This window comes from Achromobacter sp. Root565 (assembly GCF_001427425.1).
Classification (GTDB): domain Bacteria; phylum Pseudomonadota; class Gammaproteobacteria; order Burkholderiales; family Burkholderiaceae_B; genus Achromobacter; species Achromobacter spanius_D.
In genome coordinates this window covers 791,017-904,445 of sequence record NZ_LMGO01000005.1, presented here as the reverse complement: position 1 = coordinate 904,445, position 113,429 = coordinate 791,017, and the positions used below count along the sequence as shown (strand labels likewise).

Genomic DNA, 113,429 nt, shown 5'->3' with positions numbered 1-113,429 from the left:
TGGCCTTCGCCGACCGCGACTTCTACGTGGCCGACCCGGACTTCGTGCGCGTGCCGGTGCGCGCCTTGCTGGACCCCGCCTACCTGCGCGCGCGCGGCGCGCTGATCCAGCCGGATCGCAGCATGAAGGTCGCGCTGCCGGGCGACCCGGAAGGCAAGCTGCTGTCGCTGGGCAAGGACAACGCGCTGGAATTGCCGTCCACCAGCCACCTCGTGGCCGTCGACGCGCAAGGCAACGCGCTCACCATGACGACCACCATCGAAAGCGAATTCGGCAGCAAGATCTTCGTGCGGGGTTTTCTGCTGAACAACGAGATGACGGACTTTTCGTCGTCGTTCAAGGATCCCGAAGGCCGGCTCGTCGCCAACCGCATCGAACCGGGCAAGCGGCCGCGCAGTTCGATGGCGCCGATGATGGTGCTACGCGATGGCAAGCCCTACCTGCTGGTGGGCTCACCGGGCGGCAGCGCGATCATCAACTACGTCGCCAAGACGCTCGTGGGCGTGCTGGACTGGAATCTTGATATCCAGTCGGCGATCGACCTGCCCAACTTCGGCAGCCGCAACAAGGAAACCGAATTGGAGAAGGGCACGGCGCTGGAAGCGCTGGCGCCGGAACTGGAGCGCATGGGACACCCGGTGCGCATCACCGAGTTTCCCAGCGGCATCCACGGCATCGTCATTGATTCGAAGGGCCTGCAAGGCGGCGCGGACCCGCGCCGCGAAGGGCTGGCGGTGGGCGGCTGACGGCGCCGCGGCCAAGACGTCAAGCTGAGCCCGGCTGAGACGCCTCGGCTAAGGCGCCTCGGCCGTGGCGCCACGCATCATTCCAGCGCCGACGGGTCCAGTTCCATCTTGGCCTCGCGGCGCCGCGCCAGCCAGGTCACGAACCACATCACCACGCCCAGCAGCAGCAGCCAGCCTGCGACCTGGTACTGGATGACGTCACGGCCCGTCAGCGGCGTGACAAGAAACAGGCACGCCGCGGCGCCCAGCCACGGGACGATGCGGTTGATGGAGAAGTGGCGGTGTTCGACCTTGTCGCGCCGCAGCACCAGCACGGCAACGTTCACGAACGCGAACACGCCTAGCAGCAGCAACGCGGTGGTGCCGCCCAGCGCGCGGATCGCCTGCGAATCGGCCAGGGCGACCAGGATGATCAGGCCGAAGGCCAACGCCGTGGTGAACAGGATGGCGGTCCACGGCGTCTGGTTCTTGCGGTGCACGTGGGCCAGAAAGGACGGCAGCACGCCCTGGCGCGACATGCCGTACAGCAGGCGGCTGGCCATCATCATGTTGATCAGCGCGGAGTTCGCGACCGCAAACATCGAGATGATCGGCATGATGTACTCCACCGGCAGGCCGGGCGCGGCGCGCTTGACCACCAGCACCAGCGGCGTGCTGCTCTTGGCGAGCTCGCCCACCGGCACCAGCGCGACGGCGCAGATCGACACCAGCACGTAGATGACGGCCGTGATGCCCAGGCCGGTCAGCATGACCTTCGGAAAGATGCGGCTGGGATCGTGCGTCTCTTCGGCCATGTTGACCGAGTCCTCGAAGCCCACCATGGCGAAGAACGCGAGCGCCGTGGCCGAGGTCACCGCCAGGAAGACGCTCTTGTCCTCGGGCGTGTCGAACGCGACGACGCGCGAGAAGTCCGCCTGGCCGCCGGAGATGGCGTAAAAGCCCAGCACGATGACCATCAAGAGGCCGGACAGCTCGATCAGCGTGAGGACAACGTTGGCCCGGACGCTTTCGGCCGCGCCGCGCAGGTTCACCAGCATGACCAGCAGCATGAAGCCCAGCGCGCCGATCGTGATCCAGCGCTTGTCGGCTTCGATGCCCATGGCGGCGAAGAGGTTCGCGGCAAAGGCCTGCGAAGCTGTGGCCGCGGACGTCAGGCCGGAACACATGACGGTGAAGCAGACGATGAACGTCAGGAAATGCACGCCGAACGCCTTGTGGACGTAGAGTGCGGCCCCCGCGGCGCGCGGGTATTTCGTGACAAGTTCCAGGTAGGACAGGGCGGTCAGCAGCGCCACGCCGAAGGCGACCAGGAACGGCAGCCAGGCCGCCCCGCCGACTTCCGCGGCCACTTGCCCTGTCAGCGCGTAGACGCCGGTGCCCAGGATGTCGCCAACGATGAATAGCAGCAGCAGCTTCGGGCCCATCACCCGTTTGAGCTGACCGTGGTCTTGTGAGTCGTTCGTGGCCATAGTCTTTTATTTCCTCTTATGTGGCTCGCCTTTTATGTGGCTCGGGACAGCGTGCAGATGCAACGCGAGGTGCAAAAAAGTCTAAGGCGGCAATCGGGCGGCTTGCTGAAACCAAATGTCTAAGTTGTTGCTCGCGGGGCGGCGGCGTTCTTGGGACGGTGTCAGACACCCGGGGAGAGGGCCGTCAGCCTGTGACAGCGGTTTTGTGGGTGTCAGACACCTGGGCGTGTCTGGGCGAGCCTGACCTGAAGGTGTCTGACACCCGTTCGAAAAGGCCGCTAGGCCGATACGGCGTCACGAGGGTGTCTGACACCTGGGCGTGTCTGGGCGAGCCTGACCTGAAGGTGTCTGACACCCGTTCGAAAAGGCCGCTAAGCTGATACGGCGTCACGAGGGTGTCTGACACCTGGCCAAGTGGAAACGCTGTCTCAAAAAAAGCCCGGCGGGCGCCGGGCAGGTCATTGATGCGGGGTCAGTCCTGGCCGGCAGGCGGCGCCAAGTCTGGCGGCAGCTTGCGCAGCGTGGCGGGCGTGCGCGACAGCTTGATGGGCGAGCCAACGCCCTTGTAGTCGCCCTGTTCCAGCACCATGCCACGGTGCCGCGTGTGCGGGTGCGCGAGCGCCTGGTCAACCGTCTGCACGGCCGCGGCAGGCACGCCGGCGCGCAGCAGCTGGTCGGCAAGCGCGGCGGCCTCGTGGCGGGCCAGCAAAGCGGTGAGATCGTCGCGCAGGGCCTGGCGATGGCGCAGGCGGTCCGCGTTCGTGGCGTAGCGTGCATCCGCCGACAGCGCCGGGGCGTCCAGCGTCTGCGCCAGCATCGCAAACTGGCCGTTGTTGCCCACGGCCAGGAAGATCGGGCCGCTGGCGGTGGGCAACGTTTCGTACGGCGCAATGTTCGGGTGCGCGTTGCCGCTGCGCTGCGGCACCTTGCCGCCGTAGAAATAATTCGGCGCATGCGGGTGCAGCAGCGACAGCGCGCAGTCGTACAGCGTGATGTCCAGGAATTGCCCCAGGCCGCTGCGCGTGCGTTCGTTGAGCGCCAGCAGGATCGCCACCGCTGCGTTCAGCCCCGTCACCATGTCCACGACCGGCAGGCCCACGCGGGTCGCTTCGCCGTCCGCATCGCCGTTCACGCTCATCAGCCCGCACATCGCCTGCGCGCAGGCGTCGTAGCCGGGCAACCCGCCCAGCGGGCCGTCCGAGCCGAACCCGCTGACGCGGCAATGGATCAGCGCGGGGAAGGCCGCCTTCAGATCTTCGTAGCCCAGGCCCCACTTTTCCAGCGTGCCGGGCTTGAAGTTTTCGACCATCACGTCGGCGTCGGCCAGCAGATGGCGCAGCAGGTCCTGCCCGGCGGGCTGCGACAAGTCCAGCGTCATGCCGTCCTTGTTGCGGTTCACGCCGACAAAATACGAGGCCGTCTCGCCCAGAAAGGGCGGGCCCCAGCCGCGCGTCTCGTCGCCGCCGGGGGGCTCGATCTTCAGCACGTCGGCGCCGTGGTCGGCCAGGATCTGCGTGCAGTACGGACCGCCCAGCACGCGCGACAGATCGATCACCTTGCAGCCTGCGAGGGCGCCAGCATTGGGTAGGGTGTGAGCCATGGGCATTCTTCGCGTCAGTCGATGGAAACGTTGGCGCTCTGGATCAGCTCGCGCCACTTGGGGACTTCGGTGGTGATGAAGGTGGACAGGCCCTGCGGCGTCTTGTCCTGCGCTTCGACGATGCCCTGCATGCGCAGCGTCTGTTCGATCGCGGGATCGGACAGCGCCGTCTTGAAGGCCTGGTTCAGCGTGTTCACCACGTCGGCCGGCGTGTCTTTGGGCGCGACGATGCCGAAGAAGACGCTGACGTCATAGCCCTTCAGGCCTTGCTCGGACAGTGTCGGCAGCTCGGGCAGCGCATCGGAACGCTGTGCGCTGGCCAGACCGATGGCGCGCAGCTTGCCCGCCTTGATGTAGGGCAGCGCGGTCAGGATGTCAGTGAACGACATCGACACCTGGCCGCCCAGCAGGTCGTTCAGCGCGGGGCCCGTGCCCTTGTACGGGATGTGCATGATCTTGGTGCCGGCCATGCGGTTGAACAGGATGCCCGCCAGGTGCGACGACGCGCCGTTGCCGGACGAGGCGTAGCTCAGCTTGTCCGGATTCTTCTGCGCGTAGGCGATCAGCTCCTGCATGTTGTTGGCAGGCACCGACGGATTCACCACCAGGATGTTGGGCAGGTGGCCGATGCGGATGATGGGCGCGAAGCTGGTCTCGGGGTTGTAGTTCTGCTTCTTGTACAGGCTGACGTTGATGGCCAGCGGGCCGGACGTGCCGAACAGGATGGTGTAGCCGTCGGGCTTGGCGGAGGCCACGTATTCAGAGCCGATGTTGCCGCCCGCGCCGCTGCGGTTTTCGACGATGACGTTCTGCTTGAGCGGCTCGCGCAGCTTCTCGGCCAGGCGGCGTGCCAGCGCGTCGGTGGGGCCGCCGGGCGGGAAGGGAACGACCAGTGTGACCGGCCGCGCGGTGGGGTAGGCGTCTGCGGCAACGGCGGGGGTGGCCGCTATGGCGGCGGCGGCCGCCAGGAACAGGGGGGTGAAATAGCGTTTCATGCATGTCTCCAGTGGATGGCGCGCCGGCTGTGCCGCCGGCGTCGGGTAACTGCGGGATGTCTGACGGGGCTACAGCGCGTACTGCAGGATGGCCTGGCTGGCCGCGCTTTCGTCAGGCGGGATGGCATAGGGATCGCGCGGGGCCAGGCGGTGCAGCAGCACCTGGTCGGCCAGCCGCGCGCGGCTTTCCAGACCCGTGCCGGTGGCTTCCCAGCGAAGCGCAGCCATCGACACCGCGTGATACAGCAGCGATGCGGCTTGGCGGGCCAGCTGCGCATGGTCGCCTTGCGCGGCATGCTCCGCCAGCGCGTAGGTCTTTTCCAGGGCGCTGGCCTGCAGATCGGCCAGTTCGGGCGGGCAAGGCGCGCCATCAGCCAGCAGGCGGTCGATGTGGCTGCGCAGCGCCGGCAGGGAATTCTCTTTCTTGATGGCGCGCAGCACGTCCAGCGCGACAATGTTGCTGGTGCCTTCCCAGATGGAGCCCAGATGCGCGTCGCGCACCAGGCGGGGGTCGGTGAACTCCTCGATGTAGCCGCAACCGCCGCGCACTTCCATCGCGTCGCCGGTGACCTTGCGCGCATCGCGGCAGGCGCGGAACTTGATCAGCGGCGTCAGGATGCGCGCCAGCGCGGGGTCGGCCGCACCCTGATCGGCATCGGCCAGCGCGCGCGCCGTCTGGAACATGACGCTGCGCGCCTGTTCGGCCCACACGATCATCTTGACGAGCTGGCGCTGCATCAGCGGCATGTCGATCAGCCGCTTGCCAAAGGCGCGTCGGTGCTGCGACACGTAGACCGCTTCGGTGACGGCACGGCGCATCAGGCCCGCTGCACGCATGCCGTTGGACAGGCGCGAGTTGTTGATCATGTCGGCCATGTGCTTGAAGCCGCGGCCGCGTTCGCCCACCAGCCACGCCACCGCGCCTTCCAGGCGGATTTCGCCGCTGGCCATGGAGCGCGTGCCCAGCTTGTCCTTCAGGCGCAGGATGCGGTAGTGGTTATGCGTGCCGTCCGCCAGGTCGCGCGGCAGCAGAAAGAGCGACACGCCCTTCAGGCCGGGGACCGTTTCGCTGCGGGCCAGCACCATCGCAAAGCCGGCGTCGGGATTCGAGCAGAACCACTTGTCGCCGTGAATGCGCCACGTGCCGTCGTCCTGAGCCTCGGCCGTGACCTCCGTGGCGCTGACATCCGAGCCCGCGCCCTGTTCGGTCATGAACATGGCGCCCTGGCGCAGCGTGTCGAAATCCTGCGATGTCACCTGCGGCAGCACGCGCTCGACCAGTGCGGGGTCGCCGAACTTGCGCAGCGTGCGCGCCAGCGAGTCCGTCATGCTGACCGGGCAGCATAGGCCGAACTCCGCCTGCACGAAAAGATGGCTGAGCGCGTACTTGGCTGCTGCGGGCATGGGCTCGGGCCAGCCGAGCACGCCGCCCCGGTGGGACAGCGCGGCCAGGCCGAATTCGCTATAGGCCAGGCGTTCCAGTTCGACATACGCGGGATGCTTGTCGATGCGGGACTCGTCCGTGCCGGCGCGGCTGCGCACGGACAGTGTGGGCGGATGCTTGTCGGCCACGGAAGCCAGTTCGTCCATCACCCCGCCCGCCAGTTCGCCCAGCCGGCTCAGGTGCGGCAGCAGGTGTGTGTGCAGGGCGGGCGGCAGGTAGCGGCGGCTCAGCGCCTCGGCGTACGGGTCGGCGCTGAACAGGTTCAGCCCGCGGGAATCCGGGACGGGCGTGGCGGTGGCGGCAACGGGCAAGACGGGGGTATCCATGGCGGCATCCGGGTCGAGACGGGAAGGTGTCCTATGGTGCGGGGCTTGATTCATCTACTCAAATACTGTTTTGATGTAGATCAATCCAAAACAAATATAGATGGGCCGTAAGGAGGGACATATGGACTTGGAACCCCGGCTGCTGCGCTACTTCATCGCCGTGGCCGAAGAGCGCCATTTCAGCCGTGCGGCGGCGCGCCTGCACATCTCGCAACCGCCGCTCAGCTATGCGATCCGCCAACTGGAGGAGAACATCGGCGCGCGCCTCTTGGCCCGCACCAGCCGGCACGTCGAGCTGACCGATGCCGGCCAGGCGCTTTACCACGAGGCCCTGATCCTTCTGCGCCAGGCCGAGGAGGTCCGCACGCTGGTGCGCCAGGTGGATGCGGGCCTGCGCGGCCGGCTGCGCATCGGCTTCGTGGGGTCGATGCTGTACCGGGGCCTGCCCGCGCTGCTGGCCGTGATGCGGACCGAACTGCCGGACGTGGAACACGTGCTGACCGAATTGAACTCGCATGACCAGATCGAGGCGGTACGGCGCGGCGAGCAGGACCTGGGCTTCATCCATGCCAATCCGGTGCCGGACGGTGTGCAGGCGCGCGACCTGATGGCCGAGCCCTTTGTCGTATGCCTGCCTGACGGGCATCCGCTGGCGCAGCGCACCTCGCTGCGGCTGTCGGAGCTGGCAGAGGATGACTTCGTCTTTTTCGCGCGGGCGGCCTCGCCCAGCTATTACGAGACGGTGCTGGCCATGTGCGTGTCGGCCGGCTTCATGCCGGCGATCCGGCATGAGGTGCGCCACTGGCTGAGCGTGGCGTCGCTGGTGTCGCAGGGACTGGGGGTGTCGATCGTGCCAGCGTGCCTGTCGCGCAGCGGGCTGGCGGGCACGCGGTTCATTGCGTTTGAACACGAAGCGCGCTCGATCAGCCAGGTGATCTGGCCCGATGCGGCGCGTTCGCCCTTGCAGGAGCGCGCGGTGGCCTTGGTGGCGCAGGCGTTTCCGCCGTTGCAACCGCCCGCCGCGGTCCTGTCATAGGCGTGAGGATCAGCGGAACACGACGGTCTTGTTGCGGTTCAGCAGGATGCGGTGCTCGACGTGGCTGCGCACGGCGCGCGACAGCACCAGGGATTCGATGTCGCTGCCCACCTGCGTCAGGTCCTGAGCGGTCATCGTGTGGTCGACGCGCTCGATGTCCTGGTCGATGATCGGGCCTTCGTCCAGATCCGAGGTCACGTAGTGGGCCGTGGCGCCGATGATCTTCACGCCGCGCGCATGCGCCTGGTGGTAGGGGCGCGCGCCCTTGAAGCTGGGCAGGAAGCTGTGGTGGATGTTGATCGCGCGGCCCGTCAGGGCGCGGCACATGTCCGCCGACAGGATCTGCATGTAGCGGGCCAGCACGACCAGGTCGATGTTCGCCTCGTCGACGATCTTGAGCACCTGCTTTTCCTGCTCCAGCTTGGTGTCGGGCGTGACCGGCAGGTAGTGGAACGGGATGTTGTAGGTGGCGGCAAGGCCGGCGTAATCGTTGTGATTGGAGACGATGGCGGCCACTTCGGCATGCAGATGGCCGCTATGCACGCGGAACAGCAGGTCGTTCAGGCAGTGGCCCTGCTTGCTGACCATGATGAGCAGGCGTTCCTTGCGGCGCGCATCGTGCAGCTTGAGCTCCATGCCGTAGTCGGCGGACATCGCGTCCAGTCGGGCGCGCAGGTCGTCGGCGGCCACGCTGACCGGCAGGTCGAAGTGCACGCGCAGGAAGAAGCGGCCGGTCTCTTCGTCGCCGAACTGCTGCGAATCCAGGATGTTGCAACCCAGTTCGAACAACAGGCCGCTGACGCGGTAGACGATGCCGGTGCGGTCAGGGCAGGACAGGGTCAGGATGTAGTCGTTGTGCTGCATGGCGGAAATGGCTGAATGAGAGAAAGGGGGAGCGGGCGGTGATCAGGCGGACAGGCGCGCCAGGGTTTCTTCCGCCAGGGCCAGGCTGGAGGTCAGCCCGGGGGATTCAATGCCGAACAGGTTCACGAGGCCCGGCACGCCGTGCACGGCGGGACCCGCGATGACAAAGTCGGCGGCCGGCTCGTGCGGACCCGATATCTTGGGCCGGATGCCCGTGTAACCCGGCGCCAACGCGTCGTCCGGCAAGGCCGGCCAATAGGTGCGGACGGCTTCGTAGAACACCTCGGCGCGGGATGGGTCAAGCGTGTAGTCCTCAGTCCCGACCCATTCGGTGTCGGGGCCGAATTTGGCCTGGCCGCCCATGTCCAGCGTCAGGTGCACGCCCAGGCCGGCATGCTGGGGCACGGGGTAGATCAGCCGCGAGAACGGCGCGCGCCCGGACAGCGTGAAATAGCTGCCCTTGCACAGGTAATCGGTGGGGATGCTGTCGGCGGGCACGCCCTCGATGCGCCGCGCCAGGGCCGGCGCCTGCAGGCCGGCCGAGTTGATCAGCACGTTGCACGTCAGTTGCATGGCGTCATCGCCGCCGAATTGCAGTTCGAAGCCGCCTTCAGGACGCGCACGCCCCGACACGAGCGGCGTATGGAAGACGCATTGGGCGCCCGCGTTTTCGGCGTCGCCCTGAAAGGACAGCATCAGCGCGTGGCTGTCGACGATGCCGGTGGACGGCGACACCAGCGCGGCGGTGCATTGCAGCGCGGGCTCCAGGCGCATGGCTTCTTCGCCCGAGATGTATTGCAGGTCGTCTACGCCGTTGGCGCGGGCGCGCTGGGCGATGCCTTCCAGTTGCGCAGCCTGGTCGGGGCTGGTGGCGACGATGAGCTTGCCCAGGCGCTTGTGCGGCACGCCGCGCTCGGCGCAATACGCATACAGCAGATGCTTGCCGCGTACGCAGAGCCGCGCCTTCAGGCTGCCGGCGGGGTAATAGATGCCGGCGTGGATGACTTCGGAGTTGCGCGAGCTGGTGCCGGTCCCGATGGCCTCGGTGGCCTCGGCCACCAGCACCTCGCGGCCGGATTGGGCCAGCGCGCGGGCAATTGCCAGCCCGACCACGCCGGCGCCGATGACGACGCAATCGACATCGACGCTCATGATTTGGCCTTTTCGGCGCGGGTGCCGGCCGGCGTCAGGTCGAAGCCGCCGGCGTGAAATACGAGCGGCGGCTCGCCACTATGTCCGCAACGTTCGACTTCTCCGACCATGATGACGTGATCTCCCTCGACGTAGCGGCTGCGGCTGCGGCATTCGAACCAGGCGGCGCAGTGGCCGTCCAGCATGGGCGTGCCGCCCGGTGCGTAGTGCACCTGCAGCCCGGCATAGCGGTCCGGCGTCTTGCCGGTTGCAAAACGCCGGGCCAATGCGATCTGGTCCGCACTCAGCACGTTCACGACGTAGCGCTCGCACTGTTCGAAAGCCTCTAGCGACGACGAGCCCAGCGACAGGCTCCACAGCACCAGCGGCGGGTTCAACGAGACCGAATTGAACGAGCTGACCGTCAGGCCGATGGGGGCGCCGTCCAGGCCGGCGGTCGTCACGACCGTCACGCCGGTGGCGTAACGGCCTAAAGCGGTGCGAAAGAAGACGGAATCGAAATCAGGGGAGGAGGCGGACATGCAGTAGACAGTTCGGTCGGGCGCGGGAGGCGCCCGGCGTGGGGACGCCCCGCGTCGGGGCGCCTGTATCAGGGAGACAGGCGTTCGATCTTCCAGCCCGCGCCGTCCGCGACGTAGCGCAGGCGGTCGTGCAGGCGGGACGGCCGGCCCTGCCAGAATTCAAAGGCGGTGGGCTTCAGGCGATAGCCGCCCCAGTGTGGCGGACGCGGCGGCTGTTCGCCGAAACGCTCGCGGAATTCCTTTTCGCGGGCTTCCAGCTCTTCACGGGTGATGGGCTGGCTTTGGCGCGAGGCCCAGGCGCCGATGCGCGATCCGGCCGGGCGGCTATGGTAGTAGGCGTCCGATTCTTCGGCCGCCACCTTTTCCACCACGCCTTCGATGCGGACCTGGCGCTCGAGCGGCTGCCAGAAGAACAGCAGGCCGGCGCGCGGCTCGGCTTGCAGGTCCAGGCCCTTGCGCGATTCGTAATTGGTGAAGAACGTGAAGCCTTGGTCGTCAAAGCCCTTGATGAGGACAATGCGGGCACTGGGCTGGCCGCTGGCATCCACCGTCGCCAGGGTCATGGCGTTGGGTTCTGGCACCTTGGCCGCCAGGGCCTCGTCGAACCAACGGGTGAATTGCTCGAACGGAGAGGGGGCGGCCTGGCTTTCCAGGAGCACATTCTTTTCGTAGCTTTGACGCAGATCAGAGACGGACATGGTCTTAGGGGTTCAGCGTTGATAACAGGGAGTTTATACCGCCTGGGAGACCGGCCCCTCATTGACCCCGCGCAGGCCCCGGGCAAGTTCGCCGCGCCTGCCTGCCCGCCTTGTGTCAGGGGCCCTCGGGCAACGGGTGGCCGTCCAGTTCCAGCCGGCGGGCGATCGCGTCGAGCCGGGCGTCGTGAATGCCGGCGGACCGCAGGGCCTGGGCGGTCTGCACCACGTAGTCCGTGCAGGGGCCGTAGCGGCCTGCCGCGCGGCGCACGATCTCCAGCAGTTCGGGCTCGGGCAGGGCGCGGATATAAGCCGGATTGCTGCGGTTCATGATGAAGACCAGCGCGCGGACGACCCCTTCGTCCGTGGCGCAGTTGATCCAGCGGGGCAGATAGGCGCCCGTGGACATCTCGCGTTCCCAGAGGGCGGGAAAGTAATTGGGGACCTGGTTGCCGGCCAGGCGATAGACCACGCCCCGGCAGGAACCGCCGCGGTCCAGGCCGAACACCAGGCCCGGGCATTCGGGCGTACCCCGGTTCACCCGCGACCACAGGCAAAGCGCCCGATGGTGGCCGCGCAGGGTGGCCAGGCGCCGTTCCTGGAAGTCGAAATCCGGCCGCCAGATCAGGGATCCGTACCCGAATACCCACACGTCTTCCCCGGCCTGCCAGTGTTTGAGCGCGTCGTCGAGCGAGGCTTGGCGTTCTTCTGCCGTCCAGAGCCGGAAGGGCAGGGACGCGCCGGAGATGTCAGAGGGGGAGGACTGCTTGTTCACAACTACGTTTTCCGTTCAGGCTCGTGCGGAGGATTTCGATTGGCCCATCCCCCGGCCATCAGCGCCACGGAGTAGGCCCAGAAAAGCGGGGCAACGCCAATTACCGCACCCAGCGCGCCGAAGGTCAACGGCAGGGACACCTGCGAGCCGTTGATCAGCGCCATGCGCAGGCCCACGGCCTCGGCGGCGCGGCCCGGCGGCGAGTATTGGTGCAGCAGGGACAGCATGCTGGGTTGGCAACAGCCCAACGCCAGTCCCAGGATGAAAGACAGCACGATCAGCACGGTAACGTCGGTGAACAGCGGGTAAAGCATGAAGTCGATGGCCGCCGTTGCCATGGCCACACGCACCAGCGTCCACGACCGCACCCGGCGCTGAATAAGCGGCAAAGCTAGCCGGATGACGAAAGTTGCCGCCGCGAACGAGGCAAGAATGACGCCGATCGTGGTGGCGGACAACCCGATCGCGACGCCGAAGATCGGCACGACGAAAAGATGGGTATCCCACGCGCCGGACAAAATGGTGTTCACCATCAGGATGCGGCGCAAGGCGGGCACGGCCAGCAATTCGGTCACACGGCGGCGCTGGGCCTCGCGCACGCCGGTGATGGCCGCGTCGACGGCCTTCAACTGATGCCGCAGCGCGTACAGACCGACTCCGGAGAGCAAGGGACCGACGGCGAGGAGGCCAAATGCCGTGCGCGTGCCCAGGTGGTCGATGGCCAGGCCGGCGATCAGCGGACCGGAAAAGCCCGAGCCCGCCAGGGCCAGAGACATGAACGAGAAATTGCGTAGCCGCTGCTCAGGTTCGGCGTGGCCTAGCAGGTCCTGCGTGGCGACCTGATGCAGCATGAAGCCGATGCCAATGCAGCAGGACGCGACCAGCAGTGCGGACTGCGTCTGGGAGATGGAGGGCAATAGCGTGCCGAAGGCGACCAAAGTGGTGCCGATGACGAGCGGGCGCACGATGCCGACCCGGTCCACCCACCGTCCCGCACGCACCGAAAACAGCATCGGCAACACGGCAAACACCGCGACCAGCGTCCCGACCGTGAATGTGGACAGCCCCATCTGCAGCGCTGTCAGGGAAACGGTGATCCGTCCCCCGGTCAGTGCAACGTGATTCATCATTGCCAGCAGGCACAAAAGCACCGCCCCGGAAAACTCCGGGGAACTGGATGGCGAGGAGGGGGATCTGTTGGAGGTAGACACGGCTTAACTGCAGTCATTCTGTTCGTAACATCCGGCTATGTCGAGGCGAGGCGTTTTTGCGCTGCAGCGGACAGTGTCTAGTCACTTTGCGAAGTTAACGGTCTCTACCGGACAAGTCTTGCGCTTATTCGGCAAGATGACGGCACGTTCGCGGCAGGTGCGGTAAAACGGTTCCGCAACAGCCTTGGGATCGTTGTATCGTTCACGCAACGGAACCCTCCGCGCGGTGCAATCCGCCTACGCTTTGCACCGCTTGTTTGCAGCATTACCAGCGCCGCCCGTGGCGCCTAGCCGTCCCCATCGTCCAGGTTCAATGAAAAAGTCCCGCAGCAAGTTCAAGCGCTACGTCCTCATAGCCGTCATCCTCCTGCTTCTCGTGTTTGGCGCGCGCGCCGCCTTCTTTTCGGCGCCGCCGCCGCCGACCTTCGCCGTGGCCGAGGTGTCCCGCGCGGACCTGGAAGACAGCGTTCTTGCCAGCGGCACCATCGACGCCATCGAACGCGTCAGCGTGGGCGCGCAGGCCACGGGCCAGCTCAAGTCCCTGAAGGTGGAACTGGGCGATCGCGTCAAGAAGGGACAGTTGGTCGCCGAGATCGACGACCTGACCCAGCAGAATGAGCTGCGCAACGCCGAGGCGGCGTTGCAGACGCGGCGGGCCGAACGGGCGGCCAAGGTCGCCACGCTGAAGCAGGCCGAACTGGCGTTCAAGCGCCAGCGCATGATGCTGGCGGCCGACGCCAGCTCGCGCGAGGCCTATGAAACCGCCGAGGCCACGCTGGCCGTGACGCGCGCCGAAATCGCGTCGCTGGACGCGCAGATCGCGCAGGCGGAGATCCAGGTGGACACGGCCCGGGTCAACCTGGGCTACACGCGCATCGTCTCGCCGATCGACGGCATGGTGGTGGCGGTGGTCACCAAGGAAGGCCAGACGGTCAATTCCATCCAAAGCGCGCCCACCATCATCAAGGTGGCGCAGGTGGACACCATGACGATCAAGGCGCAGATCTCCGAGGCCGACGTGACGCGGGTCAAGCCCGGGCTGCCGGTCTACTTCACCATCTTGGGCGAACCGGACGAGCGCTACCGCGCCACACTGCGCGCGGTGGAACCGGCCCCGGACTCCATTCAGAAGGATGACGCGGCGTCGTCGCTGACGTCCTCGACCAGCACGTCCACCAGCGCCGCGGTCTATTACAACGGTCTCTTCGATGTACCGAACCCCGACGAGAAGCTGCGCATCTCGATGACGGCGCAAGTCTTCATCGTGCTGGGCGAGGCCAAGGGAGCGGTGGTGGTGCCGGCGTCGGCGCTGGGCAAGCGCGGCGCGGACGGGCGCTACGAAGTGCGCGTGGTGGGGGAAGGCAACAAGACCGAGACGCGTCAGGTCCGCATCGGCATGAACAACAATGTGCAGGCGCAGGTGCTGGAAGGCCTGGAGGTGGGCGAACGCGTCGTGTCGGCGGATTCGTCGCCGGCCGCCGCCAAGCCGGGAGCCTGACATGAGCGGTCCGCTCATTTCCTTGTCGGGCGTGCGCCGCGAGTTTCCGGCGGGCGACCAGACGATTGCGGTCCTGAAGGACGTCAATCTCACGATCGAAGCGGGCGAGATGGTCGCCATCGTGGGGGCGTCCGGCTCGGGCAAGTCGACGTTGATGAACATCCTGGGCTGCCTGGACCGGCCCACGCGCGGCGACTACAGGGTCGATGGCCGCAGCACGGGGGAGCTGGATCCCGACGAGCTGGCGGAGCTGCGCCGGGAGCACTTCGGGTTCATCTTCCAGCGCTATCACCTGCTGGCGGACCTGAGCGCGCAGGGCAACGTGGAGGTGCCGGCGGTCTACGCGGGCAAGCGCCGCGAGGCGCGGCTGGAGCGGGCCTCGGCCTTGCTGGCGCGGCTGGGCCTGGCCGATCGGTCCGAACATCGGCCCGGTCAGCTTTCTGGGGGTCAGCAGCAGCGCGTGAGTATCGCGCGCGCGCTGATGAACGGCGGGGACATCATCCTGGCCGACGAACCCACCGGCGCGCTGGACACGCATACGGGCCAGGAAGTGCTGCGCATCCTGGAAGAGCTGAATGCGGCCGGGCACACGATCATCATCGTCACGCACGATATGAATGTGGCGCGCCACGCGCAGCGCATTATCGAGATCAGCGACGGCGAGATCGTCGCGGACAAGCGCAATCCGGAGGCGCCCCGCCATCAGACGGCGCTGGACGAGGCGCCGGCGATGGCCCAGCGGCCGGCCTGGCAGGCCTATCTTGACCGCTGCGGCGAGGCGCTGCGCATGGCGTTGCTGGCGATGAACGCGCACCGCCTGCGTACGTCGCTGACGATGCTGGGCATCATCATCGGCATTGCGGCGGTGGTGTCGGTGGTGGCGCTGGGCGAGGGCTCGCGGCGCAAGATCCTGGAAGACATCAGCGCGATCGGCACGAACACGGTGGAGGTCTTCCCGGGCAAGGATTTCGGCGACGAGAAGGCGGTGAACATCCGCACGCTGGTGGCGGCCGACGCGGAGGCGCTGGCGCGCGAGTCCTATGTGGACAGCGTGACACCGGAAGTGGGCACGAGCAATACGCTGCGCTATCGCAATGTGTCGGTGAATGGGTCGATCCAGGGCGTGGGCGATCAATACTTCCGGGTGCGTGCGATCAAGCTGGCCGAGGGCAAGTTCTTTGACGAGACGAGCGTGGCGCGCCGCGCGCAGGAAGTGGTGATCGACGAGGGCACGCGGCGTGCGCTGTTCGGGTCGCACACGGAGCCCATCGGGCAGGTGATTTTCCTGGGATCGATGCCGGCGCGCGTGATCGGGGTGACGCAGAAGAAGGACACGGTGTTTGGCAGCAATGATTCGCTGAACGTGTGGATTCCTTACACGACGGCGCTGTCGCGGGTGCTGGGGCAGCAGCACCTGAAGAGCATCACGGTGCGCGTGAACGACGCGACGCCGCCGGCCGCGGCGGAGCAGGCCATCGTGCGGGTGCTGACGCGCCGGCATGTGGTGAAGGACTTTTTCGTGTTCAACACGGATGCGGTGCGCAAGACGATCGAGCGCACGACGGCAACGATGACGCTGCTGGTGTCGCTGATCGCGCTGATTTCGCTGATGGTGGGCGGCATCGGGGTGATGAACATCATGCTGGTGTCGGTGACCGAGCGCACGCGCGAGATCGGGGTGCGGATGGCGGTGGGCGCGCGGCGCAGCGACATCATGCAGCAGTTCCTGATCGAGGCGGTGCTGGTGTGCCTGATCGGCGGGGCGGTGGGCATCCTGTTGTCGCTGGGCTTGGGCGTGCTGGTCAGCAGGGCGACGGGCGGCTCGTTCCAGATGATCTATTCCACGACATCGATGGTGGCGGCATTTACGTGCTCGACGCTGATCGGTGTGATTTTTGGCTATCTGCCGGCGCGCAACGCGGCGCGCCTGGATCCCGTCGAGGCGTTGGCCCGGGAATGAGGAAGATGAAAGCAGTTTCTCTTTTGTGCAAACCGCTGGGCGTGGTGCTGGTATTGGCGCTGGGCGGGTGCGGTCTGCTGCGTACGGATTACGAGCGGCCGGCGGTGAGTGTGCCGGGGTCCTGGACTTATGCGGGGGCGGGCGCCGATGCGGGCGCGCAGGCTTCGCTGGCTGACGGTGGCGACTGGTGGCGCAATTTCGATGATCCGGTGCTGAACGGGCTGGTGGAGACGGCGCTTGCGCGCAATAACGATCTGGCCGCGGCGGCGATCCGCGTGCGGCGAGCGCAGTATCAGGCGGGTCTGGCGGACGATCAACTGATGCCGCAATTCGGCGGGGACGCGAACGTGTCGCGGGTGCGCAATCTGTATGGGGATCGTTCGATCACGCGGGCCAATTCGGCCGAGCTGACGGTGAGCTATCAGGTGGACCTGTGGGGCAAGCTGGCGCGCCAGCGGGATGCGGCGCAGTGGGAGGCGCTGGCGACGGAGCAGGACCGCCAGAGCGCGGCGCTGTCGCTGGTGGGGACGACGGCGACGTTGTACTGGCAGACGGCGTTCATCAACCAACGCATCGCTAGCAGCGAGGAGAGCATCGCCTACGCGCGGCGCACGCAGGATCTGGTGCGGGCGCAGTATGCGGCGGGCGGAGCGTCGGCGCTGGAGCTGGCGGAGGCAGAGCAGACGGTGGCGAGCCAGCAGGCGGCGCATGCGTTGCTGGTGCAGCAGCGCGTGGAATACATCAATGCGTTGACGATTCTGTTCGATGGGCCGCCGGATCGCATTACGGCGGATCCGATGCGGTTGCCGTCGAGTGCGTTGCCGGAGGCGCGGGCGGGTGTGCCAGCGGAGTTGCTGGGGCGGCGTCCGGATCTGCGTGCGGCTGAGATCCGGTTGCGGGAGTCGCTGGCTACCGTGGATGCGACGCGGGCGAGCTTTTATCCGCCGGTGACGTTGACGGGGGCGTTGGGCACTTCGAGCCCGACGTTGTCGGATGTGCTGAAGAATCCGATAGGGACGTTGGGGGCGGGGTTGACGCTGCCGTTCCTGCAGTGGAATCAGATGCAGCTCAATATCCGGATTTCGAAGACGGATTTCGAGGAGCGGGTGGTGACGTTCCGGCAGGCGCTGTATCAGGCGATGGCGGATGTGGAGAATGCGTTGTCGAACCGGACGCAGTTGGGGGTTCGGGCGGAGCAGCTGGATCTGTCTTTGCGGGCGGCTCGGGAGGCTGAGCGGCTGTACGAAGTACGGTATCGCGCGGGGGCGGTGCCGTTGCGGGATTGGCTGGATGCGCAGGAAAAGCGCCGGGTGGCTGAGGTGGCCAGCGATGAAAACATGTTGAACCGGTTGGTGAATCAGGTGACGGTTTATCAGGCGTTGGGGGGGGATGATGTGGTGGCTGTTGATGGGGATGGGCTGCGGATGTGAGGTTTGCAGCAGTCCGGCGCGTCGTTTTGCGTCGGCAGCCGGGTGCAGGCATCGATCTTGGTTCTTTTGACGCCCGGCGCGTCGTCGGCCTGGGGCGCGCGGGGCTACGATTGCGGTCCGGAGCCTTCGCTCCGGACGTCCCCTTCGTCATCTTCGTCAGCGCCTTCGGCGCTTCCTTCAGATTCCCTCGGGCGCATCTACACGCCCCGCGCACCCCAGGCCGCCGCCACGCCGGGCTCGGGTGGTTTCAGCTTGGCGGGCGCTGGGGCGGGGTGAGTTCTTAAGGTTCTTGCCTGGGCTTGCGCGGCTTTGAAGCATTTTGCGGGGCCCGCGCCCGGTTGGCCGCCGCTGCTTCCGGTGTCTGACACCCTTGGGGCACATCCTTGGTATGACGGCAGTCTTTGCAGGGTGTCAGACACCTTGTCACCTTGACTGCAGGAATGGGGAGGGTGGGTTGGCGGCCGCTGCCATAAAATGCGGTCCATGAACTCGCCCGAACTCATTCCTGAACCCGCCGATCTCGACCGTCGTTTTGGCGCGCTGTCGCGCCTCTATGGTCCCGAAGCGCCCTCGCGCATCCGTAATGCCCATGTTGCCGTTGCCGGCCTGGGCGGCGTCGGCTCGTGGACCGTGGAGGCGCTTGCTCGTTGCGGGGTGGGGGCGTTGACGCTGATCGATCTGGATCACATTGCCGAATCCAACGTCAATCGGCAGATCCATGCGTTGAGTTCGACGCTTGGGCAATCCAAGGTCGACGCGATGGCCGAGCGGGTGTTGGCGATCAATCCGGAATGCCGCATCACCCGGGTGGACGACTTTGTGTCGCCGGAAAACGTGGGCGAGGTGCTGCCGGGGCCTTATACGGTCATCATCGATTGCACGGATCAGGCGGCCGCGAAGATTGCGATGATTTTGCATGCGCGGGCGCTTGGGGTGCCGATGCTGCTGTGCGGCGGTGCGGGCGGGAAAACGGATCCGTTGGCGTTGCGGGCGGGTGATTTGTCGGGGGCGGTCAATGATGCGCTGCTGTCCAAGCTGCGCAACAAGTTGCGGCGCGAGCATGGGTTTCCGCGGGCGTCCGACAAGAACGGCAAGGCGCTCAAGCGGGTGCCGAAGATGGGCGTGCATGCGTTGTGGTTCGACCAGCCGGCGATTTTGCCGGATGCGTGGACCAAGCCTCGTGAAGGTGAAGATGATATGGGCGCGTCGGGTCTGAACCTCGCGCCGCAGGGCCTGTCGTGCGCGGGTTATGGGTCGGTGGTTACCGTGACCGCCGCCATGGGCATGGCGGCGGCGAACGAGGCTTTGCGGCTGGCGGTGTGACCCCTTAAATCGCCACAAACACCACGCCGTCCTCAATCCGCACGGGATACGTCGCGATGTTTTCCCGCAGCGGCGAGCACAGCGCGCGGCCGTCGCGCACGTCGAAGCGGCCCTGGTGCAGCGGGCATTCGATTTCGTGGCCGGTCAGGAAGCCGTCGCACAGTCTGGCATTGCCGTGCGTACAGAGGTTGTCGGTCGCGTAGACCTCGCCGTCGACGCCGTATAGCGCGATTTCCTTTCCGCCCGCCTCGACGGCGATGACGTCCTCTTCGGGGACTTCATCGCGTCCGATGGCCTTGATCCATTGCACACTCATGATTCGTCTCCTGGTCAGATGGGATAGATCAGCGAGTTCGGTATCAGCTCGCTGTCGAAAATGCATAGCCGCGATTCGAATTTCAGGCCGTCGGGCGTCTGTCGGATGACGTCCAGATAGCGGCCCACGTTGAACACGGTGGTGAGCTGGCTGGGCTTGGTGCGGAAGATGGCGTAGTTGGCCTCGGATTCGATGCGGCCGTCCTGCACCAGCAGCACGCGTGGGGCGCCGACGACGTGGCGCTGGTAGTAGGGGTCGTGGAAGATGGTTTCGGTGGCGCCGTAGATGCGGTCCTTCAGCATGCCGCGGCTCTCGAACGCCATGGTCGCCAGCGGAAAGCCGCGTTCGTAGTTTTCGCGCGGCAGCACCTTGTAGACGCAGTCCTCGATGAAGAAGTCTGGCCACTTTTCCCATTCGCCGGCGTCCAGCGCGGCGGCGTAGTCGGAGTACAGGCGGGTGAGCTGGTAGTAGAGCGGAAAGTCCAGCATGTCACGCCTCCATCACGCGGCGCCAGTACGCGTACATGCCGCGTATCAGCGTTTCGGTGACCATGTGATCGGTGTTTTCGGCGGTCTTGCCGCCCAGTTCGGCGACGCTGCGGTGCCAGGGCTTTTGTTCGAAGCCGGACTGCGAGAATTCGATCACTTCGCCGTCGTCGGCCGACACGAAGCCGGCGGGGCCGAAGAGGTTGGCCTGGCGCAGGCGGCGCTGGGTCATTTCGGGGGTGTCGTCGGCGAAGCCGAAATGGGTCCAGACGAAGTCGAAGGCATCGTGGCCGACCGGCTGGATGTGGCGGGTGGACAGCGAGTTCACCTGCTGCTGGATGATGACGCTGGGGAACAGGGTCATGAGTACGGCGGTGGGGCCGTTCCACCAGGGTTCCTGCACGATGTCCAGGAAGCGGTCGTCGTTCAGCGACATCTGCTCCTTGAAGCTGGACACGCCGCTGGTGACGGTGCTTTTGCCGCCCTGGCCGCGCGTGGAGATCATGGCGGCGTGGCGGAAGTGGCGGTCCATCTTCAGTTCGGACCGGTTGTCCGCGCGCCATAACCCGAAGGTGACGAACCAGGTGTGCAGGAGGCCCGGGTGATAGGGGTCCTTGATGTTCTCCTGCATCAGCTTCCAGTTGCCCGGAATGCGCTGGCGGCTGTAGCCGTGGATCACCAGTTCGCGGCCGTCGAAGACGCGGTCGAAGTAATGCGCGATGTCGGGCCCCAGGTAGTCTGCCAGCGGCTCGACGTCATGGTCAAAGGACGCGAAGACCACGCCGTTGCGGCAGGCGACCGCCAGCTTCGTCAGGCCATGTTCCTCGGGCTTGAAGTCGGGCGGCATGCCGCCGTTGATCTTGCCGTCCTGCTTGACGCCGCGGCGGAAGGGCACGCCGATCAGGTTGCCCTGCAGGTCGTAGTTCCACTGGTGGTACGGACAGACGAACTCGGTGCGGTTGCCGGCGCGTTCGCGGCAGAATTGCACGCCGCGATGGGCGCAGACGTTTTCCACGACGCGCACTTCACCATCGTTGTCGCGCAGCAGGATGACGGACCGCTCGCCCACGACCGTGCGCTTGAAGTCGCCGGGATTCGGGATTTCGGCCGTGAGGCCCACGTAACTCCAATGACCGCGGTAGAAGAAGCGCTCCAGTTCCCGCTGGTGCAGCGCGGCGTCGGTGTAGACGCCGAACGGAATGCGATGGGAACCGTCGCCTTGCCAGGGCGGGACGAATTGGATGGGGTGTTCGGGGGCGTTCATGGACGGCCCCTGCTACAGGACGAGGCGATGCAATGCGTGCGGACGCGCATGATTTGTCTCCATTTTCAGCTGGCCGCGTGGCGGCCGGGCAGCGCCTAGCGCGGCATTGGCGCAGGCGGTTTTTTTCGCATCTTCGGGCAGGGCACGAAATTAATAAATAGAATCTGGCTTATTACATAAATCACCAGAATCAATATTGGTGGAGACAGCCGCATGAACCTGAAAGACGTGGATCTGAATCTGCTCGTCGTCTTCAATGATTTGCACAAGCATGGCCGGGTGTCGGCGGCGGCGGAAAGCCTGGGGATTTCGCAGCCGGGCGTCAGCAATGCGCTGAGCCGGCTGCGCAAGCTGCTGGGCGACGAATTGTTCCTGCGGACCTCGCGCGGCATGGTGCCGACGCCGTATGCCGAGAGCCTGGCCCAGCCGATTGCCGATGCGCTTGCCGCGCTGCAAGGCACGCTGAACGCGCGCGTGGCGTTCGATCCGGCGCGCAGCGAGCGCGCGTTTGTGATCGGCGTGAACGACGTGGGCGAGACCTACTTCCTGCCGCGCCTGATGCGGGCGCTGGATCAGGTCGCGCCGGGCGTGACCATCCGCACGGTGCGCACGACGTCGATCGACGTGCGTGACGAGATGGAACGGGGCCGAATGGATCTGGCCATGGGCTTTCTGCCGGGATTGAAAGGCGGGTTCTTTCAGCGCCGGCTGTTTCGCCAGCCCTATGTGTGCATCTTCCGGCAGGACCATCCGCTGGCGCGTTCGGGCGTGTCGGCCAGGCAGTTTCGCGCGGCCGAACATGTGGCGATCGTGTCCGAAGGCACGGGCCACGGCGTGGTGGACGAGGTGATCGCGCGCGCGGGCATCCGCCGCCGGCTGCGGCTGACGGTGCCGCACTTCATGGCGGTGGGGCCGGTGCTGCAGGCCACCGACATGATCGCGGTGGTGCCGCAGCGCTTTGCCGACTGCGCGTGCGGCCCCTTTGGCCTGGCCGCCGCGCCCTGTCCGGTGAAGATTCCAGAGTCCGTCATCAACGTGTTCTGGCACGCCCGCAACCACCGCGAAGCCGCCAACCAGTGGCTCCGGCAGGTGGTGGTGGACGTGTTCGCGGATTGAGTCCGCGCCTTCAGAACTGCATCTGCGCAGACAGCGCGACGCTGCGCGGACTGCCGAGGTAATAGCTGTTGAGCCAATAGTCGCGGCCGGTGACGTTGTTCACGTTCAGGCGCAGCGTCAGCGGCCGGCCCGAGACCTGGGCCGCATAGCGCAGGCCGACGTCGAACGTGGTGTAGGACGGCAGGCGGCTGACGTTGGTGGCAGAGGACCACTGCTTGCCGACGTGGTAGACGCCGCCCGTGACGCTGAGGCCGGGCGCGAAGGGCAGGGCGTATTCGGAGTAGAGCTTGGCCATGAACTTCGGCACGTTCAAGGGATCCTTGCCATCGTTGGCGCCGCCTTCGACGCGGGCATGCAGCCACGTGGCGCCGCCCACGACCGTCCATGCCGGCGTCACCTTCCCGATGGCCGACACCTCCGCGCCGCGGTGGCGCTGCACGCCGTCCTGGCCGTAGACATTGGAATCGTTGGTGTATTCGTAGGCCTTTTCGATGTCGAACAGCGCGCCGCTCACCAGCACGCCGCCGACCTCGGCCTTCAGGCCCAATTCCTTCTGCTTGCTGCGCATGGGCGCCATGACCTGCAGCGCATTCGCGGCGTCTTCGGGCGCCACGCCGCCTTGTTCCAGACCTTCGATGTAGGTCGCATAGGCCGTCATCCACGGCACGGGCGTGAAGATCAGCGACGCGTTGGGCGAGTTCCTGCCGCGGTCATAGTCGGGCTGGCTGAGACTGCCGTCGGCGTTGCGGTCGGTGGTCTGGATGGTGCTGCGGTTGATGCCGACCAGCGCGGACCATTGATCGTTGAAGCGCACCAGGTCGCCGATCATGAAGTTGTCGTTGCGGATGCGGCTGGAGAAGTACATCGACTTGGCCGGCGTCGTGGCCCAGTCCGGTTCCGGCACGTGCGTGGGCGAATCCAGGCTGTACGGGCCCTGGTAGCCGGTGCTGGGGAACCACGTGTTCTGCCATTGCCGGTCGGTGTAGCCGTAGTACCCCATGGTGATCTTGTGATCAACCGGGCCCGTGGCGAACGAGATGTCGGCCAGCGCCTGCCATGCCTCGGATTCCGTGCGCGTGGGCCCGACCTTCTGGCGTAGCTGGAAGTATTCGCCCGCGGACCGAACCGAATTCATCGTGTGGTACTGCACCGGCCGGTCCTGGTATTCGCGCAGGTGGGCCACGCGCAGCGTCAGGTGGTCGCTGGCTTCATACGTGGCCCGGGCCATCCACTTGCGCGTTTCGGTTTCATCGCGGATCCAGGGCTGGCTCCAGTTCTTCTTCGTGTCCAGTGTGGGGCGGGATACGCCGTCGCGGAAGAACCAGTAGGAGTTGGGCGCGTCCATCTTGTAGTCGCCGTAGGAGGCGCCCAGCTCCAGCTTGAAGCGGTCGGTGATGTTGAAGTCGAGCGCGGCGCTGGCCAGGCTGCGGTCGATCTTCTGGTCGTCGACGGCGGTGTCGCCGTCCTGGCGCACCAGGTTGACGCGGTAGCCGACCTTGCCATTGCTGTCGACCGGACCGCCGAAGTCGCCGTGCACGTAATACTGGCCGCCGCCGTAGTTGCCGACCGTGACGCTGTTCAGACGCTCCTGCGTGGGGCGCTTGTAGACGTAGTTAACCATCCCGCCGGGCGAGGCCGCGCCGAACAGGAAGCCCGACAGCCCGCTCAGGATCTCGACCCGTTCCTTGTCTTCGATGGATGCCGCAAAGCCGAAGGAGCGGCGCAGGCCCTCTTCGGCGCGGTCGTAGCTGTTGAACCCGCGAATCTTCACCATGGGCGCCCAGCCGCTGATCTGGGGCGTCTGCGTCATGGCGGACGGGCTGATCTTGTAGACGTCGTCGGGCGACTGGGCCTGCACGTTCTGCAGCAGTTCACGGGGCACGACGTTGATGGCGAAGGGCGCGCGCTGCAGATCCATGCCGCCCAGGGCGCCGACCGACTGCACGAGCGAGGCGCGGTAGCCGTCGCTGGCCAAGCCGTCCTGCTGCAGGGCGGCGTTGGTGGAGCCGGTCACCGTGACGCCGGGCAGCGTCACCACCCCCGGCGCTGCGGGGCTGGGGCGCAGGGTGTACTCGCCGCCGCCCCGGTGGACCGCCTCAAGGCCGGTGCCGGCCAACAGGGCGCCGAAGCCGCTCGCCACGGAATGACGGCCGCGCAGGCCGGGGCTGTCGCGGCCGGCGGTCATGGCGGCGTCGACGGACACCTGGATGCCGGCCTGCGCCGCGAACTGGGTGACGACGCGGCTCAACGCGCCGGGCGCGATGTCGAAGTCGCGGCTGGCTGAGGCGGCCGGCGCGGGCTGCGCGTGCACGGGCGAGGTCGTGGAGACAGCAATGCCCAGGAGGGCCGCGGAAATCGCCAGCGACAGCGCGGTGCGGCGGGTAAGGGACGAGGAGTGCATGGAAAGCCTTTCGTGGGGGAAAGAAGAGGGTCTTCACCCCGTATGCCAAACGTGGCATCCGAAAAGGGAACCTCGGTCCTGAATTTTTTTGCGCCGTGTGGTCTCAGCGCGGCACCACCGTCACCCACCACGGCATGGGTGCCTGGATGCGCACGGGCAGCGTGGCGGCCAGCGCGCTCAGCACCCGGTCCGTGTCCGGCAGCGCATAGGCGCCCACGATGCGCAGGTCGGCCACCTCCGGCGCACAGGCCAGATAGCCGCGCCGGTGGCGGGACAGTTCGGCGATGAAGTCCGCCAGACGCATGTTCTCGGCGATCAGCAGGCCGCGCGACCAGGATTCGCGCGCGGGTTCGGCGGGCTCGGGCGGCGCGGCGGCCGCCCGGGTGACGCGGGATTGCTGGCCGGCGTGCACGATCAGGGTGGGCGCGCCGGCGGCTTTGGGGCGCACTTCCACGGCACCCTCGAAGACGGCGACCCGGCTGGCGTCGTCGTCCTGGTAGACCGCGTAGCGCGTGCCGATCGCGCGCAGCCGCGCCTCGGCGGTGTCCACGACGAAGGGCCGCGCGGGGGACTGCGTGTCCGGCGCGGTGCTGACCAGGATCTCTCCGGCCACCAGCACCACGCGGCGCAACTGCGGGCCGTAGTCCACGTCGACCGCGCTGCCGGTGTTGAGCCAGAGGGTGCCGCCGTCGGCCAACTGGATCTGGCGGCGCTCGCCCACGCTGGTGTGATGGGCCGCCGTCCACGCGCGCCACGGGGTGCTTTGGGTGGCGGCCCACGCGCCCAGCCCGGTGCCGCAGAGCAGCGTCAGCATCTTCAGGGCGCTGCGGCGCTGCGTGCGTTTGGCCGCCGCGGCGTCCAGCATGCGGTGCGCGGTGGGCTTGTCCACGCCCGGCAGGTCGTCGAACTTGCCGCTGATCGCCTCCACGCGCCGCCAGGCAATCTGGTGCGAAGGATCGGCGTCGTGCCATTGGCGCCAGCGCTGGCGCTCGCCGGACGGCACTGCGGGGGCGCGCAGCACGGCAAACCACTCGGCGGCCTCTTGCAGCACCTTGAAGCTGGGCGCGCTGGCGGCGGGCGTCATGGCGCGGCGGCCGCCATGCTGGACGTCAGGCAGTGCAGCATCGCCTGCGCCATGTACTTCTTGACCATGCGTTCGGACACTGCCAGGCGCGCGGCGATCTCGACGTAGCCCAGGCCTTCCAGGTGCGCCAGCAGAAAGGCCGTGCGGGCCTTGGGGTTGAGCTGGTTCAGCAATGCGTCCAGTTCGGACAGCGCATCCATCAGCAGGGCGCGGTCCTCAGGCGACGGATGCAGGGTGTCGGCGACGGTGGCCAGCGTGTCGCGGTAGGCGCGTTCCAGATCCTGCCGCCGCCAATGGTTGATGACCAGGCCGCGGGCAATGGTGGTCAGGAACGCGCGCGGTTCGCGGATGGGTTCCTGGTTGCGGAACAGGCGCACGAACGTGTCGTGCGCGATGTCGGCGGCGTCGAAGGTGTTGCCCAGGCGGCGCCGCAACCATTCCTGCAGCCAGCCGTGGTGGTCGCAATACAGGGATTCGATGCAGGCGGGCGCCCCGGGGCGGGTGGAAGACACGATGAAGCCGCTGACATGATGCCAATAAGAATCAGTCGCAATTATTCTTCAGCGGCGCGGCTTTTGCAATGCGCGTTCGCCCCGAGCGGCTGTCAGGTGTCGCGGAACGTCACGGTGAACCACCCGCGCAGCGCGTTCGACAATCGGATCTCGTCGGCGGCATGCAGGTCGGCCAGCGTCAGGACGCGTTCCTTCGTCTTGCCGTCGATGAGCAGTTGCGCGCGCTGCACGCCGGGCAGGCAGCCGCTGTCCACGGGCGGGGTGTACCAGACGTCGCCCATGCGCAGATAGACGTTGCTGCGGCTGCCTTCACAGAGTTCGCCGCGCTCGTTCAGATACAGCAGATCGAAGATGTGCGGGTGCGAGGGCAGCCATTCGATCGTCTTGGTGTACCAGGGGCGGTGCGTAGTCTTGTAGCGCAGCAGCGGTTCGGAAGAGCGCAGCGCCTCGGGCGCCAGCATGACTTCCTGGTGCGCGGGCAGGGACGGCAGGACGGCGGTCTGGATGTGGCGGCTGCCGTCGCGGGCAACCAGGAGGCGCAGGCGATGCGGGCCGGCAGAGCTCAGGGACATGACGGCGACGAGGATGTCGCCCTCGACGTCGCGGCCGCCCCAGACGTATCCCAGCGCCTTGCACGACGCTTCGAGGCGGTGAAGGTGGCGCGCCAGCAGGGGCACGTTGCCGGAGGCTTCAACCAGGATGGTCTCGATCAATTCGGGTTGCATGGGACTCTCCTGGAATAAGGCGGGGGCCGCCTAGGTGCGCGGCCTAGGCGGGGCCGCCCAGGGCGCGCCGCGCTCTATGCTACTACCGGCCGTGAGGTTTGCGCCGTCAGGCGCGCAGGATGCGGGCCTTCCAGTGGCATTCCTGCCATTCGCCTGCGGGGTCCGAATCGTAAACGATGCCGCCGCCGACGCTGTAGACGCCGTGGCCGTGCTGGTCCAGGACGAGGGTTCGGATCGCGACATTCAACGAAAAGTCGCCATCCGGGGCCAGCCAGCCGATGCTGCCGCAATACAGGCCGCGCGGGGCGGTTTCCATTTGGCGGATGCGGCGCATGGCTGCGACTTTCGGTGCGCCGGTGATCGATCCGCAGGGAAAGAGCGCGTGCAGCACGTCCGACAGCGTGGCGTGTGGCGCCGTGGCCGACACGGTGGACGTCATCGTCCAGACCGTGGGATAGCGTTCCAGCGAGAACAGCGCGTCCACCTTGACCGAACCGGGCTCGGCCAGCCGCCCGAGGTCGTTGCGCAGCAGGTCCACGATCATCAGGTTTTCGGCGCGGTTCTTGTCGCTGGCCAGCAGCTCCTGGCCCAGGCGTTCGTCCTCGGCCGGATCGGCATGGCGCGGCGCGGTGCCTTTCATGGGCCGGGTCGTCAGCCTGGCTCCGTCGCGCCGCACGAACAGCTCGGGCGAAAACGACAGCACCGTGCGCTCGCCGTCCTGGATGTAGGCGGCGTGGGCGACCGGGTTGCGCGCCGCGATGCGGCGGTACAGCGTGGCCGGATCGCCCTGGAAGCCGACGTCGAGCGGCTGCGTGAAATTGACCTGATACAGCTCGCCGTCCCGGATCAGGCCGCGTATGGCGTCGATCTGGCGCACATAGGCGGGCTCGGTCATGCGCGGTGCGGGCAGGCTGATGGACGCGGCGGGGGCATCGGCGGCCGGCGCGTCCCACGGCGCTTCGTCGATCTTGTGGTCAAACACCAGCGCGGTCAGGCGGGGACGCCCGTCGTCGCGCGGCGGCGTCCACGGGCCGGCCGGCGCGGGCCGGGTGGCTTCGGGCAACAGCCATTCACCCAGCTCGTAATCCAGCAGCAGGGCACTCCAGCGGCCGTCGCGCCGCGCGGCCTCGATGGCTTCCAGCGCCGGGCCTACCTCGGCGGCGGCGCGTGCCTCGATGCGGGCGCGGAACCCGCTGAGGCGCAGCGCGCGTCCGGCAAGCCGGTCTTCAAAACGGCAATCCATGGTGCGTTACGGCTGTTGTTGCGCAAGGAACTCCGTCAGGACCCGGCCAGTGTGGGAATGATCGGCCAGCGTCATCACGTGCTCGGGCGACCCTTCGCCCACCAGTTGCCCGCCGCCCGTGCCGCCTTCGGGGCCCAGGTCCAGCAGCCAGTCGGCTTCGGCGATGACGTCCAGGTTGTGTTCGATCACCACCACCGTGTTGCCCGCTTCGACCAGCCGGTGCAGCACATGGATCAGCTTTTCGACGTCGGCCATCGACAGGCCCACCGTCGGCTCGTCCAGCACGTACAGCGTGTGCGGGATGCGCGAGGCGCGGCCGGTTTTGATCAGGCCGTCGGTCAGACGCGCCTTGGACAGCTCGGTCACCAGCTTGATGCGCTGCGCCTCGCCGCCCGACAGCGTCGGCGACGGCTGGCCCAGCGTCAGATAACCCAGCCCCACGTCCTGCATCAGTTGAAGCGGACGATGGATCTTGGGATGGGCGGCAAAGTAGCCGATGGCGTCGTCCACTTCCATGGACAGCAGCTCGCCGGCGTTCTTGCCGCGCATCTGCACGCTGAGCGTGTCGTTGTTGAAGCGCGCGCCGTTGCAGGCGTCGCACGGCACCTTCACGTCGGGCAGGAAGTTCATTTCGATGGTGCGCATGCCCTGGCCTTCGCAGATCGGGCAGCGGCCATCGCCGGTATTGAACGAGAAGCGCGCCGCCGTCCAGCCGCGCATGCGGGCCTCGCGGGTGTCGGCGAACTGCTTGCGCACGTCGTCCCAGAAGCCCACGTAGGTCGCCGGGCACGAGCGCGGCGTCTTGCCGATGGGCGTCTGGTCGACTTCCAGCACGCGGTCGATGGCTTCCCAGCCCGTGATGCTTTCGCAGCCCGCCCAGCCCGGCGCCTTGCCTTGCGAGACGGCCTGCGTCAGGTTGTCCAGCAGCACTTCGCGCGCCAGCGTCGACTTGCCCGACCCCGACACCCCGGTCACCACGCTCAGGCGGCCCACCGGGATGCGCGCGTCAACGCTGCGCAGATTGTGCAGGCGCGCGCCGCGGATCTCGATCATGGGCGTGTCGGCCTCGACCGGACGGCGGCCTTGCAGCGGATGCGCAAGCGGCGTCTTCAGGTAGCGGCCGGTCACGGATTCGGGCGCGTCGATCACGTCCTGCACGGTGCCTTGCGCCACCACGCGGCCGCCCCGGATGCCCGCGCCCGGCCCGATGTCGATGACGTGCGAGGCGCGGCGGATGGTGTCGTCGTCGTGCTCGACCACCACCAACGTGTTGCCGTTGCCTTCCAGCCGCGCTAGCGCGTCCAGCAGGATGCGGTTGTCGCGCGGATGCAAGCCGATGGTGGGTTCGTCCAGCACGTAGCAGACGCCCTGCAGGTTGGAGCCCAACTGCGCGGCCAGGCGGATGCGCTGCGCCTCGCCGCCCGACAGCGTGGGCGCGGCGCGGTCCAGCGCCAGGTAGTTCAGGCCCACTTCCTGCATGAAGTTCAGGCGGCCGCGGATCTCGGCCAGGATGTCGCGGGCGATCTCGCCTTCGCGGCCGCGCGCCACCAGTCCGGTAAAGAAGGTGTGCGCGTCCGACACCGGAAGCGACGCCAGTTCGGCAATCGACTTGTCGCGCCAGCGCACGGCGCGCGCCACGCGGTTCAGCCGCTGGCCGTCGCACTGCGTGCAGGTCTTGGCCTCGCCTTCGTACCACGCGTTCCAGGCGGTTTCTTCGCCGGTCTGCTCTTCGTCGAAGCCCTGCAATTGCAGGCCCGTGCCGTAGCAGCCCGTGCACCAGCCGTGCTTGGAGTTGTACGAGAACAGGCGCGGATCGGGTTCGGGGAAGCTGGTGCCGCAGGACGGGCACGCGCGCTTGACCGAGAAATGCTGCTGCTGCAGTTCGCTGTTCAGCGCCTCGTGCAGCTTGTTGACCGGCCAGACGACCGACATCACGCCCTGGCCGTTTTCCAGCGCACTCTTGACGGCGGCGCGCAGGTCGGCCTCGTTGGCCGGGTCGACCACAACGTCCGCCACCGGCAGTTCGATGGTGTGTTCCTTGTAGCGGTCCAGGCGCGGCCACGGCGCCACGGGAATGAATTCGCCGTCCACGCGCAGATGGGAATGGCCCTTGGAGCCGGCCCACTTGGCCAGATCCGTGTAATAGCCCTTGCGCGCGGTGACCAGCGGCGCCAGCAGACCGATGTGCTCGCCCTTGTGCTCGCGCAACAGGCGCGCCACGATCTGGTCCGTGTTCTGAGGTTCGACCGCGACGTTGCAGGCCGGGCAGTATTGCGTGCCCAGCTTCACGTACAGCAGCCGCAGGAAATGGTGGATTTCCGTCATCGTGGCCACGGTGGACTTGCGGCCGCCGCGGCTGGTGCGCTGTTCGATTGCCACGGTGGGCGGGATGCCGAAGATGGCGTCCACGTCCGGCTTGCCGGCCGGCTGCACGATGGCGCGCGCATAGGCGTTCAGCGACTCCAGATAGCGGCGCTGGCCCTCGTTGAACAGGATGTCGAAGGCCAGCGTGGACTTGCCCGAGCCCGACACGCCCGTGATGACGGTGAACTTGTCGTGCGGGATCTCGACACTGATGTTCTTCAGGTTGTGTTCGCGCGCGTTGCGGATTTCGATGGCCATGCTGCCCTGGCGGCGTTCGCGCACCAAGGATTGCAGCGGCGTGCCCACGCCCGCGCCGTACTCGGCCTGCGGTTCGGCGATGCGCGCGGTCAGGCCGGCCTGCTCGGCCTCCTGCGCGTCCGCGTCGCTGCTGACCACCACGTCGGCCACACCGCCCGCCACGACGTCGGCCGGCAGGATGCTGACTTCGTAGTCGCGCAGCGCGGCGCCCGTGTGCGATTTGGGGTTGTCCATCAAGTCCTGCGGCGTGCCCGTGCCGAGGACCAGGCCGCCGGCGTCGCCGCCTTCCGGACCCAGGTCGATCAGCCAGTCCGCCGCGCGGATGACGTCCAGGTTGTGTTCGATGACGAGCAGCGTGTGGCCGGCGGCCAGCAGCTTGCGGAACGCGCGCATCAGGCGCGCGACGTCGTCAAAGTGCAGGCCGGTGGTGGGTTCGTCGAACAGGAACAGGCTGCCCTTCTTGGCGACCTTGGCGGTGGAGATGCCACTGCGCGCGGCCTCGGCCAGGTGGCCGGCCAGCTTCAGTCGCTGCGCCTCGCCGCCCGACAGGGTCGGCACGGGTTGCCCCAGCCGCACGTATTCCAGGCCCACGTCGGCCAGCGGCGCAAGACCGGTCTGCACGTCGCGCAGGCCCTTGAAGAAGTCCAGCGCCTCGCTGACGGTCATTTCCAGCACCTCGTCGATCGAGGCGCTCTTGCCCAGGTGCTCGACGCGCACTTCCAGGACTTCGGGGCGGAAGCGCTTGCCGTCGCAATCGGGGCAGCGCAGGTACACGTCGGACAGGAACTGCATTTCGACGTGTTCGAAGCCGGTGCCGCCGCAGGTCGGGCAGCGGCCGTCGCCGCCGTTGAAGCTGAACGTGCCGGCCGTGTAGGCGCGTTCGCGCGCCAGCGGGGCCTGGGCAAACAGCTTGCGGATGGCGTCGAACGCGCCCACGTAGCTGGCCGGATTGGAGCGCGCGGTTTTGCCGATGGGGGTCTGGTCCACCATGACGACGTCGGCGATCTGCTCGGCGCCGAGCAGACGGTCGAAGGCGCCCGGCGCTTCCGACGGCTTGCCCTTCTGCTTGAGCAGCGCGGGGTACAGCACGTCCTGCACGAGTGTGGATTTGCCGGAACCGGACACGCCGGTCACGCAGACCAGGCGGCCCAGTGGCAGCTCGACCGAGACGTTCTTCAGGTTGTGCGCGTTGACGCCTTCAAGCAGCAGGCGCGGCGTGTTGGCCGCCACCGGCATCGGGCGCGGCGCTTCCACGCGCAGGCGGCCGCCGAGATAGTCGCCCGTCAGCGAGGGGGCGGCGCGCAGTTGCGCCGGCGTGCCGTCGAAGACGATGCGGCCGCCCCGTTCGCCGGGACCGGGGCCGATGTCGATGATGCGGTCCGCGGCCACCATGACCTGCGGATCATGTTCCACGACCACCAGCGTATTGCCGGCGTTGCGCAGGCGGTGCATGACCTCGACGACGCGGTGCATGTCGCGCGGGTGCAGGCCGATGGAGGGCTCGTCCAGCACGAACAGCGTGTTCACCAGCGAGGTGCCCAGTGCCGTGGTCAGGTTGATCCGCTGGACCTCGCCGCCCGACAGCGTGCGGCTCTGGCGGTCCAGCGTCAGGTAGCCCAGGCCCACGTCGCACAGAAACTTCAGGCGCGCGCGCACTTCGGTCATGAGCAGGTCGGTGGCGGCGTCCAGCGCGCCCGAGAACGACAGCGTGTCGAAGAATTTACGAACGCGTTCGATCGGCAGCAGCATCACGTCATGCAGGCACAGCCCGTCCAGGCCATTGAGCTGTTCGCGGCTCCAGGTGGTGCCGACGGGCATGAAGCGCTTGTAGCGGCCGTCTTCCGGCGGCAGCACGGCATCGGCTTCGTCCTTGTTGCCCAGGCGCCAGAGCAGGGCATCGGGCTTCAGGCGCGCGCCGTTGCAGGTGGGGCAGGGCGTGTAGCTGCGGTACTTGGACAGCAGCACGCGCACGTGCATCTTGTAGGCCTTGGTTTCCAGCCAGTCGAAGAAGCGCTGCACGCCGTACCACTGATGCTTCCAGGCGTCGTTGCCGCCCTTCCAGTCGGGCGTGCCGTACAGCACCCAGCGCTTGTGCTCGTCGCTCATGTCCTTCCAGGGCACACCCAGCGGCACGCCTGCGCGCGGGGCGTACTTTTGCAGGTCGTCCTGGCATTCCTTGTAGGACGGCGTGGTCCACGGCTTGATGGCGCCTTCGAGCAGGGTCTTTTTCTCGTCAGGAATGACCAGGCCGAAGTCGATGCCGATCACACGGCCGAAGCCGCGGCAGGCTTCGCAGGCGCCCAGCGGGGAATTGAACGAGAAGCTGCTGGGCAGGGGGTCGGTGTATTCGATGTCGCAATCGGCGCAGTGCAGCCGGTCGCTGTACTTCCAGATGTGCGCGTTGCCGCCGTCGGCGTCCACGGCATAGACGGCGATGTGGCCGGCGCCCATGCGCAGCGCGGTGTCCAGCGCTTCCATGATGCGTTCGCGCTCGGTGCCGGCGAAGCGGAAGCGATCCTGGATGACATGCAGGATGCGGCGTTCCTCGGTGGCGGCCTTGGCGGTCTTCGTGGCCTTGGCCTTCTTGGCGCCCTTGGCGGGGGCGGCGGCGCGGGGCACGGCGGTTTCCTCGGCGTGCACGCGGGTGTAGCCCTGCTGCTCAAGGAAGCCGCGGACTTCGTCTTCGGTGAAGTTGGCCGGCACGGCGATCGGGAACGTCACGACCAGGCGCGGGTCGCCCGCGGTGGCGGCGCGCTCGGCCAGCGAGTGATAGACGGATTCCGGCGTGTCGCGGCGCACCAGCTTGCCGCAGCCGCGGCAATACAGCTTGGCGCCGCGCGCGAACAGCAGTTTCAGGTGATCGTTCAGTTCGGTCATCGTGCCGACCGTGCTGCGCGAGCTGCGCACCGGGTTGGTCTGGTCGATGGCGATGGCCGGCAGGATGCCTTCGATGCGGTCCACCTGCGGCTTGTCCATGCGGTCCAGGAACTGGCGCGCATAGGGCGAGAAGGTTTCCACGTAGCGCCGCTGTCCCTCGGCGTACAGCGTGTCGAAGGCCAGCGAACTTTTGCCGGACCCCGAAACACCGGTGACGACGACCAGTTCGCCCGTGGCGATGGTCAGATCCAGGTTTTTGAGATTGTTCTGGCGGGCGCCAACGATGCGGATATGGGAGCTCATGGACGGTATCGTAGCCTGACGTAGGGAGCATGCCGGCGCGGTGAGCCATCGCTGGTTCCGGGCGCGTCGATATGGAATAATTGACTATATTGTGAGGCGAATGTCCATAATATGGACAATCGGCGTCTCGGTAGCTGTACAAATAAACAGTATCGCAGATTCGTCTGAAAATCGCGCTGGCCGCGCGGCGCATCTGCTTGGGCCGTGGGCATTTATTTGGGGACGTGAGTGCAGGAATCCAAGGTCGCGGGCGCGGCGGCGTTCGGAAAATTCATGGCGGTGCTTCAGGCCGTGGCCGACGCGCCGCAGCCGCCGACGGCCGCCGTGCTCGCCCGTGACTGCGGTTATCCCCGTCCCACCGTCTACCGCATCCTGGCCGCGCTGGCCGAACAGGGCATGGTCATGGAATCGGGCGGCGCGTATCGCCTGGGGCCGCGCCTGATGTCGCTGGCCAGCAAGGCGTGGTCCCAGTTCGATCTGCGCGCCGCGCTGGCGCCCGAACTGCAGGCGCTGCGCGACCAGACCGGCGAAACCGTCCACCTGGCCGTGCCCGCCGGCCAAGAAATGATCTACATCGACAAACTTGAAAGCCCCGGCCCCGTGCGGATGGTGTCGCGCGTGGGGGCGTCCGTCGCGCTGCATTCCAGCGCCGTCGGCAAGGCCTATCTGGCCGCGTTGGACGAACCGGCGCGTGAGCGCCTGCTGCACGCGTTGCCCATGCCGGCCCGGCTGCCCGCCACGTTGACCAGCCTGCCCGCGCTGCGCGAGGCGCTGGGCGTGGCGGCCCAGCAGGGATACGCTGTCGACAATGAGGAAAACGAACCCGGCATCGTCTGCTACGGCGTCGCGCTGTGCGACGGGGCAGGGCGTCCCGTCGCGGGCGTCAGCGTCAGCACTTTGCTGTTCCGCCGCCGCGGCGATCCGCAGTCCGCCTATATCGACCCCTTGCTGCGGCTGCGCGACGCCGCCGCAGCCAAACTCGCCGTCCTGCCGGTAACGTCCGGCGGCGCCTGACCGTCAGCCCCAGAGGAAATCCATGACCGCAACCGCTGCTCCCACCGCCTCCAAGCTTGCCGCCCTGCTGGCCGCCCGCGTCGTGCCCGTGCTGCGCTATACCGACGCGGCTGCCGCGGCCTATGCCGCGGAAGTCGCGGTGTCGGCCGGCTGCACCACCCTCGAACTGACCTGGACCATCCCGAACGTCACCGACCTCGTGCGCGCGCTGCGCGACAAGCACGGCGCCAGCCTGCTCCTGGGCGTGGGCACTGTGCTGGACGAGTCGCAGGCGCGCGAGGCGCTGGTGGCGGGTGCGGACTTCCTGGTGTCGCCCGCGCTGGCCCACGATATCGTGGACATGGCCCACGCCGCCGACGCGCTGTGCATGCTGGGCGCGTTCACCCCGACCGAGGTCCTGGCCGCGCGCCGCGCCGGCGTGGACGTGGTGAAGGTGTTCCCGGCAGACACCGGCGGCCCAAAGCATCTGGCCGCGCTGAAGTCGGTGTACCCGGACACGATCTTCTGCCCGACGGGCGGCATCACGCAGGAAAACATGGGCACTTACTTCGCGGCGGGCGCCGGCCTGGTCGGCATCGGCAGCAATCTCTACGACAAGGCCGCCTTTGCGTCGCGCGACACCGCCGCGCTGGTGGCGCAGATCACCCGGACCCGCGAGGCCGCACATGGCTGATTTCGACATCGTTGCGCTGGGCGAGCCGCTAATAGAGCTGAACCAGACGCACGAAGGCCAGCGGCAATACCTGCAGGGATTCGGCGGCGACACTTCCAACGCGGTGATCGCGGCGGCCCGCCAGGGCGCGCGCTGCGCGTATCTGACCCGGGTCGGCAACGACGCCTTCGGCAAGCAGTTCCTGGACCTGTGGCAGGCCGAGGGCGTCGACACGTCCGGCGTAGAGGCCGACGACGATGCGCACACCGGCCTGTATTTCGTGCAGCATGGACCGGACGGCCACGCCTTCAGCTATCTGCGGCGCGGGTCGGCCGCCAGCCTGATGACGCCCGCCAGCCTGGACGCGGGCCTCATCGAACGCGCGCGTTTCCTGCACGTGTCGGGCATCAGCATGGCGATCAGCACCACCGCCTGCGACACGGTCTTCGCCGCCATCGAGCGCGCGCATGCCGCCGGCGCGCAGGTCAGCCTGGACTCCAACCTGCGGCTGCGCCTGTGGCCCGTGGACCGCGCCCGCGCCATCCTGCGCGAGGCCATGCGCGCGGCGGACGTGTTTCTGCCCAGCATGGACGACATGCAGCACCTGACCGGCAACGACGATCCCGAGCGCACGCTGGACTGGATCCGCGATGGGGGCGCGTCGGGCGTGGTCGTGCTGAAGCTGGGCAAGGACGGCTCCATCATCGACGACGGCCGCAGCCGCACGGCGATGCCGGCGTTGCGCGTGCAGGCCGTGGATGCGACCGGCGCGGGCGACTGCTTTGCCGGCAGCCTGCTGGCTCGCCGTTGCCAGGGCGATTCCTGGGAAGACGCCGTGCGTTATGCCAACGCGGCGGCGGCGTTGTCCACGCTGGGCTACGGCGCGGTCGATCCGTTGCCGCGGGCGGAACAGGTGTGGGAACGGTTGAAAGAGCCCTCCGCCTGACCCCCAAAACCAGCCCATTGGCGTCCGATTCGGATTTCAGGCTAAAATGCCAAGTTATCCGAATTTTTTCCGCCAGTCCGGTTTCCGGTTGTGCGGGCCACTTTCCGCAAATTCAACAGGAGAAATCAACATGGCTGAACGCAAACGCGTGCGTCGTAACACCCTGGAACGTCGTTGCCTGGGCAAGGCTTTCAAGCGCTTGTTCGTCAAGTCGCCCAAGGGTGTGTTCAAGATGCTGGAAAAGATCAAGCGCGTCTAAATGACGTGTGCGGCCGGCAGGGTCTTCGGACACGCCTGGCCTGATCGATAAAAAACCGCAAGGCGCGAGCCCTGCGGTTTTTTTTCGTCAGCGTCAGGCCGGCGGGGGACCGAGCTTGGGCCGGATGAAATCCATGAACGCGCGGGTCTTGGCCGGCTGGATGCTGGACGGGTACACGACGTAGATCGAGATCGGATCGACCGACCAGCCCGGCAGCACGCGGCGCAGCGAGTTGCGCTGGATGATCGGTTCCAGCGCCAGGCAATGCGGCATGCGCGTGATGGCCAGGTCCAGGCCGGCCAGCGTGCCCGCGATGCTCATGTTGTTGGCGGCCAGGTGACCGTGCACGGCAACGCGTTGCGAGATCGCGCCGTTATTCAGCGTCCAGTACGAATGTTCCTCGTCGATGGTCGTGCGCAGGCACTGGTGCTGGGCGAGGTCGGCGGGCGTCTGCGGGGTGCCATGGCGTTCTATATAGCGGTCGGACGCGTACAGGTGCGTTTCCAGCGAAACCAGCTCGTGCACCACGGCGCCCTCGATGGCGCGATGCGGCGTGCCGTTGCCGTTGTCGGCGGCGGCGCCCGGATAGTCGGCTTCGCGGCCGAAGCGCAGCACGATGTCGAACGGCGTGCCCTGCGCGTCGGAGGCCGTCATCATGCTCAGGTCGAATTCGCACTCCACCTCGGGATAGCGGTCGGTGAAATCGCTGATGGTCTCCGGCAGCAGCCAGATGGCCAGGCTGTACGGCATGGAGACGCGCAGATTGCCCGACGGGCCGCCCGACAGCGACAGCAGCTGTTCGTGCGCCAGCCGCGCTTCGTCAATGAGGCCCTGGCACCGGCGCATGTAGGCTGCGCCCGCGTCGGTCAGATCCAACCGGCGCGTGTTGCGGTTGATGAGCCGCAGGCCGATCGCGCGCTCCAGTTCGTTGATCCGCCGCGACAGCGTCGACGTCGGCATATCCAGCGCGCGCGCCGCCTGGCTGAAGCTTTTGCGCTTGGCAACCTCCACGAACAAGGCGATGTCATTGAGCTGGACGGGCGAGGCTTCCATAGGCGTTCCGAATTGGGCCGCCCGAGTTTACGCCACGATGCGCCGCGGCCAGCATGCGGCGCCAGGCCCGGCATCAAAAAAATTACCGAACCGTTTGTCAGATTTGATTGCAAATTCCAAAGCCGTGGAATCGGTTCCCCGGGGCATATCCCCTACACTTCAGGCGAAATCATAAGAACCAAGACCGCAGCGGTTTCTGGAAGATCGCAAGGGGCACAGCAGGCATGACCGATACACCGATGTTTTTCACCGTTCTGACGCCGACCTACAACCGGGCAGGGACCCTGCACCGCGTCTACGAATCGCTCTGCCAGCAGACTTTCCGGGATTTTGAATGGGTGGTGGTGGACGATGGTTCCACCGACAACACGCACGAGTCCATCCTGCATTGGCAGTCGCTGGCGGATTTTCCGATCCGCTATGTCTGGCAGAACAACCAGCACAAGAAGACCGCCTTCAATCGCGGCGTGCGCGAGGCGCGCGGCCAGATGATCGTGGGCCTGGACAGCGACGACGAGATGCCGTCCGACGCGCTGGCCATTTTTCATGAGGCCTGGAATGCGATCCCGCCCGCGCGCCGCGACTCGTACTTCGCCATCACCGGGCTGTGTGCGCGGCCCGACGGCACCATCGTCGGCGACCGCTATCCGCAAGACGTTTTCGACAGCACCGCCGTCGACGTGTATTTCCGCTACCGCATCAAGGGCGAGAAATTCGGCTGCATGCGCACCGACATCCTGCGCAAATATCCGTTTCCCGAGGACGTGGCGGGCTTCGTGCCCGAGAGCCTGGTCTGGTGGGCGGTCGCGCGGGCCGGGTATCTCAGCCGCTTCATCAACCGCGTCGTGCGCACCTATCACGACACGCCGGGTGGCCTGAGCCAAGGCGCGGTGTCGGTGGCGAACAACGCCCAGGGCCTGTATCTGCTGGCCTGGGACATGCTGCAGCATCACCTGGAATTCTTCCGCTACCGTCCGCGCGAATTCATGATGGCGGCGGCGCGCTATACGCGCTTTCGCCTGCACCTGAAGCATTCGGGCGTGCCGACGGCCGTGCAGGCCTACCGGCTGACCCATCCGGTCGCGACGTTTCTCGTGGCCATCATGTACCCGCTGGGTTACGCGCTGTACCGCCGCGACCGGCGGCGCGGCGTGGCCTGACCCAGCCGGCCGTTACGGCGGCCTGCGTCAGGCAGGCGCGCCGTGCCCCAGCCCCAGATAGACCTCCACGACGCGCGGATCCTGCGCCACCTCGGCCGCCGGCCCTTCCAGCGTGATCGTGCCGGTTTCCAGCACGTACGCGTAGTCGGCCACCTGCAGCGCGGCGCGCGCGTTCTGTTCGATCAGCAGGATGGACACGCCCATCTCGCGCAGCCGCGCGACGATGCGGAACACTTCGCGCACGATGCGCGGCGCCAATCCCAGGCTGGGTTCGTCCAGCATCAGCAGGCGGGGCTTGGCCATCAGTGCGCGGCCCACGGCCAGCATCTGGCGTTCGCCTCCCGACAGCGTGCCGGCCAATTGCGCGCGCCGTTCCTGCAGGCGGGGAAACAGGTCATAGACCTCGGCCAGCGTCTGGTCCTGGTCGCGCAGGCCGCGGCGATAGCGGTCGAAGGCGCCCAGCATTAGGTTGTCCTCGACCGTCATCTCCGCGAAGAGCTCGCGCTTTTCCGGCACCAGGTTCATGCCTGCCGCGACCATCTCCTCGATCTCGGCCTGTTCCTGCACCTTGCCACCGAAGGCGATGCCACCCTGCGACGGCAGCACGCCCATGATGGCCGACAGCAGCGTGGTCTTGCCCGCGCCGTTGGGGCCGATGACGGTGACGATCTGGCCTTCGCCCACGTCCAGGCTGACGCCCGAGACGGCCTCGACCTTGTCGTAGGCCACGCGCAGGTCGCGCACTTGCAGCAGTTTCGCGCTCATTCTTCCACTCCGCCCAGATACGCTTCAAGCACCGCGGGATTCTGCTGGATCTCGGCCGGCAGGCCTTCGGCGATCTTTTCGCCGAAGTCCATGACCACCACGCGATCCACCAGGCCCATCACGAAATCCATGTCGTGTTCGACGAGCAGGATGGCCATGCCTTCGGCGCGCAGGCGCTTGAGCAGCTCGGCCAGCTCGCATTTCTCCTGATAGCGCAGGCCGGCCGCGGGTTCGTCCAGCAGCAGGATGCACGGGTCGGACGCCAGCGCGCGCGCGATCTCCAGGATGCGCTGCTGGCCAAGGGCCAGCGAGCCCGCTTCGTCGTGCAGATGCTTGCCCAGTCCCACGCGCTCGACCTGGCGCGCGGCTTCGGCCAGCAGGCGCGCCTCTTCGGCCCGGTCCAGCCGCCAGGCGGCCGGCAGCACGCCGCGATGCCCGCGCAGGTGCGCGCCGATCGCGACGTTTTCCAGCACGCTCATGCGGCCCAGCAGCCGCACGTGCTGGAACGTGCGCGACAGGCCCAGGCGCGCAATCTTGCGCGCACCTACGCCGGCAACCGGCTGGCCCAGCAGCGTGACCTGTCCCGAGGTCGGCGTGTCCACGCCCGAGATCTGGTTGAACATCGTGCTCTTGCCCGCGCCATTCGGGCCGATCAGCGCCAGCACTTCGCCCGCGCGGATCTCCAGGTTCATGGCGTTGTTGGCCACCAGGCCGCCAAATTTGCGCGTCACGTCCACGGCTTTCAGCACCACCTCGCCGCGCGGCGGCATGGTGCGCCGGGGCAGCGGGTCCGCCGTCATGTCGACATGACGCGGCTTGCGCTTGACCGGCACCCAGCGCGTCAGCACCGGCCACAGGCCGCTGCGGGCGCGGTGCAGCAGCAGCACCATGCCGAAGCCGAAGACGATCACTTCAAAGTTGCCGGTCTGGCCCAGCACCTTGGGCAAGAGGTCTTGCAGCCATTGCTTGAGCACCGTGAAGACGCCCGCGCCAACGAGCGCGCCCCACACCTGCCCGGCGCCGCCGATGACGGTCATGAACAGGTATTCGATGCCCATCTGCAGGCCGAACGGATTGGGGTTCACGAAGCGCTGCATGTGCGCGTACAGCCAGCCCGACGCGCAGGCCTGCAGCGCCGCGATGACGAAGATCACCATGCGCGAGCGCGCCGTGTCCACGCCCATGGATTCGGCCATCACGCGGCCGCCCTTGAGCGCGCGGATGGCGCGGCCTTCGCGCGAGTCCAGCAGGTTCTGCGTGGACCAGACGGCGACAAGCAGGAAAGCCCAGATCAGGTAGTAGATGTTGCCGCCCTGGTTGAGCGTCCAGCCGAACAGGCTGATGGCCGGAATGTCCGGAATGCCGGTGTGGCCGCCCAGCCCTTCGACCGAGCCGAAGACGAAATACAGCGACAGGCCCCAGGCAATGGTGCCCAGCGGCAGGAAGTGGCCGGACAACTTCAGCGTGATCGCGCCCAGCAGGTAGGCCAGCGCCAGCGTCAGCGCCAGGCCGGCGAGCAGCGTGAGCCAGGGCGATGCGCCCAGCCAGCCAAGCCACGATGGCAGGGTGTCCGCGCGGGTGGTAAGGAGCGCCGTGGTGTAGGCGCCCACGCCCACGAAGGCGGCCTGGCCGAAACTGGTGAGCCCGCCGACGCCGGTCAGCAGCACCAGGCCCAGCGCCACCAGCGCATACAGGCCGATGTAGTTCAGCAGCGTGACGTAGAACGGCGGCAGCACCAGGGGGCCGAGCGCCAGCAGGGCCAGGAAGGCGAGGAGGATGTGGCGCGGGGTCATTCGTCTTCTTCCTCGACGTGATGGCTGTTGAGTGAACGCCAGAGCAGCACGGGGATGATCAGCGTGAACACGATGATTTCTTTGTAGGCGCTGGCCCAGAACGACGAGAAGGCTTCGATCAAGCCGACCAGCACGGCGCCCGCCGCGGCCAGCGGATAGCTCACCAGCCCGCCGATGATGGCGCCCACAAAGCCTTTCAGGCTGACCATGAAGCCCGAATCGAAATACATGGTGGTGATCGGTGCAATGAGGATGCCGGACACGGTGCCGATCAGCGCCGCAAGGAAGAATGTGGCCTTGCCCGCGAACACGGGCGAGATGCCCATCAGGCGCGCGCCGATGCGGTTGAACGCCGCGGCGCGCAGCGCCTTGCCGTACATCGAGCGTTCAAAGAACTGGTACAGCACGACGATCAGCACCACCGACACCGCCACCACCCACAGCGCCTGGCTGTTCACGTTGACCGGACCGAGCGTCATGCTGGCGTCGCTGAACGGCGCGGTGCGCGCGCCTTCCGCGCCGAAGGCCAGCAGGCCCAGGCCGACCAGCGCCAGGTGGACCGCGATCGATACGATCAGCAGCACCAGCGTCGAGGCCGATGCGATCGGCTGATAGAACAGGCGATAGAGCTGCGGACCCATTGGCACCAGCAACAGTAGCGTCAGCAGCGCCTGCACCGCCATCGGCAGTTGCGCGAGCGGCAGGCGGTACAGCAGCAGCGCCAGCGCCAGCGGATAGATCACCTTGGCCGCCATGCGCCAGTGGGCGCCGCGCCGGGCGGGCCGTTTGCGGCGCGCCATCAGGTCGGCGGCGGCCTCGGCCAGCGCGAACGCGAGCAGCAGCCACACCAGCAGGATGGGCTTGCCGGCCTGCATGGCGGCCATGGTGAGCGCGCCGAAGGCGACGAACTCACCCTGCGGGATGAACAGGACGCGTGTGACGGTGAAGACCAGCAGGATGGACAACGCCAAGAGCGCGTAGATGGCGCCGTTGGTGATGCCGTCCTGCCCGAGTATCAAGGCAATCTGAGCATTCATGCGAAATTCCAATAAGCTGATTTCCCCCCCGAAGCGCTGCGCGCGTTCCCCCAGGGGCATGCCTGCGGACCGGCGGAGCCGGATCCGCGGCATCCCGATGGGACGCGCGGAGTCTGCTTTCTGGCGACGCCCGCAGCGCATGTGAGCGTGGGGGGAGATCCTTTTACTTGACTAGCGTCCAGTTGCCGTCTTTGACGGTGATGAGTTCGCGGCCGCGTTCGTCAAAGCCGCTGTGGTCGGCGGCGCTCATGTTGTAGACGCCTTGCGTGCCCACCAGCTCCTTGGTTTGCTCCAGCGCGTCGCGCAGGGCGCTGCGGAACTCCTTGGTGCCGGGCTTGCCGGCTTTTTCGGCGATCGGCACGGCCTTTTCCAGCAGCAGGCCGGCGTCATAGACGTTGGCGCCGAAGGTGGCGGGCTTGGAGCCGTTGAGCTTTTCGTAGGCGGCGATGTACTCGGTGGCGACCTTCTTGGACGGGTTGCTGTCCGGCATTTCCGGCAGCACCAGCATCAGGCTGGCGGCCAACACCGTGCCTTCAACCTTCTTGCCGCCCAGCTTCAGGAAGTCGGGCAGCGCGGCGCCGTGGGTCTGGTAGAACTTGCCCTTGTAGCCCTGATCGAACAGCGTCGTCTGCGGCAGCACGCTGGCGGCGCCGGGGGCGGCGACCAGCACGGCGTCGGGCTTGGCGGCCAGGATCTTCAGCGCCTGGCCGGTGACCGAGCTGTCAAAGCGCAGGTAGCGTTCGTTGGCGGCAATCTTGATGCCCTTTTCCGCGGCCAGGCCCGAGAACACCTTGTACCAATTCTCGCCATAGGGATCGTTCAGGCCGATGAAGCCGACCGTCTTGATGCCGGTCTTGGCCATGTGGTCCACCAGCGCGCGCGCGATGATGTCGTCGTTCTGCGTGGTCTTGAACACCCACTTCTTCTGGTCGTTCATCGGCAGCACCACCGCGGCGGTGCCGACCGGCGCCAGCATCGGCACGCCGGCCTCGGCGGCGAACTGGATCACGCCCATGGCGTTGGGCGAGCCCGACGGCCCGATCAGCGCGTCCACGTTCTGCTCCGAGATCAGCTTCTTGAAAGCCGTGACCGAGTTTGTGGAATCGCTGGCGTCGTCCAGCGAGATGTATTCCACGGTCAGGTCGCCGATCTTCTTGGGCAGCAGCGGCACCGTGTTCTTCTGCGGAATCCCGACCAGCGCGGTGGGGCCGGTGGACGAGGTGACCACGCCGACCTTGACTTGCGCCAAAGCGGGCAGGGCGAACAGGGCGGCGATGGCGGCGGCAGCGGCCAGGGGGAGTTTCTTCGACAGCATGGCAAAACCTCCGGGGTAGGGAGCAGAGTGGGAGTGCGGCTGGAAAGCGGAGCAAACGGGAACTGCGGGAATACTTGTTGCTTAAAATTTCTTACCTTCAAGGATCAGCACTGTAGACCCGGGGCCCGGTGCTTACCTATCCGTCAAAACCCGAAGCGCGGGGCGGTCAGATGGTGATGGAGCTGACGCTGGCGCCGCCGCAGACGAACAGCGTCTGGCCGGTCACGAAGCTATTGGCGGGATCCGCGAAGAACATGACGGCGCGCGCCACGTCGTCCGAGCGGCCCAGGCGCTTGACCGGAATGCCCTCGGCAAGCTGGCGTTCGCGTTCGCTGCCGGCCTCGATCACTTCGTAGAACATGTCGGTCTGGATCGGGCCGGGCGCCACGACGTTGACCGTGATGCCGTACGGCGCAAGCTCCAGCGACCAGGTGCGCGCCATGCCCACCATGCCGGCCTTGGTGGCCGAGTAGGCGGTGCGCGTGGGCAGGCCCAGCGCGCCGCGCGACGACATCATCACGATGCGGCCGAACTTGCGTTCCTGCATGCCGGGCAGGGCGGCTTGAACCAGGCTGATGGCAGCGCCCAGGTGGATCTGCGTCAGGCCATGCAGCTCTTCCTGCGTGACCTGCGGCAGCAGATTCGGCCAGATCACACCGGCGTTGTGGATAACGTGGCTGATCGGAAATTGGGCGGCGGCCTCGGCGCCGGCTTGCGCGGTCGCCGTGGCGTCCAGCAGGTCGACCTGCACGTTGTGCAGGCGCGGATGCGAGAAGTCCGCGGCGCGGCGTGCCATCGAGATCACCTCGTAGCCCGCGTTCAGCATGCTGCGGCAGATTTCCGCCCCGATGCCGGCGCTGCCGCCGGTCACGATGGCCACATGGGTTTGCGTCATGGTTCCCCCTTGATTTATTGGTATGGTCCGGCCGCGATCAGGCCGTGGGCGCCAGCGCCAGTACGCGCAGCGGGCTGCCCGAGCCGCTGCGGATCTTGAGCGGCGCCGAGAAGATCACCGCGCCGGTGGCCGGCAGTTGATCCAGGTTGGTCAGGCACTGCAAGCCGTAGCGGTTGTTGCCGTGCATGTAGTAGTGGCAGGGGTAGGGCGGGTCCAGATGCTGGGCTTGTCCGGCATCCGTGCCCACCGACTCGGTGCCGAACCCGTGCACGTCACGCTCCTTGATGAGCCAGGGCACGACCTCGGCATCGGGACCCGGCGAATGCGCGCCGTCGGCCTGCATGTTCAGGTATTCGGCGGGCTTGGCGCGCTTGGACCAGTCGGTGCGCATCAGCACCCACGACCGCGCGGGGATGCGGCCGTGCTGTTCCTCCCATTTCTTCACGAAGTCGATGGTCAGGAGAAAGTCCGGGTTGCCCGCCGCTTCCGCCGAACAGTCGATCACGCAGGCGCTGGCGATGAAGGCATCGATGGGAATCGTGTCCACCGTGTTGTCGGGCTGGTCCTTGCCCGTGACCCAGTGCGCGGGCGCGTCGAAGTGTGTGCCAGTGTGCTCAGAACACGAGAAGTTGTTCCAGTACCAGGCCGGACCGCGCTCGTCGTAGCGGGAGATTTCCTCGATCCGGAACGGCCAGGCTTGGCCGAACTCGGGCGGCAGCACGATGGTCGGGAATTCCGGCGTCAGGGTTTCGGTCAGGTCCACCAGGCGAATGCGGCCGGACACCAGCTCGGTCATGAATTGGGCAAGAATGGGTTGACTCACGGTGCTCTCCTGTTGGTTCCTGCAGGGTGTCAGACACCCCTGCATCCTTGCTGCTGCGTAGGTGTCTGACACCCGCTGAGACGTCGTACCAAGTTGCCGACTGTCTCTCCAGGGTGTCAGACACCGTGTTCTTCTGTAGGGTGTCAGACACCCCTGCATCCTTGCTGCTGCGTAGGTGTCTGACACCCTCTGAGACGCCGTGCCAAGTTGCCGACTGTCTCTCCAGGGTGTCAGACACCGGGTTCTTCTGTAGGGTGTCAGACACCCCTGCATCCTTGCTGCTGCGTAGGTGTCTGACACCCTCTGAGACGCCGTACCAAGCTGCCGACTGTCTCTCCAGGGTGTCAGACACCGGGTTCTTCTGTAGGGTGTCAGACACCCCTGCATCCTTGCTGCTGCGTAGGTGTCTGACACNACCAAGCTGCCGACTGTCTCTCCAGGGTGTCAGACACCGGGTTCTTCTGTAGGGTGTCAGACACCCCTGCATCCTTGCTGCTGCGTAGGTGTCTGACACCCGCTGAGACGCCGCGCCAAGTTGCCGACTGTCTCTCCAGGGTGTCAGACACCGGGTTCTTCTGTAGGGTGTCAGACCCCCCTGCATCCTTGCTGCTGCGTAGGTGTCTGACACCCGCTGAGACGCCGTGCCAAGTTGCCGACTGTCTCTCCAGGGTGTCAGACACCGGGTTCTTCTGCAGGGTGTCAGACCCCGGGTTCTTCTGCGGTCACCCGCCCAAGCCCAGCTCTCTTTCCAGCCCCTTCGGGTTCTCCGCCAGCCGCTCCCGAAACTCCTGCGCGACGTCGCCCACATACACGTCTTCAATGCCGTCCTTCAGCGCCCGCACAATCGCGGCGGCGATGGCGGCCGGCGCCACGCGGGGCGGCGGCGTGCGCTGCTCCCATTCGTGGTCGACCGGGCCGGGAAACACGTTCACCACCCGCACGCCCGCGCCGCGCATCTCGGCGCGAAGGCATTGCGCCAGCGACAGCGCCGCAGCCTTTGACGCGGACCACATGCCGCGCGCCGGCAGATTCATCTGCGCATAGATGGACAGCACGTTGACCCACGCCGCCGCGCTGTTCACGCCGTCTGCCGCGCGCCCGCACAGCGCGGGGCCGAAGCTCTGCGCCAGCCGCATCAGGCCCAGCACGTTGACGTCCATCGCGTCGCGCGCGGTGTTCACGTCCTTGCGGTTCAGCAGTCCACCCTCGCGTTCCAGATCCGCCGTGTTCACCAGGATTTCGACCTTGCCGCCGATCGAAGCGGCCACGCGTTCGACGGAGTCGGTATCGGTCACGTCCAGCGTCACAGCCTGCACGCGCGGGTCCGCCGCCAGCGCATCAAACGCGGCGTCGCGCTTCCAGGCCTGCGGGTCACCCAGAAAGATCATCGGGCTGCCCGCATCCAGCAGCGCGCGCGCCACCGCCTGGCCGACGGCCGACTTGCCATCAGTGACCAGCACGCGGCGGAATTTCGGATCGCACGAGGTCTCGCGCAGTGTCTTGTCGTCTTCCATGTTTGGCGTATTCCTTTCGGGCAGGGCGATCATCACGGCCTGGCCGCTGCGGTCCAGCTTCAGGGCCAGGCGCACGCGCTCGCCGTCGGCGCAGTCCTGGTGGACGTGCGCCACGACGGACGGTCCGGCGTCCATCCGCACCGTGCCCACGCGCCAGGGCAGGCGTTCGCGGAAATACAGGTCGTTGCTGTGATGCAGCGTAGTGCTGACCAGCAGCACGCCGTTCGGATCGGCGGGCCGCCACGGCAGGTGTTCGGACAGGCAATGGCCGCAGACTTCGCGCGGCGGGTATTGCACCGTGCCGCACTCGGCGCAGGTCTGCAGATCGAAGCGTCCTTCGGCGGCGGCAGCGGTCAGTCCCAGCGCGCTGCGGCTGCGCGAGCCCGGCGGCAGCGTGGGCTGGCGCGTGCGCGCAACCGGATTCTTGCGAGGCGGCTTGGCCAGCGGCTCGGTCATGCGTCGCTCCTTGCCAGGATGGCCGCGGCCGTGCACAGCCCGCGGTCGTAATTGATCATGCCGAAGCCGCTCACCATGCCCAGCCGGGCGCCTCTGACCTGCGTGCCGCCGGCCGTGCCGGTCAACTGCCGCAAGGCCTCGACCATGCCCAAATAGCCGCCGGCCGCGCCCGCCTGGCCGACCGACAACTGGCCGCCATTGGTGTTGAACGGAAAGCTGCCGTCCGCGGTAAAGGTGTTGTCGCGCACGAATTGCGGCGCGGCGCCCTTGCCGCAAAAGCCCAGGTCTTCCATCTGCATCAGGTTGATGACGGGATAGTCGTCGTAGGCCTGCAGGAAATCCATGTCGGCCGGCGCGGCGTTGGCCAGCCCGTACAGCTCGTCCACGTCCATGGTCCAGCCGCCCCGGGTCTGGATCGGGTCATCGATCCAGGCGTTGTGTCGCTCGATGGTGGACAGGATGCGCGCATACGGCAGCTTCAGCGCGCGGGCGCGGTCCTCGCTCATCACCAGAAATGCGTCCGCGCCGGCGCACGGCATGACGCAGTCGAACAGGTGGATCGGCTCGGTGATCACGCGCGCATCCAGATACTGCGCCAGCGTCAGCGGCTTTTTCATCAGCGCGTGCGGGTAGCGCAGGGCGTTGTCGCGCTGGGCCACGCAGAGCTTGCCGAAATCCTCGCGGGTGGCGCCCGTCTCGCGCATGTAGTTGGTGGTCAGCAGCGCGAAGCTGGCGTTCGGGCCGCCCGCGCCGTACGGGTAGACGGCGTCCTGCGCAAAGCGCGAGAACTGGCTGACCGTGTTGCGGAACGAGTCCACGTGATTCGTGTCGCCGGCCAGGCAGGCCACGACGTTGGCGTCACCCGCCTGCACGGCCCGCGTGGCACGGCGCAGCGCGGCCACGCCGCTCGCCCCGCCCATCGGGATGTGATCGAGCCAGCGCGGTGTCATGCCCAGGTGCTGGACCAGACCGACCGCAGTGTCGGGCGCCAGCGTGAAGCTGGATACGCACAGGCCGTCCACGTCGGTCTTGGCCAGGCCGGACTGCCGGATCAACGCGCCCAGCGCGCGGCCCAGCCACCAGTGCGCGGCGTGCGTGGAGTAGCGTTCGTACGGAATCGTGACGGGCAGGGCCGCCACGACGCCGTCGTAGCCCAGGCGGCTCATTGGTGGGCCCCTTCGGCCGGACGCTTCTTCAGATGGCACGTGTCCACGCAGCGCGCCGTGCCCGGCAGGCCGGGCGCCAGCGCCTTCATCTCGCCGCGCTGGATCTTGTTGGTGGTGGTGAGCGGCAGGCTGTCCACGAACGCGACATAGCCGGGCGCCTTGTAATACGCCAGCTGCGACAGCGACCATTGCACGATGCTGCGCGCGGCCTCGGCCATCGCGTCCGCATCGGAAGGCGCGGCCTCGGGCACCACGCACGCCAGCACCTCGTCGCCGCGCACCGGGTCCGGCACGGCGGCCACCGCCACGGCCTTGACCAGCGGATGCTGCATCAGCACGCTTTCCACTTCGACGGCCGAGATGTTCTCGCCGCTGCGCCGGATCACGTTCTTCTTGCGGTCCACGAAACGCAGCGCGCCGTCGGCTTCGCGGCGCACGATGTCGCCGGTGTGGAACCAGCCGCCTTCCCAGGCTTCGTCGGTGGCGGCCTCGTCCTTCAGGTAGCCGGCAAAGAAGCCATATCGCGGATCTTCCCCGGCATGGCGCACCAGCAGCTCGCCCGGTTCGCCAATGACGGCCGGTTCGCCCGCGTCGGTCACGATGCGCACCTCCACGTCGGCTTCCTCGCTGCCGAAGCTGCTCGTGCCGACGTGGCGCGGTTCCTGGTTGGCGATGATGACGGCGCCCGCGCCGGTCTCGGTCATGGCCCAGGCTTCCAGCAGCGGAAAGCCGAAGCGCGCCTCGAACGGCGCATGCAGCTTGCGGTCCACGCCCGCGCCGAAGCCGAAGCGGATGGCCGGCTGCAGATCCTTCGGGGTAGGCTCGGCCTTCATCAGGATGGCGGGCATGACGCCCAGATAGTGCAGCACGGTGGCGCGCGATTCGCGCACGCTGTCCCACCATGAACGGGGGTGAAAGCGGTCCAGCGGAATCAGGCAGCCGCCCGTCAGCACCATCGCCATCGCCGAATATGCCATGGCGTTCATGTGCACCAAGGGCAGCGGCGTCAGCATGCGTTCCTGTCCCGGCCGCAGGGCAGCGAGCCCGCCGATGCGCGCATACCAGCCGCCCGCGTGCAGGAAATAGCGGTTGGGCAGAATGCAGCCCTTGGGCCGGCCGGTGGTGCCGGACGTGTAGAGCAGCGCGCATTCGGTCAGTTCCGACAGCGCCGTACCTTGCAACGGTGCGGGGAACGGCGCGGCGGGCGGCGCGTCGTCCGGTCCCATCACGCGCAGCTCGCGGCCCGCGCGTTGCGCGGCGGCCAGCAGGTCCGCGTGACGCCCGGGCAGGGCGACCGCCAGCGCGATCTCGGAGTGACCGGCCAGGTATTCCAGTTCGGCGGCGCGCAGGTCCGGGTTGATCGGCACGACCGACACGCCCAGCGCGTTCAGCGCGAACCAGTGCAGGAAGAAGGCGGGCCGGTTCTCCAGCAGCAGGCCCGCGCGGTGGCCATGGCCATAGCCGGCGCTGGCATACGCGGCGCGCAGCGTGGCGATGGCATCGGCCGCCGCGGCGTAGGTCAGCTCACCCGCCGCGATGTCATACGCCTTCGCCGTTTCGGGCAGGATGCACAGGAACGGCTGGCCGCCGTGGCGGGCGGCGGTGTCGGCAAAGGCCTGGTGGACAGTGGCGGTCACGGTCCGCTCCTACATGAACAGTTGGATATTGCCGAAGGCCGCGTCGCAATTGACGAGGTCCACGCGCTTTAAGCGGATGCGCAGCGCGCCGTCCTGTTCCACCAGGTGATGCGTGGCCCAGCCGGCATACAGCGTCTGCGCGTCCTGCCGCGTCTCGACGTAATGGAAGGCGGTGCGCACCACGTGACGTCCCTCGGCGGGCGCGGCCTCCGGATGGTCATGTTCGACCGTGGGCGCTTGCAGCAAATGATGGCAGCGGCTCTTGGGCTGCTGCGAAAAGGTGCGCTGGCCCGCCAGCCGTTCCACGCGCACGCGCAGCAGCAGCTTGTCCTCGTACATCAGCGACGCATGCAGCTTCGCGTCGGTCTGGCCGTGCGCCAGCGGCATCCAGTAGTGGCCGTCCTCGGTGTACAGGTCCAGCCAGTCCTCGAAGCGCAGTTCGTCCAGCAGGCGCGCCTCGGTGTAGACAAAATCGATCAACTCGCGGTCGCTTGCGCTCATACCGACTCCGGTCCGGTCATGTAGCGGCCCCATGCGCGGTACTGGTTGCGCATCTGCCATTCGTTGGTGCCATTGGTGACGACGTTCTTCTGGTCCGCTTCGCCGGGCGCGTAGAGCCGTCCAACGTTTACCCAGTCCCGCGCACGCGAATGCAGGCCGTCCTGTGCGCGTTCGTACATTTCGAGGTCGTCGTGGCCCACCACGGACGTCGGCGCATTGATGAGCCGGTTGTACATGAGGGTGCGTTCCAGCAGCAGGTCCGGCGCGCCCACCAGGCGGAAGGTCCAGGACTCCACCAGCGTGCGGTCGGCGGCAATCGGCTTGAAGATCCGTAGCGTCTGGATCGGACCCTTGACCATGATGTTGGGGAAGTAGACGGTGTTGTGGCGCACGTCGCCCAGGATCTGCTTGGCGCGATCCTCACCGTAAGCCTCGACCATCGACTCCCAGTAACCGGGAATGCCGGAATACGAGGCGTGGATCGAGTCCGACACGCCCGTGTGCCCGTGGCCGTTTTCCCAGACGCGGATGCCCATGTTCTCGAAGAACTCGTACGGCGAAATGAACGGCGCGAACAGCTCCACCGCCATCGGCTTGGGCGTGCCTTCCGGCGCCTGTTCCCAGACCTTGACGGCCGTGCCCGCCGACGATTCGTGCGCGACCATCGGATGGCAGGTGTCGGTCTGGTTGTCGACCAGCATCTTCCAGTTGCAGCGGTGCATGTAGCGCAGCACGCCGCCGGCGACTTCCAGGCGGCCTTCCGGCGACCGGTCCACCATGTTGTCCAGCGTGGAAAGCGAGTCGCCGAAGAATTCCTCGAACGACTGGCCTTCGGGATTCAGGCGGCAGAACACAAAACCGCGATGGTTGCGCACGTCTTTGACGGCAGCCATGCCCTGGCTGGCTTCGCAGTTTTCCAGGCCGGTGTTTTCGTAGCCCTTTTTCAGCGGGATCGACAGCAGGCTGCCGTCGGTCTTGAAGGTCCAGGCGTGATAAGGGCAGCGGAAGAACTTGCCCGTGTTGCCGCAGGCCTCGCCTGCCACCATGGTGCCTTTGTGCGGGCAGCGGTTGTGCAGCACGCGAACCGTCTTGTCGCTGTGGCGCACCATCACCACGGGCTGGTTGCCCACAGTCGTCGTCACGTAGTCGCCGGGATTCGGAACCTGGCTGTCGTGGCCGACGAAGACCCAGGTATTGGCATACAGGCGCTCCATTTCCAGGTCGAACAGTTCCTGGTCGATGAAGAGGTCCTTGTGCACCTCGGTGTCGCGCAACAGCGCACGGATGGCGTCGGGATTGTCGCGGTATTTGGCCATGATGGCTTCCTCGTCGGGCTTACAGATCCAGCACCAGGCGCGCGGACTTGGCGCGCGAGATGCAGATCTGGATGATCTTGCCGCTGGCCTTCTCGGTGTCGGACAGGTAGTAGTCGCGGTGGTCGGGCTCGCCTTCCAGCACGGTGGCTTGGCAGACGCCGCATTCGCCGCGCTTGCAGTCGTACATCGGGTCGCAGCCCTCGTCCTCCATCACCTCGACTATGGTCTTGTCGGCGGGTATCGTCAGCACGCGGCCGGACTGGCGCAGCTCGACCTCGAAGGCCTGGTCGCCGGCCAGCGCGGCGGCCGTCGTGAAGAGTTCGAAATGGATGTGGGCGTCGGGCCAGTGGCGCGCGTGGGCGCCCTGGATGACGGCATCGATCAGGCCCTTCGGGCCACAGACGTACAGGTGCTGGCGCGGGTTCGACGCGGCAAGCAGCGCCTGCAGATCAAAGCGGCAGGACGGATCGTCGTCAGCGTGCAGCGTCAGGTCGCCGCCCGCCAGCGCCTGCAGTTCAGGCAGGAAGGCAAGCTGGTCCTTGCTGCGGCCGCAGTAGTGCAGATGGAAGGCGCGGCCGGCGGACTTGAGCGCGGCGGCCATGGACGCGATGGGCGTGATGCCGATGCCGCCCGCAATCAGCACCACCGGCTCGTCGCCCGCGGGCGATTCATGCAGCGGAAAGTCGTTCTTGGGGCCTTCCACGGTCAGCACGTCGCCCTCGGCCAGCGCATGCATGTGGCGCGATCCGCCCTGGCTGGGGTCTTCCAGCCGCACGCCCAGACGATATTCCGCCGGCTCGGCAAAGCGGCCCGCTTCGGGCACCAGCTGCACCAGCGAATAGCAGCGCGGATCTCGCAGGCCCGGCACCGTCACCTTCAGGTGCGCGCCGGGGCCAAACGCGGGCAGCGTACCGCCGTCTTCGCGCGCCAGGCGGAACGAGCGGATCAGCGGTGATTCCTGCCGGACTTCCCGGACGATCAGTTTGAGTGTCTGCACGATGTCGGTCTCTTTCTGGGGGCGGCCTCAGGCGGCCAGTTTTTCCGCGATCTGGCGTTCCATGGGCTCGCATTTCACGTTGGCGAGCGCCGTGTCGCGAAGCGCGCGCAGCGCGTCGGCGGCATCTGGGCGGCCAGCCAGCTGGTCCGCGGCCGCGATGAGCTGCCGGTATTTGCCGCCGCCGCGCGTATGGGTGTCGCTGTAGCCCTTGACCAGGCGGCGGCAGTTGACGGTCTCGACGGCCAGCGCGTAGTCGCGCGGGGCCAGCCGCGCCACCAGCGCCAGCCAGGAATCCAGCGATTCGGTCTCGATCTGATGGCGCAGCGTGCTGCGCCGGAACCGCCGCATGCCGGCCAGCGTGTACAGCATCAGGAATCCGCCCAGCGTGCCGCTGCGCAGGCGGCGGCCCTTGCCAAGCCGGCGCTCGACGAAGCCGCCGAAGGCTTTGGAGCCCTCCAGCCAGCGGCCCAGCCGAACCGGCAATGTGCCGCAGATTTCTTCCAGCCGGGGATGCATGAATTCGGTCGTGTCGACGAGCTGGCCGGGCCGCGCGCCGACTTCCGTTCGCACGCGGTCAAAGCGCGTGCCGCGGGTCTTCAGGTCCGCCACGCGGATCACGTCGTCGTAGGCCATGGCGGTGGCCACGTAGCGCGCCGCCGCACAGGTCAGCGCCCATTGATGCGCGTCACCGCCGTGCTGCGCGTCCAGGTCACGGAACGCCTTCATGCGGCGCAGGTAGTCTTCGGCGTAAGCCTGGTCCTGGAATTCGATCTGGCGGCGCACGCCTGCGGTCAGCATTGGCTGCGCACAGGTGGGAAAATCACGCAGGATGGCGTCCAGCAGGGCCTGCGAGCGCGGGCTGGCGGCACGTTCGGGCACCACCGGCTCGGGCCGCGTGAGGTCGATGGCCGCGGGCTGTTCCGGCGCCTTGTTGGCCGATTCGAAACCCAGCGCGAAGGCGCGCAGGCTGGCGTCGACGCCCAGGCCCGCGCGACGCACGGTGGCCTCGAAGTCGTCGCGGGTGAAGGGCAGGGAGCCGCTGCCGGCCACCGCGCCAAACAGGCTGGCGCTGATGACGCTGCCCGCGCGGTCGGCCAGGTCCTGCAGGTCGAAGCACATGAAGCGCCGGGCCGCCGCGCGCCCCGCTTCCAGCACCTTGTTGGGATCGGCGATGCCGTTGCCGGGCGCGGACTTTTCGCTGACCGCAAAACTGCGGTGCGACGACGCGATCAGGACCGTGCGGTCCGGTGTCACGAGGCCGCGCTGGATGGCCCGGCCGCCTTCCATCAATTCGGCGGCCACCACCAGGTCCACGTCGCCCGGCGTGGGCATCAGCGCCAGCGCGGGCTGGCGGCCGGCGCGCTGCACATCGGCCTCGGGCAGCAGCTCCAGGTAGTAGATCGTGGCGCCAGTGCGCTGCGCCACGCCGGGCACCGAAGTGGTCTGTGCCCACCAGCCCGCGTGCTCGGCCATGTCGACGATCCAGTCGGCCAGCACGCCGCCGCCCTGGCCGCCCATGGCCAGGATCGCGATCTTGATGGGGTTGCCTTGCTGCATCACCGCCGCGTTCATGTTGCTGGGTCCCTCAAAGCGCGTTGTGCGCCAGACGCGCCGCGCGGCGCCGTTGCAGGAAGCCGATCACCGCGCCGCGCATGCGCGCCAGGAAGCGATCGGCGCCGGTCGGGTTGTGGATGATGTCGGCGCGGTAGAAGGACGGGCAGAGCACGGCGGCATGCGCGACCTCGCCGCAGTTGCCGCAGCCCACGCAGCTGCTTTCCACGTGCGCCACGGGGTCTTCCTTGAGCGGATCGCCGCTGTCCTTGACCGTCAGCGACGGGCAGCCGGACAGCCGGATACAGGCGTGGTCGCCGGTACAGACGTCGGGGTCCACGCCAAAGCGTTCCTTCACCACCCGCTTGCCTTCCTTGACCGCCTTGTTGAAGAGCGGCTTCACGCGCCGCTGCTTGTTCAGCATGCACTCGGACTGCGCGATGATGACCTTCGGCCCCTTGATATCGGTGGTCAGCGCCTCTTCGATGGTGGCGCGCACCTTGGCCACGTCGTAGGTCCGGTCCAGCGTGCGCACCCACTTCACGCCCACGCCGCGCACGGCCTGGTCGATCGGGTTGTTGGTCGAACGGTCGGGGTTGTCGGCGCGCGAGGACAGGATGTCCTGTCCGCCGGTGGCCGACGCGTAGAAGTTGTCGACGATGACGATGACGCCGTCGTACTTGTTGAACACGGCGTTACCGATGCCCGACGCCAGCCCGTTATGCCAGAAGCCGCCGTCGCCCATGATGGAGATGGGCCGCTTGGCCGCCGGCACGTTGAAGGCCGCCGCGCTGGAAGCGCCCAGGCCGTAGCCCATCGTCGTCGCGCCCAGGTTGAAGGGCGGCAGGATGGAAAAGAGGTGGCAGCCGATGTCGCACGAGATGTGGTGCTGGCCCAGCGTTTCCTGCGCCAGCGTCAGCGCGGAAAAGATGGGCCGCTCCGGACAGCCCGTACAGAAGCCCGCGGGCCGTGGCGGCACCACGGCGGACAGGCTGTCGACGTGCTTGTGGAAGGTGATGGGTTGCTCGGCGGGGCGGGCTGGCTTGGGCCGCGAGACCTCGGTGATGGTGAGCTGGGGCTCGGGCTGTACTTCAGCCTGCGCATCCACCGCCACGGCAGGATGCGTCTGCAGCGACTCCGGCCGGTTGCGCTTGAGGAATTCACGCAGGCCGTCGCGCATGACCTGGGTCGTGTATTCGCCCGCCATCGGCAGCACGTCCTTGCCGGACAACTGCGTGTTCACACCCGCGCGGCGCAGCACTGCGTGCAGGTTCTGCTCGATGTAGTCCGGCTGGCCTTCCTCCAGCAGCAGCACCGCGCGCTTGCCGCGGCAGAAGCCGATGACCTCGTCCTCGATGACGGGGTAGGTCACGTTCATCACGTACAGCGGGATGCGGCTGTTGCCGAAGTTGTCGGCCAGTCCCAGCAATTGCAGCGCGCGGATGACGCCGTTGTACAGGCCGCCCTGCAGGATCAGGCCAATGTCGTCCTGGTCGCCGTCAAAGTGCTCGTTGAGCTGGTGTTCCTTGATGTAGCGGATGGCGGCGGGCCAGCGCTCATTGATCTTTTCCTGTTCATGCAGGAACGAGGCCGGCGGCAGCACAATGCGGCTGGTGTCGCGCGCCGGGCTTTCCAGCGCCTGCGCCAGGCTGAACGCCGGACGCTTGTTTTCCTTGGCGATAAAGCGCCCGTGCACATGGCAGCCGCGGATGCGCAGTTGCAGCATCACGGGCGTCTTGCTGGCTTCCGACAGCGCAAAGCCGTCTTCCACCGCCTTGACCATGCTTTCCAGATTGGGACGCGGGTCCAGCAGCCAGATCTGCGACTTCATGGCGAACGCGTGCGAGCGTTCCTGCATGATCGACGAGCCTTCGCCGTAGTCTTCGCCCACGATGACGAGCGCGCCGCCGGTGACGCCGCCCGAGGCCAGGTTGGCCAGCGCGTCGGAGGCGACGTTGGTGCCCACCGTCGACTTCCACGTCACGGCGCCACGGATGGGGTACATGACGGACGCCGCCAGCGTCGCCGCGGCGGTGGCTTCCGAGGCGCTCGCCTCGAAGTGCACGCCCAGTTCCTGCAGGATGTCGTTGGCGTCGGCCAGCACGTCCATCAGATGCGAAATGGGCGAACCCTGATAGCCGGCCACGTAACCCACGCCGGATTGCAGCAGTGCCTTCGTGACGGCAAGAATCCCTTCGCCGCGAAATTCCTCGCCTGCGCCGATGCGCAGTTGCTGGACTTCTTTCTTGAAAGACCTTTCCGCCATCTGGATCCCTTTCGCGGACCCAGCGGGTCCTTAATCCGTGCTGCCGTGCAGCATCGTCTTGCCACGAAAACATCGCCTGAAAAATACTTTAGGAGTCAATGTTTTAGCTGTCAATAAAAAAGATGAAATTTCATGGAAATTAAAAAATATCACGCAAAAACAAGGGTGTATATACTGGTTGTCCTCTAGCATTTTGACGGTTTCGGAGCGCTGCAATGGTGCAAAAACGGGTTGCGATTTGGGGTATACCCTGTGCTGCGCAACAGCATTGCGGTACATCATGGCGCACGGCCGCGCCGTCGTGGTGCAATGCGCCTTTCGGAAACGGGGCGGGCCTTCGAAATGGGCGCGTGGGAGCAAACCAACATGCAGGCAGATAAGCCACGCGGCACGCGCGCCGCCGCAACGGGCCCGCGGTTCGTCGATGGCTACCTGGCCTATCTGCTTGCGCAGGCCAGCCAACGCATCTCGGCGGAATTCCATCAACAGGTCAAAGCCGCCGGACTATCCGTGACCGAATGGCGCGTGCTCGCCAGCCTGCAGGGCAGCGCCGGCGAAACCATCGGCAGCCTGGCGGTGCTGGCCATCACCAAGCAGCCCACCCTCAGCAAGGTCGTGCAGCGCATGGAGGCCGACGGCCTGGTGGCCCGCACCGGCGTGCGCGCGGACCGCCGCCAGACAAGGGTCTGCATCACGGCCAAGGGCTCCAACCTCATCGGCGGCCTGTGCGATCAAGCCTTGCAGCACCAGAAGGCAGTGCTGGCGCCCTTCGGCGAAGAAAAGGCCGCGCTGCTCATCGACATGCTCGATGTGCTGATGACCGAGCACGTTCCACTGGAACTGCCCATCGACCCGGACGAATAGCTTCAACCGTTGCAAGCGCGCACTCGAACATCGTTCGGTCCGATTATTTGGTTACATGCTTATGCGTCCCCGATTGTCGTTTCTCTGTGAAAACAATCCCCGGTACGCGCAAACCCTGAATTGACGCGGGTCTCGCGGGTAGGCACACTCGCGCCGGTATTCAGACTACTGTCAGGAGTTGACACTTATGCGCCGCACTTTGATTGCTATCGCGATCGCCGCCGCCGTGGCAGTGCCCTCGATCGGGCAAGCCAAGACCTTCCGCTGGGCCGCCCAGGGCGACATCCTCACGTTCGATCCGCACTCGCAGAACGAAGGCATGACGATCGCCGCCAACAGCTACATCTACGAGCCCCTGGTCGACTACGACAAGTCTTTCAAGGTGTCGCCGCGCCTGGCCACCGAATGGGAACAGGTATCGCCCACGCTGTACCGCTTCAAGCTGCGTCCCAACGTCAAGTTCCATGACGGCGCCGCGTTCACGGCTGACGACGTGGTGTTCTCGATCCACCGCGCCATGGCGCCCACGTCGAACTACAAGGCCTACACCACCGGCATCAAGGAAGCGCGCAAGATCGACGACCTGACGGTCGAGATCGAAACCTCGGCGCCCAATCCCGTGCTGCTGCGCCAGCTGACCAACGTGTTCATCATGAACAAGGCCTGGTCCGAAAAGAACAACATCCCCAAGCCGCAGGACTTCGTCAACAAAGAAGAAACCTACGGCGCGCGCAACACCAACGGCACGGGCCCCTACAAGCTCAAGAGCCGCGAAGTCGACGTGCGCACCGTCTTCGAGGAAAACAAGGACTGGTGGAACAAGGCTGACAAGGTCGGCAACGTGACCGAAGTCATCTTCACGCCGATCAAGCAGAACGCCACCCGCACCGCCGCGCTGCTCTCGGGCGAAATCGACTTCGTGCTGGACCCGGCCGCCCAGGATCTGGAGCGCCTGCGCCAGCAGCAGAAGGTCGTCGAAGGCAACGAATACCGCACCATCTACCTGGGCCTGGACCAGAAGCGTCCCGAGCTGCAGTACTCCAACATCAAGGGCAAGAACCCCTTCCAGGACATCCGCGTGCGCGAAGCGCTGTACCGCGCCATCGACGTGGACGCCATCAAGCGCGCCGTGATGCGCGGCCTGTCGGCGCCCACTGGCACGATGATCGCCCCGCAGGTGCATGGCTGGGCTGAATCGGTGCACAAGCGCGTGCCCTACGATCCCGAAAAGGCCCGCGCCCTGCTGAAGGAAGCCGGCTACGACGGCACGCTGAACTTCACGCTGGACTGCCCGAACAACCGCTACATCAACGACGAAGCCATCTGTCAGGCCGTCGTCGGCATGTGGGCCAAGGTCGGCGTCAAGGCCACCATGAACGCCATGCCGCGCTCCACGTACTTCCCGAAGGTGCAGTCGTTCGACACCAGCGCCTATCTGTTCGGCTGGGGCGTGCCCACGTTCGACGCCATGTACACGCTGCAAAACCTGATCCGCACCAAGGGCGAAGGCGCTGACGGCATGTACAACCTGGGCAACTACAGCAACAAGGAACTCGACGTCATCATCGACCGGATCAAGACCGAGACCGATGCGAAGAAGCGCGACGCCGACATCATCACCGTGCTGGAAGGGCACGCCAAGGACTTCGGGCACATCCCGCTGCACGACCAGGTCATCCCCTGGGCCATGCGCAAGAACGTCACGGTCATCCACCGTGCCGACAATCGCCTCGTTGCCGATTGGGTCAAGGTTGACTGATCCAGGCTAACCAGACGGCGGGACCTACCCGGTTCCGCCGTCTTGCTTTTTTTCGCCTATGTTCGCTTTCATACTGCGTCGCCTGTTGCAGGCCGTAGCGGTGATGCTCACCGTCGCGCTACTGGCCTTTGTGCTTTTCCAATACGTCGGCGACCCTGTCACCATCATGCTGGGGCAGGACGCCACCGATGCCGAGCGCATCGAACTGCGTGAACGCCTGGGCCTGAACGAGCCCGCCATCGTTCAATTCGGCCACTTCGTGGCCAACGCCGTGCAGGGCAATTTCGGTATCTCCCTGCGCCAGAGCGAACCCGTTTCAACGCTGCTGAAATCCCGCCTGCCCGCCACCCTTGAGCTGTCCATGGTGGCCGCCTTGCTGGCGCTCGTCGTGGGCGTGCCGCTGGGCGTGTACACGGCGCTCAAGCGCAACAGCCTGGTCTCGCAGATGCTGCTGGCCGGGTCGCTGCTGGGCGTGTCGCTGCCGACCTTCCTGATCGGCATCCTGCTGATCCTGGTGTTCTCGGTGCAACTGGGCTGGCTGCCCAGCTATGGGCGCGGCGATACCGTCAGCCTGGGCTGGTGGACCTCGGGCCTGTTCACCGCCACGGGCTGGAAGCACCTCATCCTGCCGTCCATCACGCTGTCGCTCTTCCAGATGACGCTGGTGCTGCGGCTGGTGCGCTCCGAAATGCTGGAGGTCCTGCGCTCGGACTACATCAAGTTCGCGCGCGCCCGGGGCCTGAAGCGCCGCGCCATCCACTTTGGTCACGCGCTCAAGAACACGATGGTGCCCGTCATCACCATCACGGGCCTGCAATTGGGCGGCATCATCGCCTTCGCCATCGTGACCGAGACCGTGTTCCAGTGGCCGGGCATGGGCCTGCTCTTCATCCAGGCGGTCCAATTCGCCGACGTGCCGGTGATGGCCGCGTACCTGTGCCTGATCGCGCTGGTGTTCGTGGTGATCAACCTGATCGTCGATCTTCTGTATTTCGTCGTGGACCCGCGGCTGCGTTCCGGGCTGACTCGCGGCGGGGGGGCTCACTGATGCGTGCCGTACTCAAACGCTGGTGGGACAGCGACATCGCTTGGGCCTGGCGCCGGGCGCCCGTGGCCATCGTCGCCACGCTGCTGCTCGCAGCCCTGTTGATCGGCTCCTTCGGGGCCGGCTGGGTCGCGCCGCACAATCCGTTCGACCTGACCAAGGTCGAACTGCTGGACGCGTTGCTGCCGCCGGCCTGGGAACCCAACGGGCAGGCCACATACCTGCTTGGCACCGACAGCCAGGGCCGCGATCTGTATTCGGCCATCCTGTACGGCACGCGCGTGTCGCTGCTGATCGGCCTGGCCTCGGTGCTGCTGTCGATGGTGATCGGCATCGTGCTCGGGCTGGTGTCCGGTTATGCCGGCGGCCGCGTCGACGCGTTCATCATGCGTGTCGCCGACGTGCAACTCTCGTTCCCTGCCATCCTGATCGCACTTCTGATCGACGGCGTGGCCCGCGCGGCGGTACCGCGCGAGATGCACGAGATCATCGCCTTCCCTGTGCTGATCGGCGCGATCGCGCTGGCCGGCTGGCCGCAGTACGCCCGCACGGTGCGCGGTTCGACGCTGGTGGAAAAGAACCGTGAATACGTGCAGGCCGCCCGCGTGATCGGCGTGGCCTCGCCCGTCATCATGTTCCGCCACGTGCTGCCCAACGTGCTGGGTCCGGTGCTGGTGCTGGCCACGGTTCACCTGGCCACCGCCATCATCACCGAGGCGACGCTGTCGTTCCTGGGGGTGGGGGTGCCGCCGACCGCGCCGTCGCTCGGCACGCTGATCCGGATCGGCAACGATTTCCTGTTTTCCGGAGAGTGGTGGATCACCATTTTCCCGGGCGCGGCCCTGGTGCTGCTGGTGCTGTCGGTCAACCTGCTGGGTGACTGGCTGCGCGACGCACTCAACCCGCGTCTGAACTGAGGGTAACCATGAGCGCATTACTCGAAGTCCGCAACCTGCGCGTGGAGTTTCCCACGCGCCGCGGCACGCTACGCGCCCTGGACGACGTGTCCTTTTCCATCCAGGCTGGCGAAGTCCTGGGCGTGGTAGGCGAATCCGGCGCCGGCAAATCGCTGACCGGCGCCTCCATCATCGGCCTGCTCGAACCCCCGGGCCGCATCGCGGCCGGCGAGATCCTGCTGGCCGGCCGGCGCATCGACAACCTGCCCGACGAGCAGATGCGCCGTGTGCGCGGCCGCGAGATCGGGGCGGTGTTCCAGGACCCGCTGACGTCGCTGAACCCGCTGTACACGGTGGGCCGGCAACTGGCTGAAACCATCGTCACCCATCTGGACATGACGTGGTCGCAGGCGCGCAACCGCGCGGTCGAGCTGCTGGCGTCCACGGGCATTCCCGCCGCGCGCGAACGCATCGACCACTATCCGCATCAGTTTTCCGGCGGCATGCGACAGCGCGTCGTGATTGCGCTGGCCCTGGCCGCCGAGCCCAAGCTGGTGGTGGCGGACGAGCCCACGACCGCGCTCGACGTGTCGATCCAGGCGCAGATCATCGAACTGCTCAAGCGTCTGTGCCGCGAAAACGGCACGGCCGTCATGCTGATCACGCATGACATGGGCGTGATCGCCGAGACCGCCGACCGCGTGGCGGTGATGTACGCCGGCCGCGTGGCCGAGATCGGCCCGGTGGCAGACGTCATCCACAAGCCGCGCCATCCTTACACGTCGGGGCTGATGGGCTCCATTCCCACGCTCGAAGGCCACACCGAACGGCTGGTGCAGATCGACGGCAGCATGCCGCGCCTGAACGCCATTCCGCCGGGCTGTGCGTTCAATCCGCGCTGCGGTCAGCGCCTGCCGCGCTGCGCGCACGACCGTCCCGAGCTGATGCCCGCAGGCACGTCGCGCGCGGCCTGTTGGCTGCATGACAAAGGCAATACGTTGGAGGTGGCCGCATGAGCACGCCCTTGGTTCAAGTAAAGGACGCGGCCCGCTGGTTCGACGTATCGCCGCCCTGGCTGGAGCGCGCGTTGGCACGCAAGCCCAAAGTGATGCTGCGCGCGGTGGACGGTGTGTCGTTCGACATCGCCCGCGGCGAGACGCTGGCGCTGGTGGGCGAATCCGGCTGTGGCAAGTCCACGGTCGCGCGCATGCTGGTCGGGCTGTATGGCCTGACGCGCGGCGACATCAGCTTCGATGGGCAGCCGCTGTCGCGCATGTCCGAGCCCGGCGGGCGCGCCCTGCGCAAGCGCCTGCAGATGATTTTCCAGGATCCCTATGCCAGCCTGAATCCGCGCTGGCGCGTGGGCCGCATCATTGCCGAGCCGATGCTGACGCACACACAGATGTCGCCCGCAGACCGCGTGGCGCGCGTCGGCGAACTGCTCCGGCAGGTGGGTCTGGATCCCGCTGACCAGAGCCGCTATCCGCACCAGTTCTCGGGCGGGCAGCGCCAGCGCATCTCGATCGCGCGCGCGCTGGCGGTCAATCCGGAATTCCTGGTGTGCGACGAGCCCACCTCGGCGCTGGACGTGTCCGTGCAGGCGCAGGTGCTGAACCTGATGAAGGACCTGCAGCGCAAGCTGGGCCTGACGTACCTGTTCATCTCGCACAACCTGGCCGTCGTGCACCACGTGGCGGATCGCGTGGGGGTGATGTACCTGGGCCGCATGGTGGAAGTCGCGCCGCGCGACGAACTCTTCGCGCGGCCGCGGCATCCCTACACGCGGATGCTGCTCGAGGCGATTCCGGACATCAACGGCGCGGGCAAGCCGCGTACCGCAGTGGCGGGCGAGGTGCCAAATCCCCTGAATCCGCCGTCCGGATGCACGTTCCATCCGCGCTGCCCGCACGCCAACGACCGTTGCAAGGCCGAGGCGCCGGTCGCGAAGCTGGCGGGGGTGTCGATCGTGGCCTGCCACGCTGTCGAGGAAGGCCGGATCACCGTGTGATCCTGCAAACGCCATGGACCGGGCGTCTGCCCGGGCCGCGGCGCGCCGCTCAGTGGCGGTGGTTGTGGACCTCGTCGTACGGCGTGTCGTCGTCCGCGTCGTCTTCCTCTTCTTCCTCGTCTTCCTCTTGCTCATCGGGATCCGGTTGCGGTTCCTCGGTCAGGGCAAAGGGCAGCACGTCTTCCAGGTTGTCGGACCAGGCGGACTCTTCGCCATCGTGGTCCAGCTTGATGAAGCGCTCGCCGTCGTTCAGCGAAATCTGGATGGCCCACAGGTACAGACAGTCGTAGGTGTCGTCATCGGACTGCGGCAGGCCGCCGCGGTTGCCGAGCAGGCGCGCGCCCGGCCCGCCCATCTGCACGTGCGTCTGTTCCTCGTCCGTCTCGGCCTTCTCGTCCATTGGGACGCCGTAGGTCACCCATTCGGTGCCTTCGTCGCCCAGCACCACTTCCGCCAGCACGGGTTTGCCCAGATAGGCGCTGAGTGCGTCCGCGGTCTTGGCCAGCATGTCCAGTTCGGGTGCACTGAAATGGGTCAAGGAAGCGGGAGGAGTGGCAGAGGCGGACATGAAGGTTCCTGGGCGCGATGAAGCCGCGACGGCACGGCAGATACGTCAGGCGCTATTGTCGCGCGAACGGCGCTGCAGTGCATCGGGCGCTTGGATTACGAAGAAACGCGAGGCGGTATCCGGATGGCGTGCTGGCGCGCCAACATATGGGTGACATATACAGCGAGCCGGACGCCGCCTACACTGGCGTGCTTTCCGTATTTCTGCCTTCCCGTTTCAACCATGCGCTCCGACGCCCCGCAGCTTCCCCTCCGCTTTCTCCTGTTCCCGCTTCTGGCGGCCTTGATCTGGTCGGTCAATATGATCGTGACCAAGATGGCCGCTGGCGTCATCGCGCCGGCCGCCATCGGCTTTTACCGCTGGGCGCTGGCGGGCATCGTGCTGACCCCGTTTGCGTTGCCGGGCGTATGGGCGCAACGCCGTCAGGTGCTGGCGCATCTGCCGAAGTTCGCCGTGCTGGGCGGGCTGGGCATGGCGTTGTACCAGGGGCTGGCGTATGTGGCGGCCGCGTCCACCACCGCCACCAACATGGGTTTCATCACCGCGATGATCCCGCTCATGACCATCGCCGTCATGGCGGTGATCATGCGCGAGCGTCCTTCGGCCATGGCGCTGTTGGGCAGCCTGGTGTCGCTGGCCGGCCTGGCGCTGCTGATCGGCGAGGGCGATCCGGCCCGGCTCCTGTCCGTGGGCGCCAACCACGGCGACGTGCTGATGGGGCTGGGCGCACTGGCCTATGCGCTGTATGGCGTGCTGTTGCGGCGCTGGGCGCTGCCCGTGGGGCCGTGGCAGTCGCTGTACGTGCAGGTCGCGTTCGGCATCCTGTTCCAGCTTCCCGCCTTCCTGCTGGCGGCGCCGTCGCCGCTCAATGCCGCCAACGTGCCGCTGGTGCTTTATGCCGCGGTGTTTCCGTCGCTGTTCGCGCCGTATCTGTGGATGCAGGGCGTGCGCCACCTGGGTCCCAATCGTGCCAGCATCTTTCTGAACGTCATGCCCGTGTTCACTGTGGCCATCGCGGCGCTGTTCCTCGATGAAAAGCCGCATCTCTTTCACATTGCCGGCGGGGCGCTGGCGCTGGCCGGTGTGATGCTGGCCCAGATGCGCACGCCCGGTCTGCCGGGCCGCGCCGCGAAGACCCACTGAAGGCGGGCCGAGGCCCAAATCAAGGCGAGATGGGGCCGGATCACCGCTTCCGCACGCCGGTCAGGGTTCCGGCCTACAATCAACGGTTTCTCAGCTATATCTCACCTACGAGCCCATGGCCCAATACGTCTACACCATGAACCGCGTCGGCAAGATCGTGCCGCCCAAGCGGCAGATCCTGCGCGATATCTCCCTTTCGTTTTTTCCTGGCGCCAAGATCGGCGTGCTGGGCCTGAACGGCTCGGGCAAGTCGACGCTGCTGAAGATCATGGCGGGCGTCGACCGCGAGATCGAAGGCGAAGCCGTGCCCATGCCGGGCCTGAACATCGGCTACCTGCCGCAGGAACCGCAGCTCAACCCCGAGCACACGGTCCGCCAAGCGGTCGAGGAAGGCCTGGGCGCCGTCGTCACCGCCAAGAAGCGCCTGGACGAGGTCTACGCCGCGTACGCGGAACCCGACGCTGACTTCGACGCGCTGGCCGCTGAACAGGCCGATCTTGAAGCCATCATCGCCGCCGCCGCCTCCAGCGGCGCGGACGACATCGAACACCAGATGGAAATCGCCGCCGACGCGCTGCGCCTGCCGCCCTGGGATGCCACCGTCGGCAACCTGTCCGGCGGTGAAAAGCGCCGCGTGGCCCTGTGCCGCCTGCTGCTGTCCAAGCCCGACATGCTGCTGCTCGACGAGCCCACCAACCACTTGGACGCCGAAAGCGTGGAGTGGCTGGAGCAGTTCCTGCACAAGTTCCCCGGCACCGTCGTCGGCGTGACCCACGATCGCTACTTCCTGGACAACGCTGCCGAATGGATCCTGGAACTGGACCGCGGCTACGGGATCCCCTGGAAGGGCAACTACAGCTCGTGGCTGGAACAGAAGGAAGACCGCCTCAAGCAGGAAGAGTCCTCGGAGTCGGCGCGCCAGAAGACCATCAAGAAGGAACTGGAGTGGGTGCGCCAGAACCCGAAGGGACGCCAGGCCAAGGCCAAGGCGCGTATGGCGCGTTTCGAGGAACTGTCTTCGTACGAATACCAGAAGCGCAACGAAACCCAGGAAATCTTCATTCCGGTGGGCGAGCGCCTGGGCAACGAGGTCATCGAATTCAACAACGTCAGCAAGGCCTACGGCGACCGCCTGCTGATCGACAACCTCAGCTTCAAGGTGCCGCCGGGCGCCATCGTCGGCATCATCGGCGCGAACGGCGCCGGTAAGTCCACGCTGTTCCGCATGATCGCCGGCCGCGAGCAACCGGATTCGGGCGAAGTGAAGATCGGCCAGACCGTGAAGCTCGCCTTCGTCGACCAGTCGCGCGACGCGCTGGAAGACAAGAAGACGGTGTTCGACGCCGTGTCCGATGGCGCCGACATCCTGACCGTCGGCAAGTTCGAGATGTCGTCGCGCGCCTATCTGGGCCGCTTCAACTTCAAGGGCGGCGACCAGAACAAGGTCGTGGGCCAGCTTTCCGGCGGCGAACGCGGGCGCCTGCACATGGCCAAGACGCTGATCGCGGGCGGCAACGTCCTGCTGCTTGACGAACCGTCCAACGACCTCGACGTCGAAACGCTGCGCGCGCTGGAAGACGGGCTGCTCGAGTTCCCCGGCAGCATCATGGTCATCAGCCACGATCGCTGGTTCCTGGACCGTATCGCCACGCACATCATGGCCTTCGAAGGCGATTCGCAGGTCGTGTTCTTTGACGGCAACTATCAGGAATACGAAGCCGACAAGAAGCGCCGCCTGGGCGAAGAGGGCGCCAAGCCCAAGCGCCTGCGCTACAAGGCGTTGAAGTAAATAGCCGATTCTTCTGGTGTCTGACACCCAGGTGGCACAGTCTTCAATTCAAGACGCCGCCGCAAGGGTGTCAGACACCAGCCGAGTAGGAACACCGCCAAAAATCCCGGCCAAGCGCCGGGATTTTTTTTGGCATCAAAGATCCTCCGAGGTGTCTGACACCCTGGTGAGATTCGCGTCATACGAAGTGCGTCTCCCAAGGGTGTCAGACACCGGCCCGAGAAAGGGAAGTGCGTCTCCCAAGGGTGTCAGACACCGGCCCGAGAGACATCACCGCCCCACAGCGTTATGCTGACCCCTTGCCCCCAGGAGTCCCTCACCATGCTGCTGTCCGCCTCCGATTCCACTCTGCTGATCGTCGACATGCAGGGCCGCCTGATGCCGGTCATCCACGACGGCGACGCCGTGCTCAACGCCGCGCACAAGCTGGCGCAGGCGGCGCGGTTGCTTGATGTGCCGGTCGTGGCCACCGAGCACCACAGCAAGATGCTGGGCGTCACGGTGGACCCGTTGCGCGAGCTGGTGCAGGCCTCTTTCCAGAAGATGCACTTTTCGTCAGCCCGCGAACCGGGTTTCGACGGCTGGCTGCCGGCTTCACGCAAGACGGTGCTGGTGGCCGGCTGCGAGGCGCATATCTGCGTGCTGCAAACCGTGATCGGTCTGGTGGATCTAGGCTACAAGACGGTGCTCGTCGCGGATGCGGCCGGTTCACGCAAGCCATCGGACCATCATGCCGCGCTGCGCCGCGCGCGCGCCCATGGCGCGGAGATCGTCACGACAGAGATGGCGATTTTCGAGTGGATGGAGACGTGCGAGCACCCGCGTTTCCGTGACGTGTTACGTCTGGTCAAATAGCGGCTGGCCCTTGCAACATCGTTCCCTGGGGAGTGCAAAAGTTCGCTCTCTCTTTGACACAATTCCTGGGCAAACCTAACACCCCGTCCCCGGATAATTTGCGATCCTGAAAGCTCTAAACCCCTAAAGGTCCGCGCGCTCGCGTTTTGATTCTCCGGTGCGGCCCCGGGTAAAAGAACAGGAGCTACATCATGAAAATCGCATCGCTTTCCAAGATCTGTGCCGCTGTGGCGTTGGCTGCCACCATGGCGGGTTGTTCATCGTGGGATGGCATGAGCCATCGCCAGAAGAGCACCGTGGGGGGCGCCGCACTGGGCGGCGTCGCGGGTGCGGTGATCACCAACGGCGGCGTGCTCGGCACGGTCGGCGGCGCGGCGATCGGCGGTGTGATCGGCGACCAGGTCGGCAAGCGGTAATTTTTCGTCGTACCAAAAGCAACGCCCGGCAATGCCGGGCGTTTTTTATGTGCGACGCGCGCCGGCAAGGCCGGCGCACAGCGGAGACATCAGGTCTCGTTCTGCGGCATTTCGATCTTCACTTCCAACACTTCCAGCGTGTCCTGGCGTTCCAGGTGCACCTTGATGTCTTCGGGATTGATCTTCACGTACTTGGAGATGACCGCGATCAGTTCCTGCTGAAGCTGCGGCAGGTAATCGGGCGAATCCCCGCGGCCACGCTCGTGGGCAAGGATGATCTGCAACCGTTCTTTGGCGACGGATGCGGAGGTCTTCTTTTGACCGAGCAGAAACGACAGGAAGGACATCGCTTACTTGCCTCCGAACAGGCGTTTCAGGAAACCCGGCTTTTCGTAATCGGTAAAGCGCAGGGCCTTGTCTTCGCCAAGGTAACGGCTGACGACGTCCTTGTAGGCTTCCGAGACGTCGGTGTCTTTCAGGTGAATGGCCGGCAGGCCCTGGTTCGACGCCTGCAGCACGGCTTCGGATTCGGGAATCACGCCGATGAGCTTGATGCGCAGGATGTCTTCGATGTCGGTCAGCGACAGCATCTCGCCGTCGGAGACGCGCTTGGGGTTGTAGCGGGTCAGCAGCAGGTATTCCTTGACCGGCTCGTCGCCATCGACCGCGCGCTTGGACTTGGCGGCCAGGATGCCCAGGATACGGTCCGAGTCACGCACCGACGAGACTTCGGGGTTGGTGACCACCAGCGCGTCATCGGCAAAGTAGGCCGCCATCAGCGCACCGGTTTCGATGCCGGCGGGGGAATCGCAGACGATGTAGTCGAAACCCATTTCCTTCAGGTCGTTGATGACCTTTTCCACGCCTTCCTGCGTCAGCGCATCCTTGTCGCGCGTTTGCGAGGCGGGCAGGATGAAAAGGTTTTCGAGCTGCTTGTCCTTGATGAGCGCTTGCTTGAGGGTCGCCTCGCCTTGGATCACATTGACGAAGTCATACACCACGCGACGCTCGCAACCCATGATGAGGTCGAGGTTGCGCAGGCCGACGTCGAAGTCGATGACAGCGGTCTTGTGGCCCCGCATCGCGAGGCCCGCGGAAAAACTGGCGCTCGTCGTGGTCTTGCCCACGCCGCCTTTGCCGGAAGTCACCACAACAATGCGTGTCATGACGATCAAACCCTTATGTTCGAATAAATCGCGTTATCGTAAAGCAAAAAGCCCGTGTAAGGCTTCTTACAGGATGTGTTGAGATTTGAGCGGGCCGCGGCCGCGCCGCCGTCTCGCAGGATGCCGCGCACCGGGCGCGGCATCAGGCCTTCAGCGCTTCGATGCGCAGCGTGTCGCCATCCAGGCGGACCAGCGCGGGCTGGTTCTGCAGCGTGCCATCGAGCTTGTCTTCGACCACGCGGTAGACACCCGCCACGGCCAGCAATTCCGCATCCAGATGCGTCGTGAAGATGCGCGCCGACGTGTCGCCGCGCGCGCCGGCCATGGCCTTGCCGCGCAGCGGACCGTAAACGTGCACGTTGCCGTCGGCGATGACTTCGGCGCCTTGGCTGACCATGCCGATCACCACCAGATCCGTATGCCGTGCGTAAACACGTTGGCCCGAGCGCAGCGGCCGCGTGACCACCAGCGCCGACGACGAGTGCGGGGCCGCGGCCGTCGGACTGGGCGCGGACGTGGTGCTGCTTGCGGCGCGGGCGGGCAGGGGATCGGCGTCGGCTGCGGGCTTTTCGGCCTGCGTTTCGGCCTTTGCTTCGGCAACGTCAGAGGCCGCAGCCTTGTCTTGCGATGCGGCATCCGCGGCAGGCGTCTGCGCGCCAGCTGCCGACGTGTCGGTGGGCGCGGGCGCGATCTCGACCGCGGCTGCCGGCACCGACGGCACGGGCGTGGCGACATCGTTAGGTGGCGCGGTGTCCACCACGGGGGCGGGGCGCGCGGCGGGCGTGGACAGTTCGACCGGGGTCAGGCCGGCATCGCGCGCGGCCTGCAGATTGGCGCCTTCGGCCACCACGCCGATCGGGGGCAGGTTGTGGCCGCGCAGCGACGCCACCAGTGCCGGCCAGTCGATCGGTTCCTCGACCCGGCTGGCGTCGATGACGACGGGCTCGTTTTCAAAGAAGCTGCCGGCGTCCGCCATGCGCTTGGCAAGCGCTGCGTTCAGGCGTTCGGGATCGGCGCTGTGCAAAACCACCCGAATGGCATACAGGGTGGCGCTCTTGAAGTCCAGGGCTAGGGATTCAGTGTTCATCTTGATTGTGGCTGGCGGTCCGGGCGGCGAAAAACGGCGCGCGCAACCGGCTGCGGGATGTCGGGGATGATAACCCGCCGGGGGCGGCCTGCGCCGGGCGCACGGCGAAAGAAAAAGGCGCCGCAAGGCGCCTTTTCCGGGTATTGCGCACGCGGGCGCGTCAGCCCTGGGCCCAGGAATCGCGCAGGGTCACGATGCGGTTCAGCACCGGCGCGTCCGCCGTCGAGTCCTTCAGGTCGGCCGTGAAATAGCCCAGGCGCTCAAATTGCCAGGTCGCGCCCGGCGTGGCCACGGTGCCCGGTTCCAGCCAGGCCGTGACGGTCTGCTTGGAGTTGGGGTTCAGGCAGGTCAGGAAGTCCTTGTCGCCGCCGTCCGGTCGCGGATCCGCAAACAGGCGGTCGTACAGGTGGATCTGGGCGGGCACCGCGTGCGCCGCGCTGACCCAGGTGATGTTGCCCTTGACCTTGACGCTGTCCGCGCCCGGCGTGCCGCTCTTGGTGTCCGGCAGGTACTCGGCCTGCACTTCGACGACCTCGCCGGCCTCGTTCTTGGTGAACCCGGTGCAGCGCACGACATAGCCGTACTTCAGGCGCACGGTGTTGCCGGGGAACAGGCGGAAATATTTCTTGGGCGCTTCCTCGCGGAAGTCGTCGCGTTCGATCCACAGTTCGCGCGACAGCGGGAACTCGCGCACGCCGGCTTCCGGGTCGTGCGGGTTGCGCGGCGCGGTGCAGGTCTCGGTCTGGCCTTCCGGGTAGTTGGTGATGACCAGCTTGATCGGGTCCAGCACGGCGACCGAGCGCGCGGCGATGGGGTCCAGGTCGTCGCGCACGGCCTGTTCGAGCAGGCTGTAGTCGATGCGCGAATCGGACTTGGACACGGCGGTGCGGTCGCAGAACAGGCGGATCGACGCGGGCGTGTAGCCGCGGCGGCGCAGGCCGAAGATGGTGGGCATGCGCGGATCGTCCCAGCCGTCCACATGGCCTTCCTTGACCAACTGCAGCAGCTTGCGCTTGCTGGTGACTACGTAGCTCAGGTTCAGGCGGGCGAATTCGTACTGGTGCGGCAGCGGCTGGGCCAGCTTGCCCAGTTCGGCCAGACGGGTCAGGATCCAGTCGTAGAACGGGCGCTGATCTTCGAATTCCAGCGTGCAGACGCTGTGCGTGATGCCTTCCAGCGCGTCTTCCACCGGGTGGGCCCAGCTATACATCGGGTAGATGCACCACTGGTCGCCGGTGCGATGGTGCGTGGCGTGGCGCACGCGGTACATGACCGGGTCGCGCAGGTTGATGTTGGGCGACGCCATGTTGATCTTGGCGCGCAGCACCAGGCTGCCGTCCGGATGCTTGCCGTCGCGCATTTCGCGCAGCAGCGCGATGGACTCGGCGGCCGGGCGGTTGCGCCAGGGCGAATCCGTGCCGGGCTCGGTCAGCGTGCCGCGGTTGGCGCGGATTTCTTCCGCGCTTTGTTCGTCGACGTAAGCGTGGCCCGCTTCGACCAGGGCTTCGGCGAACTCATACATATAGCCGAAGTAGTCGCTGGCGAAGTACAGGTTCTCGCGGCCGTCGGCCTTCCAGTCAAAGCCCAGCCAGTGGACGGCCTCGATGATGGCGTCGACGTATTCCTGGTCTTCCTTCTCGGGGTTGGTGTCGTCAAAACGCAGATGACAGACACCGCCGAAATCGCGCGCCAGACCGAAGTTCACGCAGATGCTCTTGGCGTGGCCGATGTGCAGGTAGCCGTTGGGCTCCGGCGGGAAGCGCGTGCGGATGCGCGCCGGGTCCGCGTCCCCCTGCTGCTGCAAGGCCGCCGGGCCAGGCTTGCCCGCCCAGCGCTTGCCCTGGAAGCGGTTGGCTTCGAGGTCGTCTTGGACGATGTTGAGCAGGAAGTTTGATGCGGCAGGGGTCGGCGTCGGGGCGGTGGTCATTCTTGAAAGAATAGGAAAAAGCAGCGACAAAGCGTCAATTTTGCCACGTTCCGCAGCGCAGCCATTTTTGCCACGCCTGCAACCGGTTTCAATCGGCCCCCATAGTCATGTAACTGGCTCTACACTACGGGCCATTATGGATATCTCGACCCTATCCCTGGCCCGGGCGCAGTTCGTGGCCAGTCTTAGCTTCCTGGCGCTTTTTCTCGCCGTTTCCCTCGCGCTGGCCTGGGTGCTGCTGTTTTTCAAGATCCGGGCCCGCTGGTCCAGCCATGGCGGCTGGACGGCGGCCTACCGCTTCTGGGTCCGCATTTTTGCGCTGTCCTTTGTGCTGACGCTGGCCGCCAGCGTGCCCGTCCTGATCCAGATCGGCAGCCTGTGGGCCGGGCTCATGGACAAGATCGGCAATGTGGCCGGTCCGCTGCTGGGCTACGGCATCCTGTCCGTCTTCATCCTCAAATCCTGTTTCCTGGGCGTCATGCTGTTCGGCCAGCGCCGCGTGTCCGATGGCGCGCACACGCTGGCGGTCCTGATGGTCGCCGCCGGGCAGCTCGTCGCCGTGTTCTGGGTGCTGGCCCTGCAATCGTGGATGCAGACGCCGGATGGCGCGCTGCTGGTCGACGGCCGCTACCAGGTCTACGACTGGCACAAGGTCGTGCTCAATCCCTCGGTCGGCTGGCGCATGGCCGTGGTGATGGTCGGCGCGGCGCTGGCCGCCTCGTTCCTGATGCTGGGCGTGACCGCGCTGCAAGCGTTGCGGCGGCCGCTGGGCGAGGGCGAGCGCAGCGTGTTCAAGACGGCGCTGGTGGTGGCCCTGGTGGCCGCATTCCTGCAGGTGCCCGTCGCGACCGGCGCGGGGCAGATGATGGCGCAACTGCAACCGGCCAAGGCCGCCGCCGCCGCGGGCTTCTGGCAGAGCGGCCCCGTGCCGCAACTGGTGCTGTTCGGCTGGCCCGACGCGCGCGCGCACGTCAACGAGGGCGACCTCACGATCAACAACGCCGGCGGCATGTGGCTGCATCGCAATGCGGACGGCACCTACCAGGGCCTGGACAAGTATTCGGGCATGCTGCCGCCGGTGGCGCTGACCTTCTGGTCGCTGCGCGTGGCCGTCGGCCTGGGCCTGCTGATGCTGGCCGTGGCGTGCGTGACCTTCCTGTGGACCTTCCGGCGCGGCATGGACCCGTCCGCCTTGCCGCCGTGGTGGCAGCGGGTCCTGTGCGGCATGATGTTTTCCGGCGGCATCGCCGTCGTGGCTGGCTGGTGGGTTTCCATCATCGGACTGCAACCCTTTCTCGTGAACGGCACCGTCACGCAATCCGAGGTCCTGGGTTCCGTGCCCTCCAGCACCGTGCTGTACGGGCTGGCCGGCTACGGGCTGCTGTACGCGCTGCTCCTGGCCGCGTTCGCCGGCATGCTGTTCCATGCGGCGCGCTACGGCGTCGTGCCCGTGCGCAAGTTGAGCGGAGGTGCGCCATGATTGCCATGCTGGCGGCCTCGCAAGGCCTGAGCCCCGACGATCCCTCGTTCTGGATGCCGCTCGCCTTCATGGCGCTGCTGTTTGTCGTGATTGCCGCGGGCATGGTCCTGGACGGCTTCGACCTCGGCGTGGGGATCCTGCTGCAGATCGCGCCCGAGCACGAGCGCGGCCGCATGATGAGCCTGCTCAGCCCGTGGCGCGACGCCAACGAGTTCTGGCTGCTGCTGGGCATGGGGCTATTTGCGGCGGCATTCCCGTTCGCCTGGGGCGCCGTGCTGGGCAAGCTCTACGGACCGCTGACGTTCATGGTGCTGGGCGTGGTGCTGCGCAGTGTCGCCTTCGAATTCCGCATCCGCGCCCGCAACGACATGAAGCCGCGCTGGATCTTCGCGTTCTGGGCCGGCTCGATCATCACCGCGTTCGGTCAAGGCATGCTGCTTGGTCGCATCGCCACGGGCTACCAGTCGGACGCGGGCTATGGCTGGTTTGCGATGTTCGTGGGTCTGTGCGCGGTGGCCGCATATGTATTGCTGGGCGCGTCGTGGCTGGTCATGCGCGTGGAGGGCGACCTGCAGCGCCGCGCCGCCAACTGGGCGCGCCACGCGATCCGCTGGACGGCCGTGGGCATGGTGTCGATCGCGGTCACGCTGGGCCTGGCCAACGCCGGCATCTTCTACAAGTGGAGCAATATCGCGCACCTGAGCCTGGCGGCGTCGGTATGGGTGCTGATGCTGGCCGGCTTCGTCGCCGCGGAAATGCTGCTTGCGCGTCTGCCGGGCCGCGCCGATCGCTTCAGCTGGCTGCCCTTCGTGCTGACGGTGGCGCTGTTCCTGTTGATGCTGAGCGGACTGGCGTACAGCCTGTTCCCGTACCTGATCCTGGACGACATGACGCTGTGGGATGGCGCGGGCGCACTGGGCTCGATGCGGCTCGTGATGGCCGGCGCCGTCGTGGGGATTCCGGTGGTGCTGGTGTTCAACATCCTGGCGTACCGGTCGGTCTTCGGCAAGGAGCGCCGCCCCGTGCCGCTGCTGCCGCCGCCGTCGTACTAAACCACGGGACGCGCCACCCGCTGCAGGATTTCTTCGCCGTAGGCTTCCAGCTTGCGGGCCCCCACGCCGCTGATGTGGCTCAGTTCGTCCATGGACTCGGGCTGCGCCAGCGCGATTTCGCGCAGTGTGGCGTCGTGGAAGATCACGTAGGCGGGCACGCCATGGCTCTTGGCGACTTCACCGCGCCAGGCGCGCAACGCCTCGTAAACCGGCTGCAATTCGGCCGGCAGGTCGATCGTTGCCGCCTTGGGCCGTCCGCTGCCCGTCTTGCTGGACCGCGGCTTCTTTTCAGACTCGCGCCGCAGCATGAGCTGGCGTTCGCCCTTGAGCACGGCGCGGCTGCCTTCGGTCAGGGCCAGCGTGCCGAAGCCTTCGTTGTCGACGGTCAGGAGGCCCTGCGCCAATAGCTGGCGCAGCACGCCGCGCCACGCGGTATCGGAGAGGTCGGCGCCCACGCCGAACACGCTGAGCGACTCGTGTCCGTGCTGCTTGGTGCGGTCGGTGACCTTGCCGCGCAGGATGTCGATGATGTGGCCGGCGCCGTAGCGCTGGCCGCGTTCCTTCCAGAGCCGGTACACGGCCGACAGCACCTTCTGCGCCGCCACCGTGCCGTCCCACGCCTGCGGCGGATCCAGGCAGACATCGCAGTTGCCGCACGCGGTGATCTGCTGGCCAAAGTAAGCCAGCAGCCGCACGCGCCGGCATTCCACCGTTTCGCACAGGCCCAGCATGGCATCGAGCTGCTGGCCCAGGCGCCGGCGATAGGATTCGTCGCCCGGAGATTCGTCGATCATGCGGCGCTGCTGCACCACGTCCTGCAAACCATAGGCCAGCCAGGCCGTGGCGGGCAGGCCATCGCGGCCGGCACGGCCGGTTTCCTGGTAGTAGCCCTCGACCGACTTGGGCAGGTCGATGTGCGCCACGAAGCGAACGTCGGGCTTGTCGATGCCCATGCCGAACGCAATGGTGGCGACCATGACCACGCCGTCCTCGCGCAAAAAGCGCGACTGGTTGGCCGCCCGCACCTGGGCGCTGAGGCCCGCGTGGTACGGCATGGCATCGATGCCCTGGTTGCAGAGGAACTCGGCCGTCTCTTCGACCCGGGCGCGCGACAGGCAATACACCACGCCGGATTCGCCTTCGTGCTCGGTGCGGATCATGTCCAGCAACTGCTTGCGCACCTCGTTCTTTTCGACGATGCGGTAGCGGATGTTGGGACGGTCGAAGCTCGAAACGAAGTGGCGCGCTTCGTCCAGCGACAGGCGCTGCGCGATTTCGGTGCGGGTGACGGCGGTGGCGGTGGCCGTGAGCGCGATGCGCGGCACGTCCGGCCAGCGCTCGTGCAACATGGACAGACCGAGGTATTCGGGCCGGAAGTCATGACCCCATTGGGACACGCAGTGCGCTTCGTCAATGGCGAACAGCGCGATGCGGCCGCGGTCCAGCAATTGCAGGCAGCGGTCGGTCAGGAGGCGTTCGGGCGCGACGTAAAGCAGGTCGAGCTCGCCATCCAGGAAGGCCTGCTCGACCTCGCGGGCCACCCGCCATTCCTGCGTGGAATTCAGGAACGCCGCGCGTACGCCCAGTTCGGTCAGCGCGTCGACCTGGTCCTGCATCAGCGCGATCAGGGGCGACACGACAATGCCGGTGCCTTCACGCACCAGCGAGGGGATCTGGTAACAGAGCGACTTGCCGCCGCCGGTGGGCATGAGCACGAGCGCGTCGCCGCCGCCGATCACCTGTTCGACGATGGCTTGCTGGTCGCTGCGGAAGGATTCGTAACCGAAAACGCGCTGCAACACGCCGAGGGCGCGCGCGTCAGACATGGGGATAGGGCGGAAGCATCATGGCAGGGATTTTAAGCCCCAATTCCACCGGGTCCGTTCCGGCGGGATTTTTTCGTCCATCTACCCAGTGCTTACCAACTGAGCCAGGTGCCGCGCATGAAGGTGTCCACGGGCATGCTCAGGTTGGCGCGCCACCCGTAGTCGCCCGTCACGATGTCGCGGTCGGCGCCGACGGCCAGCTTGACCTTCGGGGCAACGAACATGCTGTGGGACAGGCCCACGCGCTGCTCGGCCAGCACCGAGCCCTCGCGCAGGCCGGAATACGTGCCGCTCAGCGTGCCCCAGCCGGACAGCGGGACGCCGGCCGACACGGTGTTGCGCGTCTGGGCAGTGGAGGCCACACCGTCGGAATACGTGGACAGGTCGCCGTAGCCCGCGCCGATCTGCTCGTTGGTGTAGCCCAGCGTCACGGTGTCGGCTACATCGATGCTGTAGCCGAAGCGATAGCGGTAGCCGCTGGCCGCATCGAACGTGCTTTGCGTGGCGCCGGCCCGGAAGGTGCCGAACTCCCCGGCGTTGTACGTGGTGCCCACGCCGCGGGTGGTCAGCGACGGGGCGCTCTGCATCTGGCCTTCGACCGTCACCACCGGCGTCAGCCCGTAGCGCACGCTGCCGCTGCCCACGGACGCGCCGTAGTCGACCGCGCCGGACTTGGCGGACGGATCCATCAGGTTCAGCTTGCCCAGCGATGATGAGTAGCCGAAGCTGCCCTCGGGCAGCGTGGGGCCGGTGCCGCCCCAATTGGCGATCTGCAGCCCGCCCACCGGCGCGCCGCTGCCCCACGCCGGCGCATTGGGGCTGACATTGCCCACCGTGAGGGACGGGCCGGCCGTGTTGTTATAGACCCAGTTGCGGCTGCCGCCGTAGCGCAGGCCGTCCTGGCCGCCGACCGACGAGAACCAGGGGCGCGAGGGGCGCGAGACGCCGGAAATCACGATGACCGGCACGCGGGGGAGGTCGCCGTTTTCCAGCGCGAAGGAATAGTCCGGCGGAATGTCCTGCGCGGCAGCCGGCGTTGCCAGCGGGTCGCAGGACAGGGGTGCCGTCGGCGCGTTGCCGGTCAACCCCAAGCCCGTGCCCGGAATGAAGCCGTCGGCCAGGTCCTGACCGCCGTCGCGCACCGTGGTGTCCATGCCGGGTTCGGTCGCATGCAGGTCGCACGGCGTCGGGTCCAACGGCACGGCGCGCTCGTCCAGCGACGGGGCAGGGCGTACCGGCAGGGATTGCACCGGCGACAGGACGCCAATGCCGCGCGCCACGCGCGTGACTTCGCCCGCCGGGGGCGGCGTCAATGTAAAGGGGGACACGTCGGGCTCGTCACCAAAAGCGGGCGCCAGCGGCCAGGCCAGGCCCGCCGTCAGCGCCGCGTGCAACAGCCCTCTGCGCCAGGGGTTAGCTGTGGCGGCCATGGGGACAGTGTAGGCAGGACCCTGCCGTTCATCTGTAAACGATCTTTAGGAAAGTCCACGAAGGGCGGCAGGCGAAGCGCCATTCTAGGGCCAGTTGGGGGGCGCGGACACCGCCGTTGCAAAAACCCCGTCACATCAGTGGTACAGGGTGCAACGGGTATATTTCAGATGATTTCCTGCCCCTTGCAGGCAACGGCGACGCGCCGCACTATGACGCCCATGGACAATTCCCACACCAAGCTGCTGGTCGTCGACGACGATCCGGCGCTGCGCCAGTTGCTGGCCGACTACCTGAACCGGCACGGCTACGACACATTGCTGGCGCCGGACGCGACCGATCTTTCCTCGCGCATCACCCGTTACGCGCCCGATCTGCTGGTGCTCGACCGCATGCTGCCCGGCGGCGATGGCGCCGACGCCTGCCGCCGCCTGCGCGAGCAGGGCGAGGACATTCCCGTCATCCTGCTGACCGCGCGCGACGAAGCCGTGGACCGCATCATCGGCCTGGAGGCCGGCGCCGACGACTACGTCGGCAAGCCCTTCGACCCCCGCGAACTGCTGGCCCGCATCGAGGCCGTGCTGCGCCGCAAGCGCGGCCCGTCCGCGCTTACGAAGGACGCGCCGGTCTCGTTCGGCCCGTTCGTGTTCGACCCGTCCACGCGCCAGCTTTCCCGCGACGGCACCGTCGTCAAGCTGACCGGCGGCGAGATCAATCTGCTTGAAGCCCTGGTGCGCAACGCCGGCAAGCCGCTGTCGCGCGAACGCCTGCTGGCGCTGGCCCGCGACGACGACGCCGGCGAGCGCAACGACCGCGCGATCGACATCGCGATCCTGCGCCTGCGCCGCGTCATCGAAGACGATCCCAAGCAGCCGCGCTGGATCCAGACCGTCTGGGGCATCGGTTACCGGTTCTCGCCCTGATGCGCTTTTCCCCCGGCATTCTGGTGCCCCGCTCGCTGCGGGCACGGCTGATCCTGCTGATCCTGGGATCCGTCCTGCTGACGCAGGCCGCCACATTGGTGACGGTGTCGTATTTCCGGCACAAGTTCATGGAAGACACGGCGATCGGCTACATCGTCACCACCATCCGCACACTGCGCGCCGCCGTGTCCCAGGTGCCGGCCGAAGATCGCGCCGATTTCGTGCGGACCGCGTCCCAGAACCAGTGGCGGTTGTGGTCGCGCGTGCTGCCGGCCGAAGCCAAGCTGCAACGCTTCAACGGCCGCCGCCCGCCGCCGCGCGCCGCGCCGCGCCCGCCGCCTTCGCCGCCGCCGTCCACCCAGGATTCCCAGTTTCACGGGCCGCCGCCGCCCCCGCCGCCCGAGGTCCGCGACGACGAGCGCGACACGGACGCCGCGCGTGCGGACGGACGTGGCGACGCGCAGCGCACCGGTGACGGCGCCCGCGACCGCGAGGAATCCAACCGCCGCTACAAGCCCGAGCCCGACGACATCCGCCGCGACCTGCGGGTGCTGGTGCAGCAGCTGAACGAACGCCTGAACGACGGCACGCGCGTGGCGCTGTCGCGCGGCCCCACGCCCGAAATCTTCATTTCGCTGGCGCCCAACCCGGCCACCGAAGATGCGCCGCGGCTGCGCGAGTGGCTGGTCATTCCGCTGGAACGGCTGGACCCGCCCGTCGCCACGCCGTTCATCGCCGCCTGGCTGGGTGGCCTGGGCCTCCTGCTGCTTCTGGCCGTGGGCTTTTCGTGGCACATCACGCGGCCGATCACGCGCCTTGCCGACGCCGCGGACCAGTTGGCCGCGGGGCAGCCCCAACGCGTGGAGCCCTCGGGGCCGCACGAAACGCGCGTGCTGGGCGAACGCTTCAACGCCATGCTGGACGCGTTGTCCGAGTCCGACTCGGTGCGTCGCACGCTGCTTTCCGGCCTGCCGCATGACCTGAAGGGGCCGCTGTCACGCATGTGGCTGCGCGTCGAAATGGCCGACGATTCCACGCTGAAGGAAGGCCTGCGAACGGACCTGCGCGATATGCAGCACATGGTGGATCAGTTCATCGGTTTCGTGCGCGGCACGGATCCGGCGGCCTACCGGTACGCGCCCATCGTGCTGTCCGAATGGCTGACCGAGCGCGTGGGCGCCTGGCAGGGCGCCGGCACCGCCATCGGCCTGGACACTGCCCTGGATGCCAGCGGCCTGGTGGTGCAGGCCGACGCCGTGGCGCTGGGCCGCCTGCTGGACAACCTGATCGGCAACGCGCTGAACCACGGTGCGCCGCCGGTGGAAATTGCATTGCGCCGCGAGGAAGGGCACGCGGTGCTGGACGTGGCCGACCACGGCCCGGGCATCGTGCCCGAGCGCCGCCTGGAGGCCTTGCGGCCGTTCAGCCGGCTGGACGACGCGCGCACCCGCACCGGCAGCGTCGGCCTCGGCCTGGCGCTGGCCGAAGCCATCGCCCGGGCGCACGGCGGGTCGCTCGAATTGCGCGAGGCAGAATCCGGCGGCCTGTGCGTGCGGGTCCTGCTGCCGCTGTCCCAGGTCGCCTGACCGCAGGCCGCTTGACCGGCGTGCCCCGGGAGCAACCCCCGGGGCAGCCCGCGCTACGGTACGATTCATCCTGCTTCGTCCTTTGCCCGTACCCCGCACCATGGCCATCCAGTCCGATTCGCTTTCCTCCCGTCCCGACGCCCCTCGCATCGTGGCGCCGCAGCCGGTGTCACCGAACGAGGAGTCGATCGAGCGCGCGCTGCGGCCCAAGGCGCTGGAAGAGTATGTCGGGCAACAGCGCGCCCGCGAACAGCTTGAGATCTTCATTGCCGCGGCCAGAAAGCGCGGCGAGGCGCTGGACCACGTCCTGCTTTTTGGCCCGCCGGGCCTGGGCAAGACCACGCTCGCGCACATCATCGCCCACGAAATGGGCGTGCAGTTGCGCCAGACCTCGGGTCCGGTCCTTGAGCGCCCCGGCGACCTGGCCGCGCTGCTGACCAACCTCGAGAAGAACGACGTCCTCTTCATCGACGAGATCCACCGCCTCTCGCCCGTCGTCGAGGAAATCCTCTATCCGGCGCTGGAAGACTTCCAGATCGACATCCTGATCGGCGAAGGTCCGGCCGCGCGCAGCGTGAAGCTGGACCTGCAGCCCTTCACGCTGGTGGGCGCCACGACGCGCGCCGGGATGCTGACCAATCCGTTGCGCGACCGCTTCGGCATCGTCTCGCGGCTCGAGTTCTACAACGCCGCCGATCTCGGCCGCATCGTGACGCGCAGCTCGGGGTTGCTCAATGCCGTCATCACGCCGGATGGCGCGGCCGAGGTGGCGCGCCGCGCCCGCGGCACGCCGCGTATCGCCAACCGCCTGCTGCGCCGGGTGCGCGACTACGCCGAGGTGAAGGCAAACGGCACGATCGATGGCGACGTCGCGGGCCGCGCGCTAGCCATGCTTGAAGTCGATCCGCAAGGCCTGGACCTGATGGACAGGAAGCTGCTCGAAGCCATCGTCCACAAGTTCGATGGCGGCCCGGTCGGCGTGGACAGTCTGGCTGCCGCCATCGGCGAAGAGCGCGACACGATCGAAGACGTCATTGAGCCGTACCTCATCCAGCACGGGTACCTGCAACGCACGCCGCGCGGCCGCACCGCCACGCTGACCACCTGGCGTCATCTGGGCCTGACGCCGCCCGCGGGCACTACCGGCGGCAGCGGCGACCTCTTCGGCAAATAGGCTGCCCCGCGCGCCGTCATGCCAACGGGCGGCGCGCAAACCGCGCTGCGGGTTTATGATCCGAGGGTTTCGTTTCCCCCTCGCGATCTAAGGACCTTATTCCATGCAGCCCGAATTGCCCTCCTATGATGACGTCGTGCGCGCCAGCGAGCGCCTGGCCGGCAACGCACACCGCACGCCCGTCCTGACCTCGGCCACTGCCGATGCCATCGCCGGCGCGTCGCTGTTCTTCAAGTGCGAGAACTTCCAGCGCATGGGCGCCTTCAAGTTCCGGGGCGGCTACAACGCGATCGCGCGCCTCACGCCCGAGCAGCGTGCCGCCGGCGTCGTGACGTTCTCGTCGGGCAATCACGCACAGGCCATCGCGCTGGCCTCCCGGCTGCAGGGCGTTCAAGCCACGATCATCATGCCGCTGGATGCGCCTGCGGCCAAGCGCGCGGCCACCGAAGGCTACGGCGGCAAGATCGTCACCTATGACCGCTACACCGAAGACCGCGAGACCATCGCCCGCCGCATCCAGGCCGAAACCGGCGCCACGCTGATCCCGCCGTACGACCACGAGGACGTGATCACGGGGCAGGGCACCGCCGCCAAGGAGCTGTTCGAGGAAGTCGGCGAGCTCGATTACCTGTTCGTGTGCCTGGGCGGCGGCGGCCTGCTGTCGGGCTCGGCCCTGTCCGCCTTCGCGCTCAGCCCGCGCTGCCTGGTGTACGGCGTGGAGCCCGAAGCCGGCAACGACGGACAGCAGTCCTTGCGCAAGGGTGAAATTGTCCGAATCCCCGCGCCCAAGACGCTGGCCGACGGCGCCGCCACTACCCACCTGGGCAATATCACGTTCCCCCTCATTCAGAAGTACGTGCGCGATATCGTCACGGTGACGGATGAACAGCTCGTCACGACCATGAAGTTCTTTGCCGAGCGCATGAAGATGGTCGTGGAACCCACGGGTTGCCTGGCCGCGGCCGCCGTCATGCAGAACGTGGTGCCGGTGCGTGGGGCCCGGGTAGGCGTCATCATCAGCGGGGGCAACGTCGATCTTCCGGCCTACGCCCGGCTGCTGGCGGGCTGACGCGCATCAAGCGGCGCGCGCGGCGGGCGCCCCGCGCGCGCTTGCGCCTGCCGACCTGGCAAGGCAGAATCGAACCTCGATCCTGACGAACCGGAGGCTACGCCATGCGTATCCTTGTCATTGGCGGCACGGGCTTCATCGGCCGCCACTTGGTAGCACGGCTTTGCGCGGACCCGCATCAGATCATCGTGCCCACGCGGCTCATTGCACGCGGACGCGACCTGCAATTACTTCCCACCGTCACTCTGCTTCAGGCGGACATCCATGACGACGCCGCGCTCGACGGCATGGTCCGGGGCTGCGATGCCGTCGTGAACCTGGTGGGCATCCTGCATGGCAATCTGGGCCGGCCGTATGGGTCGGATTTCGCGCGGGCCCACGTGCATCTGCCGCAGCGCATCGCGCAGGCCTGCGTGCGCCACGGCGTGCGCCGCCTGTTGCACGTCAGCGCGCTGGGCGCCGACTCCAGCGGCGACAGCATGTACCAGCGTTCCAAAGGCGACGGCGAAGCCGCCATCAAGGCGGCCTACCAAGACCGCGGCGATATCGGCTGGACCATCTTCCGTCCGTCGGTCCTGTTTGGCCCCGACGACAACTTCACCAATATGTTCGCGTCGCTGGCGCGCTGGCTGCCGGTATTGCCGCTGGCGGGCGCCAATGCGCGCATGCAACCCATCTATGTCGGCGATGTGGTGACCGCCATGGTCAACGCGCTGGCCGACACCCACACCTGCGGCAAGACCTACGAACTGGGCGGGCCGCAGGTCTACACGCTGGGCGAGATCGCGCGGCTGTGCGCCGCCTGGAGTGGCCATCCGCGCCCTGTCATCAGCATTCCGATGGGTGTGGGGCGCATGCAGGCCCGGCTGTTCGAGTGCATGCCGGGCACGCCGCTGATGTCACGCGACAACCTGGATTCCCTGCGCCGCGACAACGTCTGCGGCGGGCCGATCGCGCCCGAGCTGCACGTGGTGCCCACGGGCCTGGAGGCCGTGGCGCCGCGCTACCTGCAGCAAGGCAAGGCGGCCTCGCGCCCTTAGCGCACCAGCGCCTTCAGCGCCTGTTTGATGCCGTCGGACACGCCCACGCCTTCGGGCAGCGTCTTCAGCGCCGACAGCGATTCCTTCTCGGAGTAGCCCAGCGCCAGCAGCGCATTCAGGATGTCGGACTGGTTGTCGTGCGTGACGTGCGACGACGCGCCGATGTCCGCGCCCAGCTTGCCGCGCATTTCCAGCAGCAGCCGTTCCGCGGTCTTCTTGCCGATGCCCGGCACGCGGGTCAGGCGGCCCGACTCCTGCAGCGTGATGGCCTGCGCCAGGTCTGCCACCGACAAACCCGACAGCACGGACAGCGCGGTGCGCGCCCCAATCCCGCTGACCTTGATGAGCTCGCGGAACGCGCTGCGTTCGCCGGCCGAGGCAAAGCCATACAGGATGTGCGCGTCCTCGCGCACGGTCAGATGCGTGTAGAGCGTGACGCGGGAGCCCGTGTCGGGCAGCGAATACAGCGTGCTCATGGGTACGTCGATGTCATACCCCAGTCCGCCGACGTCCACGCAGATCGTGGGGGGCAGTTTTTCGATCAGGGTTCCGGTGATTCTTCCGATCATGGTGAGAGGCCTGGCAAGAGTGGGGCCACGCAATGCGCGGCGAATGCGGGGATTCTATACGCGCGGGGCGCTCAGCCGATCAGCCGGCCGTTGCGGATGCGGGTCTTGCCGCCCATGCGCAGCGCGCTGCCCAGGCGTTCCAGCTTGTCCTGCAGCGGACCCACGTGCGCGTGGCAGATGGCGCAGGCCAGCGCGTCGGCCGAGTCGGGGGCGGGCACGCCGTCCAGCGCCAACAGGTGCTGCACCATCATCTGCACCTGTTCTTTCGCCGCGCGGCCGGTGCCGACCACGGCTTTCTTGATCTGCAGGGCGGTGTACTCGTGCACGGCCAGCGAACTGTCGGCCAGCGCGCACAGCGCCGCGCCGCGCGCCTGCCCGAGCAGCAGGGTGGAAGCGGGATTGGTGTTCAGGAAGACGATTTCCAGCGCGGCCACGTCGGGTTGCGTGTCGCGGGCCACCTGGCGCAGGTTGTCCAGGATGACCTTTAGGCGTTCGGACAGCGTCAGCGCCGGCGGGACCACGATGGTCCCGCTGGCCACGTAACGCAGCCGCGAGCCATCGGCATCGATCACGCCGAAGCCAGTGCGGCGCAGGCCGGGATCGATGCCGAGGACGCGCATCAGTGGCGGAAGTGACGGGTGCCGGTCAGCACCATGGCGATGCCGTGCTCGTCGGCCGCGGCGATGACTTCGTCATCGCGCACGCTGCCGCCCGGCTGGATCACGCACGTCGCGCCCGCAGCCACCACCACGTCCAGGCCGTCGCGGAACGGGAAGAACGCGTCGGACGCCACGGCCGAGCCCTTGAGGGTCAGGCCGGCGTTTTCCGCCTTGATGGAGGCGATGCGGGCCGAGTCGATGCGGCTCATCTGGCCGGCGCCAACACCGAGGGTCATGCCGCCGCCCACGAACACGATGGCGTTGGACTTGACGTACTTGGCGACCTTCCAGGCGAACGACAGGTCGTTCATTTCCTGTTCGGTGGGCTGGCGCTTGGTGACGACCTTCAGGGCGTCGCGCGGCACGTTGTAGGCGTCCGGGGTCTGCACCAGCCAGCCGCCGCCCACGCGCTTGATGTCGAAGGCGTTCTGGCCCGTGCCCATCGGCACTTCCAGTACGCGCACGTTCTTCTTGGCAGCCAGGATGGCAAGCGCCGCGCCGTCGTAGGCGGGGGCCAGCAGCACTTCCAGGAACTGCGCGCTGACGGCCTCGGCGGTCGCGGCGTCAACCGGACGGTTGAAGGCGATGATGCCGCCAAAGGCCGACGTCGGGTCGGTCTTGAAGGCCTGCTGGTACGCGCCCAGCGTGTCGGCCGCCACGGCCACGCCGCAGGGGTTGGCGTGCTTGACGATGACGCAGGCGGGCGCCTCGAAGCTGCGCGCGCATTCCCACGCCGCATCGGCGTCGGCGATGTTGTTGTAGGACAGTTCCTTGCCCTGAAGCTGGCGGTAGTTGCCCAAGAGGCCGGCCGGACGCTGCGCGTCCACGTAGAAGGCGGCGCTCTGATGGGGGTTTTCGCCGTAGCGCAGGGCCTGTTCCTGCTTGACCTGCAGCGTCAGCGTGCCGGGCCATTCGTTGCGGGCGGGCACGGCTTCCTGCGCGGGTTCGGCGTCGGTCAGGCTGGTCAGGTAGGCGGCGATGGCGCCATCGTAGGAAGCCGTGTGGGCGTAGACCTTGGCGGCCAGCGCCAGGCGCAGACCGTACGAGGTCGAGCCGCCCTTGTCCATTTCGGACAAGACGCGGGAATAATCGACCGGGTCGATCACGACGGTCACGCCGCCGGCTTCGGTGCCGTGGTTCTTGGCGGCGGCGCGCAGCATGGCCGGACCGCCGATGTCGATGTTCTCGACGGCGTCGGCAAACGTGCAATCGGGCTTGGCGACCGTTTCACGGAACGGATACAGGTTGACCACCAGCATGTCGATGCGATCGATGCCTGCCGCCTTGATCGTGTCCATGTGCTCGGCGCTGTCGCGGCGGGCCAGCAGGCCGCCGTGGATCTTCGGGTGCAGCGTCTTCACGCGGCCGTCCAGGATTTCGGGCGAGCCGGTGTGGGCGGCCACTTCGGTGACGGTCAGGCCGGAATCGGCAAGCAGCTTGGCGGTGCCGCCGGTCGACAGCAGGCGCACGCCACGCGCGGCCAGGGCGCGGGCAAATTCAACGATGCCGGTCTTGTCGGACACCGAAAGCAGGGCGGTTTCGATTTTCATGATGGGACGGAGTGGGGCGGGGGCGCCTTTCTCGTTCTGGTCGGATGGGAAATCTGGAGGGGGCGGCGGCGCGACGCAGGCGCCGCCCGCGCGAGGGAAAGCTAAACCTGGATATTGTGCGCCAGCAACTTCTTGCGCAGCGTGTTGCGGGTGATGCCCAGCATCTCGGAGGCCCGGGACTGGTTGCCGCCCGACCGCTCCAACGCTACTTCAAGCACCGGGCGCTCCACGCAGCGCATGACCATGTCCCACATATCGTGGGGCTCGGACTCGCCCAAGTCTTCGAAATAGCGCTCCAGGCTGGCGCGCACGCATTCTTCCAGGACATCTTTCTTGCTCATTTGAGTACAGATATTTTTATGTTGGTGTTTAGGCGGTCATGCCGCCATTAGGGCTTCTGCGGCCGGCGCCGGGGTGGGGGCGCCGTCGCGTGAGAGGGTATCGAACCAGTCCGCCACCGCCCGCCATTGGTCGCGGGTGTTGTCGATCTGGTTCATGCCGGCGCAAAACGAATCCGCGCCCGGCAGGCCGTCCACATACCAGCCTATGTGCTTGCGCGCGGTGCGTACGCCGGTGTGCTCGCCATAGAAACGGTAGTGGTCGTCGAGATGTTCGAGCAGCAGCTCGCGCATTTCCCCATGAGAGGGAGGGGCCAGTGTTTCGCCCGTGCGCAGGAAGTGGTCGATTTCGCGGAAGATCCACGGACGGCCCTGGGCCGCCCGGCCAATCATGACCGCATCGGCGCCAGTGTAATCCAGGACGTGCCGGGCTTTGGCGGGCGAGTCGATATCTCCGTTCGCGATCACGGGGATGCCGATTTCGGCCTTGACGGCGCGGATGGTGTCATATTCCGCCTCGCCCGTATAGAGGTCGGCGCGGGTCCGGCCATGCAGGGTGAGGGCGGCGATGCCGGCGTTTTCGGCCAGTTTGGCCACGCGCAGGGCGTTGCGGCTATTGCGATCCCAGCCGGTGCGGGTCTTCAGGGTGACCGGCACGCCAAGCGGCGCGCAGGCGGCCACCACGGCGTCCAGGATGCGGACTATCAGATCTTCATGGCGCAGCAGCGCCGAGCCCGACGCCACGTTGCACACCTTCTTGACCGGACATCCCATGTTGATGTCGATGATCCGGGCGCCCTTGTTGGCGTTGAAGGCGGCGGCCTCGGCCATCATGGCGGGGTCCGCCCCGGCGATCTGCACGGAAATGGGGGCGATCTCGCCGTCGTGGTTCAGGCGGCGCGAGGTCTTGACGCTGTCCCACAGCTTCGGGTTGCTGGCGGCCATCTCGGACACCGCGTAACCCGCCCCCAGCTTCTTGCAAAGCTGGCGGAATGGACGGTCCGTCACGCCCGCCATGGGCGCGACAAGAACGTTGTTGGGAAGGGTCCACTGGCCTATGCGCATGCTCACATTTTAACCGGCTCGATCGAACCCCCATTTTTGGGGCGCGAGGGCCTGGTAACAAACAGGGAATAAAAGACGGCGATCCAACCCCTGTCCGGGGCCGGATCGGGGAAAGGTCAGGCGCGGAATCCCTGCAGCAGGTGTTGCGCGAGCGGGGCGCGCAGCGGGGAGGCAAGGTCCATCCCCAATAGTGCGGCGCCGCAGGCGTGTTCGACGGGCGCAAGCCCGGTGGCGAAGACGCGCGGCATGAAATCGGTGAGCCCGGCGGTGATTAAACGGTCCAGATGGCGCGCGCTGGCGAATTCGGCGAGCGCCGGGCCGGGGTTGGCGCCGGCGTTGGCAGCGCGATGTGAAAGCCAGCCCGCCAGGGTCTGCGCCAGCCGCGCCGCGTCGCGCAGGCCCAGGTTCAGACCCTGTCCCGCCACCGGGTGCAGGGTCTGGGCGGCGTTGCCGATGGCCGCCACGCGGCCGTGCACCTGCGCGCGGCGCGCAGACAGCGCCAGCGGGAACACGTGGCGCGGGGCATGGCTGGACAGGCGGCCCAGGCGGTCGCCGAAGGCCTGCGTCAGCGCGTGGGAAAATGCGGTGTTGTCCAGCGCCGCCAATTCGGCCGCACGGTCCGGCGCGCTGCACCAGACGACCGAATAGGCGTCCGGCATCTGCGGATGCGGCAGCAGCGCCAGCGGGCCTTCGGAGGTGAATCGTTCCCAGGCCCAGCCGCGCCGTGGCAACGTGGCGTGCGCGGTGGTCAGCACGGCGTGCTGGTCGTAGTCGCGCCGCACATCGGTGGCGCCGGCGCCGTCGGACTGCACGGCGACGCCGCACAGGATTTCTGCGTCGCCCTGCCGGATGCGCACGCCGTCGGCGTCCTGCAGGCCGATCTGCGCCGGCGGGCCCGCCAGCACGGTGACGCCAGACGCCGCCACGCATTCGTCCAATTTCGCATACAGCCCGGCGTAGGCCACCACGCTGCCTAGTTGGGGCACGTTGAAATCGGTGTGCTGAATCAGCGTGCGGCCCAGCCTGCCGCGCTGCGACACATGGATGTTGCGGATGTCGGCCGAACGCTCGGGCCAGGCATGCAGCGACTCCAGCAGCACCCGGCTGCCGTGGTTCATGGCCAGCACGCGCGGATCCGCGGCGGGGACGGCCGCGGCCGGCGTGACGGGGACGGGCGCGCTGCCCGCGAGCAGAGCGATGCGCGCCGGGTCCGGCGCCACGCGCGCCAGCATCAGGGCCAATACGCGGCCCACGGGGCCGGCGCCAAGAATCGCAATGTCGTAGGCGGAGGAAGTCATGCCCGGATTTTACCCGTCCACTACAATCGCGGCAGCCGCCGCAGCCCGGCGCCACGGCTCCCTTACCGGTTGATTGACATGACGCAGGCCCAGGCTTCCTCTTCGCTTTCCGCCGTTTCCACCCGCCGCCCCCGCAGCAAGGTCGCGGTGGGGCTGCTGGCCTGCCTGTTCGGCGCCTTCGGCGCGCACTGGTGGTATCTGGGCCGGCGCCACGCCTGGCTGGTGACTCTGTACGCGGCCGTGTGCCTGTTCTGCGCGTTCCGCTTCTACTCCGTCTGGTACGACAACCCCGCGTTCTTCCTGCTCTTCATTCCGATGATCGACGGCTTCATCGAAAGCGCGGTTTACTCGCTGATGCCGGACGAGAAATTCGACCGGCTCTGCAATCCGGGGCTGGGCAAGGTGTCATCGACAGGCTGGGGGCCGGTGCTGGTTGCGATCCTGGCCTGCCTGGTCGGCGCCATCGTCACCATGTTCGCCATCGCCATGGTCGTGGTCTACGTGTGGGTGGCCATGGGTTGGCTGGACGGCTACGTGCTGTAAATCGCGCCGCCCCGCTATTCGCGCATCAGCGCCTCGATCTCGGTGGCCTGCACCGGCACGCCGCGGGTGATCAGTTCGCACCCTTCGTCCGTGACCAGCGCGTCGTCCTCGGTGCGGATGCCGATATTCCAGTAGACCTCGGGCACGTCGTCCGCCGGGCGCACGTAGATGCCCGGTTCAATCGTCAGCATCATCCCGGTTTCCAGTGTGCGCCACGGCCGCTCCGCGCCGGTTGCCGTGCACGGCTCGCGGTAGTCGCCCACATCGTGGACGTCCAGCCCCAGCCAATGGCCAGTCCGGTGCATGTAGAAGCGGCTGTAGTCGCCCGATTCCAGCACGCCGTCCAGCGACCCCTTCAAGAGTTTCAGGTCCAGCATGCCCTGCGCCAGGACCCGCAGTGCGGCCTCGTGCGCGTCGTTGAAGCCGCGGCCCGGCGCGGTGGCCTGGGCCGCCGCGTCCTGCGCCGCCACGGTCAGGTCGTAAAGCGCGCGCTGCGGGCCGCTGTAGCGGCCGTTCACCGGAAACGTGCGCGTGATGTCGCTGGCATAGCTGTCGACCTCGCAGCCCGCATCGACCAGCACCAGGTCGCCGTCGCGCAGCACCGCCTCGCCGGCCGGATAGTGCAGGACACAGGCATTGGCGCCGGCCGCGACGATGCTGTTGTACGCCACCGACTGCGCGCCATGGCGGCGGAACTCATAGAGCAGCTCGGCCTCGATCTCGTATTCGCGCATGCCGGGCCGCGCAACGCGCATGGCCCGCGCGTGCGCGCCCGCCGATATCTTGGCCGCGCGCCGCATCGCCGCGATCTCCGAGGCGTCCTTGATCAGCCGCATGCCGGCCAGCAGTGGACGCACGTCCTGCTGCCGGGTCGGCGGCGTGTGGCCGCCGCGGCTCTTTTCCTGCGCCGCGGCCAGCCAGCGGCGCAGGCGGCCGTCCGTGCGCTTGTCGCCGGCCAGCGGCGCGTACAGCGTGGGGTGGTCCAGCATCAGCGCGGGCACCAGCTCGTCCAGCGCGTCGATGGGGTGGGCGTCGTCAAAGCCGAAGTAGGCCGCGGCGGCCTCGGGGCCGAAGCGCTTGCCTTCCCAGAGTTCGTGCTCGACATGGCGCGGCCGGCAGAACAGCACGGCCCGGTCCGTGGCGCCGGCAACCAGCACCAGCCACGCGTCCGGTTCGGTAAAGCCGGTCAGGTAAAAAAAGTCGCTGTCGTGCCGGTAGGGGTACTCGGCGTCGCGGTTGCGGATGGCCTCCTGCGCCGTTGCCAGGATGGCGATGCCGCCTCCTTCTGCGCGCATGCGCTCCATCAGGCGCTGGCGCCGCGCGGCGAAAGGGGCGATGTCGTCGGGAGGCAGGCTCATGGCGGGCGGGCCGGAGCGGGCAGCCCCGGCAAAGGCGGAAGATGGGGCCTACTTTACCCGCCATCCCGCGAATGCAACACCCCGGCGGTGAATCCGCGATGGCGGCGCGGCGATGACTGGACGGCGCGCGAACCGCTGCTACAATCGCCGCTCTGTCATTGGGGAGTAGCCATCCTTTTCCCCGAAAGGAGTCAGCGTCAACAGACTTGGTGGTTCAGTGCTGCGGAGCAGCCGCTAGAACCCCATGGCGCTGACGGCACCCACGTCCGGCTTGCCGCCGCGTGGATCAGCCAGGCGAGACCTTTGGCCGCGTAGCGTTCACCCTTGGCCGGGCGAGCCGCTGCGTCGCGCCAATGGTATCTGCTCGTCCGGCCGTGTTCCCATGTTGCTCACCCTGTTTCTGTTTTTCCTGTCCGCGGCAGTGATTTACGTCGCGTGCGAGTTCTTCGTCAATGGCGTCGAATGGGTCGGTCATCGCTTCCAGTTGGGCGCGACCGCCACCGGCACCGTGCTGGCGGCCTTCGGCACCGCGCTGCCGGAAAGCGCCGTCACCTTCATGGCCGTGGTCTTCGGCGATACCCCCGAACAAAAGGACATTGGCGTCGGCGCCGCGATGGGCGGCCCTCTCGTGCTGGCCACGCTGGCGTACGCCGTGGTGGGCCTGGCCCTGTGGCGTGCGCGCCGCGGCCAGCCCGCGCAGGCCGACTGTATCAACGCGGACCAGCGCCGGCTGGCCCGCGACCAGGCCTGGTTCATGGGCATCTTCATCTTCAAGGTGGGCCTGGGGCTGCTGGCCTTCGCCTGGAAGCCGTGGCTGGGTTTCGTGTTCCTGGCCACCTATGGGCTCTACATCAAGCGCGAACTGAGCAACGACGAGGAATGCCTGGACTGCGAGGATCTCGAACCGCTCAAGCTGCGTCCGCGCGACCAGAATCCGACGATGTTCTGGGCCGCCACGCAGACCATCATGGCGCTGGTGGTGATCGCCGGCGCCTCGCACGTCTTCGTGAACCAGATCGAACTGCTCGGCATCGCGATGGGCGCGTCGCCGCACGTGGCGGCCCTGCTGCTGGCGCCGGTCGCAACCGAATTGCCGGAGATCATGAACGCGCTGATTTGGGTGCGGCAGGGCAAGGAGCGCCTGGCGCTCGCCAACATCTCGGGCGCCATGATGATCCAGGCCACCATTCCCAGCGCGCTCGGCATCTTCATGACGCCGTGGTTGCTGGACGCGCCGTTGCTCGCGGCCGGCCTGTTCACCATGGTGTCCATCGGCCTGTTGTGGATGCGCTTTCGCCGCGCCGCCATGAGCGTGCCGGCGCTGTCGGCCGTGGGCGGGCTGTATGCGATCTTCGCCGGCTACCTGGGCTGGCACTTCTACGCCTGAACGCGTCCGCCGGACGGGCTGCCCGCGCCTGTCCGGCTTTGCGTCATTTGTGCGTCAAAAATGCGCACAACCCTTGTCCATCAGTACAAACCCGCGTAAACTCGCGGTGTTTTCCATCCCAGGAGCAGTCTTCGTGAATACCGATTCCGGCGAAAGTTGTCGATCTTGCATCGACGTCGCTGTCTGACAGGATCCACGCAGAACTCCGTCTGCCGCATCCTGTCATTCAGGTTGCGGTGTATCCCAAGCGCCAGGCATCAGCCCGGCCCATAGTGCAGTCCTTCGGTCTGCCGGGACTCCCCCCGACATAAACCGCCAGAACCGCCGCTAGTCGCAGCGCCAGCGTTCGTGCACGTTCGTCGTGTCCGCCGCAAGGGCGTTGTCCGGCTGCGCTCGTGTTCGCGATTACGCTCCGCCTTCTTGTCATGGAGGTCGTTATGCGTTTCTTCGACTTGTTCCTGCGCCGCGCCGGCGTGGACCGTGCCACCGCCCTGGGCCGCCGCCGCGGCACGTCCCGGCTGACGGTGATCTGTCCTCGCGGCGAGATCGGCGCCTTGCGCAAGCAGATCTGCCTGGACTTCAGCGCCGCTGGCCTGGACGTCGCGCAAGTGCAGATCGACCAAGGCCAGGATCCGGATCTCGCGTCGGCTTGCATCACCGTCAATTGCCCCCCCGAACTGCGGGCGGAACTGATGACGCAAGCACGCCGCCTGAGCGCCAACCCTTCCGTCCGCCACGTGCATTTCGGCGCGCAGGCCGCAATGGCCTGATCGCGCCTTTCATTTACCCCAGGAGAAATCATGCCTAGCGCCTTAGACCCAGAGCCTCGATTGCGCCCTGTGCGCGGCTCCGGCATGCCTATCTGACCCGTCATCTCCCTGCGAGCCGACTGGCCGGATAGACATCCCGGTCCGTACGGAACCCGCAGCACGGAATCCCCGGCCCACTACGCGCCTCGCGCGCCCCGGCGCCCGGTCCTGATTCCACCGCCCGCTCCCTTTCCGTTTTCCGCACCCGGCGCGCCATAGACGCGATCCGGACACCGGCAACATTGCTCCGGCGCCTGCGCACGCCCGTTTGCGGCGGCCTCACGGCATTTCCTTGGAAACGCCGCGGACCGCTGCTGCCTGCGCGCGGCCGCCATCGGCAGGGTCGTCCGTGTCTCCCGCAACAACTTTAATAAATGCGGAGCACTCCCATGTTTGCTTTTCTGAAGTCCTTTTTTTCTTCCGCCGCGCGTCTGCGCCGCACCGGCCGGCACTTTCGCCGCGCCCCCATCCTCGAACAAGGCGGAGATCACGCCGCGGCATCGTCCGAGGCCGCCCGCCGCGCCAGCCAGCGCATGGTCGAGACGTCGCGGCTCGGCTTCGACTCGCTATTCGAGCGGTTCGGCAGCGGCTGGGGCGGCCTGTCCGACGCCCAGGCGCTGGCCGCGCGCGAACGCCACGGCGCCAACGAGGTCGATCACGAAAAACCGCTGTCCTGGCCGGCTCACCTGTGGCTGTCCTACCGCAATCCGTTCAATCTGCTGCTGACCGCGCTGGCCGTGCTGTCGTGGTTGACCGACGTGCGCATGGCGGCGCCCGAGGAACAGTCCTGGACGGCGGTCGCGATCATCGGCTCGATGGTGGTGATCTCGACCGTGCTGCGCTTCGTGCAGGAGCAGCGCTCGAACCGCGCCGCCGAAGCCCTGAAGGCGATGGTGCGCAACACCGCGACGGTGCTGCGCAGCGACGCCGGGTCGCCGGCCGCCGGATCGCCGGCCGCCGGGTCGCCGGCCGCCGGATCGCCGGACGCGGGAAATGGTCGCCGCTTCTTCGGCGCCGCCTTGCATGCCACCGGCTCGCAACAGCGCGAAGTGCCGCTGGCCGACCTGGTGCCGGGCGACGTGGTGCTGCTGTCAGCGGGCGACATGGTCCCCGCCGACTGCCGCATCCTCAACGCCAAGGACCTTTTCGTTGCGCAGGCCGCCCTGACTGGGGAATCGCTGCCCGTCGAAAAGCACATGTCCCCGCGCGAGTCATCCGCCAATGCGCTCGAGCTGGAGAACATGGCCTTCATGGGCACCAATGTGGTCAGCGGAGCGGGCAGCGCGCTGGTGGTGGCCACCGGTTCGGATACGTACTTCGGCCAGCTGGCGGGGCGCGTCACGCAGACCTCGCGCGCCCCCACGCAGTTCCAGCAGGGCATCAACCGCGTGAGCTGGATCCTGATTCGCTTCATGCTCGTCATGGCGCCGGTGGTGATGCTGATCAACGGCTTCACCAAGGGCGACTGGCTTGAAGCGCTGCTGTTTGCGCTGGCCATCGCGGTGGGACTGACGCCTGAAATGCTGCCCATGATCGTCACCGCGACGCTCGCCAAGGGCGCCGTGCGCATGTCGCGCCGCAAGGTCGTGGTCAAGCGCCTGGATGCGATTCAGAACCTGGGCGCCATGAACGTGCTGTGCACCGACAAGACCGGCACGCTGACGCAGGACCGCATCGTGCTCGAGCGCCATACCGACGTCTATGGCGCGGCCAGCGACGACGTGCTGGCGTACGCGTACCTGAACAGCTACTACCAGACGGGCCTGAAGAACCTGCTGGACGTGGCTGTGCTGGAACATGCCGAAGTCGCGCGCAGCCTGGACCTGGCGGGCCGTTACCGCAAGATCGACGAGATTCCGTTCGATTTCTCGCGCCGCCGGATGTCCGTCGTGGTGAACGAGACCGAGAACGGCCGCGACCACCACGAGCTGATCTGCAAGGGGGCGCTCGAGGAAATGCTCTCGGCCTGCACGCAGCTGCGCGTGGGCAATGCGGTGCATCCGCTGACCGACGCCCGCCGGGCCGACATCCGCCGCGTGACCGCCGGCCTGAACCGCGACGGCCTGCGCGTCATCGCGGTGGGCGTCAAAGAGCTGCCGCCCACGCAGCAGGCCTACGGCGTCGCGGACGAATCCGATCTGGTGCTGGTGGGATACATCGCGTTCCTGGATCCGCCAAAGGAGTCGACGGGGCCGGCGCTGGCCGCGCTGAAGGACTCGGGCATCGAGGTCAAGGTGCTGACCGGCGATGTTGAACTGGTCACGCGCAAGGTCTGCCGCGAAGTGGGGCTGGACGTGCGCAAGGTGTACCTGGGTGCCGAGATCGAGGCGATGGACGACGACGACCTTGCCGTCGCCGTGCGCGAGGCCAACGTGTTTGCCCGCCTGTCGCCCATCCACAAGGAACGCATCGTCCGCAGCCTGCGGGCGCAGGGCAACACGGTGGGCTTCATGGGCGATGGCATCAACGACGCGCCGGCGCTGCGGGCGGCGGACGTGGGCATCTCGGTGGATTCGGCGGTGGATATCTCGAAGGAGGCCGCCGACATCATCCTGCTGGAAAAGAGTCTGATGGTGCTGGAGGACGGCGTGATCGAAGGCCGCAAGACCTTCTGCAATATGCTCAAGTACCTGAAGATGACGGCCAGCTCGAACTTCGGCAACGTCTTTTCGGTGCTGGTTGCGAGCGCCTTCCTGCCGTTCCTGCCGATGCTGCCCATCCATCTGCTGCTGCAGAACCTGATGTACGACATTTCGCAGACCGCGATCCCGTTCGACAACGTCGACGAGGAACTGCTGAAGCAGCCGCAGCGCTGGGACCCGGACGGCTTGGGCCGTTTCATGGTGTTCTTCGGCCCGATCAGCTCGATCTTCGATATCGCCACGTACGCCGTCATGTGGTACGTCTTCCAGGCCAACGCGCCCGAGCACCAGACGCTCTTCCAGTCCGGCTGGTTTGTCGAGGGCCTGTTGTCGCAGACGCTGATCGTGCATATGATCCGCACGCGCCGGATTCCCTTCCTGCAAAGCCGCGCCTCGTGGCCGCTGATGGGCATGACGCTGATGGTGATCGCGCTGGGCCTCGTGCTGCCGTTCTCGCCACTGGCGGAGTATTTTCAGTTGCAGGCGCTGCCCTGGAGCTACTTCCCCTGGCTGGTCGGCATCCTGCTCGGATACTGCGTGCTGACACAGGCGCTGAAGGGTTTCTGGGTGCGCCGCTACGGTTGGCAGTAGGCTGATGCAATCGGTGGCGGGTGGCCCCCGCCGCCAACGCAAGGAAAGATCATGAGAATTGCATTTTGCGCCGCATTGGCGGCGGCCGGCCTGATTCCGCCCTGTACCGTGCTGGCCGCGGACGAGGGGACCGGATTGCAGCTGTACGGCGTGGTGGATGCCGGCGTGGCCGTGACCCGGGTGTCGGGGCAGGGCAGCCAGAGCGGCCTGCTCAACGGCGGGCTGACGGATTCGTTGTGGGGGCTGCAGGGGACGGAAGACCTGAGCTCGGGCTGGGCCGCCAACTTCCAGCTTGAAAGCGGCTTTGACCCGTCCAGCGGCAACGCGGCCGACGGCAGCCGCCTCTTCAACTATGGCGCGTGGGTCGGCTTGGCCCACGCGGACTATGGCGACCTGCGGTTTGGCCGCCAATACACCGTCGGCCAGACCTACGGCGACGCGCTGGAGATCGCCTCCTGGAAGGACATGGGCATGGGCGCCACGTTCAAGGCGTCGGACAACTACCAGTTCAGCAACATGGTGAACTGGTATTCGCCGCAGTGGCGCGGGTTCCAGGCTGGGGTCGGATACGCCTTCGACGCCGATGGGCAGGACAACTTCCGCACCAACCAGAACACCCGGGCAATCAGTGTGGGCCTGAAGTATGAGGACGGTCCGCTGCTGGCGGTTGCGACATGGGAGCAACTGCGCCTGGCGGGCCCACCCGCGGCGGCCGGGGGGCGTCCGCAGGCGGCGCAGTTGGGCGCCTCATATGACTTCGAGGTGGCCAAGGTGTCGGTGGCGTGGTCGCGCCAGCGCAACGGTTACGTGGGGCTGGACGGCGGCGACCCGGATGGGCTGGGCATCGGGCTGGGGCCGGCCGCCTTCGTGCAGGGTGGCACGGTCGATGCCTGGCTGGTCGGGGTCAGCGTGCCTGCCGGGCCGGGCACCGTGCTGGTGCAATGGTCCCTGGCCAAACCCGACTGGAATTGGGCCAATGGCATGACGGCGCGCAATGCGCAGGTTGGGACGCTGGGCTATACCTACGACCTGTCGCCGCGCACGACCCTCTACGCTTTCGCCGGCTATGCGTCCAATTACACGCTGGACAACCAGTTCGACCCCGGCAACGCCCACACCACGCGCATCGGCACGGGCGTGTCGCACCGCTTCTGACGCTTTCCGCCCCCGGCGGCGCCCGGCAGCGGACAACGGCGGGGTCTACTACAATCGCCTGAGATCGGCGCCGGGCGCGCCGGTCCTTGTCTTCGCGTCGTTTCTCGGATGGCCCGCATGGATAGTCTCGAATGGCTCGTACCCTGGGAGTTCTCTCCCACGCTGGTGGCTTCCTTCCTGGTGGCCATCGTGCTGTTCGTACGCGGCCAGCGGGTCCACCATGTCACGCGCGCGCGCCGCATTCTTTTCTGGACGGGGATGGTCCTCTTGTACCTGTCCCTGCATACCCGCCTCGACTATTACGCCGAGCGCATGTTCTTCATCCACCGCATCCAGCATCTGGTCCTGCATCATCTCGGACCGCTGCTTGTCATGGCCGCCTTCCCCGGACAGGTGATGCGGGCGGGCCTGCCGATGCGCTGGCGCATACGGCTGCGTGATTTCCTGCGCACCGGCGCGGGCCGCGCCACGGTGGCCGTGCTGACCCACAAGATCTTCGTGCCGGCCCTGTTCGTGTTCCTCGTGCTGGTCTGGCTGATCCCGTCGGTGCAGTTCTATTCGATGCTGGATTGGCGCTTGTACCGGGTCATGAACTGGTCGGTCGTGATCAGCGGCTTCATGTACTGGAACCTGATCCTGGACCGCCGTCCCGCGCCGCCGGCGGCCATGTCGCCCGGCGGACGGGTGATCTCGCCCGTGGCGACCATGCTGCCGCAGATGGTCGCGGGCGCGGTCATCGCCTTCACGGAAAGCGACATCTATCCGCTCTTCGAACTATGCGGCCGGGCCATCGCCATGTCGGCCCAGACCGATCAGACGATCGGCGGGCTGACGATGTGGATCCCCGCCGCGCTGGTGGAAGTGATCGGTCTGATGGTGGCATTGGGGACGCTGATGCGTCTTTCCGCCAAGGGGCGGCTGCGCAAGGCGGACCGCGATGCGCGCGCCCGCGCCAAATCGGGCGCGGCGCTATCTTCATAGGCCCGGCCGGGAATGCGGCGCTGATTGGCGCATTCCCGTCAGGCCGTGCCGGTCACTCCGGCAGCAGGCCGTGATACTTCTTGCCCAGCGCCACGGTGGCCTGGAACATGCCCGCCTTGTTGCCGCAGTCGTAGCGGACGCCATCGAAGCGGTGCGCGTAGACTTGGCGCTCGCGCATCAGCGACGCGATGCCGTCGGTCAACTGGATCTCATTGCCCGCGCCCATCTTGGTCGAGCGCAGATGGTCGAAGATCGCGGCTTCCAGCACGTAGCGGCCTACGACGGCCAGCGTCGACGGCGCGACTTCGGGATCGGGCTTTTCCACAATGTGCGTGACGCGCTCGGTGCGGCCGTCGGCGGGCGTCTCGCCCGTGTGGGTCGCCACGATGCCGTACTTGCGCGTGTCGGCGCGCGGCACATCCTGCACACCGAGCACGCTGGCGTTGCGCGCCACGGCCACATCCACCAGCTGCTTCATGGCGGGCGTATCGGCGTCGATCAGGTCATCAGCCAGCAGCACGGCAAAGGGTTCATCGCCCACGGCGGGCGCGGCCGACAGCACGGCGTGGCCCAGGCCCAGCGGGGCGGATTGGCGGATATAGAGGCAATTGACGTGCGCGGGTAGAATGCCCCGCACCATCGCCAGGAGTTCGTGCTTGCCCTTGCTTTCCAGGTCGGACTCCAGCTCAGGCGCGGAATCGAAGTGGTCTTCGATGGCGCGCTTGTTTCGGCCAGTCACGAATATGAGATCGGTAATCCCCGCGGCAACGGCTTCTTCCACCGCATATTGAATCAGGGGCTTGTCGACCACGGGCAGCATTTCCTTGGGCATCGCCTTGGTGGCGGGCAGGAAGCGTGTGCCCATGCCGGCGACAGGGAAAACGGCTTTACGGACGGGACGCATTGAGACCTCGTTGAGGATTCGATGAAACATTTTAAGCTCATCGCTATCATAGGCTTATGAACCGCAGGAAAATGCCATCCATTTGCTCGATTGCGAAACGGGGCGCGATCGCAAGCCTTTGTGCGGCGCTCGCCATTCCCGTTGCTCCCGTCACCGCATGGGCGCAGCCGGTCGGGCTGCCATCCATGGGCGCCGCCTCGTCGTCAGACCTGTCGCCGATGCTGGAGCGCACGCTGGGCGAAGCGATCATGTCGCAGGGCCGCCGCGACCCTTCCTATATCGACGACTCCGAACTCAGCCAGTACCTCACCACGATGGGGCGCAAGCTGGCGCAATTTGCGCCCGGCGGCGTGCCCGAGGTCGAGATGTTCGGCGTACGCGATCCCGAGATCAACGCGTTCGCGATGCCGGGCGGCTTCATCGGGATCAATACGGGCCTGATCGTATCGTCGGCCAGCGAGTCCGAGCTTGCGGCCGTGGTGGCCCACGAAATCGGCCACGTCGTGCAGCGTCACATCGCGCGCGGCATGACCCAGCAGAATCAGAACGGCATGCTCATGCTGGCCAGCCTCGCGGGCGCGCTGCTCGCGGCGCTGGCGGGCGGCGGCGGCAACTTGTCAATGGGCGTGGCCGCCTTCGGCCAGGCGGCGGCCATCAACCGCCAGTTGGGCTTTTCGCGAGATGCCGAACGCGAGGCCGATCGTGCCGGGCTGCAGATGCTGACCAAGGCAGGCTACGACGCCGACGGCATGTCGCAGATGTTTGCGCGCCTGATGAACGCGTCGCGCCTGAACGAAGGCGCGGGCGGTGGATCGTGGGCCAGCACTCACCCGCTGTCGATCGAGCGCATGTCCGACGTGCAAAACCGCGCCCGCGCGCTGCCGGCAACGCGCCATCTGGACAGCGACGACTTCTGGTACATCCGCGCCAAGATGCGCGTGGTGCAGGGCCGCGATACGGTCGGTCTGCGCACGGCCGGGCAGCAATTGCAGGACGAAGCTCAGGCCCTCTCGGGCGTGCGCCAGTCTGCCGCCTATTACGGGCTGTCCCTGCAGAACTATCAGCGCAACAATCTTGCGGAAGCGGAACGCTATTGGAATCTGGCGTCCGCCGATGGCCGCAGTTCGCCCCAGCTGACCAAGCTGGCCGTCGACATTGCCCTGGCGCGCAAGGATTTTCCGCAGGCGCTGTCGTTGGCCCAGGCGGGCACCAAACGCTATCCGGACCACCGCGCGCTGGGCATCGCATACGCCCAGGCGCTGCAGGGCAATGGGCGGCATGCGGAGGCGCAGGATTACCTGCGCGCCAAGATCAAGCAGTGGGGCAGCGACGAGCCCAGCCTCTACCAGATGCTGGCGCAAAGCGAAGAGCGCAACGGCAAGCCCGCGCAGGCGCGCCGCGACCTGGCGCGCTACTACGTCATGACGGGCGCGTACGCCGCCGCGGAATCGCAGCTTCAGCAGGCGCGCGGCCTGTCCAAGGATTTCTACGAGCAGTCGCAGATCGACGTGCAGATCAAGGAAGTGAAGGACAAGCTGGCTGAAGAACGGCGGCTGCTCGAGCGCTTCAAGTCGGGTTAATACAAGAGCTGGCTGCGCCTTTACAGCCCGGTTTCGAAGAACCGCCCCAGCCGCTGGGGCAGCCAGTTCAGATGCCCTGGAAAGCTGCCCGTCGGAAAGCCCGCATGTCCGCCATCGGAAGGCTGATGCAGCAGGATGCCCGGCGCACATTCGTCGGGCTTGGGCAGCGAGGCGGCAGGGATGAAGGGATCGTTGCGCGCGTTCAGCACCAGCGTCGGCACGGCGATCTTGGGCAGCCACGGCTTGCTGGACGCGCGCGTCCAGTAGTCCAGTGCATTGCGAAAGCCGTGCATCGGCGCGGTATAGGTATCGTCGAACTCACGCAGGTCATGTGCGTGCGCGATGCGCATGACGTCGATGGAACCCGGAAAGCGGTGCGCCTTTTCCAGCACCTTGTGCTTGAGCGTCTTCAGGAAGTGCGCCGTGTAGACGCGCCGGTTGAAGATGCCGGTGGATAGCGTCTTGCCGCAGGCGACCAGATCCAGCGGCGCCGACACGCCGGCGCAGGCGGTCAGCCACGTGGTGTCTTCCTGGTGTTCCCCCAGATATTTCAGCAGCGCGTTGCCGCCCAGCGATACGCCGACGGCATGCCAGCGCGCGTGCGGAATGCGCTGGCGTACGGTGTTCAGCAGGAAACCGACCTCGGCCGAATCGCCGGAATAATACGCTCGGGCCAGGCGGTTGGGCACGCCCGAGCACCCCCGGAAGTGCGCGATCACCACGATCCAGCCGCGCGCCCGGAAGTAATGCGCAACGGACTGCGCGTAGCGGCTGTTGCTGCCGCCTTCCAGGCCATGGAACAGGATCAGGGCAGGGGTGTCGGGGGTTTGCGGCAGCGACTTCCAGTCGGCGTCCGTCATCCAGCGGGCCGCGGCGGTCTTGCCATTGCCGACCGGGCGTTGGCCGCTTACCGGCGCCCCGTCGGCGGCCTTGTGCGGAAACAGTCCGGGGCCGGTCCAGTCGAAGTCGACGAAGTCCGTATCGGGCGTGTCGACGCGGTCGCGCACGAACGCGATGCGGTGATACTGCGCGAACAGGGCGGCGTAAACCGTCTGGCTGTCGCCCCCGGGAAGCCAGGGAGGGACGGGGCAGGGCGTTGTATCAAGACGAGCAGCGGCCAACTGGGAATCCACCCCGATCAATGAAGCATGTCGGGCACGTCGTGCAGGTCGAGCACCCCGGCTTCAGAGGGCGCCTGCGAGGCATGGTGCATGACCATGCGCCAGCCGGTGGGGCCCTTGTGGTAGATGTTGGTGGCGTAGCAGTTGGCGAACTGCGTGCCCTCACGTGTGCGCACCGCCACCTGTTCGACCAGCACGTGCACCGCGCACATCATGCTGAGCATGACGAGCGGGCGCAGCGGACGCACATGCAGCGGACCGTTGGACAGCACCTGTTGCCAGGACTCGTGCACCGCGGAATGGCCGACGATACGCAGGCCTCCCGGATGGATACATACGACTTCCTCGTCGTCGGCCCAGACCTGCATCAGGCGGACAGCGTCCGCCTGCTCAAGGGCTTCGTAGAACGCGTGTTCTGCTTCTTCGGGCGTGGCGAACATGGCTGCTGAAACGGTTAAGCGTGTTATGGGCGGGGTGGCTCAGTGGTGGCCGTGCAGCACCGTGCCGGCCTTCAGGCGGTACTCGGCGCCACAGTAGGCGCAGCTTGCGGATCCGGTGCGAGCCACGTCCAGGAAGACGCGGGGGTGCATGCTCCAGAGCGGGGCCTTGGGGCCGGGACAGAAAACGGGAAGGTCTTCGGCGCCGACCTCGATGACTTCGTTAGCGCGGGAGACGGCGGCCGGAGCAGCAGCGGTCATGGATATTCCTGAAAAAAGAACCGATATACGGCAGGTTGAAACAATGATGCGGTCTTGCTTCGCAAAACCGCGCGAATCGGACTTCAGACTTTGCTTAGCCAGTGATGGTACTTCGGGTTGCGGCCATTCACCACGTCAAAAAACGCGTTCTGCAATAGTTCGGTGACCGGACCGCGCCGGCCGGAGCCGATCTGGCGGTTGTCGACCTCGCGGATGGGCGTGACTTCGGCGGCCGTGCCGGTAAAGAACGCTTCGTCCGCGATGTAGACGTCGTCGCGCGTCAGCCGCTTGGTGACCACGCGCAGGCCGAGGTCGGCCGCCAGGGCGTGAATGGTCGAGCGGGTGATGCCGGTCAGCGCGGAAGCGATCTCGGGCTCGCAGAGCACCCCGTCCTTGACCAGAAAAAGATTTTCGCCGGCGCCTTCGGCCACGAAGCCGTCAGTGTCCAGCAGCAGGGCTTCGTCGTAGCCGTCCTGCAGGGCTTCGGTATTGGCCAGGATGGAATTGGCGTAGGTGGTGGCGACCTTGGCGCGCGGCATCGTGACATTCACGTGCTGGCGCGCAAACGACGACACCTTCACGCGGATGCCGCCGGAGAGCGCCTCTTCGCCCAGATAGGCGCCCCAGGGCCACGCCGCGATGGCTACGTGCACACGCGCGCCCTTGGGCGACACGCCCATTTTTTCGGGACCGTAGAACACGAGGGGGCGCAGATAGCCGGACTCAAGCTGGTTTTCGCGCACGACCAGCCGCTGGGCTTCGTTGATCGTGTCGCGATCGAACGGCATGGGGATCTGGTAGATGTGCGCCGAATTGAAGAGCCGGTTGGTGTGGTCTTCAAGGCGGAAGATGGCGGTGCCAAGGGTGGAGCGGTAGGCGCGCACGCCTTCGAAGACGGACAGCCCATAGTGCAGTGAATGCGTCAGGACATGCGTCGTCGCGTCTCGCCATGGAACGAGCTTGCCGTCATACCAGATGAAACCGTCACGGTCAGCCATCGACATGGTCTTCTCCACACAGTGCGCGCCAGACCTGCCGCCGCGCGCCAGGCCATGGTGGCCAAGAATCTTGAGGGCGCTATTGTATCAAGCGTCGAGGTTACAATACGGGCCTATTCGCGCACCGGTGCGGGGCCAAGGCCCTCGCGCAGCTTGATGCCGGCGGGCGAACGGGCTGTCGCGTGTTCATTCCCATCGAGTATCCATGTCGTCCTGTCTGAATCGCCAGGGGCCAGCCGTTGTCCTCTGAATCCGCGCTTCCTGAATCCGAAGACCCAGTCCTGGTCCGCCAGGAACGCGTGACCGCCTTCCGTGCCGGCGTCCATGCCATCGTGCCCGCCCTGATCGCCACGGCGACATGGGGGCTGGTCACCGGCGTGGCGATGGTCAAGTCCGGACTGACCGAATCCATGGCGCTCGCCATGACGCTGCTGCTGTACGCCGGTTCGGCCCAGCTCACCTCGTTACCCCTCATCGCCGCCGGTGCGCCGCTCTGGCTGATCTTTGCCGCCGGCTGCGTCGTGAACCTGCGCTTCATCATCTTCGGCGCGGCCTTGCAGCCGTATTTCCGCCACCTGTCCTGGCCCAAGCGCCTGGGGCTCGGCTATTTCACGACCGACATGGGCTTCGTGCTGTTCATGCCCCGTTTTGGCGACTCGGTCGAACGCGGCACGCGCGAGCAGCTCTGGTTCTTCCTGGGCTCCATCGTGCCGGGCTGGCTGGTCTGGCAGTCGTCGTCAATCGTGGGTATTTACCTGGGCGCGCAGGTCCCCACCGATTGGTCCCTGGATTTTGCCGCCGTGCTGGCGCTGCTGGCCATCACGGTGCCGCTGGCCAGCTCCAAGCCCATGCTGGTGTCCATGCTGGCGGCCGGCGTCGTCGCCTGGGTAGGGCAGGCAATGCCCCTGCGCCTCGGGCTGGCCGCAGCGGTCATCTCCGGAGTCATTGCCGGCATGTGGGCCGAACGCTTCTTCAAGGCACGTTCATGACGGATTGGTCCTGGGAACTCTACGTCTATTCGGCCATCCTGCTGCTTGCCCTGTGCAGCGTATTGACGCGCGCGGGCTTCATGCTGTTTGGCGACTACATTCCGTTGTCCGACAATGTGCGCCGCGCCTTGCGCTACGCACCCGCCGCGGCGCTGACGGCCATCGTGGTCCCGGACCTGCTGCCCTGGAAAGCCGGGCTCGGTCCGGTCTTCGACTACAAGCTGGTCGCGGGTCTGGTCGCCATATTGGTGTTCCTGCGCACGCGCAGCGCGGTACTGGTGATCGTGGTGGGCATGCTGGTGCTCTGGGGATTACGCTGGCTGGCCAGTTGACGGCCGCAATTCAAAGATTGCTTCGTCCATCTGGTGGACGGCTCGGGAGCTTTTTTCGCCTCGACGGGCGGTTCGATCGTGCGGCTGACCGGCCCTCAAACGGACCGTTTGACCGTGTGATAAGGCGGCTGCGCTAAAATTCATCAATCCACAGCAATCCGGGCCTGGTACTGCCCTCATAAGTATCGAATCCAGCATGGATGCCCCGATGCCTTATGTAGCAGTGCATGCAGCACTCTCGTTTTGTTCTTTTTCACTGGTCCCGGTACTTGCCTAACCCCTGATGACTGAAACCACTCAAACCGCAGCACCCACCGCTGACGCGCCCGCGCCCGCGCCGACGTTCGACGATTTCGGATTGCACCCTCTGTTGTTGCAGTCCATCGCCGAAACCGGCTACACCACCCCCACGCCCATCCAGGCGCAGGCCATTCCCGTTGTGGTGTCGGGTCGTGACGTCATGGGCGCCGCGCAGACCGGTACCGGCAAGACGGCGGCCTTCACGGTCCCGATCCTGCATCGCCTGATGCCGCTGGCCAACACCAGTGCCTCGCCCGCCCGGCATCCGGTGCGCGCGCTGATCCTGGCGCCCACGCGTGAACTGGCGGACCAGGTCTTCGAGAGCGTCAAGCGCTACAGCAAGAAGACGCCGCTGCGCTCGGCCGTCGTGTTCGGGGGCGTGGATATCGGTCCGCAGAAAGAAGCGCTGCGCCGCGGCTGCGAGGTGCTGGTCGCCACGCCGGGCCGCCTGCTCGACCACGTCGAACAAAAGAACGTGAACCTCAGCCAGGTCGGCATCCTGGTGCTGGACGAAGCGGACCGCATGCTCGACATGGGTTTCCTGCCGGATCTCGAACGCATCATCCGGCTGCTGCCCGCGCAGCGCCAGGGCCTGCTGTTCTCGGCCACGTTCAGCAACGAAATCCGCAAGCTGGGCCGTTCGTACCTGAACCAGCCTGTGGAAATCGAAGTGGCGGCGCGCAATGCCACTGCCACGACCATCACGCAGATCGCCTACAAGATGACCAGCGACGCCAAGCGTGCCGCCGTCGTGCATCTGGTGAAGTCGCGCGGCCTGAACCAGGTCATCGTTTTCTCGAACACCAAGATTGGCACCGCGCGTCTGGCGCGCGAACTGGAACGCGACGGCGTCAAGGCCGAATCGATCCACGGCGACAAGACCCAGGCCGATCGCATGAAAGCCCTGGAAGCCTTCAAGGCGGGCGAACTCGAAGTGCTGGTCGCGACCGACGTGGCCGCGCGCGGTCTGGACGTGGCGGGCGTGCCCTGCGTCATCAACTACGACCTGCCGTACAACGCCGAAGACTACGTGCACCGCATCGGCCGCACGGGCCGCGCGGGTGCGTCGGGCGAAGCCATTGCCCTGTTCACCGCCGACGAAGAGCGCTTCCTGCTCGACATCGAAAAGCTCATCAAGCGCGAAGTGCCGCGTGGCACGCTCGATGTGCCGGCCGACCTGATTGCGCGCAGCCATCGCCGCAGCGATGGCAGCTCGCATTCGCGCGAAGGGCGCGAGGGCGGCCGCGAAAGCCGAGGCGATCGCGGCGACCGCGGCCGTTCTTCGGACCGCCGATCCAGCCATCATGCCGGCGGCTCGCGCCAACCGGTGGATGACTTCTTCCTTAAGCCTTACGAGCCCTCGTCGGCTGCCGCGCCCGCCGACGAACAGGAGTCGCGCAGCAATGCGTCGCCGTCGTCGGCGCCCAAGCGCCAGCTTGCCGTCCTGCTCGGCGGTAGCCGCAAGCCCTGATCGCCCCGCGCGTCGATCCCAACAAAAACCCGCAAGGCCTTCTCAGGCGTTGCGGGTTTTTTGTTGGGCGCGCCCGCGATGTCAGGCGGCCAGCATTCGCGGCAGATCGGGCAGGGCGGTGTTCACGGCCGCGCTGTCTTCATTAAGGCTTTCCAGCAGGCGCTCGAGGTGGCCGATGTGCGGCAGCATGGGGCCGTAGAACACGACACGATCGCCGATCTGCACCAGCAGCGTGGGGAAGTTCTCGACGTCTACGTCGCCCAGCAATTCGGCGTGATCCTCGATGTCGACCCACGCAAAGACGTGTTGCGGCAACGCGCTGGCCAATGCCTGCAATTTGGGCTTGTATTCTTCGCAGGTGTCGCACCAGGCGGCGCAGAAACACGCGATGAGCCAGGCGTTGGGCGTGGCGCCCAGGCGCGTGCGCAGCGGGGCGAGATCAGTACCGGGGGTAAGCAGTGACATGTGAGCGGATTGGGGCGAGTTTGACTATCATACCCGGGTTGTTCACCCCTCAATTTGATTGCCATGACCGTTCTGCGTACTGATCCTCCCACCTCCGGGAACGGCCGCCTGGCCGGCGCCGGCGCGGGCGCCGTAAGCGTGGGGCAGGCGTTCAAGCGCGCGCTCGTGTCGCAGTGCCACCCGACCATGCTGTTCGCGGTGCTGCTGCCTTTTCTCATTGCGCTCGTTGGCGCCATCCTGCTGCTCTGGTTTTTCTGGACGCCGCTGAACGATTGGCTGCGTGCCGAGGTGTCGCAATGGGACCTCGTCAATCGCGTCGACCAATGGTTCATCGCGGTCGGCATTTTTTCGCTCAAGATCTGGCTGATTCCGATCATTGCCGCGGCCATCCTGCTGCCGGTGTCCGGCATCCTGGGGCTGGCCATCGCGGCCGTCTTCGTCATGCCATTGGTGCTGCGCCACGTCGGCCAGCGTGAATACGCCACCGTGGGCCGGCGCGGCAAGTTCTCCACCGCGGTCAGCGTGTGGAACGCCGTGTGGGTTTCCGTGGCGTTCGCCGCCGGCTGGCTGCTGACGCTGCCGCTCTGGCTGGTGCCGCCCATGGCCATCGTGCTGTCGATCTTCTGGTGGGCCTTCGCGTTTTCGCGAATGATGCGCGTGGACGCAATCGTCGAACACGCCAGCCCGGACGAACGCAAACTGATCCTCGAACGCAACAACGGCGGCTTCTGGACCATCGGTCTTATTTGCTCGCTGTTGAACCTGCTGCCGCCCGCGTGGATTATCCTGCCGGTGTTTTCCGCGCTGGTCTACGCGCACTACGGCCTGGAAGCCCTCAAGCGCCTGCGGCAGGACCGCGTCATCGACGTCTGACCGGCGTCTTTTCTCACCAATGGAATCGGACATGGCTGCAGAATCCACCGCCCGCCGTATCGGCCTCATCATCGTCGGCGATGAAATCCTGTCGGGACGGCGCCAGGACAAGCATTTTTCGAAGATCGTCGAGATGCTCGGCGCGCGCGGCATGCACCTGAGCTGGGCCGAATTCCTGCCTGACGAGCGCGACCGTCTGATGGACGCCTACAAGCGCAGCTTCGCCACGGGCGACGTCGTGTTTTCGTGTGGCGGCATCGGAGGCACCCCCGACGACCATACCCGCCAGGCCGCGGCCGCCGCGCTTGGCCTGCCGCTGGCGCTGCATCCCGAAGCCGAGGAAGCCATCGCGCTGCGCACACGCGAAATGGCGGAAAAAGGGCAAGGCACCGCCGACATGAGTGCGCCGGAAAACCAGCAGCGGCTGCAGATGGGCATGTTCCCCGAAGGCTGCGAGATCGTCCCCAATCCGTACAACCGCATTCCCGGTTTCTTCATCAAGGACCACACCTTCGTGCCGGGCTTTCCCGTGATGGCGTGGCCCATGCTGGAATGGACGCTCGACAGCCGGTATCGTGCGTTGCAGCATGTTCGCGCACACGTCGAGCATTCCTTCCTGGTTTTCAGCATGCCGGAATCGCGCATCACGCCGTCGATGGTCACCGTGGAAAGCCGTTGGCCCGACGTGCGCGCGTTCAGTCTGCCCAGCGTCGGCGAGGCGGGCGGCACGCCCCATATCGAGCTTGGCGTAAAGGGCGAACCCGAGGCAGCCGCAGCGGCGCTCGAGTTCCTGCGGGCCGAAGTTCTGCGCCTGGGCGGCAAGCTGGCACCCCCGGCGGCGGCCTGATTTGCGCGCCGGCGGGGTGCCGCCGGTGACGCCCGCCGCTCAAATACTGATTGCCAAACCGGCTGGTAAATTTCACAATACGGGATAAGAACTGTTTGCTGCATTGCCGCAACGCGTGTCTTGCGCGGTGGCACCAGCCCAAAATTCCATGGCCCGTCTTCCCACCCCTCGCAATCCGCTGGACGCCGAAACCGAAGGCGCTTCCGCCCATCCGATCGCCATTCAGGTCATCGAACGCGCGATGCGTCTGCTCGACGCCCTGGCCGCGCAACCGGATCCCGTCACGCTCAAAGAGCTCTCGGCCACCACCGGTCTGCACGCGTCCACCGCCCACCGCATCCTGAACGACCTGGTCGTCGGCCGCTATGTCGAGCGGGTCGACAACGGCCTGTATCAGTTGGGCATGCGCCTGCTGGAGCTGGGATCGCTGGTAAAGGGGCGTCTGAACGTGCGCGAGGCCGCCATTCCCGCCATGCGGTCACTTCACAAGCTGACGGGGCAGACCATCAATCTTTCCGTGCAGCAGGGTGACGAGATCGTCTACATCGACCGCGCCTGGAGCGAACGCTCCGGCATGCAGGTGGTGCGGGCCATCGGCGGCCGCGCGCCGCTGCATCTCACGTCCACCGGCAAACTGTTTCTTTCCACCGGTGACACCCGCCAAGTGCGCGCCTATGCGCTGCGCACGGGGCTGGCCGGCCATACGCGCAACAGCCTTACCGACCTGGACAAGCTGGAACGGGAACTGGCCCTGGTGCGCCGCCACGGCTACGCCCGCGACAACGAAGAGCTGGAACTGGGTGTCCGCTGCATCGCGGCCGGCATCTTTGACGATACCGGCAAGCTGGTGGCGGGGCTCTCCATCTCGGCGCCCGCCGAACGCCTGCAGGACGACTGGATCAAGGCCCTGGTTGAAACCGCCGGCAGCATTTCCGAAGCCCTGGGCTACGAGCCCTCGGTTTCGTCGGGCTTCAATGGCCTGGGCCTGGCGGCCGAAGCCATGCGGCCATAGCCTGGCGGACACTGCAAAAAAGAAGCCCCGTGAAGGGGCTTCTTGTTTTAGGCCGCTTGAAGCAGAGTTATTGAAGCAGGCTTATTGCTTTTCGATGCCGGCCTTCTTGAACAGCTCGGCCCACTGCGGGACCTGCTGTTTGACCTTGGCGGTCAGCGCGTCCGGATTGGCTTCCGACGTCAGCACGGTGGCGCCGAGTTGCTTCATGCGCTCCTGGAACTTGGGGTCGGCCAGGCCGGCCTGCAGGCTCTTGACCAGCTTGTCCACGACGGGCTTGGGCGTGCCCTTCGGCACCCACATGCCATGCCAGATACCCACTTCAAAGCCCTTGTAGCCGGACTCGTCCATGGTCGGCAGCTTGGGCAGCGTGGGAACGCGCTTCAGGCTGGTCACGGCGTAGGCCTTCACCTTGCCGCCTTCGATCTGCTGCGTGGTGTTGGTGGTCTGGTCGCACATCAGATCGACCTGCTTGCCCAGCAGGTCGTTCATGGCGGGGGCGGTGCCCTTGTACGGGATGGTCAGCAGTTGCACGCCCAGGGCTTCGACCAGCATCGTGCCGCACAGGTGGCTGGCGGCACCGATGCCGGCGTTGGCGAGCGACACCTTGTCCTTGTTCTTTTTGACGTAATCAGCCAGTTCGGCGATGGTGTTGGGCGGGAAGTCCGAGCGGGCGACGATGGTCATCGGCACGTCGACCACCAGGCCGACCGGCTCAAAGCTGGTGAAGGGGTCGTATCCCGGATTCTTGTACAGCGAGGGGGCGGTCGAGAAGCCGGCGTGCATCAGCAGGATGGAATAGCCGTCCGGCTGGGCGCGGGCGACCTGGGTGGTGCCGATGGTGCCGCCGGCGCCGCCCTTGTTTTCGACGACGACCGTCTGGCCCAGGCTGGGCCGCATGGCTTCCGCAAGGGAGCGGGCGACGTTGTCCGTCGGGCCGCCTGCCGCGAACGGCACCACCATGTTGATGGGGCGTTCCGGGTATTCCGCGTGCGCGGCGCCGGCCGCGAACAGGGCACCGGCCGCGAGCAGGGCCGAAAGCGTGCGGGGAATGAAAGTCATGAGGTCTCCGATTGCAGGGTTTTGCTTGCTGCGATTAGTTATCTTTCGCTGACATATCATTGGTATTTGTCTGTCATCAGCGTGAAAACAGTGTAGAAAAGAATTGATACCGCGTCATGTCCGGTATTTCCCGAGTTCCGGCAAGTCCTTGAGCAGAATCAAGCCTTGGCAGGCGCGTGCACCGATAAAGTGCAAACACTTGTTGCGCCGCACAAAAACTGCTTGACAAGTTTTTTACCGAGTCTAGAATGGCATTTGTGCAGTGCATCAAACGGGCCGGCGGTAGCTTGTAGTACCAGTTTCCGCGCACGTTTTTTATTTCGTCGCAGACAACCATCCTTATTGCCGGACAACCTCCGGCTACCCTGAGAGGAGCATTCTATGAGCGCAATTCCGCAACAAGTTCTGGACCGTCAAAAGGCCAGCATCAACACCATCGTGGCTGCCCAGACGGCCGTCTTCGCCGGCTTCGAAAAGCTGGTTGAGCTGAACCTGAAGGTCGTGCGTGCCACCCTGGACGAAGTCGCCCAGAAGTCGCAGCAAGCCGCTGAAGTCAAGGATCCGCAGGAAGCCGCCGCGTTCGCGTCGGGCCTGCTGCAACCGGGCGCCGAAAAGGCCCTGGCCTACACCAAGCACGTGTATGACATCGTTGCTGGCGTGCAAGGCAGCCTGGTCAAGCTGACCGAAGAACAGATCGCCGAAAGCCAGCAACAGCTGAGCGAAGCCGTCGACCAGTTCTCCAAGAACGCCCCGACCGGCTCCGAAAGCGCCGTTGCCCTGATCAAGTCCTCGTTGGCCACCGCGAACAGCGCCTACGATTCGATGACCAAGGCCGCCAAGCAGGCCGCTGAAGTCGCCGAGTCGAACCTGAACGCCGCCGCCAACGCGACCTTCAAGGCCGCCACGGACGCCGCTGACGCCGCCACCAAGGTTGCCGGCCGCAGCCGCCGCAGCGCCTAAGTATTTGGCGCACGGTGCTGCGCAAAGCGCAGTAATGTAGTACTGTTGAGTGACAGAGCAGAGCTGGAATTAGGGCCACCCACAGGGTGGCCCCTTTTTTTGCCTGCGATTTTGGCTTTATATGCCGATCAGCGAGGCGCCACGGCGCGCACGCATTCGCCGACCAGGCCGGGGCCGCGGTAGATGAGGCCCGTGTAGAGCTGCACCGCGTCGGCGCCGGCTTCCATCTTTTCGCAGGCCTCCTGGCCAGACAGCACGCCGCCCACGCCGATGATGGCCAGGCTGTTGCCCAGCCGTTCCTTCAGGCGGCGTATCACCGCCAGCGACAGTTGATGCACGGGGGCGCCGGACAGACCACCTGCCTCTTCCGAGTGGGCCAGACCCTTCACCGCGTCGCGCGACAGCGTGGTGTTGGTGGCGATGACGCCGTCAATGCCGTGGCGCGGCAGGATTTCGGCGATGGCGTCGATCTCTTCCTGCGACAAATCCGGTGCGATCTTCACCGCCATCGGGACTCGGCGCTGATGCTGGTCTTCCAGGGCGCGGCGCTTGTCGGCCAACCGCGCCAGCAGGGCAGAGAGCTCGTCGCCGCTTTGCAGGGCGCGCAGGTTCTTGGTATTTGGCGACGAAATGTTCACGGTGACATAGTCGGCATGCGGGTACAC

99 protein-coding genes and 1 riboswitch (2 of these 100 only partly in view) are annotated in these 113,429 nt (G+C 66.6%); of the genes, 43 read left to right on the top strand and 56 right to left on the bottom strand.

Annotated elements, in window-relative coordinates; genetic code table 11:
• Positions 1-746, top strand: the 3' end of a protein-coding gene (gene ggt, locus ASD71_RS20765; protein WP_056569015.1) for a gamma-glutamyltransferase. Its footprint begins 1,018 nt before the window's first position; the window shows 746 of its 1,764 coding nt (coding positions 1,019-1,764); the start codon falls outside the window, past its left edge; its stop codon occupies positions 744-746.
• Positions 747-823: 77 nt separating this feature from the next.
• Here the strand turns inward: ggt and ASD71_RS20760 are convergent, their stop codons facing one another.
• From ASD71_RS20760 to ASD71_RS20745, 4 genes are all read right to left on the bottom strand, one after another.
• The gene (locus ASD71_RS20760; protein WP_056569012.1) at positions 824-2,215 is read right to left on the bottom strand and encodes an APC family permease; all 1,392 of its coding nucleotides are present in this window, start codon (positions 2,213-2,215) and stop codon (positions 824-826) included.
• 472 nt (positions 2,216-2,687) lie between these two features.
• The gene (locus ASD71_RS20755; RefSeq protein ID WP_056569009.1) at positions 2,688-3,815 is read right to left on the bottom strand and encodes a CaiB/BaiF CoA-transferase family protein; all 1,128 of its coding nucleotides are present in this window, start codon (positions 3,813-3,815) and stop codon (positions 2,688-2,690) included.
• A gap of 14 nt (positions 3,816-3,829) precedes the next feature.
• Positions 3,830-4,810 (bottom strand): tripartite tricarboxylate transporter substrate binding protein, encoded by a 981-nt coding sequence (locus tag ASD71_RS20750; protein WP_056569006.1) that lies wholly within the window; start codon positions 4,808-4,810, stop codon positions 3,830-3,832.
• A 69-nt stretch (positions 4,811-4,879) separates the two neighbouring features.
• Positions 4,880-6,580 (bottom strand): acyl-CoA dehydrogenase family protein, encoded by a 1,701-nt coding sequence (locus ASD71_RS20745; RefSeq protein ID WP_056569003.1) that lies wholly within the window; start codon positions 6,578-6,580, stop codon positions 4,880-4,882.
• 121 nt (positions 6,581-6,701) lie between these two features.
• On the opposite strand from ASD71_RS20745, the gene ASD71_RS20740 reads away from it, so the two are divergent.
• On the top strand, positions 6,702-7,616 hold the full coding sequence (locus ASD71_RS20740; RefSeq protein WP_056569000.1) for a LysR family transcriptional regulator: 915 nt from the start codon (positions 6,702-6,704) through the stop codon (positions 7,614-7,616).
• 9 nt (positions 7,617-7,625) lie between these two features.
• On the opposite strand, the gene purU is transcribed toward ASD71_RS20740, so the two are convergent.
• The 6 genes from purU to ASD71_RS20710 form a co-directional block, all read right to left on the bottom strand.
• Entirely contained in the window at positions 7,626-8,480 is an 855-nt protein-coding gene (gene purU, locus ASD71_RS20735; protein ID WP_056568997.1) for a formyltetrahydrofolate deformylase, read from the bottom strand.
• Positions 8,481-8,522: 42 nt separating this feature from the next.
• On the bottom strand, positions 8,523-9,632 hold the full coding sequence (locus tag ASD71_RS20730) for an NAD(P)/FAD-dependent oxidoreductase (RefSeq protein ID WP_056568994.1): 1,110 nt from the start codon (positions 9,630-9,632) through the stop codon (positions 8,523-8,525).
• Complete coding sequence (locus ASD71_RS20725) at positions 9,629-10,153, bottom strand: flavin reductase family protein (RefSeq protein WP_056568991.1); 525 nt, start codon at positions 10,151-10,153, stop codon at positions 9,629-9,631. Before ASD71_RS20725 ends, ASD71_RS20730 begins: the two co-directional genes overlap by 4 nt.
• 68 nt (positions 10,154-10,221) lie before the next feature.
• Positions 10,222-10,851: a pyridoxamine 5'-phosphate oxidase gene (gene pdxH, locus ASD71_RS20720; protein ID WP_056568987.1), complete on the bottom strand. Its 630-nt coding sequence runs from the start codon at positions 10,849-10,851 to the stop codon at positions 10,222-10,224.
• A 115-nt stretch (positions 10,852-10,966) separates the two neighbouring features.
• On the bottom strand, positions 10,967-11,623 hold the full coding sequence (locus ASD71_RS20715; protein WP_056568985.1) for a gamma-glutamylcyclotransferase: 657 nt from the start codon (positions 11,621-11,623) through the stop codon (positions 10,967-10,969).
• A gap of 2 nt (positions 11,624-11,625) precedes the next feature.
• Positions 11,626-12,834: an MFS transporter gene (locus tag ASD71_RS20710; RefSeq protein WP_156395239.1), complete on the bottom strand. Its 1,209-nt coding sequence runs from the start codon at positions 12,832-12,834 to the stop codon at positions 11,626-11,628.
• Positions 12,835-13,147: 313 nt separating this feature from the next.
• Here ASD71_RS20710 and ASD71_RS20705 point away from each other — a divergent pair, with 313 nt between their 5' ends.
• The 4 genes from ASD71_RS20705 (at position 13,148) to ASD71_RS20690 (ending at position 19,045) form a co-directional block, all read left to right on the top strand.
• A complete protein-coding gene (locus ASD71_RS20705) occupies positions 13,148-14,332 on the top strand; it encodes an efflux RND transporter periplasmic adaptor subunit (RefSeq protein ID WP_056568980.1) in 1,185 nt (394 codons plus the stop codon).
• Between the two features lies 1 nt (position 14,333).
• The gene (locus ASD71_RS20700; RefSeq protein WP_056568977.1) at positions 14,334-16,292 is read left to right on the top strand and encodes a MacB family efflux pump subunit; all 1,959 of its coding nucleotides are present in this window, start codon (positions 14,334-14,336) and stop codon (positions 16,290-16,292) included.
• Positions 16,293-16,297: 5 nt separating this feature from the next.
• Positions 16,298-17,722 carry an efflux transporter outer membrane subunit gene (locus tag ASD71_RS20695; protein ID WP_056569527.1) on the top strand — a complete coding sequence of 475 codons (1,425 nt, stop codon included), beginning with the start codon at positions 16,298-16,300 and terminating at the stop codon, positions 17,720-17,722.
• A 474-nt stretch (positions 17,723-18,196) separates the two neighbouring features.
• The gene (locus ASD71_RS20690; protein ID WP_056568974.1) at positions 18,197-19,045 is read left to right on the top strand and encodes a ThiF family adenylyltransferase; all 849 of its coding nucleotides are present in this window, start codon (positions 18,197-18,199) and stop codon (positions 19,043-19,045) included.
• Between the two features lie 4 nt (positions 19,046-19,049).
• Here the strand turns inward: ASD71_RS20690 and ASD71_RS20685 are convergent, their stop codons facing one another.
• Genes ASD71_RS20685 through ASD71_RS20675 form a run of 3 tightly spaced genes read right to left on the bottom strand, consistent with a single transcriptional unit; the run spans position 19,050 to position 21,110 of the window.
• The gene (locus ASD71_RS20685) at positions 19,050-19,361 is read right to left on the bottom strand and encodes a non-heme iron oxygenase ferredoxin subunit (protein ID WP_056568971.1); all 312 of its coding nucleotides are present in this window, start codon (positions 19,359-19,361) and stop codon (positions 19,050-19,052) included.
• Positions 19,362-19,375: 14 nt separating this feature from the next.
• Positions 19,376-19,849 (bottom strand): nuclear transport factor 2 family protein, encoded by a 474-nt coding sequence (locus ASD71_RS20680; protein ID WP_056568969.1) that lies wholly within the window; start codon positions 19,847-19,849, stop codon positions 19,376-19,378.
• A 1-nt stretch (position 19,850) separates the two neighbouring features.
• On the bottom strand, positions 19,851-21,110 hold the full coding sequence (locus tag ASD71_RS20675; RefSeq protein ID WP_056568967.1) for an aromatic ring-hydroxylating dioxygenase subunit alpha: 1,260 nt from the start codon (positions 21,108-21,110) through the stop codon (positions 19,851-19,853).
• A gap of 213 nt (positions 21,111-21,323) precedes the next feature.
• Between ASD71_RS20675 and ASD71_RS20670 the strand changes: the two genes are divergently transcribed.
• Complete coding sequence (locus tag ASD71_RS20670) at positions 21,324-22,226, top strand: LysR family transcriptional regulator (protein WP_056568964.1); 903 nt, start codon at positions 21,324-21,326, stop codon at positions 22,224-22,226.
• Positions 22,227-22,236: 10 nt separating this feature from the next.
• On the opposite strand, the gene ASD71_RS20665 is transcribed toward ASD71_RS20670, so the two are convergent.
• From ASD71_RS20665 to uvrA, 6 genes are all read right to left on the bottom strand, one after another.
• Positions 22,237-24,627, bottom strand: a complete 2,391-nt coding sequence (locus ASD71_RS20665) for a TonB-dependent receptor (protein WP_082579004.1) — start codon at positions 24,625-24,627, stop codon at positions 22,237-22,239.
• A 103-nt stretch (positions 24,628-24,730) separates the two neighbouring features.
• Positions 24,731-25,711 (bottom strand): FecR domain-containing protein, encoded by a 981-nt coding sequence (locus tag ASD71_RS20660; RefSeq protein ID WP_235512266.1) that lies wholly within the window; start codon positions 25,709-25,711, stop codon positions 24,731-24,733.
• On the bottom strand, positions 25,708-26,223 hold the full coding sequence (locus tag ASD71_RS20655; protein ID WP_056568959.1) for a sigma-70 family RNA polymerase sigma factor: 516 nt from the start codon (positions 26,221-26,223) through the stop codon (positions 25,708-25,710). The genes ASD71_RS20660 and ASD71_RS20655 overlap by 4 nt, the downstream gene beginning before the upstream one ends.
• A 92-nt stretch (positions 26,224-26,315) precedes the next feature.
• A complete protein-coding gene (locus ASD71_RS20650; protein WP_056568956.1) occupies positions 26,316-26,948 on the bottom strand; it encodes an aminotransferase class IV family protein in 633 nt (210 codons plus the stop codon).
• A gap of 106 nt (positions 26,949-27,054) precedes the next feature.
• A complete protein-coding gene (locus ASD71_RS20645; RefSeq protein ID WP_056568954.1) occupies positions 27,055-28,191 on the bottom strand; it encodes an aminodeoxychorismate synthase component I in 1,137 nt (378 codons plus the stop codon).
• Between the two features lie 6 nt (positions 28,192-28,197).
• Positions 28,198-33,993, bottom strand: coding sequence for an excinuclease ABC subunit UvrA (gene uvrA, locus ASD71_RS20640; RefSeq protein WP_056568952.1), 5,796 nt, complete (start codon positions 33,991-33,993; stop codon positions 28,198-28,200).
• A 228-nt stretch (positions 33,994-34,221) separates the two neighbouring features.
• Between uvrA and ASD71_RS20635 the strand changes: the two genes are divergently transcribed.
• From ASD71_RS20635 to ASD71_RS28505, 4 genes are all read left to right on the top strand, one after another.
• A complete protein-coding gene (locus tag ASD71_RS20635) occupies positions 34,222-35,007 on the top strand; it encodes an IclR family transcriptional regulator (RefSeq protein WP_056568949.1) in 786 nt (261 codons plus the stop codon).
• Positions 35,008-35,029: 22 nt separating this feature from the next.
• Positions 35,030-35,680 (top strand): bifunctional 4-hydroxy-2-oxoglutarate aldolase/2-dehydro-3-deoxy-phosphogluconate aldolase, encoded by a 651-nt coding sequence (locus tag ASD71_RS20630; RefSeq protein WP_056568947.1) that lies wholly within the window; start codon positions 35,030-35,032, stop codon positions 35,678-35,680.
• Complete coding sequence (locus ASD71_RS20625; protein WP_056568945.1) at positions 35,673-36,605, top strand: sugar kinase; 933 nt, start codon at positions 35,673-35,675, stop codon at positions 36,603-36,605. The genes ASD71_RS20630 and ASD71_RS20625 overlap by 8 nt, the downstream gene beginning before the upstream one ends.
• A 130-nt stretch (positions 36,606-36,735) precedes the next feature.
• Positions 36,736-36,864, top strand: a complete 129-nt coding sequence (locus ASD71_RS28505; RefSeq protein WP_006226408.1) for a hypothetical protein — start codon at positions 36,736-36,738, stop codon at positions 36,862-36,864.
• Between the two features lie 93 nt (positions 36,865-36,957).
• Here the strand turns inward: ASD71_RS28505 and ASD71_RS20620 are convergent, their stop codons facing one another.
• Positions 36,958-37,917 carry a LysR family transcriptional regulator gene (locus ASD71_RS20620; protein ID WP_056568942.1) on the bottom strand — a complete coding sequence of 320 codons (960 nt, stop codon included), beginning with the start codon at positions 37,915-37,917 and terminating at the stop codon, positions 36,958-36,960.
• A 224-nt stretch (positions 37,918-38,141) separates the two neighbouring features.
• On the opposite strand from ASD71_RS20620, the gene ASD71_RS20615 reads away from it, so the two are divergent.
• Positions 38,142-39,077, top strand: a complete 936-nt coding sequence (locus tag ASD71_RS20615) for a glycosyltransferase family A protein (RefSeq protein ID WP_056568939.1) — start codon at positions 38,142-38,144, stop codon at positions 39,075-39,077.
• 27 nt (positions 39,078-39,104) lie between these two features.
• On the opposite strand, the gene ASD71_RS20610 is transcribed toward ASD71_RS20615, so the two are convergent.
• The 14 genes from ASD71_RS20610 to ASD71_RS20545 form a co-directional block, all read right to left on the bottom strand.
• On the bottom strand, positions 39,105-39,842 hold the full coding sequence (locus tag ASD71_RS20610; protein WP_056568936.1) for an ABC transporter ATP-binding protein: 738 nt from the start codon (positions 39,840-39,842) through the stop codon (positions 39,105-39,107).
• A complete protein-coding gene (locus ASD71_RS20605) occupies positions 39,839-41,635 on the bottom strand; it encodes an ATP-binding cassette domain-containing protein (protein ID WP_056568933.1) in 1,797 nt (598 codons plus the stop codon). Before ASD71_RS20605 ends, ASD71_RS20610 begins: the two co-directional genes overlap by 4 nt.
• Positions 41,632-42,672, bottom strand: a complete 1,041-nt coding sequence (locus ASD71_RS20600; RefSeq protein ID WP_056568932.1) for a branched-chain amino acid ABC transporter permease — start codon at positions 42,670-42,672, stop codon at positions 41,632-41,634. Before ASD71_RS20600 ends, ASD71_RS20605 begins: the two co-directional genes overlap by 4 nt.
• Positions 42,673-42,835: 163 nt before the next feature.
• Complete coding sequence (locus ASD71_RS20595; protein WP_056568929.1) at positions 42,836-43,987, bottom strand: ABC transporter substrate-binding protein; 1,152 nt, start codon at positions 43,985-43,987, stop codon at positions 42,836-42,838.
• Positions 43,988-44,153: 166 nt separating this feature from the next.
• Positions 44,154-44,882 (bottom strand): SDR family NAD(P)-dependent oxidoreductase, encoded by a 729-nt coding sequence (locus ASD71_RS20590; RefSeq protein ID WP_056568927.1) that lies wholly within the window; start codon positions 44,880-44,882, stop codon positions 44,154-44,156.
• A 37-nt stretch (positions 44,883-44,919) separates the two neighbouring features.
• A complete protein-coding gene (locus ASD71_RS20585) occupies positions 44,920-45,705 on the bottom strand; it encodes a cyclase family protein (protein WP_056568924.1) in 786 nt (261 codons plus the stop codon).
• A gap of 722 nt (positions 45,706-46,427) precedes the next feature.
• Positions 46,428-47,675 carry an SDR family NAD(P)-dependent oxidoreductase gene (locus ASD71_RS20580; protein ID WP_056568921.1) on the bottom strand — a complete coding sequence of 416 codons (1,248 nt, stop codon included), beginning with the start codon at positions 47,673-47,675 and terminating at the stop codon, positions 46,428-46,430.
• A complete protein-coding gene (locus tag ASD71_RS20575) occupies positions 47,672-48,841 on the bottom strand; it encodes a thiolase family protein (protein WP_056568917.1) in 1,170 nt (389 codons plus the stop codon). Before ASD71_RS20575 ends, ASD71_RS20580 begins: the two co-directional genes overlap by 4 nt.
• Positions 48,838-50,478, bottom strand: coding sequence for an AMP-binding protein (locus ASD71_RS20570; protein ID WP_056568913.1), 1,641 nt, complete (start codon positions 50,476-50,478; stop codon positions 48,838-48,840). The genes ASD71_RS20575 and ASD71_RS20570 overlap by 4 nt, the downstream gene beginning before the upstream one ends.
• 9 nt (positions 50,479-50,487) lie before the next feature.
• Positions 50,488-50,979, bottom strand: a complete 492-nt coding sequence (locus tag ASD71_RS20565) for an aromatic-ring-hydroxylating dioxygenase subunit beta (protein WP_056568910.1) — start codon at positions 50,977-50,979, stop codon at positions 50,488-50,490.
• Positions 50,976-52,295 carry an aromatic ring-hydroxylating dioxygenase subunit alpha gene (locus tag ASD71_RS20560; protein ID WP_056568907.1) on the bottom strand — a complete coding sequence of 440 codons (1,320 nt, stop codon included), beginning with the start codon at positions 52,293-52,295 and terminating at the stop codon, positions 50,976-50,978. Before ASD71_RS20560 ends, ASD71_RS20565 begins: the two co-directional genes overlap by 4 nt.
• A gap of 19 nt (positions 52,296-52,314) precedes the next feature.
• On the bottom strand, positions 52,315-53,292 hold the full coding sequence (locus tag ASD71_RS20555) for a PDR/VanB family oxidoreductase (protein WP_056568905.1): 978 nt from the start codon (positions 53,290-53,292) through the stop codon (positions 52,315-52,317).
• Between the two features lie 27 nt (positions 53,293-53,319).
• Positions 53,320-54,864 carry an indolepyruvate oxidoreductase subunit beta family protein gene (locus ASD71_RS20550; protein ID WP_056568903.1) on the bottom strand — a complete coding sequence of 515 codons (1,545 nt, stop codon included), beginning with the start codon at positions 54,862-54,864 and terminating at the stop codon, positions 53,320-53,322.
• Between the two features lie 13 nt (positions 54,865-54,877).
• Positions 54,878-57,109 (bottom strand): indolepyruvate ferredoxin oxidoreductase subunit alpha, encoded by a 2,232-nt coding sequence (locus tag ASD71_RS20545; protein WP_056568900.1) that lies wholly within the window; start codon positions 57,107-57,109, stop codon positions 54,878-54,880.
• Positions 57,110-57,475: 366 nt separating this feature from the next.
• Between ASD71_RS20545 and ASD71_RS20540 the strand changes: the two genes are divergently transcribed.
• From ASD71_RS20540 to ASD71_RS20515, 6 genes are all read left to right on the top strand, one after another.
• Complete coding sequence (locus tag ASD71_RS20540; protein ID WP_056569521.1) at positions 57,476-57,973, top strand: MarR family winged helix-turn-helix transcriptional regulator; 498 nt, start codon at positions 57,476-57,478, stop codon at positions 57,971-57,973.
• 187 nt (positions 57,974-58,160) lie between these two features.
• Positions 58,161-59,732: an ABC transporter substrate-binding protein gene (locus ASD71_RS20535; RefSeq protein ID WP_056568898.1), complete on the top strand. Its 1,572-nt coding sequence runs from the start codon at positions 58,161-58,163 to the stop codon at positions 59,730-59,732.
• A gap of 58 nt (positions 59,733-59,790) precedes the next feature.
• Complete coding sequence (locus ASD71_RS20530) at positions 59,791-60,780, top strand: ABC transporter permease (RefSeq protein WP_008158681.1); 990 nt, start codon at positions 59,791-59,793, stop codon at positions 60,778-60,780.
• Positions 60,780-61,694 carry an ABC transporter permease gene (locus ASD71_RS20525; protein WP_056568895.1) on the top strand — a complete coding sequence of 305 codons (915 nt, stop codon included), beginning with the start codon at positions 60,780-60,782 and terminating at the stop codon, positions 61,692-61,694. The genes ASD71_RS20530 and ASD71_RS20525 overlap by 1 nt, the downstream gene beginning before the upstream one ends.
• Positions 61,695-61,702: 8 nt before the next feature.
• Positions 61,703-62,689: an ABC transporter ATP-binding protein gene (locus tag ASD71_RS20520; protein ID WP_056568892.1), complete on the top strand. Its 987-nt coding sequence runs from the start codon at positions 61,703-61,705 to the stop codon at positions 62,687-62,689.
• Complete coding sequence (locus ASD71_RS20515) at positions 62,686-63,681, top strand: ABC transporter ATP-binding protein (protein ID WP_056568889.1); 996 nt, start codon at positions 62,686-62,688, stop codon at positions 63,679-63,681. Before ASD71_RS20520 ends, ASD71_RS20515 begins: the two co-directional genes overlap by 4 nt.
• A gap of 49 nt (positions 63,682-63,730) precedes the next feature.
• Here ASD71_RS20515 and ASD71_RS20510 read toward each other — a convergent pair whose 3' ends face one another.
• On the bottom strand, positions 63,731-64,249 hold the full coding sequence (locus ASD71_RS20510; protein ID WP_056568886.1) for a hypothetical protein: 519 nt from the start codon (positions 64,247-64,249) through the stop codon (positions 63,731-63,733).
• A gap of 222 nt (positions 64,250-64,471) precedes the next feature.
• Between ASD71_RS20510 and ASD71_RS20505 the strand changes: the two genes are divergently transcribed.
• From ASD71_RS20505 to ASD71_RS20490, 4 genes are all read left to right on the top strand, one after another.
• Entirely contained in the window at positions 64,472-65,392 is a 921-nt protein-coding gene (locus ASD71_RS20505) for a DMT family transporter (RefSeq protein WP_056568883.1), read from the top strand.
• Positions 65,393-65,507: 115 nt separating this feature from the next.
• Complete coding sequence (ettA, locus tag ASD71_RS20500) at positions 65,508-67,181, top strand: energy-dependent translational throttle protein EttA (RefSeq protein ID WP_056568880.1); 1,674 nt, start codon at positions 65,508-65,510, stop codon at positions 67,179-67,181.
• A gap of 321 nt (positions 67,182-67,502) precedes the next feature.
• Complete coding sequence (locus ASD71_RS20495; RefSeq protein ID WP_056568878.1) at positions 67,503-68,036, top strand: isochorismatase family protein; 534 nt, start codon at positions 67,503-67,505, stop codon at positions 68,034-68,036.
• 191 nt (positions 68,037-68,227) lie between these two features.
• Complete coding sequence (locus ASD71_RS20490) at positions 68,228-68,452, top strand: glycine zipper 2TM domain-containing protein (RefSeq protein WP_056321146.1); 225 nt, start codon at positions 68,228-68,230, stop codon at positions 68,450-68,452.
• Between the two features lie 89 nt (positions 68,453-68,541).
• Here the strand turns inward: ASD71_RS20490 and minE are convergent, their stop codons facing one another.
• The 4 genes from minE to ASD71_RS20470 form a co-directional block, all read right to left on the bottom strand.
• Complete coding sequence (gene minE / locus ASD71_RS20485) at positions 68,542-68,799, bottom strand: cell division topological specificity factor MinE (RefSeq protein WP_006217654.1); 258 nt, start codon at positions 68,797-68,799, stop codon at positions 68,542-68,544.
• Positions 68,800-68,802: 3 nt separating this feature from the next.
• Positions 68,803-69,618 (bottom strand): septum site-determining protein MinD, encoded by an 816-nt coding sequence (gene minD, locus ASD71_RS20480; RefSeq protein ID WP_056569518.1) that lies wholly within the window; start codon positions 69,616-69,618, stop codon positions 68,803-68,805.
• Between the two features lie 142 nt (positions 69,619-69,760).
• Entirely contained in the window at positions 69,761-70,705 is a 945-nt protein-coding gene (minC, locus tag ASD71_RS20475; RefSeq protein ID WP_056568875.1) for a septum site-determining protein MinC, read from the bottom strand.
• Positions 70,706-70,865: 160 nt separating this feature from the next.
• Positions 70,866-72,632 (bottom strand): glutamine--tRNA ligase/YqeY domain fusion protein, encoded by a 1,767-nt coding sequence (locus tag ASD71_RS20470; RefSeq protein ID WP_056568873.1) that lies wholly within the window; start codon positions 72,630-72,632, stop codon positions 70,866-70,868.
• Between the two features lie 136 nt (positions 72,633-72,768).
• Between ASD71_RS20470 and ASD71_RS20465 the strand changes: the two genes are divergently transcribed.
• On the top strand, positions 72,769-74,112 hold the full coding sequence (locus ASD71_RS20465) for a cytochrome ubiquinol oxidase subunit I (RefSeq protein ID WP_056568871.1): 1,344 nt from the start codon (positions 72,769-72,771) through the stop codon (positions 74,110-74,112).
• A complete protein-coding gene (locus ASD71_RS20460) occupies positions 74,109-75,164 on the top strand; it encodes a cytochrome d ubiquinol oxidase subunit II (RefSeq protein WP_056568868.1) in 1,056 nt (351 codons plus the stop codon). The genes ASD71_RS20465 and ASD71_RS20460 overlap by 4 nt, the downstream gene beginning before the upstream one ends.
• Here the strand turns inward: ASD71_RS20460 and recQ are convergent.
• Both recQ and ASD71_RS20450 read right to left on the bottom strand, forming a co-directional pair.
• Positions 75,161-76,990, bottom strand: coding sequence for a DNA helicase RecQ (gene recQ / locus ASD71_RS20455; protein ID WP_056568865.1), 1,830 nt, complete (start codon positions 76,988-76,990; stop codon positions 75,161-75,163). The genes ASD71_RS20460 and recQ overlap by 4 nt on opposite strands.
• Positions 76,991-77,082: 92 nt before the next feature.
• Positions 77,083-78,420 carry a fimbrial protein gene (locus ASD71_RS20450; protein WP_235512264.1) on the bottom strand — a complete coding sequence of 446 codons (1,338 nt, stop codon included), beginning with the start codon at positions 78,418-78,420 and terminating at the stop codon, positions 77,083-77,085.
• Between the two features lie 219 nt (positions 78,421-78,639).
• On the opposite strand from ASD71_RS20450, the gene ASD71_RS20445 reads away from it, so the two are divergent.
• The 5 genes from ASD71_RS20445 (at position 78,640) to ASD71_RS20425 (ending at position 84,210) form a co-directional block, all read left to right on the top strand.
• Positions 78,640-79,341: a response regulator gene (locus ASD71_RS20445; protein ID WP_008158717.1), complete on the top strand. Its 702-nt coding sequence runs from the start codon at positions 78,640-78,642 to the stop codon at positions 79,339-79,341.
• Positions 79,341-80,927 (top strand): sensor histidine kinase KdpD, encoded by a 1,587-nt coding sequence (locus ASD71_RS20440; protein WP_056568861.1) that lies wholly within the window; start codon positions 79,341-79,343, stop codon positions 80,925-80,927. Before ASD71_RS20445 ends, ASD71_RS20440 begins: the two co-directional genes overlap by 1 nt.
• 100 nt (positions 80,928-81,027) lie before the next feature.
• Complete coding sequence (gene ruvB, locus ASD71_RS20435; protein WP_056568858.1) at positions 81,028-82,101, top strand: Holliday junction branch migration DNA helicase RuvB; 1,074 nt, start codon at positions 81,028-81,030, stop codon at positions 82,099-82,101.
• Positions 82,102-82,204: 103 nt separating this feature from the next.
• Positions 82,205-83,170 (top strand): threo-3-hydroxy-L-aspartate ammonia-lyase, encoded by a 966-nt coding sequence (locus tag ASD71_RS20430; protein WP_056568855.1) that lies wholly within the window; start codon positions 82,205-82,207, stop codon positions 83,168-83,170.
• Between the two features lie 104 nt (positions 83,171-83,274).
• Complete coding sequence (locus ASD71_RS20425) at positions 83,275-84,210, top strand: complex I NDUFA9 subunit family protein (protein WP_056568853.1); 936 nt, start codon at positions 83,275-83,277, stop codon at positions 84,208-84,210.
• Here ASD71_RS20425 and ruvA read toward each other — a convergent pair.
• The 6 genes from ruvA to ASD71_RS20395 form a co-directional block, all read right to left on the bottom strand.
• Positions 84,207-84,779 (bottom strand): Holliday junction branch migration protein RuvA, encoded by a 573-nt coding sequence (gene ruvA / locus ASD71_RS20420; RefSeq protein WP_056568851.1) that lies wholly within the window; start codon positions 84,777-84,779, stop codon positions 84,207-84,209. The two genes, ASD71_RS20425 and ruvA, sit on opposite strands and share 4 nt — an antisense overlap.
• A 71-nt stretch (positions 84,780-84,850) precedes the next feature.
• Positions 84,851-85,399, bottom strand: coding sequence for a crossover junction endodeoxyribonuclease RuvC (gene ruvC / locus ASD71_RS20415; protein ID WP_056568849.1), 549 nt, complete (start codon positions 85,397-85,399; stop codon positions 84,851-84,853).
• Positions 85,399-86,988 carry a bifunctional phosphoribosylaminoimidazolecarboxamide formyltransferase/IMP cyclohydrolase gene (gene purH / locus ASD71_RS20410; protein ID WP_056568847.1) on the bottom strand — a complete coding sequence of 530 codons (1,590 nt, stop codon included), beginning with the start codon at positions 86,986-86,988 and terminating at the stop codon, positions 85,399-85,401. Before purH ends, ruvC begins: the two co-directional genes overlap by 1 nt.
• Before the next feature lie 101 nt (positions 86,989-87,089).
• A complete protein-coding gene (locus ASD71_RS20405) occupies positions 87,090-87,329 on the bottom strand; it encodes a helix-turn-helix domain-containing protein (RefSeq protein WP_006217670.1) in 240 nt (79 codons plus the stop codon).
• A gap of 36 nt (positions 87,330-87,365) precedes the next feature.
• Positions 87,366-88,391, bottom strand: a complete 1,026-nt coding sequence (gene dusB, locus ASD71_RS20400) for a tRNA dihydrouridine synthase DusB (RefSeq protein WP_056568844.1) — start codon at positions 88,389-88,391, stop codon at positions 87,366-87,368.
• Positions 88,392-88,507: 116 nt separating this feature from the next.
• Positions 88,508-89,689 carry a UbiH/UbiF/VisC/COQ6 family ubiquinone biosynthesis hydroxylase gene (locus ASD71_RS20395; RefSeq protein ID WP_056568842.1) on the bottom strand — a complete coding sequence of 394 codons (1,182 nt, stop codon included), beginning with the start codon at positions 89,687-89,689 and terminating at the stop codon, positions 88,508-88,510.
• A 78-nt stretch (positions 89,690-89,767) separates the two neighbouring features.
• Between ASD71_RS20395 and ASD71_RS20390 the strand changes: the two genes are divergently transcribed.
• Positions 89,768-90,232 (top strand): NINE protein, encoded by a 465-nt coding sequence (locus ASD71_RS20390; RefSeq protein ID WP_056568839.1) that lies wholly within the window; start codon positions 89,768-89,770, stop codon positions 90,230-90,232.
• Between the two features lie 14 nt (positions 90,233-90,246).
• Here the strand turns inward: ASD71_RS20390 and ASD71_RS20385 are convergent, their stop codons facing one another.
• Positions 90,247-91,590 carry an aminopeptidase P N-terminal domain-containing protein gene (locus ASD71_RS20385; protein ID WP_056568836.1) on the bottom strand — a complete coding sequence of 448 codons (1,344 nt, stop codon included), beginning with the start codon at positions 91,588-91,590 and terminating at the stop codon, positions 90,247-90,249.
• A gap of 148 nt (positions 91,591-91,738) precedes the next feature.
• Positions 91,739-91,929, top strand: a riboswitch (yybP-ykoY riboswitch).
• Positions 91,930-91,972: 43 nt separating this feature from the next.
• On the opposite strand from ASD71_RS20385, the gene ASD71_RS20380 reads away from it, so the two are divergent.
• The 5 genes from ASD71_RS20380 to ASD71_RS20360 all read left to right on the top strand — a co-directional run bounded on the left by ASD71_RS20380 (position 91,973) and on the right by ASD71_RS20360 (position 99,155).
• Positions 91,973-92,977: a sodium:calcium antiporter gene (locus tag ASD71_RS20380; RefSeq protein ID WP_056568833.1), complete on the top strand. Its 1,005-nt coding sequence runs from the start codon at positions 91,973-91,975 to the stop codon at positions 92,975-92,977.
• Positions 92,978-93,414: 437 nt separating this feature from the next.
• Positions 93,415-93,747 carry a hypothetical protein gene (locus tag ASD71_RS20375; protein ID WP_056568831.1) on the top strand — a complete coding sequence of 111 codons (333 nt, stop codon included), beginning with the start codon at positions 93,415-93,417 and terminating at the stop codon, positions 93,745-93,747.
• A gap of 428 nt (positions 93,748-94,175) precedes the next feature.
• Complete coding sequence (gene mgtA, locus ASD71_RS20370) at positions 94,176-97,019, top strand: magnesium-translocating P-type ATPase (protein WP_056568827.1); 2,844 nt, start codon at positions 94,176-94,178, stop codon at positions 97,017-97,019.
• Between the two features lie 51 nt (positions 97,020-97,070).
• Positions 97,071-98,174 carry a porin gene (locus ASD71_RS20365; protein ID WP_056568823.1) on the top strand — a complete coding sequence of 368 codons (1,104 nt, stop codon included), beginning with the start codon at positions 97,071-97,073 and terminating at the stop codon, positions 98,172-98,174.
• A 108-nt stretch (positions 98,175-98,282) separates the two neighbouring features.
• Positions 98,283-99,155, top strand: a complete 873-nt coding sequence (locus ASD71_RS20360; protein WP_156395237.1) for a cytochrome c oxidase assembly protein — start codon at positions 98,283-98,285, stop codon at positions 99,153-99,155.
• Positions 99,156-99,207: 52 nt separating this feature from the next.
• Here ASD71_RS20360 and galU read toward each other — a convergent pair whose 3' ends face one another.
• Complete coding sequence (galU, locus tag ASD71_RS20355) at positions 99,208-100,059, bottom strand: UTP--glucose-1-phosphate uridylyltransferase GalU (RefSeq protein WP_056569515.1); 852 nt, start codon at positions 100,057-100,059, stop codon at positions 99,208-99,210.
• A 56-nt stretch (positions 100,060-100,115) separates the two neighbouring features.
• Between galU and ASD71_RS20350 the strand changes: the two genes are divergently transcribed.
• Positions 100,116-101,639: a M48 family metalloprotease gene (locus tag ASD71_RS20350; protein ID WP_056568817.1), complete on the top strand. Its 1,524-nt coding sequence runs from the start codon at positions 100,116-100,118 to the stop codon at positions 101,637-101,639.
• 20 nt (positions 101,640-101,659) lie between these two features.
• Here ASD71_RS20350 and ASD71_RS20345 read toward each other — a convergent pair whose 3' ends face one another.
• The 4 genes from ASD71_RS20345 to ASD71_RS20330 form a co-directional block, all read right to left on the bottom strand.
• On the bottom strand, positions 101,660-102,760 hold the full coding sequence (locus tag ASD71_RS20345; RefSeq protein ID WP_056568815.1) for a YheT family hydrolase: 1,101 nt from the start codon (positions 102,758-102,760) through the stop codon (positions 101,660-101,662).
• A gap of 17 nt (positions 102,761-102,777) precedes the next feature.
• Positions 102,778-103,200 (bottom strand): nuclear transport factor 2 family protein, encoded by a 423-nt coding sequence (locus ASD71_RS20340; RefSeq protein ID WP_056568813.1) that lies wholly within the window; start codon positions 103,198-103,200, stop codon positions 102,778-102,780.
• A gap of 39 nt (positions 103,201-103,239) precedes the next feature.
• Positions 103,240-103,458, bottom strand: coding sequence for a zinc-finger domain-containing protein (locus ASD71_RS20335; protein ID WP_056568810.1), 219 nt, complete (start codon positions 103,456-103,458; stop codon positions 103,240-103,242).
• Positions 103,459-103,541: 83 nt separating this feature from the next.
• Positions 103,542-104,462, bottom strand: coding sequence for a branched-chain amino acid transaminase (locus ASD71_RS20330; protein WP_056568808.1), 921 nt, complete (start codon positions 104,460-104,462; stop codon positions 103,542-103,544).
• Between the two features lie 233 nt (positions 104,463-104,695).
• Between ASD71_RS20330 and ASD71_RS20325 the strand changes: the two genes are divergently transcribed.
• The 3 genes from ASD71_RS20325 (at position 104,696) to ASD71_RS20315 (ending at position 107,548) form a co-directional block, all read left to right on the top strand.
• On the top strand, positions 104,696-105,445 hold the full coding sequence (locus tag ASD71_RS20325; protein ID WP_056568805.1) for an AzlC family ABC transporter permease: 750 nt from the start codon (positions 104,696-104,698) through the stop codon (positions 105,443-105,445).
• The gene (locus tag ASD71_RS20320) at positions 105,442-105,777 is read left to right on the top strand and encodes an AzlD domain-containing protein (protein WP_056568802.1); all 336 of its coding nucleotides are present in this window, start codon (positions 105,442-105,444) and stop codon (positions 105,775-105,777) included. Before ASD71_RS20325 ends, ASD71_RS20320 begins: the two co-directional genes overlap by 4 nt.
• A gap of 283 nt (positions 105,778-106,060) precedes the next feature.
• Complete coding sequence (locus ASD71_RS20315) at positions 106,061-107,548, top strand: DEAD/DEAH box helicase (RefSeq protein WP_156395236.1); 1,488 nt, start codon at positions 106,061-106,063, stop codon at positions 107,546-107,548.
• Between the two features lie 81 nt (positions 107,549-107,629).
• On the opposite strand, the gene ASD71_RS20310 is transcribed toward ASD71_RS20315, so the two are convergent.
• Positions 107,630-108,013, bottom strand: coding sequence for a thioredoxin family protein (locus ASD71_RS20310; RefSeq protein ID WP_056568796.1), 384 nt, complete (start codon positions 108,011-108,013; stop codon positions 107,630-107,632).
• 63 nt (positions 108,014-108,076) lie between these two features.
• Here ASD71_RS20310 and ASD71_RS20305 point away from each other — a divergent pair, with 63 nt between their 5' ends.
• The 3 genes from ASD71_RS20305 to ASD71_RS20295 all read left to right on the top strand — a co-directional run bounded on the left by ASD71_RS20305 (position 108,077) and on the right by ASD71_RS20295 (position 110,745).
• Entirely contained in the window at positions 108,077-108,886 is an 810-nt protein-coding gene (locus ASD71_RS20305; protein ID WP_056568792.1) for an EI24 domain-containing protein, read from the top strand.
• A gap of 31 nt (positions 108,887-108,917) precedes the next feature.
• Positions 108,918-109,733 carry a molybdopterin-binding protein gene (locus ASD71_RS20300; RefSeq protein ID WP_056568789.1) on the top strand — a complete coding sequence of 272 codons (816 nt, stop codon included), beginning with the start codon at positions 108,918-108,920 and terminating at the stop codon, positions 109,731-109,733.
• 148 nt (positions 109,734-109,881) lie between these two features.
• Positions 109,882-110,745 (top strand): IclR family transcriptional regulator, encoded by an 864-nt coding sequence (locus ASD71_RS20295; RefSeq protein WP_056568787.1) that lies wholly within the window; start codon positions 109,882-109,884, stop codon positions 110,743-110,745.
• Between the two features lie 81 nt (positions 110,746-110,826).
• Here the strand turns inward: ASD71_RS20295 and ASD71_RS20290 are convergent, their stop codons facing one another.
• On the bottom strand, positions 110,827-111,804 hold the full coding sequence (locus ASD71_RS20290; RefSeq protein ID WP_056568785.1) for a tripartite tricarboxylate transporter substrate binding protein BugD: 978 nt from the start codon (positions 111,802-111,804) through the stop codon (positions 110,827-110,829).
• Between the two features lie 381 nt (positions 111,805-112,185).
• Between ASD71_RS20290 and phaP the strand changes: the two genes are divergently transcribed.
• Positions 112,186-112,764 (top strand): TIGR01841 family phasin, encoded by a 579-nt coding sequence (gene phaP, locus ASD71_RS20285; RefSeq protein ID WP_056568782.1) that lies wholly within the window; start codon positions 112,186-112,188, stop codon positions 112,762-112,764.
• A gap of 128 nt (positions 112,765-112,892) precedes the next feature.
• On the opposite strand, the gene ASD71_RS20280 is transcribed toward phaP, so the two are convergent.
• Positions 112,893-113,429 carry the 3' portion of a quinone-dependent dihydroorotate dehydrogenase gene (locus ASD71_RS20280; RefSeq protein WP_056568780.1) on the bottom strand. It continues 507 nt past the right edge of the window, so the window shows 537 of its 1,044 coding nt (coding positions 508-1,044); the start codon falls outside the window, past its right edge; its stop codon occupies positions 112,893-112,895.

What these genes read in the sequence shown, in the direction of transcription:
- ASD71_RS20760 (WP_056569012.1), bottom strand. Translation starts at nt 2,215, where the DNA reads ATGGCCACGAACGACTCACAAGACCACGGTCAGCTCAAACGGGTGATG.
- ASD71_RS20755 (WP_056569009.1), bottom strand. Translation starts at nt 3,815, where the DNA reads ATGGCTCACACCCTACCCAATGCTGGCGCCCTCGCAGGCTGCAAGGTG.
- ASD71_RS20750 (WP_056569006.1), bottom strand. Translation starts at nt 4,810, where the DNA reads ATGAAACGCTATTTCACCCCCCTGTTCCTGGCGGCCGCCGCCGCCATA.
- ASD71_RS20745 (WP_056569003.1), bottom strand. Translation starts at nt 6,580, where the DNA reads ATGGATACCCCCGTCTTGCCCGTTGCCGCCACCGCCACGCCCGTCCCG.
- ASD71_RS20740 (WP_056569000.1), top strand. Translation starts at nt 6,702, where the DNA reads ATGGACTTGGAACCCCGGCTGCTGCGCTACTTCATCGCCGTGGCCGAA.
- purU (WP_056568997.1), bottom strand. Translation starts at nt 8,480, where the DNA reads ATGCAGCACAACGACTACATCCTGACCCTGTCCTGCCCTGACCGCACC.
- ASD71_RS20730 (WP_056568994.1), bottom strand. Translation starts at nt 9,632, where the DNA reads ATGAGCGTCGATGTCGATTGCGTCGTCATCGGCGCCGGCGTGGTCGGG.
- ASD71_RS20725 (WP_056568991.1), bottom strand. Translation starts at nt 10,153, where the DNA reads ATGTCCGCCTCCTCCCCTGATTTCGATTCCGTCTTCTTTCGCACCGCT.
- pdxH (WP_056568987.1), bottom strand. Translation starts at nt 10,851, where the DNA reads ATGTCCGTCTCTGATCTGCGTCAAAGCTACGAAAAGAATGTGCTCCTG.
- ASD71_RS20705 (WP_056568980.1), top strand. Translation starts at nt 13,148, where the DNA reads ATGAAAAAGTCCCGCAGCAAGTTCAAGCGCTACGTCCTCATAGCCGTC.
- ASD71_RS20700 (WP_056568977.1), top strand. Translation starts at nt 14,334, where the DNA reads ATGAGCGGTCCGCTCATTTCCTTGTCGGGCGTGCGCCGCGAGTTTCCG.
- ASD71_RS20695 (WP_056569527.1), top strand. Translation starts at nt 16,298, where the DNA reads ATGAAAGCAGTTTCTCTTTTGTGCAAACCGCTGGGCGTGGTGCTGGTA.
- ASD71_RS20690 (WP_056568974.1), top strand. Translation starts at nt 18,197, where the DNA reads ATGCGGTCCATGAACTCGCCCGAACTCATTCCTGAACCCGCCGATCTC.
- ASD71_RS20685 (WP_056568971.1), bottom strand. Translation starts at nt 19,361, where the DNA reads ATGAGTGTGCAATGGATCAAGGCCATCGGACGCGATGAAGTCCCCGAA.
- ASD71_RS20680 (WP_056568969.1), bottom strand. Translation starts at nt 19,849, where the DNA reads ATGCTGGACTTTCCGCTCTACTACCAGCTCACCCGCCTGTACTCCGAC.
- ASD71_RS20675 (WP_056568967.1), bottom strand. Translation starts at nt 21,110, where the DNA reads ATGAACGCCCCCGAACACCCCATCCAATTCGTCCCGCCCTGGCAAGGC.
- ASD71_RS20670 (WP_056568964.1), top strand. Translation starts at nt 21,324, where the DNA reads ATGAACCTGAAAGACGTGGATCTGAATCTGCTCGTCGTCTTCAATGAT.
- ASD71_RS20665 (WP_082579004.1), bottom strand. Translation starts at nt 24,627, where the DNA reads ATGCACTCCTCGTCCCTTACCCGCCGCACCGCGCTGTCGCTGGCGATT.
- ASD71_RS20660 (WP_235512266.1), bottom strand. Translation starts at nt 25,711, where the DNA reads ATGACGCCCGCCGCCAGCGCGCCCAGCTTCAAGGTGCTGCAAGAGGCC.
- ASD71_RS20650 (WP_056568956.1), bottom strand. Translation starts at nt 26,948, where the DNA reads ATGCAACCCGAATTGATCGAGACCATCCTGGTTGAAGCCTCCGGCAAC.
- ASD71_RS20645 (WP_056568954.1), bottom strand. Translation starts at nt 28,191, where the DNA reads ATGGATTGCCGTTTTGAAGACCGGCTTGCCGGACGCGCGCTGCGCCTC.
- uvrA (WP_056568952.1), bottom strand. Translation starts at nt 33,993, where the DNA reads ATGAGCTCCCATATCCGCATCGTTGGCGCCCGCCAGAACAATCTCAAA.
- ASD71_RS20630 (WP_056568947.1), top strand. Translation starts at nt 35,030, where the DNA reads ATGACCGCAACCGCTGCTCCCACCGCCTCCAAGCTTGCCGCCCTGCTG.
- ASD71_RS20625 (WP_056568945.1), top strand. Translation starts at nt 35,673, where the DNA reads ATGGCTGATTTCGACATCGTTGCGCTGGGCGAGCCGCTAATAGAGCTG.
- ASD71_RS28505 (WP_006226408.1), top strand. Translation starts at nt 36,736, where the DNA reads ATGGCTGAACGCAAACGCGTGCGTCGTAACACCCTGGAACGTCGTTGC.
- ASD71_RS20620 (WP_056568942.1), bottom strand. Translation starts at nt 37,917, where the DNA reads ATGGAAGCCTCGCCCGTCCAGCTCAATGACATCGCCTTGTTCGTGGAG.
- ASD71_RS20615 (WP_056568939.1), top strand. Translation starts at nt 38,142, where the DNA reads ATGACCGATACACCGATGTTTTTCACCGTTCTGACGCCGACCTACAAC.
- ASD71_RS20610 (WP_056568936.1), bottom strand. Translation starts at nt 39,842, where the DNA reads ATGAGCGCGAAACTGCTGCAAGTGCGCGACCTGCGCGTGGCCTACGAC.
- ASD71_RS20605 (WP_056568933.1), bottom strand. Translation starts at nt 41,635, where the DNA reads ATGACCCCGCGCCACATCCTCCTCGCCTTCCTGGCCCTGCTGGCGCTC.
- ASD71_RS20600 (WP_056568932.1), bottom strand. Translation starts at nt 42,672, where the DNA reads ATGAATGCTCAGATTGCCTTGATACTCGGGCAGGACGGCATCACCAAC.
- ASD71_RS20595 (WP_056568929.1), bottom strand. Translation starts at nt 43,987, where the DNA reads ATGCTGTCGAAGAAACTCCCCCTGGCCGCTGCCGCCGCCATCGCCGCC.
- ASD71_RS20590 (WP_056568927.1), bottom strand. Translation starts at nt 44,882, where the DNA reads ATGACGCAAACCCATGTGGCCATCGTGACCGGCGGCAGCGCCGGCATC.
- ASD71_RS20580 (WP_056568921.1), bottom strand. Translation starts at nt 47,675, where the DNA reads ATGACCGAGCCGCTGGCCAAGCCGCCTCGCAAGAATCCGGTTGCGCGC.
- ASD71_RS20575 (WP_056568917.1), bottom strand. Translation starts at nt 48,841, where the DNA reads ATGAGCCGCCTGGGCTACGACGGCGTCGTGGCGGCCCTGCCCGTCACG.
- ASD71_RS20565 (WP_056568910.1), bottom strand. Translation starts at nt 50,979, where the DNA reads ATGAGCGCAAGCGACCGCGAGTTGATCGATTTTGTCTACACCGAGGCG.
- ASD71_RS20560 (WP_056568907.1), bottom strand. Translation starts at nt 52,295, where the DNA reads ATGGCCAAATACCGCGACAATCCCGACGCCATCCGTGCGCTGTTGCGC.
- ASD71_RS20550 (WP_056568903.1), bottom strand. Translation starts at nt 54,864, where the DNA reads ATGAACGCGGCGGTGATGCAGCAAGGCAACCCCATCAAGATCGCGATC.
- ASD71_RS20545 (WP_056568900.1), bottom strand. Translation starts at nt 57,109, where the DNA reads ATGGCGGAAAGGTCTTTCAAGAAAGAAGTCCAGCAACTGCGCATCGGC.
- ASD71_RS20540 (WP_056569521.1), top strand. Translation starts at nt 57,476, where the DNA reads ATGCAGGCAGATAAGCCACGCGGCACGCGCGCCGCCGCAACGGGCCCG.
- ASD71_RS20535 (WP_056568898.1), top strand. Translation starts at nt 58,161, where the DNA reads ATGCGCCGCACTTTGATTGCTATCGCGATCGCCGCCGCCGTGGCAGTG.
- ASD71_RS20530 (WP_008158681.1), top strand. Translation starts at nt 59,791, where the DNA reads ATGTTCGCTTTCATACTGCGTCGCCTGTTGCAGGCCGTAGCGGTGATG.
- ASD71_RS20525 (WP_056568895.1), top strand. Translation starts at nt 60,780, where the DNA reads ATGCGTGCCGTACTCAAACGCTGGTGGGACAGCGACATCGCTTGGGCC.
- ASD71_RS20520 (WP_056568892.1), top strand. Translation starts at nt 61,703, where the DNA reads ATGAGCGCATTACTCGAAGTCCGCAACCTGCGCGTGGAGTTTCCCACG.
- ASD71_RS20515 (WP_056568889.1), top strand. Translation starts at nt 62,686, where the DNA reads ATGAGCACGCCCTTGGTTCAAGTAAAGGACGCGGCCCGCTGGTTCGAC.
- ASD71_RS20510 (WP_056568886.1), bottom strand. Translation starts at nt 64,249, where the DNA reads ATGTCCGCCTCTGCCACTCCTCCCGCTTCCTTGACCCATTTCAGTGCA.
- ASD71_RS20505 (WP_056568883.1), top strand. Translation starts at nt 64,472, where the DNA reads ATGCGCTCCGACGCCCCGCAGCTTCCCCTCCGCTTTCTCCTGTTCCCG.
- ettA (WP_056568880.1), top strand. Translation starts at nt 65,508, where the DNA reads ATGGCCCAATACGTCTACACCATGAACCGCGTCGGCAAGATCGTGCCG.
- ASD71_RS20495 (WP_056568878.1), top strand. Translation starts at nt 67,503, where the DNA reads ATGCTGCTGTCCGCCTCCGATTCCACTCTGCTGATCGTCGACATGCAG.
- ASD71_RS20490 (WP_056321146.1), top strand. Translation starts at nt 68,228, where the DNA reads ATGAAAATCGCATCGCTTTCCAAGATCTGTGCCGCTGTGGCGTTGGCT.
- minE (WP_006217654.1), bottom strand. Translation starts at nt 68,799, where the DNA reads ATGTCCTTCCTGTCGTTTCTGCTCGGTCAAAAGAAGACCTCCGCATCC.
- minD (WP_056569518.1), bottom strand. Translation starts at nt 69,618, where the DNA reads ATGACACGCATTGTTGTGGTGACTTCCGGCAAAGGCGGCGTGGGCAAG.
- minC (WP_056568875.1), bottom strand. Translation starts at nt 70,705, where the DNA reads ATGAACACTGAATCCCTAGCCCTGGACTTCAAGAGCGCCACCCTGTAT.
- ASD71_RS20470 (WP_056568873.1), bottom strand. Translation starts at nt 72,632, where the DNA reads ATGACCACCGCCCCGACGCCGACCCCTGCCGCATCAAACTTCCTGCTC.
- ASD71_RS20465 (WP_056568871.1), top strand. Translation starts at nt 72,769, where the DNA reads ATGGATATCTCGACCCTATCCCTGGCCCGGGCGCAGTTCGTGGCCAGT.
- ASD71_RS20460 (WP_056568868.1), top strand. Translation starts at nt 74,109, where the DNA reads ATGATTGCCATGCTGGCGGCCTCGCAAGGCCTGAGCCCCGACGATCCC.
- recQ (WP_056568865.1), bottom strand. Translation starts at nt 76,990, where the DNA reads ATGTCTGACGCGCGCGCCCTCGGCGTGTTGCAGCGCGTTTTCGGTTAC.
- ASD71_RS20450 (WP_235512264.1), bottom strand. Translation starts at nt 78,420, where the DNA reads ATGGCCGCCACAGCTAACCCCTGGCGCAGAGGGCTGTTGCACGCGGCG.
- ASD71_RS20445 (WP_008158717.1), top strand. Translation starts at nt 78,640, where the DNA reads ATGGACAATTCCCACACCAAGCTGCTGGTCGTCGACGACGATCCGGCG.
- ASD71_RS20440 (WP_056568861.1), top strand. Translation starts at nt 79,341, where the DNA reads ATGCGCTTTTCCCCCGGCATTCTGGTGCCCCGCTCGCTGCGGGCACGG.
- ruvB (WP_056568858.1), top strand. Translation starts at nt 81,028, where the DNA reads ATGGCCATCCAGTCCGATTCGCTTTCCTCCCGTCCCGACGCCCCTCGC.
- ASD71_RS20430 (WP_056568855.1), top strand. Translation starts at nt 82,205, where the DNA reads ATGCAGCCCGAATTGCCCTCCTATGATGACGTCGTGCGCGCCAGCGAG.
- ASD71_RS20425 (WP_056568853.1), top strand. Translation starts at nt 83,275, where the DNA reads ATGCGTATCCTTGTCATTGGCGGCACGGGCTTCATCGGCCGCCACTTG.
- ruvA (WP_056568851.1), bottom strand. Translation starts at nt 84,779, where the DNA reads ATGATCGGAAGAATCACCGGAACCCTGATCGAAAAACTGCCCCCCACG.
- ruvC (WP_056568849.1), bottom strand. Translation starts at nt 85,399, where the DNA reads ATGCGCGTCCTCGGCATCGATCCCGGCCTGCGCCGCACTGGCTTCGGC.
- purH (WP_056568847.1), bottom strand. Translation starts at nt 86,988, where the DNA reads ATGAAAATCGAAACCGCCCTGCTTTCGGTGTCCGACAAGACCGGCATC.
- ASD71_RS20405 (WP_006217670.1), bottom strand. Translation starts at nt 87,329, where the DNA reads ATGAGCAAGAAAGATGTCCTGGAAGAATGCGTGCGCGCCAGCCTGGAG.
- dusB (WP_056568844.1), bottom strand. Translation starts at nt 88,391, where the DNA reads ATGCGCATAGGCCAGTGGACCCTTCCCAACAACGTTCTTGTCGCGCCC.
- ASD71_RS20395 (WP_056568842.1), bottom strand. Translation starts at nt 89,689, where the DNA reads ATGACTTCCTCCGCCTACGACATTGCGATTCTTGGCGCCGGCCCCGTG.
- ASD71_RS20390 (WP_056568839.1), top strand. Translation starts at nt 89,768, where the DNA reads ATGACGCAGGCCCAGGCTTCCTCTTCGCTTTCCGCCGTTTCCACCCGC.
- ASD71_RS20385 (WP_056568836.1), bottom strand. Translation starts at nt 91,590, where the DNA reads ATGAGCCTGCCTCCCGACGACATCGCCCCTTTCGCCGCGCGGCGCCAG.
- ASD71_RS20380 (WP_056568833.1), top strand. Translation starts at nt 91,973, where the DNA reads ATGTTGCTCACCCTGTTTCTGTTTTTCCTGTCCGCGGCAGTGATTTAC.
- ASD71_RS20375 (WP_056568831.1), top strand. Translation starts at nt 93,415, where the DNA reads ATGCGTTTCTTCGACTTGTTCCTGCGCCGCGCCGGCGTGGACCGTGCC.
- mgtA (WP_056568827.1), top strand. Translation starts at nt 94,176, where the DNA reads ATGTTTGCTTTTCTGAAGTCCTTTTTTTCTTCCGCCGCGCGTCTGCGC.
- ASD71_RS20365 (WP_056568823.1), top strand. Translation starts at nt 97,071, where the DNA reads ATGAGAATTGCATTTTGCGCCGCATTGGCGGCGGCCGGCCTGATTCCG.
- ASD71_RS20360 (WP_156395237.1), top strand. Translation starts at nt 98,283, where the DNA reads ATGGCCCGCATGGATAGTCTCGAATGGCTCGTACCCTGGGAGTTCTCT.
- galU (WP_056569515.1), bottom strand. Translation starts at nt 100,059, where the DNA reads ATGCGTCCCGTCCGTAAAGCCGTTTTCCCTGTCGCCGGCATGGGCACA.
- ASD71_RS20350 (WP_056568817.1), top strand. Translation starts at nt 100,116, where the DNA reads ATGAACCGCAGGAAAATGCCATCCATTTGCTCGATTGCGAAACGGGGC.
- ASD71_RS20340 (WP_056568813.1), bottom strand. Translation starts at nt 103,200, where the DNA reads ATGTTCGCCACGCCCGAAGAAGCAGAACACGCGTTCTACGAAGCCCTT.
- ASD71_RS20335 (WP_056568810.1), bottom strand. Translation starts at nt 103,458, where the DNA reads ATGACCGCTGCTGCTCCGGCCGCCGTCTCCCGCGCTAACGAAGTCATC.
- ASD71_RS20330 (WP_056568808.1), bottom strand. Translation starts at nt 104,462, where the DNA reads ATGTCGATGGCTGACCGTGACGGTTTCATCTGGTATGACGGCAAGCTC.
- ASD71_RS20320 (WP_056568802.1), top strand. Translation starts at nt 105,442, where the DNA reads ATGACGGATTGGTCCTGGGAACTCTACGTCTATTCGGCCATCCTGCTG.
- ASD71_RS20315 (WP_156395236.1), top strand. Translation starts at nt 106,061, where the DNA reads ATGACTGAAACCACTCAAACCGCAGCACCCACCGCTGACGCGCCCGCG.
- ASD71_RS20310 (WP_056568796.1), bottom strand. Translation starts at nt 108,013, where the DNA reads ATGTCACTGCTTACCCCCGGTACTGATCTCGCCCCGCTGCGCACGCGC.
- ASD71_RS20305 (WP_056568792.1), top strand. Translation starts at nt 108,077, where the DNA reads ATGACCGTTCTGCGTACTGATCCTCCCACCTCCGGGAACGGCCGCCTG.
- ASD71_RS20300 (WP_056568789.1), top strand. Translation starts at nt 108,918, where the DNA reads ATGGCTGCAGAATCCACCGCCCGCCGTATCGGCCTCATCATCGTCGGC.
- ASD71_RS20295 (WP_056568787.1), top strand. Translation starts at nt 109,882, where the DNA reads ATGGCCCGTCTTCCCACCCCTCGCAATCCGCTGGACGCCGAAACCGAA.
- ASD71_RS20290 (WP_056568785.1), bottom strand. Translation starts at nt 111,804, where the DNA reads ATGACTTTCATTCCCCGCACGCTTTCGGCCCTGCTCGCGGCCGGTGCC.
- phaP (WP_056568782.1), top strand. Translation starts at nt 112,186, where the DNA reads ATGAGCGCAATTCCGCAACAAGTTCTGGACCGTCAAAAGGCCAGCATC.